Source organism: Treponema bryantii (genome assembly GCF_900113965.1).
GTDB classification, from domain to species: Bacteria; Spirochaetota; Spirochaetia; order Treponematales; family Treponemataceae; genus Treponema_D; species Treponema_D bryantii_A.
In genome coordinates this window covers 327,477-442,819 of the sequence record NZ_FORI01000001.1, presented here as the reverse complement: position 1 = coordinate 442,819, position 115,343 = coordinate 327,477, and the positions used below count along the sequence as shown (strand labels likewise).

Annotated in this window: 73 protein-coding genes and 1 tRNA gene (1 of these 74 only partly in view); 33 read left to right on the top strand and 41 right to left on the bottom strand. The window is 40.4% G+C overall.

From position 1 onward, the window contains the following. Window positions 1-777: the 5' portion of an ABC transporter ATP-binding protein gene (locus BM161_RS01920; RefSeq protein ID WP_074929965.1), read on the bottom strand. The gene continues 3 nt to the left of window position 1, outside the view; only the first 777 of its 780 coding nucleotides appear in the window; it begins with the start codon at window positions 775-777; its stop codon lies off the left edge, out of view. A gap of 10 nt (window positions 778-787) precedes the next feature. Next, window positions 788-1,750 (bottom strand): ABC transporter permease, encoded by a 963-nt coding sequence (locus BM161_RS01915; protein WP_074929964.1) that lies wholly within the window; start codon window positions 1,748-1,750, stop codon window positions 788-790. A 176-nt stretch (window positions 1,751-1,926) separates the two neighbouring features. Between BM161_RS01915 and BM161_RS01910 the strand changes: the two genes are divergently transcribed. Next, the gene (locus BM161_RS01910; RefSeq protein WP_177206191.1) at window positions 1,927-2,565 is read left to right on the top strand and encodes a TatD family nuclease-associated radical SAM protein; all 639 of its coding nucleotides are present in this window, start codon (window positions 1,927-1,929) and stop codon (window positions 2,563-2,565) included. Window positions 2,566-2,568: 3 nt separating this feature from the next. Here BM161_RS01910 and BM161_RS01905 read toward each other — a convergent pair whose 3' ends face one another. The 5 genes from BM161_RS01905 to BM161_RS01885 all read right to left on the bottom strand — a co-directional run bounded on the left by BM161_RS01905 (window position 2,569) and on the right by BM161_RS01885 (window position 8,369). After that, on the bottom strand, window positions 2,569-3,414 hold the full coding sequence (locus BM161_RS01905) for an alpha/beta hydrolase family protein (protein WP_074929963.1): 846 nt from the start codon (window positions 3,412-3,414) through the stop codon (window positions 2,569-2,571). 23 nt (window positions 3,415-3,437) lie between these two features. Continuing rightward, window positions 3,438-4,403, bottom strand: a complete 966-nt coding sequence (locus BM161_RS01900; RefSeq protein WP_074929962.1) for a LysR family transcriptional regulator — start codon at window positions 4,401-4,403, stop codon at window positions 3,438-3,440. An 84-nt stretch (window positions 4,404-4,487) separates the two neighbouring features. Next, on the bottom strand, window positions 4,488-5,468 hold the full coding sequence (locus BM161_RS01895; protein WP_074929961.1) for a PLP-dependent cysteine synthase family protein: 981 nt from the start codon (window positions 5,466-5,468) through the stop codon (window positions 4,488-4,490). A gap of 66 nt (window positions 5,469-5,534) precedes the next feature. Continuing rightward, a complete protein-coding gene (locus BM161_RS01890; RefSeq protein WP_074929960.1) occupies window positions 5,535-7,022 on the bottom strand; it encodes a nitrogenase component 1 in 1,488 nt (495 codons plus the stop codon). 9 nt (window positions 7,023-7,031) lie between these two features. Continuing rightward, the gene (locus BM161_RS01885; RefSeq protein ID WP_074929959.1) at window positions 7,032-8,369 is read right to left on the bottom strand and encodes a nitrogenase component 1; all 1,338 of its coding nucleotides are present in this window, start codon (window positions 8,367-8,369) and stop codon (window positions 7,032-7,034) included. Between the two features lie 131 nt (window positions 8,370-8,500). Here BM161_RS01885 and BM161_RS01880 point away from each other — a divergent pair, with 131 nt between their 5' ends. From BM161_RS01880 to BM161_RS01850, 6 genes are all read left to right on the top strand, one after another. Then, window positions 8,501-9,676, top strand: coding sequence for a MalY/PatB family protein (locus BM161_RS01880; RefSeq protein ID WP_074929958.1), 1,176 nt, complete (start codon window positions 8,501-8,503; stop codon window positions 9,674-9,676). Then, entirely contained in the window at window positions 9,669-10,094 is a 426-nt protein-coding gene (locus tag BM161_RS01875) for an RrF2 family transcriptional regulator (RefSeq protein WP_074929957.1), read from the top strand. Before BM161_RS01880 ends, BM161_RS01875 begins: the two co-directional genes overlap by 8 nt. 84 nt (window positions 10,095-10,178) lie before the next feature. Then, the gene (locus tag BM161_RS01870; protein ID WP_244882611.1) at window positions 10,179-11,852 is read left to right on the top strand and encodes a carbamoyl phosphate synthase preATP-grasp domain-containing protein; all 1,674 of its coding nucleotides are present in this window, start codon (window positions 10,179-10,181) and stop codon (window positions 11,850-11,852) included. Window positions 11,853-11,873: 21 nt separating this feature from the next. Continuing rightward, window positions 11,874-13,475 carry a CTP synthase gene (locus BM161_RS01860; protein WP_074929956.1) on the top strand — a complete coding sequence of 534 codons (1,602 nt, stop codon included), beginning with the start codon at window positions 11,874-11,876 and terminating at the stop codon, window positions 13,473-13,475. A 25-nt stretch (window positions 13,476-13,500) separates the two neighbouring features. Next, entirely contained in the window at window positions 13,501-14,694 is a 1,194-nt protein-coding gene (locus BM161_RS01855) for a glutamine synthetase family protein (RefSeq protein WP_074929955.1), read from the top strand. 2 nt (window positions 14,695-14,696) lie between these two features. Continuing rightward, window positions 14,697-15,263, top strand: a complete 567-nt coding sequence (locus BM161_RS01850) for an ANTAR domain-containing response regulator (protein WP_074929954.1) — start codon at window positions 14,697-14,699, stop codon at window positions 15,261-15,263. Window positions 15,264-15,381: 118 nt separating this feature from the next. Here the strand turns inward: BM161_RS01850 and purF are convergent, their stop codons facing one another. Both purF and BM161_RS01840 read right to left on the bottom strand, forming a co-directional pair. Next, window positions 15,382-16,815: an amidophosphoribosyltransferase gene (purF, locus tag BM161_RS01845; protein ID WP_074929953.1), complete on the bottom strand. Its 1,434-nt coding sequence runs from the start codon at window positions 16,813-16,815 to the stop codon at window positions 15,382-15,384. Window positions 16,816-16,960: 145 nt separating this feature from the next. Further along, complete coding sequence (locus BM161_RS01840; protein WP_074929952.1) at window positions 16,961-18,250, bottom strand: GGDEF domain-containing protein; 1,290 nt, start codon at window positions 18,248-18,250, stop codon at window positions 16,961-16,963. A 136-nt stretch (window positions 18,251-18,386) separates the two neighbouring features. Between BM161_RS01840 and BM161_RS01835 the strand changes: the two genes are divergently transcribed. Then, window positions 18,387-18,459: transfer RNA gene (locus tag BM161_RS01835), tRNA-Ile, on the top strand. A gap of 48 nt (window positions 18,460-18,507) precedes the next feature. Here the strand turns inward: BM161_RS01835 and glmS are convergent. After that, the gene (gene glmS, locus BM161_RS01830; RefSeq protein WP_074929951.1) at window positions 18,508-20,421 is read right to left on the bottom strand and encodes a glutamine--fructose-6-phosphate transaminase (isomerizing); all 1,914 of its coding nucleotides are present in this window, start codon (window positions 20,419-20,421) and stop codon (window positions 18,508-18,510) included. A 182-nt stretch (window positions 20,422-20,603) separates the two neighbouring features. On the opposite strand from glmS, the gene BM161_RS01825 reads away from it, so the two are divergent. Then, window positions 20,604-20,783, top strand: coding sequence for a hypothetical protein (locus BM161_RS01825; RefSeq protein ID WP_143090477.1), 180 nt, complete (start codon window positions 20,604-20,606; stop codon window positions 20,781-20,783). A gap of 59 nt (window positions 20,784-20,842) precedes the next feature. Here the strand turns inward: BM161_RS01825 and BM161_RS01820 are convergent, their stop codons facing one another. From BM161_RS01820 to BM161_RS01790, 7 genes are all read right to left on the bottom strand, one after another. Continuing rightward, window positions 20,843-26,074, bottom strand: a complete 5,232-nt coding sequence (locus tag BM161_RS01820; RefSeq protein WP_074929949.1) for a hypothetical protein — start codon at window positions 26,072-26,074, stop codon at window positions 20,843-20,845. A gap of 19 nt (window positions 26,075-26,093) precedes the next feature. Next, window positions 26,094-31,580, bottom strand: a complete 5,487-nt coding sequence (locus BM161_RS01815; RefSeq protein ID WP_074929948.1) for a hypothetical protein — start codon at window positions 31,578-31,580, stop codon at window positions 26,094-26,096. A 250-nt stretch (window positions 31,581-31,830) separates the two neighbouring features. Further along, on the bottom strand, window positions 31,831-33,318 hold the full coding sequence (gene mnmE / locus BM161_RS01810) for a tRNA uridine-5-carboxymethylaminomethyl(34) synthesis GTPase MnmE (protein ID WP_074929947.1): 1,488 nt from the start codon (window positions 33,316-33,318) through the stop codon (window positions 31,831-31,833). A gap of 31 nt (window positions 33,319-33,349) precedes the next feature. Continuing rightward, complete coding sequence (locus BM161_RS01805; protein ID WP_074929946.1) at window positions 33,350-35,689, bottom strand: putative glycoside hydrolase; 2,340 nt, start codon at window positions 35,687-35,689, stop codon at window positions 33,350-33,352. A 32-nt stretch (window positions 35,690-35,721) separates the two neighbouring features. Then, window positions 35,722-37,191 (bottom strand): HD-GYP domain-containing protein, encoded by a 1,470-nt coding sequence (locus BM161_RS01800; protein ID WP_074929945.1) that lies wholly within the window; start codon window positions 37,189-37,191, stop codon window positions 35,722-35,724. Beyond that, a complete protein-coding gene (locus BM161_RS01795; protein ID WP_074929944.1) occupies window positions 37,178-38,302 on the bottom strand; it encodes a hypothetical protein in 1,125 nt (374 codons plus the stop codon). Before BM161_RS01795 ends, BM161_RS01800 begins: the two co-directional genes overlap by 14 nt. Window positions 38,303-38,316: 14 nt before the next feature. After that, complete coding sequence (locus BM161_RS01790) at window positions 38,317-44,364, bottom strand: Ig-like domain-containing protein (protein ID WP_074929943.1); 6,048 nt, start codon at window positions 44,362-44,364, stop codon at window positions 38,317-38,319. 144 nt (window positions 44,365-44,508) lie between these two features. Here BM161_RS01790 and BM161_RS01785 point away from each other — a divergent pair, with 144 nt between their 5' ends. After that, window positions 44,509-45,252 (top strand): NAD-dependent protein deacylase, encoded by a 744-nt coding sequence (locus BM161_RS01785; RefSeq protein ID WP_074929942.1) that lies wholly within the window; start codon window positions 44,509-44,511, stop codon window positions 45,250-45,252. Between the two features lie 11 nt (window positions 45,253-45,263). Here BM161_RS01785 and BM161_RS01780 read toward each other — a convergent pair whose 3' ends face one another. The 3 genes from BM161_RS01780 to BM161_RS01770 are packed head-to-tail and all read right to left on the bottom strand — an operon-like array spanning window position 45,264 to window position 50,728. Beyond that, on the bottom strand, window positions 45,264-48,254 hold the full coding sequence (locus BM161_RS01780; RefSeq protein ID WP_074929941.1) for a hypothetical protein: 2,991 nt from the start codon (window positions 48,252-48,254) through the stop codon (window positions 45,264-45,266). After that, window positions 48,226-49,956, bottom strand: a complete 1,731-nt coding sequence (locus tag BM161_RS01775) for a putative ABC transporter permease subunit (RefSeq protein WP_074929940.1) — start codon at window positions 49,954-49,956, stop codon at window positions 48,226-48,228. Before BM161_RS01775 ends, BM161_RS01780 begins: the two co-directional genes overlap by 29 nt. 10 nt (window positions 49,957-49,966) lie before the next feature. After that, window positions 49,967-50,728 carry an ABC transporter ATP-binding protein gene (locus BM161_RS01770; protein WP_074929939.1) on the bottom strand — a complete coding sequence of 254 codons (762 nt, stop codon included), beginning with the start codon at window positions 50,726-50,728 and terminating at the stop codon, window positions 49,967-49,969. A gap of 221 nt (window positions 50,729-50,949) precedes the next feature. Here BM161_RS01770 and BM161_RS01765 point away from each other — a divergent pair, with 221 nt between their 5' ends. Further along, window positions 50,950-51,855 (top strand): Rpn family recombination-promoting nuclease/putative transposase, encoded by a 906-nt coding sequence (locus BM161_RS01765; RefSeq protein ID WP_074929938.1) that lies wholly within the window; start codon window positions 50,950-50,952, stop codon window positions 51,853-51,855. Between the two features lie 94 nt (window positions 51,856-51,949). Then, window positions 51,950-52,165: a hypothetical protein gene (locus tag BM161_RS01760; RefSeq protein WP_074929937.1), complete on the top strand. Its 216-nt coding sequence runs from the start codon at window positions 51,950-51,952 to the stop codon at window positions 52,163-52,165. Here the strand turns inward: BM161_RS01760 and BM161_RS01755 are convergent. The 6 genes from BM161_RS01755 to BM161_RS01730 all read right to left on the bottom strand — a co-directional run bounded on the left by BM161_RS01755 (window position 52,162) and on the right by BM161_RS01730 (window position 65,493). Further along, the gene (locus BM161_RS01755) at window positions 52,162-56,265 is read right to left on the bottom strand and encodes a hypothetical protein (RefSeq protein WP_074929936.1); all 4,104 of its coding nucleotides are present in this window, start codon (window positions 56,263-56,265) and stop codon (window positions 52,162-52,164) included. The two genes, BM161_RS01760 and BM161_RS01755, sit on opposite strands and share 4 nt — an antisense overlap. A 25-nt stretch (window positions 56,266-56,290) precedes the next feature. Continuing rightward, window positions 56,291-58,600 (bottom strand): hypothetical protein, encoded by a 2,310-nt coding sequence (locus BM161_RS01750; RefSeq protein ID WP_074929935.1) that lies wholly within the window; start codon window positions 58,598-58,600, stop codon window positions 56,291-56,293. A gap of 12 nt (window positions 58,601-58,612) precedes the next feature. Beyond that, window positions 58,613-61,882, bottom strand: coding sequence for a right-handed parallel beta-helix repeat-containing protein (locus BM161_RS01745; protein WP_074929934.1), 3,270 nt, complete (start codon window positions 61,880-61,882; stop codon window positions 58,613-58,615). A 150-nt stretch (window positions 61,883-62,032) separates the two neighbouring features. Beyond that, window positions 62,033-63,601 carry a glycoside hydrolase family 9 protein gene (locus tag BM161_RS01740; RefSeq protein ID WP_074929933.1) on the bottom strand — a complete coding sequence of 523 codons (1,569 nt, stop codon included), beginning with the start codon at window positions 63,599-63,601 and terminating at the stop codon, window positions 62,033-62,035. Window positions 63,602-63,652: 51 nt separating this feature from the next. After that, window positions 63,653-64,288, bottom strand: coding sequence for a hypothetical protein (locus BM161_RS01735; protein WP_143090476.1), 636 nt, complete (start codon window positions 64,286-64,288; stop codon window positions 63,653-63,655). A 35-nt stretch (window positions 64,289-64,323) separates the two neighbouring features. Next, complete coding sequence (locus tag BM161_RS01730; RefSeq protein WP_177206189.1) at window positions 64,324-65,493, bottom strand: C40 family peptidase; 1,170 nt, start codon at window positions 65,491-65,493, stop codon at window positions 64,324-64,326. A 79-nt stretch (window positions 65,494-65,572) separates the two neighbouring features. Here BM161_RS01730 and BM161_RS01725 point away from each other — a divergent pair, with 79 nt between their 5' ends. After that, on the top strand, window positions 65,573-66,811 hold the full coding sequence (locus BM161_RS01725) for a hypothetical protein (RefSeq protein ID WP_074929930.1): 1,239 nt from the start codon (window positions 65,573-65,575) through the stop codon (window positions 66,809-66,811). 3 nt (window positions 66,812-66,814) lie between these two features. On the opposite strand, the gene BM161_RS01720 is transcribed toward BM161_RS01725, so the two are convergent. Continuing rightward, window positions 66,815-68,581: an AMP-dependent synthetase/ligase gene (locus BM161_RS01720; RefSeq protein WP_074929929.1), complete on the bottom strand. Its 1,767-nt coding sequence runs from the start codon at window positions 68,579-68,581 to the stop codon at window positions 66,815-66,817. 84 nt (window positions 68,582-68,665) lie between these two features. On the opposite strand from BM161_RS01720, the gene rsmI reads away from it, so the two are divergent. The 4 genes from rsmI (at window position 68,666) to BM161_RS01700 (ending at window position 71,824) form a co-directional block, all read left to right on the top strand. Then, entirely contained in the window at window positions 68,666-69,373 is a 708-nt protein-coding gene (rsmI, locus tag BM161_RS01715; RefSeq protein ID WP_074929928.1) for a 16S rRNA (cytidine(1402)-2'-O)-methyltransferase, read from the top strand. A gap of 21 nt (window positions 69,374-69,394) precedes the next feature. Beyond that, the gene (locus BM161_RS01710; protein WP_074929927.1) at window positions 69,395-69,682 is read left to right on the top strand and encodes a flagellar biosynthesis anti-sigma factor FlgM; all 288 of its coding nucleotides are present in this window, start codon (window positions 69,395-69,397) and stop codon (window positions 69,680-69,682) included. A gap of 82 nt (window positions 69,683-69,764) precedes the next feature. Then, entirely contained in the window at window positions 69,765-70,913 is a 1,149-nt protein-coding gene (locus BM161_RS01705; protein ID WP_074929926.1) for an iron-containing alcohol dehydrogenase, read from the top strand. Between the two features lie 92 nt (window positions 70,914-71,005). After that, a complete protein-coding gene (locus tag BM161_RS01700; protein WP_074929925.1) occupies window positions 71,006-71,824 on the top strand; it encodes a TrmH family RNA methyltransferase in 819 nt (272 codons plus the stop codon). A gap of 47 nt (window positions 71,825-71,871) precedes the next feature. Here the strand turns inward: BM161_RS01700 and BM161_RS01695 are convergent, their stop codons facing one another. Then, window positions 71,872-73,380: a hypothetical protein gene (locus tag BM161_RS01695; protein WP_143090475.1), complete on the bottom strand. Its 1,509-nt coding sequence runs from the start codon at window positions 73,378-73,380 to the stop codon at window positions 71,872-71,874. Window positions 73,381-73,520: 140 nt separating this feature from the next. Between BM161_RS01695 and BM161_RS01690 the strand changes: the two genes are divergently transcribed. Together BM161_RS01690 and BM161_RS01685 are read left to right on the top strand one after the other, a co-directional pair. Further along, on the top strand, window positions 73,521-74,687 hold the full coding sequence (locus BM161_RS01690) for a diacylglycerol/lipid kinase family protein (protein ID WP_074929923.1): 1,167 nt from the start codon (window positions 73,521-73,523) through the stop codon (window positions 74,685-74,687). A gap of 15 nt (window positions 74,688-74,702) precedes the next feature. Continuing rightward, on the top strand, window positions 74,703-75,182 hold the full coding sequence (locus BM161_RS01685) for a YkgJ family cysteine cluster protein (protein WP_074929922.1): 480 nt from the start codon (window positions 74,703-74,705) through the stop codon (window positions 75,180-75,182). Here BM161_RS01685 and BM161_RS01680 read toward each other — a convergent pair. From BM161_RS01680 to BM161_RS01670, 3 genes are all read right to left on the bottom strand, one after another. Next, window positions 75,153-77,693, bottom strand: coding sequence for a glycoside hydrolase family 127 protein (locus tag BM161_RS01680; RefSeq protein ID WP_177206188.1), 2,541 nt, complete (start codon window positions 77,691-77,693; stop codon window positions 75,153-75,155). The two genes, BM161_RS01685 and BM161_RS01680, sit on opposite strands and share 30 nt — an antisense overlap. A 107-nt stretch (window positions 77,694-77,800) precedes the next feature. Beyond that, window positions 77,801-79,132 carry an MATE family efflux transporter gene (locus tag BM161_RS01675; protein ID WP_074929920.1) on the bottom strand — a complete coding sequence of 444 codons (1,332 nt, stop codon included), beginning with the start codon at window positions 79,130-79,132 and terminating at the stop codon, window positions 77,801-77,803. A 63-nt stretch (window positions 79,133-79,195) separates the two neighbouring features. After that, window positions 79,196-80,122 carry an HD-GYP domain-containing protein gene (locus tag BM161_RS01670; RefSeq protein WP_083425632.1) on the bottom strand — a complete coding sequence of 309 codons (927 nt, stop codon included), beginning with the start codon at window positions 80,120-80,122 and terminating at the stop codon, window positions 79,196-79,198. Window positions 80,123-80,247: 125 nt separating this feature from the next. Between BM161_RS01670 and BM161_RS01665 the strand changes: the two genes are divergently transcribed. Together BM161_RS01665 and BM161_RS01660 are read left to right on the top strand one after the other, a co-directional pair. Then, window positions 80,248-81,150, top strand: a complete 903-nt coding sequence (locus tag BM161_RS01665) for a DMT family transporter (RefSeq protein ID WP_074930262.1) — start codon at window positions 80,248-80,250, stop codon at window positions 81,148-81,150. Window positions 81,151-81,274: 124 nt separating this feature from the next. Next, a complete protein-coding gene (locus tag BM161_RS01660; protein WP_074929919.1) occupies window positions 81,275-81,973 on the top strand; it encodes a queuosine precursor transporter in 699 nt (232 codons plus the stop codon). Here the strand turns inward: BM161_RS01660 and BM161_RS01655 are convergent. Beyond that, window positions 81,970-82,584 (bottom strand): flavodoxin family protein, encoded by a 615-nt coding sequence (locus tag BM161_RS01655; protein ID WP_074929918.1) that lies wholly within the window; start codon window positions 82,582-82,584, stop codon window positions 81,970-81,972. The two genes, BM161_RS01660 and BM161_RS01655, sit on opposite strands and share 4 nt — an antisense overlap. Before the next feature lie 118 nt (window positions 82,585-82,702). Here BM161_RS01655 and BM161_RS01650 point away from each other — a divergent pair, with 118 nt between their 5' ends. The 3 genes from BM161_RS01650 to BM161_RS01640 are packed head-to-tail and all read left to right on the top strand — an operon-like array spanning window position 82,703 to window position 85,549. After that, on the top strand, window positions 82,703-84,184 hold the full coding sequence (locus BM161_RS01650) for a hypothetical protein (protein WP_074929917.1): 1,482 nt from the start codon (window positions 82,703-82,705) through the stop codon (window positions 84,182-84,184). Between the two features lie 60 nt (window positions 84,185-84,244). Then, window positions 84,245-85,225 (top strand): SUMF1/EgtB/PvdO family nonheme iron enzyme, encoded by a 981-nt coding sequence (locus tag BM161_RS01645; RefSeq protein WP_074929916.1) that lies wholly within the window; start codon window positions 84,245-84,247, stop codon window positions 85,223-85,225. Window positions 85,226-85,249: 24 nt separating this feature from the next. Next, window positions 85,250-85,549 carry an STAS domain-containing protein gene (locus BM161_RS01640; protein WP_074929915.1) on the top strand — a complete coding sequence of 100 codons (300 nt, stop codon included), beginning with the start codon at window positions 85,250-85,252 and terminating at the stop codon, window positions 85,547-85,549. On the opposite strand, the gene BM161_RS01635 is transcribed toward BM161_RS01640, so the two are convergent. From BM161_RS01635 to BM161_RS01615, 5 genes are all read right to left on the bottom strand, one after another. Further along, window positions 85,536-85,949 carry an ATP-binding protein gene (locus BM161_RS01635; RefSeq protein WP_074929914.1) on the bottom strand — a complete coding sequence of 138 codons (414 nt, stop codon included), beginning with the start codon at window positions 85,947-85,949 and terminating at the stop codon, window positions 85,536-85,538. The genes BM161_RS01640 and BM161_RS01635 overlap by 14 nt on opposite strands. Before the next feature lie 9 nt (window positions 85,950-85,958). Further along, window positions 85,959-87,566 carry a PP2C family protein-serine/threonine phosphatase gene (locus BM161_RS01630; RefSeq protein WP_074929913.1) on the bottom strand — a complete coding sequence of 536 codons (1,608 nt, stop codon included), beginning with the start codon at window positions 87,564-87,566 and terminating at the stop codon, window positions 85,959-85,961. A gap of 61 nt (window positions 87,567-87,627) precedes the next feature. After that, window positions 87,628-98,109 (bottom strand): Ig-like domain-containing protein, encoded by a 10,482-nt coding sequence (locus BM161_RS01625; protein ID WP_074929912.1) that lies wholly within the window; start codon window positions 98,107-98,109, stop codon window positions 87,628-87,630. Window positions 98,110-98,421: 312 nt separating this feature from the next. After that, window positions 98,422-99,825, bottom strand: coding sequence for a sodium-dependent transporter (locus BM161_RS01620; protein WP_074929911.1), 1,404 nt, complete (start codon window positions 99,823-99,825; stop codon window positions 98,422-98,424). Between the two features lie 99 nt (window positions 99,826-99,924). Then, the gene (locus BM161_RS01615) at window positions 99,925-100,782 is read right to left on the bottom strand and encodes a putative ABC transporter permease (RefSeq protein WP_177206187.1); all 858 of its coding nucleotides are present in this window, start codon (window positions 100,780-100,782) and stop codon (window positions 99,925-99,927) included. A 22-nt stretch (window positions 100,783-100,804) separates the two neighbouring features. Here BM161_RS01615 and ptsP point away from each other — a divergent pair, with 22 nt between their 5' ends. The 5 genes from ptsP to BM161_RS01585 all read left to right on the top strand — a co-directional run bounded on the left by ptsP (window position 100,805) and on the right by BM161_RS01585 (window position 108,037). Beyond that, a complete protein-coding gene (gene ptsP / locus BM161_RS01610) occupies window positions 100,805-102,520 on the top strand; it encodes a phosphoenolpyruvate--protein phosphotransferase (protein WP_074929909.1) in 1,716 nt (571 codons plus the stop codon). A gap of 104 nt (window positions 102,521-102,624) precedes the next feature. Next, window positions 102,625-104,178 (top strand): ribosome biogenesis GTPase Der, encoded by a 1,554-nt coding sequence (der, locus tag BM161_RS01605; RefSeq protein WP_083425630.1) that lies wholly within the window; start codon window positions 102,625-102,627, stop codon window positions 104,176-104,178. A gap of 51 nt (window positions 104,179-104,229) precedes the next feature. Further along, entirely contained in the window at window positions 104,230-104,553 is a 324-nt protein-coding gene (locus BM161_RS01600) for a MerR family transcriptional regulator (RefSeq protein WP_074929908.1), read from the top strand. Window positions 104,554-104,719: 166 nt separating this feature from the next. Next, window positions 104,720-106,588 carry an NADase-type glycan-binding domain-containing protein gene (locus BM161_RS01595; protein ID WP_074929907.1) on the top strand — a complete coding sequence of 623 codons (1,869 nt, stop codon included), beginning with the start codon at window positions 104,720-104,722 and terminating at the stop codon, window positions 106,586-106,588. Between the two features lie 231 nt (window positions 106,589-106,819). Beyond that, on the top strand, window positions 106,820-108,037 hold the full coding sequence (locus BM161_RS01585; protein ID WP_074929905.1) for a small ribosomal subunit Rsm22 family protein: 1,218 nt from the start codon (window positions 106,820-106,822) through the stop codon (window positions 108,035-108,037). Window positions 108,038-108,042: 5 nt separating this feature from the next. Here the strand turns inward: BM161_RS01585 and BM161_RS01580 are convergent, their stop codons facing one another. Next, on the bottom strand, window positions 108,043-108,450 hold the full coding sequence (locus tag BM161_RS01580) for a hypothetical protein (RefSeq protein WP_074929904.1): 408 nt from the start codon (window positions 108,448-108,450) through the stop codon (window positions 108,043-108,045). Window positions 108,451-108,623: 173 nt separating this feature from the next. Then, window positions 108,624-110,102: a phytoene desaturase family protein gene (locus BM161_RS01575; RefSeq protein ID WP_074929903.1), complete on the bottom strand. Its 1,479-nt coding sequence runs from the start codon at window positions 110,100-110,102 to the stop codon at window positions 108,624-108,626. A gap of 150 nt (window positions 110,103-110,252) precedes the next feature. Here BM161_RS01575 and BM161_RS01570 point away from each other — a divergent pair, with 150 nt between their 5' ends. Together BM161_RS01570 and BM161_RS01565 are read left to right on the top strand one after the other, a co-directional pair. Beyond that, window positions 110,253-110,729 (top strand): glutathione peroxidase, encoded by a 477-nt coding sequence (locus BM161_RS01570; protein ID WP_143090474.1) that lies wholly within the window; start codon window positions 110,253-110,255, stop codon window positions 110,727-110,729. A gap of 175 nt (window positions 110,730-110,904) precedes the next feature. Further along, window positions 110,905-111,939: an MraY family glycosyltransferase gene (locus BM161_RS01565; RefSeq protein ID WP_177206186.1), complete on the top strand. Its 1,035-nt coding sequence runs from the start codon at window positions 110,905-110,907 to the stop codon at window positions 111,937-111,939. 1 nt (window position 111,940) lies between these two features. On the opposite strand, the gene BM161_RS01560 is transcribed toward BM161_RS01565, so the two are convergent. Then, window positions 111,941-112,681, bottom strand: a complete 741-nt coding sequence (locus BM161_RS01560) for a uracil-DNA glycosylase family protein (RefSeq protein WP_074929901.1) — start codon at window positions 112,679-112,681, stop codon at window positions 111,941-111,943. A gap of 99 nt (window positions 112,682-112,780) precedes the next feature. On the opposite strand from BM161_RS01560, the gene BM161_RS01555 reads away from it, so the two are divergent. Next, window positions 112,781-113,635: a hypothetical protein gene (locus tag BM161_RS01555; RefSeq protein ID WP_074929900.1), complete on the top strand. Its 855-nt coding sequence runs from the start codon at window positions 112,781-112,783 to the stop codon at window positions 113,633-113,635. Between the two features lie 101 nt (window positions 113,636-113,736). Here BM161_RS01555 and rbr read toward each other — a convergent pair whose 3' ends face one another. Further along, window positions 113,737-114,273 (bottom strand): rubrerythrin, encoded by a 537-nt coding sequence (gene rbr, locus BM161_RS01550; protein WP_074929899.1) that lies wholly within the window; start codon window positions 114,271-114,273, stop codon window positions 113,737-113,739. A gap of 155 nt (window positions 114,274-114,428) precedes the next feature. Between rbr and BM161_RS01545 the strand changes: the two genes are divergently transcribed. Continuing rightward, the coding region (locus BM161_RS01545) for an Hsp70 family protein (protein WP_177206185.1) at window positions 114,429-115,343 on the top strand (915 nt) is incomplete at its 3' end.

Here is a 115,343-nt window from a genome sequence, read left to right as displayed (position 1 = left end):
AATAGCGTATTCAACTTCCTGAACCTTGCCTGCATAGTCGAGAATCTCGAGAATGCGGGTGCGGTACTTAAGGAAGATATCCTGACCACGGGCACGAGGGTGGCTGATCTGGATCGGAATGATTTTTTCAACCTTAGCCGGTCGTGGTGACATTACAACAACGTAGTCGCTCAGGTAAACGGCTTCATCAACATCATGAGTTACCATAACCATTGTTGTGTTATGCTCCTTCCAGAGTCGGAGAATTTCGTCCTGCATGGTCATGCGGGTAAAGGCATCGAGGGCACCAAGCGGCTCGTCGAGCAGCAGGATTTTTGGATGGCCTACAAGAGCTCGCGCAAGACTTGCTCTCTGATTCATACCACCCGAAAGCTGATGAGGAAAAGATTTCTCAAAGCCTTCAAGTCCAACGAGTTTGATGAACTTGTCTACTTCTTCTTTACGTTCTTTATAAATGTGGCGGGCACGCAACCCGAACGCTACGTTGTCGCGAATTGTAAGCCATGGAAAAAGATTTGCCTGCTGAAAGGCAAAGCCTCGGTCGCTGCCCGGTTTTGTGATTTTTGTTCCGTCTACAAGTACCTCGCCGCTTGTTGGAGTTTCAAGACCTGCAATACAGCGAAGCAGAGTTGTTTTTCCACAGCCAGAAGGTCCAATCAGCGAAACAAAGCTTCCGGCAGGAATTGTAAAGTCTACACCATTGAGAGCAGTAACTTCTTCTGCTTCTCCCTGATTAAAGATTTTAGTTATATTTGATAATTTTATTTCTCCACTCATTGATGTCTCCTTACCATTTAATCAAGCCCTTCTGCCAGCCCAGCACTCTCTTTCTCACCTTGAACAGCGAAGTAATAATCACCGTACAGAAAACCGCAATCATAATCAGACCGGCGTAAACTCCTGCGTACATCATCATTGCTTTCTGATAGCTGATGTACCAGCCGATTCCGTATTTTGCACCGAACATTTCGGCGGTCATAAGGGCTATAAAGGCTGCACAGATTCCGTTGAAAACTCCCTGGAAAATATTTGGAAGTGCTGCCGGAACTGCAATCTTGAAAACCTGGAAGAAGGTGCCGGCGCCGAGTGTTTTTCCGACCTCAAAATATACCTTGCTTATATTTTGAATTCCTGAGCTTGTCATCAGCTGAACCGGGAACCAGACTGCAAGCGCAATAATGAAAACACTTGCTCCAAAAGGGGTCGGGAATGTTGTAAGTACAAGCGGAATCCAGGCAGTGGCAGGAATCGGGCCAATCAGTTTGATGTAAGGATTAATCCAGTAGTAAACCTTTTTTGAAAAGCCTAGGAATATTCCAGTAATAAAGCCTGCCAGAATTCCCCAGAATTCTCCAAGCAGCAAAAGTCGGAAAGAATACCAGATACACTTAAGAAGAAGTGAAGTTTGTTCTACAAAAACTGCGAGTATATTGTTGTAAGTTGGAAAGAAAATTACCGGCAACAGAGCAAACTTTGCAGTTACAAGGTTGATTACAATCACAAGACCTGAAGCTCCAAGCAGAAAGGGGCCTTTTTCTTCCAGACTGGCATTTACCTTTTTGATGAAAAAGGAAAGCAGAAAGAAAAGTAATGCAAGTCCCAGTAAAATGAAAAGCAGGCCGTCATAATAATGATGCGTTGAAGACGGATGCTGTGAACTGTCCGGAATTGCAATATGCACTAAAAATGCGAGAAGAACTCCAAGCACAGGGAAAAGTCTTTTTACTAATGAAACAATTTTTCTGCTCATAACATACCTCAATCTATTACCTAGTAGCTTAGTATGTTATAGTCTAAAGAATGCGTTTTGAATAATATAATTTTTGTATTGTAGCTATAGGTACAAGCTATAACAGATTTTTTTTATAAGACCTATAGATTTTATTGATAATTGACAGTAGTTATAACTTATATGATAATCCTCTTATGAAAAAATCAATGACAATCATCTACCCCGAATACAATGGACTTTATATAAACCTGACAAACCGCTGCCCTTGTGCATGTACTTTTTGCATCCGTCAGAAAGTAAGCGGGGCAGAGTTTGATAATGTAGATACTCTCTGGCTTGAGCATGAACCTACAGCAGAAGAAGTGATTGCTGCCATAAAAGAAGAGGCAAAGCTTGAGCGCTTCAAAAATTACAAGGAGTTTGTTTTCTGCGGTTATGGCGAGCCGACAGAGGCTCTGGATGTGCTTCTTGAAGTAGCTGATTTTTTGAAGGCAAATTATTCTCTGCCGGTCAGAATAAACACAAACGGGCTTGCTGACCTGATAAACAAAAAGCCTGTTGCACCTCTGCTTGCCGGAAAAATTGATGCCCTTTCAATCAGCCTCAATTCAAGTAATCCCGAGATTTACGAGAAAACTGTTCGTCCGGTTTTTAAGGAAAAAGCTTTTCCTGCAATGCTTGCTTTTGCAGAGCAGGCAAAAAACTTTGTTCCTAAGGTTGTGATGAGTACGGTTGAAACAACCATCTCAAAAGAAGATGAAGAGGAATGTACCCGGCTTTGCGAGAGGCTAGGCGTAACTCACAGAATCAGAAAGTTTGTTGCCGTGAATTAAGCATCAGGCAATCACCCGGTTTATAAATTCTGCAATCTCGCGAATCATGGAAATGCGGCGGCCAATCAAACCGTGCTCGGTAGGATATTCCACAAGTTTCTGAACGGCAGATGTTTTATGGGTCGCAAGCTTATTCCACAGGGGCAGAATCATTTCTTCAATCGGAGAAACTGAATCATACTTACCTGCAAAAACAAGAATGTTTTTATCTTTCACTTCTTCAAAGGCATTAGGGTGGCTGATTTCTTCGCGGCGGCGTAATACGTCATCATAAATAACATCAATTCCGTCTGAATGAAGAATGCGGCCTTCTTCCAGAAGAGAGCGAAGATAAACTTCCTTGGCACAGTTGAGATAACGGGTCGGATCATAAGGAGTAAGCATTATGATTCCCGCAATCCAGTCCAATTTTTTTCCGGCATTAAGCGAAGAGTTTGCTCCCATGCTGTGGCCAAGCAGAAAAATCTGATTTGGATTTACATTGTACTTTTCGGTAAAGCTTTCTGAATGAGCGTACTCTGCAAGGTTATAGGCATCTTCAATACAGTTTGAAATCAAATACTTTCCCTGACTTCCCCAGGCACCACGGTGATGCGGAACTAGAACAACACAGCCGCTGCGGCAGAGGGCGTGAGAAATATCATCATTGCGGGCAGTTCCCGGAAAGCCGTGGAGCATGATAACACAAGGACGGCCCTGGTTTTTAGGACCGGTAACCTCGCTGGAAGGCCACATAATTTCGCCATATATATGAGAACCGTTTGAAACAAAGTCCAGAGTCGAATAGTCCGGCAGTGCAAAAGGATTCAGTTCTTCCGGGTCTTCAAAAAGATAATTTGTGTTAATCATAAGAGTGCTCCTTAAATAGGTATTTAGCAAGTAAAACCAGCAATGTGAAGAATGCTTCGAATCACATCAATGTAAGTGAGGCTGATGTCATTCATACGCTGGCCAGATTTTGTAATGTAGCCGAGTTCAAAACAGTGGCTGATATTTTCATCAAGATTTTGAAGTGGAATTAAAACAAAATTTTCTCCCGAGTCATTTGAAACCGCAGAGTCACCGCCGGTATTTTCTGTATTTGAGTCTTCCTCGTATATACCCGAAAGAAAAGTATAGCCGTTCAGATGCTCTATAAGATTTAATTCTGTTGCCCGGTCTGCAACTGTAATTGCTTTATCAAGTCCATACTGAGAAATAACCTGATCAGAAAAGAAAGATTTTACATCGTCTGTATCAAAAGTCACAAAACGATATTCCTGCAGCTCTTTCAGTGAAATACTTTCTTTTTTCGCAAGCGGATGTTTTTTATGAAGATAAACAAAGGCATTGCATTCAGTCAGATGATGAAATTCAAGTTTGTTTGCTTTAAGACTTTTTGCAATATCATCGCGGTTCGAATCACTCAAATATAAAATACCGATTGTACTGCTCTCATTCGCAACATCAGAAATTACATCAGAGGCTTTTTTTTCACAAAAGGCAAAATCATATTCCTGGCTGGAATATTTTTTTACAATTTCTACAAAGGCCTTGCGGGCAAAAGCGTAATAAAGGGTAGAAATGGAAAAATTCTTTTTTTCAGTGCCGCAGTGTTTTTTGAGAAGCTCTTCATATTTTAAATATAAATCCTGGGCATCTTTTATAAAACTTTGTCCCCGCTCTGTTACTGTAACGCCCCGTGTCGATCTGTTGAAAATCTGAAAGCCAAGTTCATATTCAGCTTCGTGCACAGAACTGGTAAGTGAGGGTTGCGAGATAAAAAGTTTTTCCGAGGCCTTATTAAAAGACCCCGAATCAGCGACACCCAGAATGTATTTTATTTGTTGAAGTGTCATTTTAACAAATTACCGTCATTGCGAGGAGCGAATGCGACGTGGCAATCCATATATATAGATTGCTTCGCTTCGCTCGCAATGACGTTAGCCTTTGAAGAGTTCCGTACTCAAATAGCGTAATCCGGTGTCAGGGAAAACAACAACAATGTTCTTTCCTTCATACTCAGGACGCTTTGCAAGCTCTGTAGCTCCCCAAAGAGCAGCCCCGCTTGAATTTCCAACTAAGACACCATCTGACTTTGCAACAATTCGTGCTGCCTCGAAAGAAGGATTTACAGTTGCAATAAGAACCTCGTCATAAACACCGGTAGTATTGCGAACAGTAACAGGAACGCGCTCCTCAGGAACTTCTGTAAAGTTGTGAATACCAGTGAGAGCTGTTGCTTCAATAGCAGGCTCTACGGCAACCACTTTTACAGCCGGATTTTTTGACTTTACATAATCGCTGATTCCACGGATTGTACCGCCGGTACCAACAGCGCTTACAACAGCTGCAAGGTCACCACCTGTCTGCTCCCAAATTTCAAGCCCAGTTGTATCGTGATGAGCCTGAGGATTTTTCGGATTAAGCATCTGGTCTACAAAGAAAATATCTTCGCCTGCTGCCTGTCTGTCGCGGATATGCTGCTTCAAAATATTGGTAGCGGCAACAAAATCTCCGTTTGTTGTTTTCAACGCTTCTTGAATTTCTGGTACATTGCTTATGCGGGTTACGTTTGCACCAAAAGCCTTCATGATATCAAAACGTTCTTGACTGGTTCCGTCCTGAAGGTAGATTGTAACATCATAGCCCTTCATTGCACCAATCGCACTTACGGCAATTCCGGTGTTTCCACTGGTGTATTCAATAAGAGTAGTTACACCCGGTTTGATTTTTCCTTCTCGCTCAGCATCTTCAATAATGCGAAGAACGATGCGATCCTTGATACTTCCAATCGGATTAAAGTATTCAACCTTTGCAAGAAGATGAGCCTTAAGTCCAAGTTTTTTTTCATAGCCGTGAAGTCGTACCAGCGGGGTATTTCCAACGAGTTCTGTTAATGAGTCGTGTATCTGTTTTGACATTTATTTTTCTCCAATGTGGTAAAGCTAAAAATTGCTTTCGCAATTTTTTTAACGCTTTGCTATTTATCAACGACTGCCTACCGGGCGGTCTTTCTCATCCTTAATAAACTTATCTGCATTCTGCTCGTACCACCATTTTGTGTATGGCAGCTTAATGCGGGCAGCGAGGTTCTTTTCGAACGAACGGTTTGTAACAGTATCAAGAATCAGTTTTGCAAACTTCAAAGTTCCTTCGTAGCCAAATACAGTGTACTCATCAGCAACAAAGACAGCGGCAAAGCCCTGCTTAATTGCCCAGACAGTAGTACCCGGGTGACGACTGAAGTAAACATCAGGCTTAAAATGATTAAGGATGTTCAATACTTCATAGTTCTGCTGATCTGCAACTGCAACCTTCATATCCTTTGGAGAAGTCTTAAGCAGGTGTTCAAGGGCAGGAGGAACCTGACCGTTGTCGTACTTGTAGTCGTAGTGCCATGCAAGTGCATAATCTACAACCATTCCGAATTCCTGAAGAACACGGGCAATTTCATAAGTAAAGCCAGGACCCATACCAATTACAGCGCGAAGTCCCTTAAGCTTCTTTGTTACTTCTTCGATCTGAGGAATATAAATTGCACGCTGCTTTTCGATATAAGCTTCAACCTCTGCACGCTTACCGATTGTGTCACCAATTCCACGGAGCCAGGTTTCAAAACCTGTAATTCCCGAATGGTTGATTGTGCGTACATAAGGAACGCCGTAAGTTTCTTCAAGAGCGTTACCAAGATAAGTTCCCAAAGTTCCGCAGATACAAACTGTACATAGGGCTTCGCTCAAATGTGAAAGCTCTTCAATAGTTGAGTTACAGTATAGGAACTGTGGCTCTGCATCAAATACTTCATTAAAGATTTTTGTAATCTGAGGGCGTGCACTCTCGTAGAAGTTCTTGATATTGATTGTACGACGCTTCTGCTTTGGTGGCTGAACAATTCCCTGTAAAACGGCATGGTCAGAAATATCAAAACCACTGGCCCAGATGCGAGACTTAAAACCCTCACAGTGAACAGGAATTACTGGAATTGGAAGTTCATCATTCAAGTCGCTTGCAACACCATCAACGTCTTCACCAGTTACACCAGATACACAACTTGTAGAAACAAAGATTGCATCCGGCTTGTAAGTTTCATAAGTATGATGAATGATTTTTATCAAATCGTTTGTAGCACCAAATACAGTATCTTTTTCATTTAAGTCTGTGCAGACAAAAACTGAGTTTGTTGTTTTATTTACACGTGCTGCAATCTGGCCGAACTTTACGGCATCGTTACTTGCCATTGCAGTACAGCCGGCAGGTGCGTGATAAACTACGGCAACATTGCGGATAGCTGCAAGTGCGTTCAAGGCACAACCAGAAAGACAAGAGCTCGACTGGCTGAAGCAGCGCTCACGGTTACGGAGACTTCCGTCTTCAGATTTTTTTACCAGAGTTTCGAGGTCTCCAACGAACCCTGTAATAGAACCAAGACGGTTCTCACGAATTGCTATATTTGCATTCTTAAAATTATATGGCATGGCAGTCTCCTAAAGTTTCAGTTTACTCATAGCAGCAGTAAATATCTGTTCGAGCAGGTGAAGTCCTCCCGAATAGCCGGCAATGTGATCATTTATTACGAGCTTTTCAAGCATAGGGTAACTTACGTTTACAAAGTGACCGCCAATTTCAGCGGCAAGTTTTTTCTCCCAGTTTGAACCGATAATCAGCGGAGTTCCCGCAAAATCAGACGCCTTAATCTGCTCGTGAATATCGTGACCATCTGTTGTAAACTGAACCGGAGTTGTAATTCCATAGTTCAGATTGTTCACTTCATCAATAATCTTCTGCTGGTGTGCTTTAGGTGCATCATCAGTAATAAAAATCTTTTCAGGGAAGAGACCCATATCATTTACAAGGAACTTTGTTACTGCGATTGCATATTCACTGTCGCTTGCAACTGTAAAGCGTTTTCCAAGAATACGAGTTTCAAGCAAAGTATCAGCAAAGCGTTCAATGTAATAATAGAACTCGGCTTCTTTTTCTGTGATAACTTTTTCTACAAATTCTTTATCAGCGCCAGTAAAATCAGCTACTGCACGAAGGAACTTTGTAGTCTCAGTAGCACCAATAGGAAGAACAGGGTACTGCAAAAGTTTAATTCCAAAACGACGTTCCAGATACTTTGCACTTTCAATTCCAGTCCAAGGGGAAACAAGAATTGTATATTCAGCCTGTGGCAGCTTTTTAAGATTTTCAACACTGCGGCCAAAACCAAAAATTGTGTTTGGCTTAAGACCAATTGCAGAAAGAAGATTTTCAATCTCGCGGAGATTTCCAAGCCAGTAAGGATCCTGCTGAGGAGGAGCAACAAAAAGATTTACAAGACCTTTTTCTTTTTTAACTTCACCGTCTGCATCAGTATAGGCTGCAACAACTTCATCACGTTCAAGATACTGCTCAAAAATTGACTTCAAAATCCAGTCGTGACCAAGATAGTTATTTCCCTTAAAACCTGGAGTCTTAGCCCAGAGCACAGGCTTTTCTGCATTCGCAAAATTTCCTGCAACCTCTTCAATATCATCACCAATAATTTCGCTGGTACATCCGGAAAGAACAACGAATAAATCGGCATCAATAACCTTCAAAGCATTTTCAATAGTAGAACGCAATTTGCCGGTTCCACCAAAAACAACTTCCTTTTCACTCACAGAACTACAAGGGAAAATATTCGGGCTGTAACGTCCGCTTGTTCCGTTGTTGTCATTTAATTTAGCAGCACATCCAGGTCCAGAATGCAAAACCGGAATTGCTCCAGGAATTGAATGAACCGTCTGCATAGCAGCAAGCGCACATTTGTACCGCGGCTGGTCCAGTATTTTTGCCATACTTCGATGCTCCTTATAAAATAATTTATATACCCATTGACTTAGTAGGTAATACCCTTTATACTACAGTTAACCTACTAAGTCAATAGGTTATACTAAAAAACTTAAGTATTTTTTAAGTAGGAGCCTTTATGAGCTATAACTTCAACACCGTAACAGACCGTCACGGCACAAACTGTATAAAGACAGACCTAGCCGTTGTTCGCGGAAAGCCTGCAGATGTACTTTCACTCTGGGTTGCAGATATGGATTTTCCCACAGCCCCTGCAATTCTTGAAGCGTTACATAATAGAGTAAATCATGGAATTTTTGGCTATTCCTGCCTTGATGATGAATTCTTTGCAGCCCTTAAAAACTGGATGCAGACTGAGCATGATTTTTCACCAGATCGCCGTGACCTTGTAACAACCCCGGGCGTTGTATTCGGAATCTCCTGTGCAATAAAAGCATGTACAAAAGAAGGCGATGCAATAATTATTCAGACACCGGTCTATTACCCCTTTAAGAATATGATTGAGCTGAATAACCGCAAGCTGGTCACCTCTTCACTCTACGAAAGAGATGGAAAATATTTCATTGATTTTGAAGATTTTGAAAAAAAGATTATTGATAACAACGTAAAGCTTTTTATTCTGTGCAGCCCACATAATCCTGTTAGCAGGGTATGGACCCGTGAAGAACTCCAGAAGCTTAATGAAATCTGTCTGCGTCATAACGTAGTTGTTTTTTCAGATGAGATTCACAATGATTTTGTTTATGAGCCGAACAAGCACACTGTGTTCTCGAATCTTTCGCCGGAAGCTGCAGAGAACTCAATTGTTTCAATGTCGGTAAGTAAGACCTTTAATCTTGCAGGACTTCAGTTTTCTACAAACTTTATAAAGAATCCAGTATTACGTAATAAGTTCAAAATTGAAAAAGATAAAACCGGTTATGATGAGCCAAGTCTTATGGGACTTACAGCGGCACTCGCGGCATACAAAAATGGGAAACCGTGGCTGCTAGATTTGCATCGTCATCTTCAGGACAATATTACCTTTCTTCGTTCATTTCTTGCTGAGAATCTTCCTAAAGTGCGTCTTATTGAACCAGAGGGCACCTTCCTTCTCTGGCTAGACTTTTCTGCCCTTGGTCTTTCAGATTCAGAAATTGACGACATAATTGTAAATAAAGCAAAAGTCTGGCTGGACCGTGGAACAATGTTTGGACCGGAGGGAGAGTTTTACCAGAGAATAAATGTGGCAACTCCACGGCCAGTGCTTGAGGACGCATTAAACAGGATTTCGGAGGCATTCAAATATGTATAAGATTTCAACACGCGGGCAGTACGCCCTTTTGATTATGGAAGACCTTGCAATGGGACAGCCGGAAAAATACATTCCGCTCAAAACTCTTTCACACCGCAGAAATCTTTCAACAAAGTATCTGGAACAGCTTTTAATTCAGCTAAGTAAAGCAGGGCTTGTAATTGGCTCACGAGGAATCAGCGGCGGCTACAAGCTTGCAAAAAAGCCGGAGCAGTATACAGTTGGTGAGATTTTGCGCGTTATGGAAGGAGAACTCTGCCCTCTCAGTAATTTTGAGAATAATACTGTAGTTTCAGAAGGCAGCAGAAGCTTTTGGAAAGGCTTTGAAACCACAATTAATCACTATGTCGACTCCGTTCATCTGGATGAGCTTGCCGAAAAGAACCAGGAGTTTATAGGCTACGATTATTGCATCTGATTTATAAAAGTGATAATATAAAAAAAGTCAAAGACGACATTGAACCTTCGGGTGCAGTGTCGTCTTTTTTTTTCGAGGAAAATGATGTCTGAAAATTCTAAAGGAAGTATTGTTGTACTTGGTTCGGGCCCAATCCGAATCGGTCAGGGAATTGAGTTTGATTATGCAAGTGTACAATGTGTTCAGGCCCTTAAAAAGCTTGGCTACAAGGTTGCAATTGTAAATAACAATCCGGAAACAGTTTCTACAGACTTTGATACAGCAGACCGCCTTTACTTTGAACCGCTCACCCCGGCAGACGTTATGAATGTCCTGAATGTTGAAAAGCCACTTGGCGTTGTAGTTGCCTTTGGCGGTGGAACCGCAATCAAGCTTGCAAAGTTTCTGGACAGCCAGGGAGTAAAGATTCTGGGAACTTCAGCAGATGCCATTGACCTGGCAGAAGACCGCGAACGCTTTGAAGAACTCTGCGACCGCCTTGGAATTAAACGCCCTCGCGGACTTACAGTTTTCACAGAAGTTGAAGCCCTCGAAGCTGCTGAAAAAATCTCTTACCCCGTTCTGATGCGCCCAAGCTACGTACTTGGCGGCCAGAATATGATCATTGCCCGCAACAGTGCCGACGTAAAGGAATATATGAAAATCATTCTCCGCGCCGGAATCGAGAACCCTGTCCTCATCGACAAATATATGGAAGGACAAGAACTTGAAGTAGACTGCATTTGTGACGGCGAAGACGTTCTGATTCCTGGAATTATGGAACACGTTGAGCGTACCGGCATTCACTCAGGAGACTCAATTGCACTTTACCCTGGCATTTTCAAACCAGAAATCGAAGAGAAAATTATCCGCCAGTCTACAGCCCTTGCCCTTGCTCTTGGCACAAAGGGACTTGTAAATATTCAGTACCTTGTTTATGACGACGGAAGTGGCGACGACCTGTATATCATCGAAGCAAACCCACGTTCAAGCCGTACAGTTCCTTACCTGAGCAAAGTCAGCGGAGTTCCTATGATAGAACTCGCAACCCGTGCAATGCTGGGAGAAAAGGTTAGAGATCTCGGTTATGGCACAGGCCTCTACCGCAAGCCAAACTATTTTGCAGCAAAAGTTCCTGTTTTCAGTTTTGAAAAACTGATGGATGTAGATACCCACCTTGGCCCGGAAATGAAATCTACCGGAGAAGTCCTTGGAATTGCCGCCACCCGCGAAGAAGCAATCTTCAAAGGTATGGCCGCCGCCGGCTGGAAAATGATCAGGCCGAACCAGGAAGAAGGAGGGGAAAGCCTTCCCCTCGGCTGCACTTCGTTGCAGCCTACCCCTTCTGCGGGGGACACCCCCGCAACGCCCCCAGCCTCACAATCCGGCATTCTCTTTTCCGTCCGTGCCTCCGACCTCCCCGAACTCCCGGATCTTGCCCGCAAGTTCTACAACCTCGGCTTCACACTTTATGCCACTTCAGGAAATGCAAGTACCATTGAACGCAGCGGCATGCCGGTAAATCATGTAGCAAAAGTTCACGAAAACTACAACGACAACGTAATGACCCTTCTCGAAAGCGGCAAAATTGCCTACGTAGTTTCCACCTCAGCCAAAGGCCGCGACCCCGTTGCCGAAAGCGTAAAGCTCCGCCGCCTCGCCGTAGAACGCGACATCGACTGCCTAACCGCCCTCGACACCGCCAACGTCCTGGCCGATTGCCTCGCATCCCCATATTCACTCGAAAACGCAAGCTTAGTTGATATAAATCATATGTAAGTTATTTTAGGAAGGAAGTATATGAGTAAATTTATTTTTGTAACCGGAGGCGTTGTTTCTGGCCTCGGAAAGGGAATTACAGCTGCAAGCCTTGGAAGACTTTTAAAATGTCGTGGACTCAAGGTAACTAGTCAGAAACTTGATCCATATATGAACGTTGACCCGGGTACAATGAGCCCTTTCCAGCACGGAGAAGTTTTTGTAACTGATGATGGTGCCGAAACAGACCTGGACCTTGGTCACTACGAACGCTTTATCGACGAAAATCTTACAAAATACTCAAATATGACCAGTGGCCGTGTTTACTGGAACGTTCTGAACAAGGAACGCCAGGGCGAATACCTTGGACAGACAGTTCAGATTATTCCTCACGTTACCAATGAAATCAAAGATTTTGTATTGAAAAACGCAGAAGTAAGCAATGCCGACGTAAGCATTGTTGAAGTTGGTGGAACAATTGGTGATATCGAAAGTCAACCATTCCTTGAAGCAATCCGTCAGCTGGCGCTAGAAGTAGGCCGCCGCAACTGTCTTTTTATTCACGTTTGTCTTGTTCCTTATATCAGCGGTTCAGACGAATATAAATCAAAACCAACCCAGCACTCAGTAAAAGAGCTCATGGCCGTTGGTATTCACCCGGATATTATCGTAGCCCGCTGCGATAAAGAGATTCCAACTGATATCCGCAAAAAGATTTCCCTCTTCTGTAACGTTGGAGAAGACTGTGTAATTAACAACACAACCTGCCGCAGCCTTTACGAAGTTCCATTGATGCTCCACGCTCAGAATATGGATGATGTAGTCTGCCGCGACTTAGGACTCGATTCTGCAGGCGGCGACAAGCACTACCCTGCCCTCGCAGACTGGTCACGCATGGTAGAAACAATTCACGCACGTCAGGGTGAAATTCAGGTTGCGCTTGTTGGAAAGTATGTAAAGCTCCACGACTCATATCTTAGTATTGTAGAATCTCTCAATCACGCAAGTTTTGTTGTAGGAAAAAATATCAAAATCAAATGGGTTGATTCAGACAGTGTAACAGATGATACAGCCCCAGAAGTTTTCAAAGACTGCGCCGGAATCATTCTTCCAGGCGGATTCGGACACCGCGGAGTTGAAGGAATGGTATGTTCCTGCCGCTATGCCCGCACCCACAAGCTGCCATATTTTGGAATCTGCCTTGGAATGCAGATTGCTGTAATTGAATTTGCCCGCAGCGTGCTCGGTTACGCAGATGCAAACAGCCGCGAGTTTGACGAACTCTGCGAGCACCCAGTAATCGACCTTATGAAAAATCAGGAAGGTGTTATAAAGGGCGGAACAATGCGCCTTGGTTCATATCCTTGTGAAGTTGCTAAAGGAACAATTCTTGAAAAAGCCTATGGCAGCAATCATATAGAAGAACGCCACCGCCACCGTTACGAATTCAACAACGACTACCGCACAAAAATGCAGGAAGCCGGCCTCACAATCAGCGGAACCAGCCCGGACGGCACACTTGTAGAAGCCGTAGAAATTGAAGGCCAGTTCCACGTTGGCGTTCAGTTCCACCCAGAGTTCAAGAGCCGTCCAAACAACGCCGGCCCACTTTTCGTTGAATTCTTGAAAGCATGCCAAGGCTAGTGTATAGTTTAAGAGAGGTAGAAAAATGTATTCACAGAGTGAAGTTTTAGAATATGTAGAGGAAGAAGACGTAAAATTCGTTCGTCTTGCTTTTTTTGATTTACGCGGTGTTCAGAAAAACATTTCGATAATGGCAACACAGCTTCAGAGCGCTTTTGAAAACGGAGTAAGCTTTGATGCGTCCGCCATATATGGTTTTGAAACACCAGAAAAATCAGATTTATTCCTTCATCCAGATCCAAGAACCATTTCCATTCTTCCCTGGCGTCCAAACACCGGAAAAGTTGTGCGAATGTTCTGTACTATTTCACATCCGGATGGAACTCCATATAAAAAAGACTGCCGCACACTCCTTGCAAACGCAGTAAAAAAAGCTAAAGCTGAATTCAACGTTGACTTCAGCTTTGGTACCGAGATTGAATTCTACCTCTTCAAGCTCGATGAAAAAGGCGAACCAACAAAGATTCCTTTTGATAACGCAAGTTATATGGATATTGCCCCGGAAGATAAGGGAGAAAATATCCGCCGTGAAATCTGTTTTACACTCGAGCAGATGGGTATTCAGCCAGAAGCAAGCCATCACGAAGAAGGCCCGGGCCAGAACGAAATTGACTTCCGCTATTCAGACGCCCTCACAGCAGCCGACAACGCCGCAACCTTCAAGTGGATTGTACGCACAAGAGCCGCAAGCGCTGGCCTTTATGCAGACTTCTCACCAAAGCCACTCGCAGACAAAGCCGGAAGCGGTTTCCACATCAACATTTCATGCTCAGACAATACTAAAAAACGTAACGTTCTTGCCGGCATCTTAAAACATGCAGAAGAACTCACCTACTATATGAACTGCACCGAAGCCTCATACGACCGCCTCGGTTCCTGCAAAGCTCCTTGCTACATTGCCTGGGGCCACGAAAACCGTTCCGCATTTATCCGCGTACCGGCAACAACAAATGCAGACGCAAGCCGTATAGAAATCCGCACTCCAGACAGCGAATGCAACGTTTACCTCGTATTCACACTTTTGATTCACGCAGCACTGGACGGAATTAAAAATAATCTGGAACCACCAGAGCCAATCACAGAAAACCTGTTTGATAAGAGCCACGGGCCTTCAACTCCACTCAGAGACCTGCGCCTTAAGTCTTTACCAGACACCCTGGATTCTGCCAGAGAAATCGCTGAACAAAGCTCATTCATCAAGGACGCTCTCGGATTCTAAAAATGACAGAAGACACACACAGCGTTTTAGTTGTTACAAAAGATACAAAGCTTTCTCAAACAATAAGCGTAATGCTTATGCCGCCGCTCTTCGAAACCGATATTCTCACCGATTTCAACGAAGCGCGCCGCAGAGTTTCTGAACGTGTCTATAACATCATTTTAGTTGATTATTCTGATGGTGAAGGAGCAGATTTTGCAATTGATGCTTCCGAAAATCTGAGCACAATCCTTTTGCTTACACCGCCGGCCCTTTTTGAAGAAGTAAGTTACCGTGTAGAAGGCTACGGCATCATCACAATCTCAAATCCTTTTGACCAGTTCTATTTTTACAATATGATTAAGGCAGCCATCGCCGTTCAATACAAGGTACAGGTACTTTCAAGTCAGACAACAAAGCTCAAAGTAAAGATGGAAGAAATCAAACTTGTAAACCGCGCAAAAATGCTTTTGATGCAGAACATGAGCATGACAGAGCAGGAAGCCCACCGCTTTATCGAAAAAGACGCCATGGACCGCAGCATGAAACGTACCGCCATCGCCGACGAGATTATAAAGAGATATGGATGATACATACGGTGGTTGAGTCTGCGGTCCCTGAGCCTGGTCGAAGGGTCGAAATCACCGCAGAAGGCAACCCATACAAAGTTTTACGGTAGTTTCGACAAGCTCAACCACCGTATTCACTTTATACCGGATATTCCCCGTTAAAACATCCCTTACAGAACGAATCCGCACCAAAGGCTTTTTTCATTCCTTCAAGACTGATAAATGCCAGAGAGTCCGCACCAATCTCCTTTCTGATTTCCTCAAGCTCATGATTGCTTGAAATCAGTTCATTCTTACTTGGAGTATCAATTCCCAAGTGGCAAGGAAACTTTACCTGTGGAGACGAAACGCGGAAATGAACTTCTTTCGCACCGGCGCGGCGGAGAATCTGAACAAGGCGGCGGCTCGTAGTACCGCGCACAATCGAATCATCAATTACAATAACGCGTTTACCCTCAAGGTCGCTGCGAATAGCATTCAGCTTTACAAATACCATATTCTCACGCTCTTTCTGAGTAGGCGCAATAAAGGTTCGTCCGATATATTTGTTTTTAATGATTCCCATACCGTAAGGAACTCCGCTGGCTCTCGCATAGCCCTGAGCAGCACCAAGTCCACTGTCCGGAACACCAATTACAACATCGGCATCCACCGGAGACTCTTCGGCCAGCACTTCTCCCATGCGGTAGCGTGCCTCCTGAACCGAAATTCCGTCAATCACTGAATCCGGACGTGCAAAATAAACATACTCAAAAATGCAGGTACGTTTTTTGTCCTCGGCATATTTTATCGAGCGCAGGCCATCCTTATTAATCACCACAATCTCGCCAGGTTCAACATCGCGCACAAACCTTCCGTTCACCGAGTCAATCGCACAACTCTCAGACGTAAGAATGAACTGTCCGCCGTCACGGTGGTTGAGTGCCTGCGAAGCAGGTGTATCGAAACCACCAATACACAAAGGGCGAATTCCATTAGGATCTCTCACGCCAATCAGCATATTTTCAGTCATAATGCAGAGCGCAAAAGAACCACTGATCAACTTTGCAGTCTGTACAACAGCCTCAACAAATCTCTGCTGATTTAATTCCGAGTTGTTTTCTTCTTCATTTGGTGTTCCAAGGTGACCGCCGTTTTCAATATATTTACGAACAATCAACTTTAAGATTACTTCACTGTCACTTGAGCTGGAAAAGGTGCTTCCATGATCTTCGAGCATCTCACGAAGCTTAGTGTGATTCACAAGCTGACCGTTATGAGCCAGAGCAATCGAACCATTCTTAAAAGAGTTCATAAATGGCTGGGCATTATCAATTGTACGTCCGCCTGCAGTTGCATAACGAACATGACCAACAGCAATGTTTCCATTCAGAGTCTCAAAATGGCCCTGCTTAAAAACATCACTTACAAGCCCCATATCCTTGCGAAGCTTAATTTTATTTCCATCGCTTACCGCAATTCCCGCACTCTCCTGCCCGCGGTGTTGCAAACTTGTCAAAGCAAAATAAGAAAGGGCAGCTGCATTCTCTGCCCCATAAATACCTACAACACCACATTCATCGCGAAAACCCATTTTAGACCTCGAATAGTTCCTCCGGTCAAGCCGGAGGATGACATAGCAAAAAAAACGCCGTAGACATACTCCTGCCTCAAGCAGAATTATATCTACGGCGTCTTTGCCTTAATATTCTATATTATTGTTAAATGAAGGGGTAATGTCAATTAGTTATAATTCGGTTTCGACCGCCAGTTTTTGCTTCATACATCGCATGGTCTACGCGGTCAAAAATAATCTGTGCAGTATCGCCTTCTTTTACATCAGTCAAACCAATACTGCAGGTAAGCTTAATCACCTTCTTAAACTCAGTCTTAGAAATCTTTTCTCTAAGCTCATCTGCAAGCTTTGTCACCTCTTCCAGCTTCATATCATAGCAGACACAGACAAACTCTTCGCCACCCCAGCGTCCAAGCGTAAAATTATAAGGCTCAATAAACTCATTGATTACCTTTACAAACTGCTTAAGAACAATATCACCTACAGAGTGACCAAACTTATCATTTACCTTCTTAAAGTAGTCAATATCCAGCATCATAAACGAAACCGGAGTTCCCTTATCCTTAAAGGTGTCGATTGCATTAATAATTTCAGTCTCGATTCGTCCGTGGTTGTAAATTGAAGTGAGCGGATCTCGGGAAGCAAGCTCTTCATAACGTTTAAGAGTATCGAACAGCTTAAGCGAATTATCATGAATATCCTGAACCATAAACACAAATCTGAAATCTTCTTTGTTTGTAGTCTCAGTTCGGCTGAAAATCAGTTTTACCCAGATATAAAGGCCTTCAAGGTTCTTCATCTGGCAGTCAAAAGAAGTTGTACGGCCCGGTGCAAGATTCTTTTTAAGATATTCAGGGTCCGTTCGTTCCAGGAACAGCTTCTGATCATCCGGCCAGATCATATTTACAATCATCTGGCGCCAGGCTGAATATTTAACATCATAATTTGCAGGATTATTTGTAAGCTCAGTAATATTAATGCTGTAAGAAATGTCTTTGATTAAATCAACATACATTGAGAAAAGGAAAGAACTCTCAATTGTATCAAGCTTGCGGTTTGTGTAGAAATCACGAAGATATTCACAGTTATCAAGCTCATCAAGCATAAAAAGATATTTTCCAGATTCCAAATCAAGCGGATAAATTGAAATCTGAATAAGATGAACTTCCCCGTCGCAGTTTATAGTAATACGGTCTACATATTTGCCTTTGAATTCCCCAATCATAGGAACAAAAACCTGATACTCGTCGGCAATTTTAGTTGTGCTATTATTAAGATGAAACCAGAATTTTTCTATAAGATCTTTATAAGAACCATCTTCGTCGAGAAAATTTTCAAAAACACCGTGCTTCTTAATTGTGTGATAGCTGTTTTTCTTTGCATCAACAATTATGATTGAATCAATCTTATCGAAAATTAAATCCGAAATGACTTCTTTTGAATAAACACTCATTAGTATAACCTTTAACTACGTATTTATTCATTATTACACCGTCTCGCCAAGTTTTCAATGTTTTTTTTCGTTGATTTTCGTAATTTTCCGTTATCTTGATTAAGCCCGATTTTTCTGATAATATTATTTTCATTCCGGGCCATTAGCTCAGTGGTTAGAGCAGAGGACTCATAATCCTTTGGTCCTTGGTTCAAGTCCAAGATGGCCCAAAAAAAAACCAGTCGCTTACGACTGGTTTTTTTTTGGGTTCAGCGATTTTATTCTACAGTTACCGACTTAGCCAGATTTCTTGGTTTATCTGGGTCAAAGCCGCGCTGTACTGCACAGTAGTAAGCGAAAAGCTGAGCAGGAATTACAGTCAGAATAGACGCAAGAGTATCCGAGCACTCAGGGATCTTAAATACTTCATCTGTTTTGCCTTCAAAAGCCTTTTCATCCTGAGTAATAACAAGCACTGTTGCACCGCGGCTCTTTACTTCTACCATGTTTGAACCGATTTTATCGTACAAAGCAGGCTGGCTGGCAATTGCAACAACCAGAGTCTGTGGGTCAATCAGGGCAATAGGACCATGTTTAAGTTCTCCGGCAGCAAAAGCTTCGGAATGCATATATGAAACTTCCTTAAGCTTCAAAGCACTTTCCAGAGAAGTTGCCGAGTCAAACTGACGGCCGATATAGAAAATCTTATCTTTATTAAACTGCTGAGAAGCGAACTTCTGGATAACTTCTTTCCCATCAAGAATCTGCTGAATCTTTGCAGGGATTCCTTCGAGCTCAGTCAAAAGCTTTGTTGCTTCTTCTTCACTCACAGTACCGCGCAGCTTACCAGCCTTAATTGCAAGCAGGTAAAGACACAAAAGCTGAGTAGTATAAGCCTTGGTAGAAGCAACCGCAATCTCTGGACCAGCCAAAGTGTAAATAACATCATCTGCCTCGCGGCTTACAGTTGAACCAACACAGTTAGTAATTGCAACAACTTTAAGACCGTTTTCCTTAGCAAGGCGAAGAGCGCTCAAAGTGTCGGCAGTTTCACCAGACTGAGAAATTACAATGAAGATATCTTTTTTGTCCAGAATAGGGTCGCGGTAGCGGAACTCAGAAGCAACATCAACATCAACCTTCATGCGGGCAATCTTTTCAAAAGCATATTTAGCAACAACGCCGGCATGGTAAGCAGTACCGCAGGCAGTAATTACAACGCGGTCTGCAGTCTTCCAGGCATCATCCATTTTGTTTTCCTCAAAGAAAACATCAACCGGCTTTCCAGAATCATCCTTTACAATACGAGGGCGCATAGTATCAGTAAGGCCCTTAGGCTGCTCGTGGATTTCCTTAATCATAAAGTGCTCGTAACCGCCCTTAGTAGCAGCGTCCATATCCCATTCAACATGGCTTGGTTCCTTTATGATTTTCTCGCCTTCAAAGTTAAAGAGGTCAACATGGTCATTATACAAAACAGCAAGCTCGCGCTCACCAAGATAGTAAACATCGCGTGTGTGCTCAAGAATAGCAGGAACATCAGAAGCAATAAAATTTTCGCCCTGACCAAGACCTACGATAAGAGGGCTTTCCTTGCGGGCAGCAATAATACGGTCCGGATAGTTCTTGCAGATTACGCCGAGGGCATAAGAACCTTCGAGCACGTGAAGAGTTTCAATTACAGCCTTAAAGATATCGCCAGTTGCCTTATATTTCTGGTCGAGAAGGTGAACAACAACTTCAGTATCTGTCTGAGACTTAAAGACAACACCCTGAGCCTGCAGCTTAGCCTTGAGCTCAGCATAGTTTTCGATAATACCGTTATGAACGATAGAGATTGTGCCGTCCATATTTGTGTGCGGATGGCTGTTCAAATCACTAGGCTCACCGTGAGTAGCCCAGCGAGTATGACCAATTCCAAGGCTTCCCTTAATAAAATCATCAGTCTTAAGAGCCAGCTTGTTTTCGTAGTCAGTATATTCTTTGCCCTTGAGCCCTTCCGGAATCACCTCGCCGGTAATTCTCTCAGAAAGATTTTTGAGCATTCCCTTTACTTTCTGAACAACAATTTCTTCCCCAGTATATACCGCAATACCTGCAGAATCGTATCCGCGATATTCCAGTTTTTTAAGCGCCCGGATTAACACCGAAGTCGCATTTTTATTTCCAACATAGCCGACAATGCCGCACATAATAAACTCCTGAATTATAATTAACCTTTATTTTACTGAAAATCATTTCTTTTTTAAAGAATATTCCCCAAAAACTTCCTGAAAACACATATCGAAACGTAAATTACTTTTACAAAACCTTTAATCTGGACCGCAAATCCAGGGAGGTAATTAATATGCTTAGTGCAAAATATAATTACAAAATGGATATCGCAGTAAAAAAAGAAGAAGCATTCAAAGATGGACAGGAACAAAAAGCCATCGAAGCCGCATTAATACTTATAAAAGAATTCAATATAAAGCCAGAATTAGCTGCAGAAAAAATGAATGCACCCCTCGAGAAAGTTTTAGAATTACAGAAGAATATAACTGCTGAAGTATAAAAAGAAGAACCTTGCCAATGGCAAGGTTCTTCTTTTTATTTTAATACAAATAATAGAAACTAGCGATGTCCATAATTCTTTGTACGGAATAAGTAAGCACCTTTTGTATTATTATTGTCATCTGTATTATCAACGTCCTCCAAAGATAAAACAAGTGTTTCACCTGGATACAGTGCAGTATTTTGTTTTATTGCAGCCCATGAACATTCAGCTACATACCAGTTCTTTGGACCTTGAGGTCCATCCTTATATAAGGTTGAAGCATCTGACGGCACGTCTCCAACAGCCAAGCCAGTATAACATACAGAACTTAAATCCCATGTTACCCAGTACCAGTAGGTATGTTCCTCTTGCCAAGAACCATCTTCGCTAAAGGCTGTTTTTCCAGTTGCTGCAGTTTTATCAGTACTAGTTACTGAATGATTGTTATCATTATAAGTATAAGTTTGATAACTATTATCACAAGCCATGAGTTTAAATGTGCTAGGCTTGTCCCAAGCCAGTGGAAAACCAGCTATTGTATTTCCACCAGCCGGAGAATCTCCTCCCTGAACCCATACAGGAAGATTGTACAGTGCCTTTGATCCTTCACTGGTTGTTACACCTGTTGCATAACCACCGCCTCTATCATAATCATTATTATTTAAATTCCATTGGTAATTATTATATTGATATACGCGCTTTGTTGAAAGATTAAACTTCAAAACAGTTCTTGCAGCATATTCATAAGATGTTTCTTGAGCCTTTTGGGTTTGCTTATTAGCATCTGTGTATGTAGTTGCTTTTGCTACAATAGCAATTTTAAGTCCTGTAGCACCTGCATAGTTTGAAATTGTAGAACCTAAGGTTTGTTCAGCATTATAGGCAGTAAGGCCTGTTGTTGGTGGTATTGTTACATCCGCAGTTGTTAAATCTGATTTACCATGAGTCTTTGCATCCTTAATAGTTTTTACTGCAGAAGGTTCTTCTTTCTTTACCCATGTAATTTCTGCTACAGAAGTTTGACATGTAATTTTCATTTTTGCAGTAGAAGGCATTTCAACAGTTGCGTCTTTTGCGGAGCCTGTACTGGAGATTTTCTGATCCTTTTTCTGAATTCGTATTATAGGCTTCTCCACCCCGTTTGCAACAATTCCAGAAATTTCACGTATTGGACTTTCTGTAGTACCTTCATGATTTTGATTCTGAACATTATCCTGTACAATTCCAGATGGAATAACAAGTTTGTAAGTTGCACCTTTAACTGGAATTTCGTAAGAACCAGTCAGTTTTACTGTCAGTTTATTTCTACTAGCAGTAATATTGCTTGAATACAAAGGTACTATCACCTTATCTTTATCTTTTGCTTTAAATAGTCCTATTAATGTTTCATCGGTGTCATCTATATCAAAATCAAGAATATATTTCTTAGTTGTATCTGGAGTAAGTGTTGTTGCCGTATCAGTTGCTTTATATGCACCATTAATTCCTTCTGTATAGTATTTCTTTGAAACTTCATCTTTTGTGAAAGTAGCATTCTTTATTGTTGCCGGCAACTTGCTATACTGAGTTTCTGTAAATACAGTAGGTGCCTTGTAAGTATCTGTCATTTCGAGACGTATTTCTTTTGTGCTGCTTATTTTTGAAATATCACGATTGAAAGTAATCGTTAAAGTCTGATTATCAGCTGAAAGAGCATAACTTTGATATGTTGGATATCCAGAAAGTATCTTTATCTTTTTACTTTCATTTATATTCTTTCCCGAAATAATTGTAGTACTATATGGTACCGAAACTGATTTTATATTTGGTGCTGATTCTGTTCCATAATCAACATTCACTTTATTATCTGTGCCAAAAGACCAGCCAATAACTTTTAACAAACCTTCGGCATTGCCTGTAGTATCAATAGTATCTTTTTCTCCGACTGTATAAGTAAATGTAAAAGAACTTGCTTTTGTTGTAGGATTATCGATTGAAATTGCTTGTAAAGCAGAGCCATTTCGTTTTACATTAAGAGATACAGTAGAACCAACTGCTAAAGTCACTGCTTTTCCAAAATTAATCTGTCCTGTAATTGTATCACCAGTTTTATATGTAGCTTCGGCATTTGTTACTGTTATATTTTTGAAAATCTCAACTTTGTCTACCGTTACTTTCTTTACAGCAGATACAGGACCTGAATTTCCAGCCTTGTCTGTCTGCTTAGCCTTTATTTCATATACACCAGAATTTTTGATATTAATTGTTTTAGTTGTAACTGATTCAGTATTTGTATACGACTGCCATGTAACTCCATTGTCTATGGAATATTCGACAGTTGCTTCTTTTTCTCCAGTTATAACAAAACTGGTATCTGAAGAAACAATAACATCATCCCCAGACCATGCAGGTGTTATAACAGGGGCTGCTGGAGGAGTATTATCAATAATAATTCCTGAAAAACTCTGTTTTGCAAGATTCCAGTTTGAATCTGTAATCGAATTACCTGCTTCATCTGTTATTGAAACTCCAGAATGTGTTAGAGAATTTTCAACAAACTCCAAAGGATTAGCATTCTCTCCAGCCTTTACAGTATATGTAAAGAGAACACTAGAACCACTCTTTTTTGCTGTAATACTTGGATTGGAGATTCCTTCAAAACTTAAACCAATAGAATTTGCATTTGTAAGAGTCAAATTATTACTAAAGTTATCTTCAAAATCCAGTCTAAGTAATAAAGTCGAACCTGCTTTATAAGAATTTTTAGGAGAAAGCATGCTTATAGAACTAACTTTTGGTGGAGTCGTATCTATTGTTATGTTACGACTAGTACCAAGCAATTTTTTTGAGTCTGTAGGCATTGTAGGCGTAAATGCTTCAGCTCCAGTTACAGTATTGTCTTTCCATACACCGCCATTTATTGCTTCTACATCCAACTTTTCAATATTATCCCCATCCTGAACTGTATAATCAAATTCAAGTTGTGCAGTGTTATTTGTACTGGTAACAAAAGTTGCCGTCTTTCTATTCTTATCAGGTCCCAGATTCAATGATAAGGTTGGATTTCCTGTAACATTTGTAGCCTTAGTAAACTCAAGGAATAATTTTATTACAGTTCTCGTTGAATATTTACCGTCTGTATTAATTGCCCCTATTCTTTCAAGACTAACATTTGTAGTCTCAATAAATACAGATTTAGTAACTGAAGTTGTATTATTCCCATAATCTGTAATTGAAGCAGTAATTGCCGTTGAACTGGTAGGTATATTAGTTACTCTACATTCCCAAGTGTATTTTCCATTTGATTTTTTTGTATAAGAAGGAATTTCAAAGACAGCATTTCCCCAATTAAAATTAATTGCACTGATTCGATTTCTATTATTCCATGCATTAATAGAGTTGTCTGCCATCTCTCCTTTCAGAATCACATAATCACCAGCTTCAACAACCGCTAAATTAGGAATCTCTTCACTCAGCACCCCTGTTTTTGCAGTTCCATTTGATTTAAACTGTTGAATTGATGTAATAGATAATTCTGGTGACTGTGCATCACCATTAATAGAAATCTGGATTACCTTTGTCGTTGCACCACTATCTTTCGCGCGAACAAGAAAATTCAGTTCCTGCAAATGCTTCTGATTAGTTCCTAATCCAATATTTAATTCATTTGAATTAAATAGATTTAGCTCTTTATTTACTGTATAAGTATTTACCTTTTTAATATTGTCATAAGTTGGATTTCCAAGAGTTATTGTAAAAATCCTATTACCGTAATTATCTTCGGGAGTATCTGTTGAATCCCAGAATAGTTCATTTCCATTAGCATAACGAATCATATTTGCAGGAGTGGAATCGTCTGGATTCAAAAATATAATCTTTAATGATTCAATTCTACCGTCATCTGAAACTGTCCCTGAAAAATTTATATCTCCATTAGCATTAGCTAAGGCTGAAGCATTGTAATTCAATACGATATCTGGAGCCTTAACATCCATTATCTTAAAATATCGCTGAATAGATGCAGATTTTCCATGCAAATCAGATACTTTCAAGCTAAGTTCGTATACACCTTCATCGTTTGGAGCATTAATAGACCATGCTGAAGTTTTTGCCTTATCTTCAGAAAGCTTAATTGTCTTGTTAGCTAATTCATTAAATACTGAATATTCGCCACTATTATCATCTTTCTTTTTGATTGTATATGTTAGACTTGAAATTCCATCATCATCATAAGCAAGTCCAGATATTGGAGATGACGGGAATATTTCTGCAAGCGAAGTATCATTTAAACCGCCATTATTTGCTTCAATCCATGGAGTATCAGCTTCTGGCCACCATACAAAGTATCCAATTACTTTTCGTTCCCATGCATCTGAACTACTTATGCTTGTTGAAATAATTCGGACAAGATGTTTCCCTGTTGTAAGTTCCTGATGTGAAGAAGTTATCCATTCTTCCGGAATTATAGTTAACTGCCAGTTTCGCAAATCTGTTGCTTCCGAACCTTTACGAGATAAAGTGCGTGAATAATATTTGTTTGCATTACCTAAAGGATAGGCTGCAGCAATTTTTTCTGTAGTTGGATCTTTAATTACCGGAACATTATCAGAAATTATTCTTTCATCTGTAATGCCGTCATCTAATTCAATCAATAGCTCCTTAAATGAAGCAGATCCTTCCTGTCTTCCATATAAAGTTATTTCGCCATTTAACAAATTTAAGAAGGTATTACCATTTATACCAATTACAGGATCTGGATCATATGAATCAAATGTATCTTTAGCCTTTGTATAAGAGGAAATGATGTCCGGCTTATAAATACTTACATTAGGAATTTTTTCATCAACTATCAAAGTACAGTTTATTTTAGATTCCTTTCCAGAGTTACCCATTTCATCTGTAACTAAAATTTCCAGACTATAATTTGATCCCATACCACTTCTTGCCTCGGCAGTATTTACGTCTACGAACCAAGTCCAGATTCCATCTTTATTTGAACACAATGCATTACTATCTGAAAGTTCTATCCAATCAGTGCCGGCAGTTTTCTTTTGCCATTTATGGCCAGGTTCAACAGAATAATGTAAGTCGGCTTCTTCAAAATCTATCGAAAGCTTTGTTACACCTTCATTATCTGAGGCAGTACCAGAAAGACGGAAAGTCTGGGCAACTGAATCATTATCCTTATGAGATAAAAGATTAACTACTGGAGGCTCAAGATCTACAGCTTCTCCAAGACCAATTTCACAGGCTGATAAAGTAACAAGAGTAAAAAGTCCTAATGTGGAGAATTTTAATAACTTACTAAATCTATTAATCATTTTTGTCATAACTTTTTCTCCTATCATCTTAGTTCCAGCTCTTCATATTTACACAGATTGATAATTCACCAGGATACATATAGCCCCAATTCTGACACCAGTCATAATAATTACCAGCAATCCAGTTATAACCAGAGTAAGATGACTCAACTAATATTTCATAACTAACCCAGTAATAATCATAGACACCATTAGTTGTATCTATATCTCTATAACATCGTCTTAAATAACAAGATCCTGGACGACTATCGCGAAGTGGATATGGTACGATAGTTGGCTCTCCACCCCAATAAGTTGTTCCGCGAATAGAGAAATCTGTATGTCCATTAGATAAACCTGCCGAATACTGAACATTATTTTCGTTTGTATTTCCCCATGGTCGGTAGAAACGAACAACTGTCTGGAAGGCACATTCTTTACCAAGGTCAGAAGATGTAAAGCCAGTTTTCTTTGCCTGAGCTACAATATAATCCTTACAAGATTCATTATGTTTTCCATTTCCTGCAGCAAAGAAAGTATCCTTTGTATATGATGAACCCAATTTCAAGCTATCTAATGCTGTTGCAGGAAGTCCTGTAGTGGATACATAGGAATAACAAGGGATATTTGAACTCTCTTTATATTTCCAACAACTTGCATCTGAGTAAACTTTTTCATTTTTTTTATAATCGTCATTATTATTGTCTTTTGATCCTGTTATTACAGTTTTTGCTAATTCAGTATCTGCTATTATAGGTTGTGTTGTATCAACAGCTCCAAGTGATTTTCCATATTCAATTGTAACGTCATCTGTTTCACAATCAATTCTTACACGAACATAACCCGTAGGTTTTGAAACAGCAGCAGTATCATCAGAAGTAATTGCACTAGTTGTAAGGTTTCCAGAAGCATCACTCTGCTTAACTCCAACACCATAACTGTATCGATCAATTCGAATTACAGGAGTTGCAACCTTGTCTGACCAGAAAGAATTCTTATCATTTGTTGTTTTAACAAGAACAACCGGTTTTGCAGTACCTGTTACAGTACTACGACCTCGTCCAGCTGAAGCTGAATCCCATGTACCAAGAGAATCTGTTAATTTACCATCATTTTTCATAATAGAATCTGTTGGTGTTTTTGTCGTTGTAGTAGCAGCTTCATCACTATACTTTGAACCAAACTCCTTACCTGTATAATCTACAAAAGCACCCTTTTCTATTACAAGTTCCCATTCACGTCCGTTTGGTAAATCATCATCATCATCAATTAATCCTTTAGGGAATTCTATGATATAGGTAGAATAATCTTTAACCGTTTTTCCATCTACCATAGTTTCACTCGGTTTTACATAATCTTCTGCAGTTACATCGAGAACACGCTCATGAAAACCTGCTGCCTCAAGAGTATTTCTGATATTATCTGCAGTAATCTTGGTTGAATTTGCTGCAGTAAGTGTTTCTGGCTCAGTAGCTGTACCATTAGATTTATAAGTTGTTCCATAATAATGAGCATCTGAAGTTTCCCAAATTCCCATATTTACATCAAGCACATACGCAACTTCATCAGTTTTTGGAGAACCATCACTCTTTATTCCATACGAAGATTTTTTATATGGGCCAATGTATTGTCCAGAGCCATGATAATAATCATTATCATATTTTATTCCGGTTCGTAAATCCTGAACATCTTCTGCTTCATCCATGCAGAGAACTTGTTTTCCATTCAATGTAATACTTGCGTTATTTTTTGTTGTAGTAACACTCCATGAAGAAGGAATTGCGTTCAAAATTGTATTAAAATCATCTCCTTTTATTACCGGTGGGATTGCCCATTTTTTAACCAGGCGTAATGTAATGTTTCCAGTTCCTTTTTGAACCGGCTCATTAAATACAATTGTTATTTTTCTACCATTTTTATAAACATTACTACCAGATTCAGTTTCTCCATCTGGAGTCATGCTTTTTATGTACGGAATTACACCATCACAAACAACTTTAGTTGAATAGTCAGTTGTTAAACCAGAACCTGTAAATCCATACTCATCCTTTATATCATCAAGATGAAGACCTTCATTATCTGCATTACCTGACTTTACTTTTATTGTAAACTGATCCTCTTTTTTTACAGTATATTCAAAAGTTGCTGTTGTAAACCAACCGTCTGGATCTTCTGGATCTGCATTTGTTGATTTTAGTTCTGCATAAGCATTTGTTGAAATAACTTCTTCATTCTCTTTTTTTGAAAGATATATTTTTGCATTATTTGTGGTTTTCTTTACCTTTGCATCAAAAGAAACCTTAAACTGAATCTTTTCCCCTGCATTGAGATATCCGTTTGGCGTTATACATTCAAAAGTATAATTTGGGAATGCATTTTTAATATCTATAGTTAAAACAGGAGCAGGATCAGAAATATTTCCCGCATAATCTATACTTTGAGCTGTCAACTGTGCAGATTTGGTTAATGTCTGTACAGAAGAATAGTCACTCCAGTTATTTCCCCCATTAGTGGAATACTGACTTTTGTTTATGGTTGCATCAGTCGGATCTTTTACTACAATAAACTTTAATGACGTTTGATAATAATTTGATGTAATACCAGTTGCACCAGATTCATCCATTATACTAGGAGCCTTAGGTTTTTTAGTATCTATGTAGAATGAAGTAGTTACCGTATTACCTGAACTTAACGTCAAAGGATTATTGTAAGAATCGAGTATATAAGCTGTTCCACTAATACAACTTGCCGGACTATATGAAAGTCTTCCATTTTTATCATCGGATGCAATTCTCTTGCTAAAGGTAATAGTAGTATTACTTTCAGTATCAGTTTGGCCGGCATAATCTAACTCTACATCACCTTCACTAGTAGTAAGCTTAAACTTTGGATTTCCCTGTACTGTTACAGGTTCTGTAATTGTAACTTTAACTGTAAGAGTTTTTCCTTCGCGTAAATATTTAACTCCATTATTTGTAATTGCAGCAATCTCTTCTGTAGTTCCTGTAGTCTCAATTTGAATTCCATTATTTGCAATTTTTGGAGAAACGCCATCTACCTTAATGTTCTTTGTATCAAATTCATTTGTGAATGAACCAATTATTACTCTATCGCTTGTAAATGATGCACTTGCTGCATCATTGTCTGTTACAAACACTATATTTGAAGCATCTGCAAATAATTTCAAAACATCATTGGTATTTGTATAATCTCCATCTTCAATCTGATATTCAAAATGGAGTGTTGTAGAACCGTCTCCACTAACATACTTTGCTTTTTCAGCTGAAGTAGAAGTTTTATTTGGAGTACAGGTTGTATTTGTAATACCTTTTATCTTTAACCAGAGATGTGGATCTGTCTCTGATTTTTCGGCTGCAACAAGATTTACTGCTTTACTAAAAGCAACTGTTATATCTACAGAGTCTCCTTTTCCAAGCTTATCTGGTGATGTAGACGAAACACTTATTAAAGAAGGTAGCGAACTTACAATAAGAGTATATTGTGCCGTACTTGATTTCTCAAAAACATCTTTCGCAGTAAAACGATATTTTGGTTTTTCACCTTTACTAGACATAGCTGTTAAATCTGCATTTGAGATTACTGCTTCATAATAACCAGTTGAATTGTTATAAGCAGCGCCTTCCACAGGTATTGCTGTTGTACCTTCAATTTTATCTATTTTGTATTCATTAATATCAATTGGTAATCCGCTTGCCTTTGTAGCATAAAATTTAAGAGTATAATCTCCTTCATTTGAAACTGCCTGCATATCTCCAGAAGGATTAACTGCAATTATTATTGGAGGAGTATCATCTTTTTTAAGAGTATATTCTGAATAAATTGAATTTCCATCAAGACGCGTAAGTTTAACAAGAAAATATTTATCATATTTTTTTTCATTTTCACTTGTACCCGGTTTAATAAAATCATTAAACAAGTCTACTGTAAAACTGAAAGTATGCTTCTTAAACGAACCTTCATCTGGAGCCATTGTGAGTGGAACAGACCATAGCTTCATTCCATTATATGTTTTTGTACGTGTCGGAGACTGAGCTAACTCATTATGAGATTCTTTTGTTGTAAGAGTATCAAGCCATTCCTTTGCAGTAGCATATTTATTTGTAATTGAATTCGGTACCCATACAAACTCAAGGAACTCACAACCTGTTGTATCCAATGTTTGACCTGTAATTGTAACATTGGCTTTACTATTATTATCAGCCATTACCATTGTAGGAATTGAATTGTTTGATGGAGATGTGATAAAGAGTTTAGGTGTTGAAATATCTGTTACCTGAACCGGAACATCAATAATTGTTATTTCAGAAGGATTTTCTGTTCCATCCAATGCATATGAAATATCTTTTGCATATGCCACAAGATGCATTGTTGTATCTGGAGTATCAGGAGCTTTTAAAGGTTTTACAACTTCTCTTGTTGTATTATGGGAATCAGACTCAAACTTTCCCTTACGATCATTATCGTTTGTTGCATTATAAATGCTCTCTGGATTCGTAATCCAATTTGAACTTAAAGCAGTATATTCACTATTAGTTAAAAGTGCACAATATGCTTCATCAAGACAGTCATCATCAAAAAGCGTCAAACTCAATGTTGTTTTAATGTTAAGATGAAGGATATTATCTTCACCAGGAGCTGTTGAAGGAACAATTCTTGGTTTATCGCTGTCTGGCCACCAGATGAACCAGCCACTTGGAATTTTTACATGTTCAACTTTATTTGATTCAGGTACTGTAACAACATCTTCGGCTGAATAACGTACCTCAATATAATGTTTATCATCATTGAGGGCAGAAAGATCCGAAGCAGTCACAAGGAATTCCGGAGCATATAATCCGCTGTCTTCTGTTTTATCAATCTTACAAAGTTTATTTCCGCCTTCATCAAATAATTCTATATACACATTCTTGATGCCCATAGTATCACTAAAGCTTCCACGAATTGAGAAAGAAACATTCTGGGCAGCATCTTTATTTTCAGAATCATCGAGATTTAATCCTTCAAGATATGTACGATCTCTTAAAGAATACTGAATTCCGTTTACCTTTCTGTCTATATACCATGTATTTCCTACTGGAGCTGTATCATCAATAAATAAAGTAATTACCTGTGAAGATCTTGTAGAATAATTTTCTGCATAATCTGTTACAGAGAACTTTAAGCTTGCTACACCTTCTTTATCAAAATTTATATCTGCTATCCATGAATCATCTCTTAATGTAGCACCAGTTAAATATGTATATTTTTCTTCTCCATCCCACTTAATTTCTACAAAAACAGATTGTACTCTCTCATTATCTGTAGCAGTTCCCTTAAATACTGCATCACGTTTACAATAGATTACGCTGCCAAATTCAGACCCATTTACAACAGTTCCCCCACTTTCCATACTGGTAATTTTAATAACAGGGGCTTCCAGGTCAGGAGATTTTCCTAATCCAACTTCACAAGAATTAAAAAAGAATACAGACAGTGCTGCCAGGGCGAAAATGAATGAACTGATACTTTTTTTCATGATACAAAATCCTGAAATAAAAAATACTTTTTGTTGAGATTAGTCTGCGATTGGTCGGGAGATGTAAAAACTTTTTATTTGGTATAACTTTTCCGGCAATTGCCGACATCTACAATAAAATTATCGGTAAAACGCTTGAAAAAAAACAGATTTTTAAGAAAACGTTTTACTTATCTATAATTTTAACACAGAATTTTTAGATTGCAAATTTTTATTGCCCGGGTCGGCCATCCGGGTTAGCCAGTCGGCTTTATTTTCCTACACAGAAGTTGGCAAAAATGCTGCCTAGAACGTCGTCTGGGGTTACGTCGCCGGTTACTTCGCCGAGGGAGTCGAGGGCGTCTTCGAGGTCCTGAACTACGGCGTCGAGGGTGTAGTTGTCGTCGGCACTGATGAGGGCGTGTTCAACGCTTTCGAGGGCAGCGGAAACGGCTTCTTTTTGACGGGCAGAACCAAGGCCTGCCTGTGTGCGTTCGGTTGAAAGACCGGCGGTGAGGATGGCGGTAATTTTTGAAAAAAGATCGGAAAGGCCGGCGCCGGTTTTTGAGGAGATATGTATTGAGTTTTCTGTCACCCCGAACTTGTTTCGGGGTCTGTCTTGAGATGCTGAACCAAGTTCAGCATGACCAGCTTTTTCTGTTGTGCCCCCGGCCTTATCGCTCTTGGTAAATACAAGAATCAGAGGCTCCTGGCAGTTTTCTATGAACTGGCGATCTTCGTCGTTAAGGCCCTGAGTTCCATCAACAAGATACAAAACAACATCTGCGTCGTGGACGAGGTTACGGCTGATTTCTACGCCCTGAGCTTCAATAACGTCGCTGGTTTCGCGGAGGCCGGCTGTATCGAAAAGGCGCACGGGAATGCCGTTTATGCTTGCCCAACTTTCCAGCCAGTCGCGGGTCGTTCCCTCAATGTCGCTTACTATTGCACGCTCCTCTTTGAGAATTGCATTGAATAAAGAAGATTTTCCGGCGTTGGTGCGCCCCGCCAATACTACGCGCGCGCCATCCTGATACAATTTTTCGCCGCGCCACGAATCCGCGAGCGCGCGGAGCCGGCGAGCCGCCATTTCAATATCTTCCCGGTCAAAAGAATCTGCAATAGTCTCTTCATCCTCCGGGTACTCAATCTCAACCTCAATAGCGGCGAGCGTATCTATAATGAGCTTTTTAATGTCATCGATTTCTGCAAATAGCGAGCCAGCAAGACGGCCGGCTGCATGTGAACGGGAAGCATCAGTATGAGAGTCTATGATTTCTTTAACAGCTTCTGCCTTTGTAAGATCTGTTTTTCCGTTGATAAAAGCGCGGAAAGTATATTCACCACGGTTAGCCTGGCGGAAGCCGATTTTAAGCATAAGATTTTGAATTGCAGTTACAACCGCAGGACCACCATGGCAGAAAATCTCGACCATGTCCTCGCCGGTAAACGATTTTGGAGCACGGTAAACAGCGAGCATAACCTCGTCAATTTTTGAGACCTCGCCCTCAGGGACCTCGACACCGGTAGTTTCGACCCCTTCGACAGGCTCAGGGACCGCAACCACCGGGCTTTGTATCCAACCGTAAACTAAGGTATTCCCCGCCGCCTCAAGCAGCGCCTTTGGTCTGCTAAAAACCTTGCTCACAAGCTCAATACACCCCTTTCCCGAAACACGCACAATCCCCAAAGCAGCAGGCGCAAGGGCTGTGGCTATAGATGAAATTGGTTCTTCCGGAGTGTACTGGTTAGGTGTCATATTCTTCCTTTCTTTATGTTTAAGTACGAGATTACGGCATTACCTTCAGGAATGGACGGAAACTAGTTGTTTCCTCCTCGCGGTAAGGATACAAAATACTGTCCAATACCGAAACATCCGAATCTACATAAAGAGGCTTCATCTTATCACCAATTGCAGGTTTACGGAACTCCCTGCTCGCCTCTGCCGCAGTTCCAATAAAGGTTTCTGTTTCGCCAATATCAGGTGGAGTTGTTCCATATTCGCCGGAGTTATTCCAGCACATATAGCCGCGGTCCAGAGAATCGCGAACTCCAAAGAATTGCTTTTTAATATAATCAGAATCGTAATAAAGTCTGTCGTAACTTACATTCAGATAGAAAGACTGAACCCACGGACGAATAATTGCGCGGTTACGGCAAAGCACAGTATTTCGGAAGGAGCCATAGTAGTAAATGCGGTAAGTGCGGTCTGCAACCGGCGCGTAGTTTAAGAAGGTCTGCTCAAAATGACTTGGATAGAACATTGGACCAATTACATCAACATATTCAGCAAGCATTTCTGCATCCTGACCGGTTCTTGTTCCACTGCGGTACCAGCCGTTTGCACCATAAATATCAATTCCAATAGGAGCCTGAATATTTGCACGAGCATAAGAGAGGAACGAAATCAAAGCAGATTCCTTGTCCATTCCCTTATCCTGCCAGCGGTACTGAGCATTATAAAGATTCAAACCATCAGTTGGGAAACGAATATAGTCAAACTGAATTTCATCAAAGCCGCGGGCAACAAGCTCTTTTGCAATTGCAACATTATATTCCCAAACTTCTTCTGAATATGGGTCTACCCACTGCTCATCATAATATGCAGTTTCCTTATTACCGGTTGATTCCCCGTTTTCATCCAGAACATCATCATAGCCCTTAATTCCCATCCAAGGCTTATTGAGCTTTTTGTCCCAGACAGCATATTTTCCATTTTTGTATTTTGAAAGAGAACGGTCTTTGAATGTTACAATGCGAGCAACCAGATAAATTCCTTCATCCTTAAATTCCTTAATGAACTTATCAAGATCTTTGATTGCATAACCAGATGTAGAACATTTTTCCAGAACAAGAGGATCGTGCGAGTCATATCGTAAGAAACCGTAGTCATCCTTCATATCAATTACGATGGAATTCATATTGCGGTCTTTTACAGCCTTCTTAAATTTTGCAACGCCCTCAGGGAAACTGCACTGATATGCCGAAGCATAAATACTCTTGCGTCCGTTTGCAATTTCAGCATAAGGAGAGTTTACAGTTCCAGGATAAAGCAGCCAGAGTTCGTTCAACTGAAGCCCGTGTGCAAAGCCGCTTCTAGACTGAGGAATCCAGGCTGTATTAATCATGCCCGGTACAGAAGAAAATGCTTCATGCCAGTCTCTTTCCTGACTCGGAGTTCCAGGGCTCTGAAGACTATCCAGATCAATAGCACCAAAGCCTTCGAGTCTTGTATATAGAAGAACATTGTCGATTGTAGTAAGTCCGTCTGTTACATCAGTAGGCTCTGCTCCTGTGTAAATGAGTTCACCCTTCTTTTCCTGCCAGTTCAGACGGTAAATGCGAGGCATATAAGTTTGTGATATGTAGATTTCTGTATATACTGAGCCGTCTGCATTTGTACGCACTACAGGAAGAATGTCTGCAAGTTCATCTGATGATGTAAGAGAAGGCATTTTTTCAAAACCAGCATCAATATCTGTCCAGCCAGCCTTAATTTTATCAGGATAAATATAAGAAAGACCAAAAATAGGATGTGCCATAAACACAACACTCTGTCCTTCCAGAGTTGCAACAGCCACTGCCTTTACACCCGGAGAATTCTTACTCATTGAACCAAGATCTTTCCAGGTTTTTCCGGCATCATTACTATAATAAACGCTGTCTTTAGTAGCAGTAACTACTTCGCTGTTGTTAAGCGGATTCACAGATATATCTTTAAGTTCCTGAATCTGCAGCGAGAGAGTTTTTTGACCTTCTTTGAATGTTTTGATTGTTAAGAATGGAAGTCCATTATCACGTTCTTCAAAATTCTTAAGATCATTTGAATAGAAAATACCCTTTTGAGTACGCATGAGCCATGAAGAACGTATAATACCAGAATCATCAGGAAGATTTACACTTAAAAGCTGGTCTACGCGGCCTTCTGTCCACAATGGAATGGCAGAATTTCTGTTAGTAACACGGAATAATCCGTTATCTGACCCAACGAGGAATACTTCTGTTTCCGAATCACCGTCCAGTGAAGACACTGGTGACTTTTCCGGAAGTCTGTATAATGGCTTAACCTCGTCTGAAAATGCAAGGGCCGTTAAAAAAAACAAAGAGAGTACAAAAAATGATTTTTTCATACTCTCTTTATCGGCAATTTATAGTGAAATATTTATACTATCTTGTCGAGGGCTTCTACGACTTCCTGGTCGTAAAGGCCTGGCTGTTCCTTAAGGGTATTAACAGCAGTCTCTTTATCCATTGCACCACGGTATGCACGCTTACTTGAAAGCGAAACATAAGTTTCTGCAACACGGATAAGGCGGGCAATCTGAGGAATCTCGTCGCCAGAAATACCATTAGGATATCCCGAACCGTCAATATTTTCGTGATGCTTTGTAGCAGCATCTTCAAATACACTCCAGTACTTCTTAGGAACAAATTCAAGGTGCTTTTCTGCAAGATTAACGTGCTCATTCAAAGCATGCTTTTCTTCTTCTGTAAGCTGAGTTGCAACAAGAAGATCAGGGTCAATTGCAAGGAATCCTGCGTCGTAAATCATAGCGGCACAGAAGTTGAGCATTGCCATTCCCTGTGGAAGTCCAAGCTGAATAGAAAGCTTGTAAACCAGTTCGGAAACGTTCTTTGAGTTATTCTTACGGCCAGTAACATTATCAATCTGCTGACCAATTTCTTCACACTTAACAGCAAGCTGCTTAAGCTCTTCTTCATCCTCTTCAGAGAAGGTTACATCTGGAAGTGCCTGTGCTGGAGCCCAGGTAGAAGATCCTGCAATTCTTAAAGAAGGATTTCCACCATAGATATCTGTAATACCGCCAAGCATAATGCGGTTTGTCTGGCTCTGATTCTGAGCAAGAAGCTTGAATGCCTGTGCATACTGTTCCTGCTGCATGATGTTTGCCTTTGCAGCTTTTCTGATGATTACCATAATCAGAAGAACAAGGAACACGATAATGATTGCAATACCAATTATTGAGAAAGCAATTACGCGTGTAGAACGCTTTGTTTCTTTTGCAGTTTCAGAGAAGGCGTCTGTAAAAGTATTTCCCATGTCTTTAAGTCCAGACTCAAGGGCATCCTTAAACTCTTTCTGGCTCTGCTTTGTAGCTTCAGCCTGCTCCTTCATTGCATCGGCCTGTTCTTTCATTGCCTTTGCCTGAGCATCCATAGATTCCTGCTGAGCTTCAAAACGCTCCTGCTCTACCTTTCGCTGAGCTGCAGTTTCTGCCTTCTGTGCAGCTTTTTCCTTATTTTCCTGATCCTGCTCTATCTGCTTTACAAGTTTCTTGATTGTTGTATTCTCAATATTAGGATACTTCTCAAGATTCATCTTGATATCAATAAGAGCCATATCATCATATTTATTCTGAAGATTAATTAACTTCTGCTTGTAAACAGTCTGGGCAAAGTACAGAACATTTGTCTGAGAAGCCTCATCCTTGGCAACTGCGAGTGCCTGATTTACATACTTATACGCATCTTCAACATTTCCATCTTCATAAGCCTCATTAGCCTTGTCCAGAAAGCGAACTGCTAAATCTGTTGTTGCCGCAAAAACCTCGGCAGTGAAGAAGACCACAAATAATGCAATGACAATTCTTTTAAGCTTACCTAACAACATTTTCCACTCCAAGAGCCAATATCAGACTAGCTCGATTTTCCATTCCCTCGTTCTTAAGGAAGAATCTATCCCTTAATCCAACATTAAGATTAAGTTTAACTTTTTCCAATTCAGCAAACGGAATTGCAATATTTAATGCAGCTCCCGCAGCTGCCTTTACATCTTTTACAAAGAGGTGACCTGCCAGCCAGTCGGCTGCAAAATCAAGTCTCATATTACCAAGCGGAATATCTTCAAACTTAATTCCCACAAATGGAGAATAGAAGTTATTAAGAACGCCATCTGTTTCAATAGCTAATTCCGACTTACCTGTAATAATAGCATTAAATCCAACTCTTATAAACATATTCTTGGAAAGTTTTGCAAATGCATATTTTACGGCAGCTTCTGCATCTGCAAGCAATGGAACCAATTTTTCTTCATCAGCAATTGCAAGGAACTGGGCTCCAGCAAAAAGGTCTAATCCTAAGACATTTTTGGTTTCCATTGTATATTTATAATTAAAGTCCAGACATACACCATAATGGATAGTGCTAATTTCACTTTCTTTTTCGTACAGATGAAGGAGATCAACCATACCTATCTTAAGCTTCCAGTTTGTACTTGTAAGATTTGTTTCCTTTCCAGAAACATATACAGCACCTGTAGAAGTCTGGCTGGCTGCAACGTATTCTTTTTCTACGCTGCCTCTCTGTTTTTCCTTTTCCATCTGAATGCGGGCAAGCTCAAGCTGTCGCTGATGTTCAAGTTCTGCCTCATGCTTCTTCTGAATTTCATAGGCATCGGAAATCATACTGTACATTTCAACTGCTTCTTCGTTATCAAGATTGTTCTCAATAACAACAAGGGTAGCAGCCATTGCAAAATCATATTCGTTATTTACAATCAAACGTCTGATTTTCTTCTGAGTATAATTTTCCATCAAATAGTAATATCTGTCATTTACATTTCTGGACAGAATTGTATTTAACTTCGAATCATCCTTCGCAGAAAAACAGGTATCAATCTGTTTGTAAATTTCGCTGACATATTCTTCCAGAGCAAAGAGCTTTGAAGAAAAACATAGCAGCAAAACACTAAACGATAATATTTTTAATTTTCTTCCAAACATTCTAACTCCTTTGCCTAGAAGATATTCGTTCTGAAGCCAACAGCAATCTGAGGAATCAAACTCTTAATGTTTGTACCTGAGACGTCGGTAGGAATGAACCACAATGAGCCTTCAGTATAGAGCGAGAACGAACTGAACATCTTAACGTTCTGCAGCTTAACCTTAGGGAACTCAATCTGAGCCAGCAGTGAAGAAAGAATCTGTTCCTTTCCACTGTTTGTCTGAGTAAACATTGCAAACTCGGCACCTACTGCGAATCCGGCATAGAGCCAATCCCAGTCGTGTCCTAAGAAGAAGCTGAATGGAAGCGAAGCAATATTTGCAATAATCTTCAAACTGAAGATATTTCCACCATAACGCATATCTGTCAAATCAAGCTTGAACAGATTAGATACTGCGTCACGCTGCTGCTGTGTGAACTGTCCGTAAGAAGCCTGAACCTTTACAACATCATCAAAGAAGGTAAGTCCGGCACCTACTGCGAACAGAGATTCACCCCAGAATCTGAAGTCTAAGTAAAGACCCTGGATGAATGATGGAATCTCGTATGCAGACTTATCACCCTTACGCAGAGTAACAGTTACATTTTCAAGTTCAACATCATCATTTGAAAGACCAGATGCATTAAGTACCTGGTTATAGCGTCCACCATTTGTTGGAGCAATCAGACGGATTGAAGGTGCAGTGTTATCAACCTGAATGATTGTTCTTGTAATGGCAGTTTCACCATTCTTCATTGTAGCACGGATAAGGAAGAAGTGGTAACCCTCTGCAATATCCTGATTTTCGATACGGTACATCCACTTTTCATTTGTTGAAAGCTCTGTAAATGTCTTACCGTTATCGAAACTGATTTCAATCTTAGCAACTTTCTTAGCGGCTGTAATAGCCTTCTGTTCTGCAGTTGCTTCCTTAGTTCTTGAGAACAAGAGTTCATCTTCACTGATTGAGTAACCAGCCTGTCCTCTGATGTATGGACGGTTGATTGCAAAGTCTCCGTAAGTAAAGTTATCAATTGTTACCCAAGGTCCAATAGGACTGTAAGTAATTGTCTGAACTCTAGACTTAACAGACTTTCCAGAAGAAAGAACTGATTCTACATAGTAAGTATGTACACCTTCATCAATCTGTTCTGGTCCAACATCAAACTTAAAGAAGCCGCAGCTTGTAAGTGTTGTATTCGAAATAAACTTGTCATCAACCCAAAGGTTCAGCAAAGTGATTTCGCTTTCAGATTCTGCCTGACCGTAAACTGTAAATACACCGTTCTTATGCTCACCCTCAAGTGGGTAAAGAATGTCTACAGTAGCAGGAGCAATATTCTTTTCAAGGTGAATGTTGCGGCTGACGTTAGTTATGTTTCCGGCTTTATCTTTTCCAGTAAGTTCTACGTTGTAGAAGCCGTCTGGAAGGTCGCGCATATCAACTGTTTCACCAATGATGCGGTCAATCTTCATATTGCGAACACTTGGTGAAGAACCCTTTTCGAGGTTTCTGATTGTAAGGTAGAGGTCTGTAACTTCTACGTTATCGAAAGTATAACCAGAGAAGAAGAGCTGACCAGTTGTTGTTGAATCATCAAGAGGAAGTTCAAGGTTCAGTACAGGAGCATCGTTATCAATATTGATAAGGCTTGAGTAAAGTCCCTGAATTCCGTAATTATCTGTTACCTTAAGGAAGACTACCTGAGTTCCACCTGGAATTGCACGTGTATCTACTGTGTAAGACCAGTTCTCTGTTCCAACAGCCTCGTTATAAGAGTTACCGTTATCAAGAGAAACCTTAATGTTTGCAATTCCGTTCTTATCGCTTGCCCAACCGGAAATTGTTACAAGGTTACGAACTGAAGTATCGATTGTAGGTTTTTCTACAGCACCCTTTGGCTCTTCAAGAGAGATGCGGTATGTGCGTTCTACTTCCGGACCTTTAACACCGTTGATATCAACTGCATAAACAGTAACTGTATGCTCGTTATCAGTCATTGTTTCAAGAGGTACATCAATAGAGAAGCTTGTGTTCAGCTTGTATTCAGCATCTGCTACAGTTCTCTTGAATACTTCTTTTGTAGAAACCTGCTTGTAGTCTCCGTTATCAATCTTATAGAAGATTGAAGATTCACCATCATCATCATAAACAACGCCCGAAATTGTAAAGTCGCGGGTAATTACCTGCATGTCTTCCGGCACGTGGATTTCTGCTCTTGGCAAGTCTGATTCACTGTCGATGCTGAATGACCATGACTCTACTGTTGCTACGTTGCCCGCATCATCAGTAAAGGCAAATGACATTGCATCATTGATTGGAGCCTCTGGTGTACCAACGTGTGTGTAAATAAGAGGATTCAATTCAATTGGAAGATGTGTATTTGTTCTTCCCTTTTCTGGAGGAGCAATATACTCTGCCTTAGCAAGAAGTGCATTATCAATAACCTCAAATACGATAAGGTTATCACCGTTTACAACATCAATTTCCTGAGGCTCAACTACACGAACCTCTGGTGGAGTTACATCCTTATAAGCAGATGTGTAAACATAAGATTCATGTCCAGATGTGTCGCGGGCACGCATATTAATTCTGATAAGTCCATCTGGTACATCTGCAAGGCTAATATCTTTAGAGAAGGTTACACCAACTCTGTTATTGTTCTTTGAAAGATCAAAGCTTTCCCAAGTTTCACCGTTATCAAGAGAGTATTCAACTGCTCTGATTCCAAGAGGATGAGCTGCTGTACCCGAAAGCTTGAAGGTATTTCCAACCCACTGGAAGAGCTCTGGAGTTACAAAGTTGATTTCTGGGGCACTTGTGTTGGCAATAAAGTTCAGTGGAGCTGAGTTATGTACATCGCCAAAGCGGTCTGTTACCTTTACAACAACGTTCTTGTAGTTACCGTCTTTTTCAGCGTAAAGAGTAATGAGATTTCCGTTTGTATCAACTGCAAGCCCCTGTGTAGCAGAAACAAGTTCTACCTTGAGTGGTGCGTTGTAGTTTACATAATAGAAGAACTGTGAACCATTGCTCAAAACATAAGTGTTATCAATATCATCATAATCTGTGCCAGTAGCTGGCATAGGATAAATGCCTTCTTTGTCATTAAGAAGAGCTTGGTCTGCAGCACGAACTACTGTGAACGAACCAGTTACTGTCTGTTCAAGAGCACCTGCCTTAATTACAGCGCTGAGCTTATTAACACGAGAAGGAAGATTTGTTACAGGAATTTCTGCAATCCAGCGCATTGGTTCTTCTGGTGTAGGCTTAATCAGCTTTGCAGCACCCTTCTGACTTACAGCGCCACCGGCAATTTCTTCTCCGGTAACTTCAAAGTTTACAGAATTAACTGCAGCACCTGTATCAATATAAAGGCGGATTGTTGCAATATCTTTTGAGTTGTAGCCGAGAACTACCGGCATACCGCTCTTGTATTCTTCATCATTAATCTGTGCAATGTGTGCAGAAAGTGAAGGCTTCTTTACAGCTGTGAACTTACCTGCAACAGGTTTTCCGTCTGCAGCAGTTGCAGAAGCAAAGCTTACAGGATTGTTTCCTTCAATCATATCTGCACGAAGGAAGCTCTGATAATCTGATTCAAGTTCACCCTGATAAACTGCAAGGGCATAAACATCAAAACCGTCTGCCCAGAATACAGCCGGAGCTTTTGGAGCAGGCATCTTACCGTTCTGCTCTTCTACATCCGGAATATTCTTAACAGCAAAAGCCTTTGCAAGCTGATTTCCACCGGCACTTTCAGCAATAAGCTCAACAATGTGAAGGCCATAACCATAGTCTGAAGCATCAAAATCAAACTTGAAAGAACCGTCCTTTTCTACATCAACTTTCTTAAAGTCGTCGTTTGCAGCAGGAGCTGTTGTAGTTGCAATAATTCCTTTCTGAATATCTACCTTGGCAGACATAACTCTGTACTTAAGTCCGCCAACGCCAGTTTCGCAGGTAACCTTACCGCTAATGCTTACTGGTCCTTCAAGGCCTGCAATTGCCTTAGAATCTGAATAATCATTGATTGTAATTTCTGGGAGTGCTGTATCTGCACGGAACTTAAGCTGGCGAGACTCAACTGTCTTGCCCTTATCTGTCTTAATTCTTACAACAACAGGCTCCGAACTTCCAATTGCATCAAGAGGAATGAGCTTAATGAGATTTCCGTCCAGTTCAACCTTTGCAAACTTTGTTGCAGGAACAAGCTCTGCGCTTGAAGCATTTGCTCCAATAAGGTAACCAGTTACAGGGAAGTTAGGATCACTGATAATTGAACCGTCTTCTGCAACGGTGCTGTCATCAAATACAATTACAGGCTCTTCTGATTTTACAACTGTTGTATTTGTTACATAGTAAATTGCTCTGTAAGTTGAAACACGGCCAATAATATCTTCTGCAGTTACAGTAAGGTTCATTACACCCTTTGCACTGTCTGGAAGAATTGGGAGTGTGTATGTATAAGAAGTTACGTTCTTAAGATCAACTGAAGTTTCTGCAAGACCGTCTGTTCCCCATGTAAGAGAAGAAGCAACTTTTACAATTCCAATTCCTGAAGTAATTCCAAGAGAGAAGGTCTTTCCACTTTCAGGATGGATTTCCATTCCGTTTACAAAGTCTTCTGCTTCTTTTCCGCTAGAAACCTTTGCATCTGCAAACTGAGGTGTAATTCCGCGTGAAGCAATATTAATTACAGTTGGGTTTCCAACAACATCATTTACATCTACAGCTGTAATAGTTACTTTATGATTTCCAGCTGAAAGATCCTGTGCTGTACAAAGCTGATAATAGAAGACACCCTTTGTTTCCTGAATAATCGGTTCATTCTGGTCGAGCTGAATGCGAACTTCTTTTACTCCATCAGGGTCTGTTGCAATACCACGAACGAACAGAGGATCTGAATCACCAAAGTTCTGACCATCTACAGGCTCTGAAATACTAAGAACAGGCTTATCAAGTTCCTGATTCAATGGAATATTGCGGGTTACATCTACAACGTTTCCAGCACGGTCTTTTGCGTGAATAGTAAACTTCTGTGATTTTTCTTTTCCGCCGAGTGTGTCTACGTTTACGGCCCAGTATGGGTTACCAGGAATAAGGTCAAAAGTTCCGCTCTGAGCGCCAAAAGTCCATGTAAGTTCTGTTACACCGATTGTATCTTTTGCATAACCGGCAACTGTAAACTTACCGTTCATTGTCTGGCCTTCTGCAGGGTAAACAATACCTACATCCGGCTTAGTATTATCAATAAAATAAAGGAAGGAATACATTCCCACAGATCCGGCTCTATCAATTGCCTTAAACCAGAGAACTGCAGGTCCATCCTGGAATTTCTTAGTATCAACAGAAACTGTAAAATCACAAAGGTCTTTATTCTTGTTGCCGCCAAACTTCAGAGGTATAAAGTTTTCGCCGTTATCAACAGAATAATAAAGCTCTTTAATTCCGTTTCCATCTGAAACAATACCGTCAAACTTAACATTTCCAGAAACAAGAATACCCATTGTCTTGTCCTGAATTTCTGTTACCGGCTGTTTACGGTCGAGCTGCCAGGTGAGAGTATAAGGATTACTTACTTTTGGTTCATTATTAATATCATAACCAATTACTTTAATTGTATGAGGTCCTTCTTCAAGGTCGTTTGTGTCGAGATAATATGACCAGAATTCTTTTCCTTCTGCGGTTACGTGCTTTTCGGTTTCCATTCCTTCATCAAGGACAAGGTCTACTCGTGAAACTCCATCATCATCCACACAGGTACCTACAATGTTGAGGTTTCCTACAACGCGCATGTTTGGATACGGGTTTGTAATACCACAAATCGGGAGATCTGATTTTGGATCGAGATAAAGGTTATGTGGACCTTCGATGTGTACGTTTCCACCAAGGTCGCGGGCAGTAATTAAGATGTTGTACTTACCTGGTTTGCGGCTTTCCAAATCGAACTGCTCCTGCCAGCTGTTCATGTTTTCAACGTTGATATCTTCAACGTCTCCTTTACCATGAGCGGTCAGCAGACTTGCGAATAAAATACAAATTGCTGGAATCAATAAAACTTTTTTCATGTTAACCATCTAGCACCTCTGTTTATATTGAAAAAAATCCTTAAATTTAAAATCCCTCATTTTATTATCGGCGCTTTTACATTGTTTAATTAGAAAAAAGTGAGTTATAATAAATTTACAAGATTTTTAAAACTTTTTAGGGAGAACACAAAAATGAGTACAACCGATATATCAATTTTACAACAAATTATTAATAAAAGCAAAAAGATTGTATTTTTCGGTGGCGCCGGCGTTTCTACTGAGTCTGGAATTCCAGACTTCCGCAGTGTAGACGGTTTGTATAACCAGCAGTGGAAATATCCGCCTGAGCAGATTATCAGCCGTACTTTCTTCTACCACAACACCCCGGAATTTTACCGCTTTTACCGCGCAAAACTGCTTCCGCAGGGAATTAAGCCAAATGCTGCTCACTATAAACTTGCGGAACTCGAGGCCCACGGCAAGTTACTTGCAGTCGTAACTCAGAATATTGATGGCCTGCACCAGATGGCAGGAAGCAAAAACGTTTACGAGCTGCATGGAAGCACTCTCAGAAACTACTGCCTGGACTGTAATGCTTTTTATGATGAAAAAATCATTATTGAAAGCGAAAATGCACCGGATAAGCTCCCTCACTGCCCTAAATGCGGCGGTCTTATTAAGCCGGATGTAGTTTTATATGAAGAAGGCCTGGACCAGGAAGTAATTAACGGCGCCGTAAATGCCATTAAAGCTGCCGACACCCTGATTATTGGCGGCACTTCGCTCACCGTTTACCCGGCAGCAGGTTTAATTGATTATTTCCATGGAGAAAACCTTGTTCTGTTAAATAAATCGAGCACCCCGCAGGACCGGCTTGCAAATCTTGTGATTCACGAGCCGATTGGCGAAGTGCTCAGTCAGATTAAAGTTGAATAATCTTCTATATATTAGAAGTTTACATCAAAGCCGACGGTAATATTTGAATATTCTGTCGGCTTTACATTTTCATAGGTTCGCAGTGAATAGCTGTAAACAATATACATTCCCATCTTAAATGCAGATTTTGCGACTATACCAATATTTGGAGTGAACTCAAGCCCACCTTTAAGATATACAGAATCAAGATAATATCCTCTTCCGTCTGCAATTGCCTTAAAGTATTCTCCAAGTTTTGCTGTCTGAAAGCCCTGTACAGACGCAGAACCCGCAGTTCCTGTTGCAGCATAACCTACACCAACATAAAAATCATTAAGATATACAGCAGTAAGGAATGGAATTGCCTTCTGAATATCCATAGAGAATGCTTTGATTTCTACAGTTCCATCAAATACAACATTGCCAAGGCGGTCTTTAGGATTTAATTCGTCGGCAACCTCTTCTCCAAAGAATGCATAGGCATAATGAGATGATGATGGGAAGAGCGAGAAGTCCAGAGTGAGCGGCAGATTGTAAGTGTAGCCGTATTTTGACTCAATTGGCAGAAGACGAGGAATGCAGATTTTTGCAGCTCCGGCAAGAGCAGACTTATCTATAAGTGCCTGTGATGGATCTGTAAAAGAAGCATCGTAATAGCGACCATAGCTGAGGGCCACGGCAAGGCCTGCGCGTTCAAAACGCCCTGGCCCTGCTCTTCTGATATTTGAGAACTGAGCACTTACAACATCATAAAGTGAGAAGGCAATTTCTTTTTGATTTCCAATAAGTGCCTGGGCCTGATTTGAGAAAGACAGATAAGAGATTCTGCCAACTTCGAAAGTTGTTGAAATTGCAGAAATAATTCCGCTCTGCTTCCAGCCCTCATCATCCGGGTCAAATTCAGACTTAATTTGTGTCTGAGTATTAAAGAGAGATGTTGAAGTTCCCTTTGTAATTGTTATTGCAGAACCAATGGCATTAGTAAACGGATTATATCCCGCAGTTACCTGCATAAGGTCTGTTCCACCGTTTGTCCACGGATTAGCAGTAATATAAGTTGCTCCAGCCAGGAAGTAAGCATCATAGGTTTTGGCACTATCTGCATTAAAACCAAAATAATCTGTTGTATATGAACAAAGTGGAATGAAAACGCCGCGTGCCAAATATGGAAAAGGATTAAATTTCTTTGATGGAATTGAGACATTAGAAGATACGTATGAATCTGATATTGGAGAATTGATGATTTCTGAATCTTCATCATCAGATTCTTCTGAATCTACAGTAACAGCCACCTCTTCCTCATAATCAGAATCATTGTTCATACACAAAATTCTGCTCTGGCGCAGGAACTGGCCGATATATACAACCTTTCCGTTCCAGACAACAGGTTCAAATACACCACCTGAAATATCCTGAGTGCTCAAAGAAAACTGACCGCTTGCCGCATCCATAATTCCAAGGCGAGGCATAGTTCCTTTCTGAGCATAACTGAAGTATAAGTTTTCACTGCCGTCATCACTTTCACTGTAAGACAAAGAGCGTACAGTAGTTCCCTGTGGGAAGGCATATTCTTTGAGCAGAGTTCCGTCTACTGAGTTCACACAAAGGCTGTAAGAAAGAGCGTGCTTTTTAAGATAAGCAAAAGTTCCGTCACTAAGCGGTGTAAACGCATACGGATTTGTTTCCACATCAAAAACCATTTCGCTAACAGGTTCAACTCCCGTTACACGGCGGCCCTTACTATTAAATAGAAGCTTATACACAGCAATACTATAGTGCTGAGCATTATATTTCTGCCCGATAAGATACCAGCCGCCGTCGCTTTTTAATACAACCGCTTCCTTAAGGCCATGCTGTCTCACACTATAAAAATCGTCGCTCTCAAAATCATAAAGTTTCACACGGGCCTGCTCGTTTGCCGCATTTCCACTGATATAGCTGATCGCAATAAAGCGTCCATCATTAGAAAGTTTTGCGTCTGAAAGCCCAGACTGAGAAAAGAGTTTTCCGTTCTGAGTGAAAACGCGGCCACCAAAGTAGTCTACCCAGGCAAGTCGGTCTCCACCGGCAGTCAATGAAGCATAATAAGAACCCGCATTATTTAATTCAGAATAATCATCACTTTCCGGCTCAAAAAAGTCCTGAACCACACCTGCTCTCACAGGGTTTGCCGCAACCTCAGGCACTTCATAATCATCAATAAAATACGACCATGCGAGTTTTAATTTTATTCCAAAGGCTTTCTTGAACGCGCCCGAGATCGTAAAATTCTTACCGTTTACGACGCGCCACCAGAAATCTGCGTAGGCATCCAGTCCATAATTATCCTGCAGCCACTGATGAAACGCCCCGTTAAAGAAATATGGCGCGCCGCCCGGCTGAATATCTGCCGCACCCGAAACATCATGATAATTAGGAAATTTATCTTCAATCTTTGCCTGCTTTACATAATGCTTTGCATATTCATCATTCAAACGGCCCTCGCCTGCTGCACTTTCACTGGTGACAGTAGCTCCTTCGGCCATACCTGTTGTAACCGAAAGCATTCCCGGAACAACACAATCACCAAAAATTGTGCCCATTCCACGCCAGAACCCATTTTTCATATTATAAGTAACTGCGTGTGTTAATTCGTGACGGAAGGTAGAAAGCAAAGTTTCACTGAAAACAGCAAGCTCGCTCGAACCAGAAGAGCCTGTGTCATACAAGGCAATATGATTATAAGGAAGAGATGTCCAGAAGGCATTAAACTGTTCAACCGCTGGAGTAATTACAACCGGCATTCTGAAAGAAGGAGTAAGCCCATACTGAGCTGTAACTTCTTCATAAACTGTGTCGGCTTTTTCATAAAGGATGGCAGCTGACTCTTCGCAGCGTGCCGGATAAATAATATCAAACCATTTTGTTTTTGCTACACGGAGATTTTTTTCTCCCCAGAGCATTCCGCTGTGTGCACTAAGCTGCGCACACAGCAAAAGAATTACAATTAATAACTTACATTTCTTTAAGTTTCTTTTCTGCATATCTGAAATATCCCGCTCCTACAGGTGCGGAGATTATAGCATATATGCAGCTTAAAATCACAAGGGAATATAATTTCTTAGGTAGTACAAAAACCAGAAGTACCACTACAAGTCCAATTGTTGTCATAGAAAGCAACATAGACCAGAGTACATTAAAGTTCTGCTTGCTTGCGGCCATTGGTGTTTCCCAGTTCAGCTTTGGATGTACAGTATCAATAAACATATCAATGAATATTAGTAGAAGAGAAACTGTTGCCGAAACCAGAATCACAGAAACCCATACAGAAATTAAATCTGTAAATGAAAGAGGAACTTCAAGTAAAACGTACGCAATTCCAATTATGATGATTGAGATAACTGCGGCAATTCCTACATACAGCATTGCATGCCAGAATTTTACTTTTACAATCATATCAAACTTTACAGGCATTGCCTTAAGATCATTTAAAGATTTTCCTTCTCTTGAAAATGATGTTGTTGCAAGATTAGCAAAAGTTCCGGAGAAAACTGTAAAGCCTGCACCAACCAGAGCCACATAATATTTTACAGACCCCAAAGCTTCAGGGGTAAGCTCTGCAAGGCTTTCTTTGATTGCAGCAAGAATCTGACCAATGCCTTCTCCTGCCATTATAAATCCAATTCCAAAAGAAAGAATAAAGATTACCGGGAACAGATAAACAAAAAGCGGTCCGTTCGAAAAGAAAGCCGGCTCACGAACAACATTTCTGTAGTCGCGGACAAACAACGCATGGAATACTGATTTTGCATGAACATCCTTGCTGATAACTTCTTCTGCTTTTTCTGCGCTAAGCTTTTTTGCCTTAACATCAGAAAAGCCGTTCAAGCTCTTCATGTACATTGTTCCAACAAGCGGAACCAGTCCAAAAAGAATGCCCGCAGTAATTGCCGCAAGAATCAAAATTGGAATGATTTTTCCATTAAGCGCACCGGCAATATACATAAAAACTGCATTCTTTGAACCAAAGTTGGTAAGCCAGTCAATTGAAGAACCAATCTTTTCACTAACAAATTCAGGCTCTGAAAATGAAAGAGAAACTGACGAGTTGAGAAGTCCATAGAACATACAGAAGGCAATCAGAAGAATTGTTGCAACAACTGTCAGCAACTTTTTATTTCTCAGCGGCGGAATAAAATAAAGCACTAAAATAAAAAGCAGATAGATTATAAAAACCGCAACAACCGAAAATGCAATTGCTGAAACTAAAAAGCCCAGATAGAAAAGAGGATTTGTAAGCAGCCCTTCATTGTAGCCATACACAAAGGAGCTGATTGCAAACATGCCGATTCCCATTACAGCATCTGATACAAAAGAAACTGCAAACTTTGCTCCAAAGAACTGACCAGGAGTAAATGGAAGGCTCATCAGAAATTCTTCACCAGTTCCTGTGTAGTAAGTAGAAGCAACCGAAGTAAATCCAAAGAACATGATTACCGCAACTGCAACCAGCATTGAGATTAAAGGCATCATCTGCTGATTTCCGTTTGCTGCAAGATATTTATAAGTACCCACCATATAAAGTGAGTACATTGCAATCATTACTCCAAACACATAAAGGAAGGCAAGAATCAGAAAAAGACTTTTGATAATTCCTTTCGGACCTTTTTTAAAGCCGTCGGTAATTGTTCCAAAAGAAGTTGATAATGAATTTGCATTCAGAATTTTAAAAAGTTTATAAAGCATGGCTCACCTCTTAGTTGGCATTTTCAGAGGCTGCAGCCTTTGCAGTAGATCCAATCAGTTCAAGGAAAATATCTTCAAGCGACTGGCCATTTTTTCCGTGCTGTTCTTTAAGCTCATTCATTGTTCCCTGGAAAATCAGTTTACCCTGCTTGATGATTCCAATACGGTCACAAAGCTTTTCTGCAACTTCCATAACGTGTGTAGAAAAGAAAACTGTTTTACCGGCATTGGCACGCTCGCGCATAATTTCCTTTACGATAAATGCAGCTTCAGGGTCAAGACCAACCATAGGCTCATCAAGAATCCAGTTCTGTGGATCTGTAATAAGACTGGCAATCAAAAAGAGCTTCTGCTTCATTCCATGGCTGAAAGAAGAGATTTTATTATTCAGAACTTCCTTGAGTCCAAATTTTGTACAATATGATTCAATGCGTTCCTTACGAACCTCGAGCGGAACCTTGTAAACATCACCAATAAAATTAAGATATTCAATAGCCTTAAGGCGAGAAACTGTTTCCGGATTATCTGGTACAAAGGCAAACTGTCTTTTTGCAGCTACAGGACGTTCCAGAATAGAAATTCCATCCAGCTCAAGGCTTCCTTCATCTGGCTGAAGAATACCCGTCAGCATTCTGATTGAAGTAGTTTTTCCCGCACCATTTGGTCCAAGAAAACCAAAAATCTCACCATTATTCACAGTAAGCGAAAGCGCATCAACCGCCTTCACCCCACCCTTGTTGTAAGACTTTGAAACATTGTTAATCTCAAACATTTTTTAATCCTCCGTCCCTTAAACTATAAATTATTCCCCCCGAATGTTCAATTCAAATATTCTCACGTCACCAAGAACGAATCGTTCCATTTAATGTGCATAGCTTTTGCAAAATAACAAAATATTTAAAACTTTTTTTTCAAAACATTTCCTTTTTTCCTCAAGTTAGGACCATATTATCTATAGAGGTTTTAAAGAAAACATAACCTCGAGGAGAAAATATGCAAACTAAGCAGACATTAAGACCAACGCCGACGGCACTATTGAATCCTCGGCTGGATCCAAATTTCAAGGCAATCTTTACACAGGAAACAAAAGGGTCATATATCGCTTTACAGTCTTTTCTTTCGAGTGTGCTTGGCAGAAAAATTAAAAACGTAAGTCTTACAGCAAATGAACCACCTGTTGACATGGATACTTTGATGCAGATGTCATTTGATGTTAGTGTTGTATTCAGCAACGGAGAAAAAGCGTCAATCGAAATGCAGGGGAGAAATCAGAATTATAAATATGAAGCACGTAGTGAAATACAGATTGCTCGGCTCCTAAATAATAATGCAAAGCAAGGTGATGCATGGAAGTCTGAAAAAGTGTATCAGATATCGGTTTTGAATTTTCATTTACCGAAACATGACAAAAGAGAAATGACATGGTACAATATGCGTGATGAAAAAGGTCATATGCTTTCCGGACATATGAATGTCATCTATATCGATTTACTAGTAATCAAAAAACTGATTGGAAAACCTGTTGAAGAATTATCAGCCTTGCAAAAATGGGGATTATATCTTTCTTATGCAGATGATGAAAGATATGCTGACTATATAAAGCAGATTACCAGTAGTGAAGAGGGAATTATGGAAGCAGATTTAATCATAGGAAAAATGAGCGAAGACGATACCAACTGGTTTCTCCAAAATTCTTACGACACTGCTCGCCGCGACTATAATGATGGTCTTCAAAATGCAGAACAAAAAGGAATTGAAAAAGGCGTTATACAGGGGGAGCAGAAAAAAGCTATTGAAGATGCAAAAAAACTCCTTGCAGACAGAAAATACACTGCAGAAGAAATCTCCAGCTTGCTCGGGATTCCTGTAGAATCGTTTACATCCACAGTAGCCGTCTAAAAATCTAAACATTCACTGGGACGGTTTTCTTTTGTAATATAATAAAAAACTGCTAGAAGGCTTTTTCAAAATTCATAGAGCGGAGGTAATCGGTATGTGTTTAGAAGAAATTAGCGAAGAAGAACAAAGAAGAATCTGGCACAGAGACGGATTTACCGAAGGTGAACAAAAAGGCCGACAAGAACAAGCCGTTGAAGCTGCAAAGACTATGCTATCTGATCACCTGTCTCCAGAAAAGGTTGCTCTTTATTCCGGACTTCCACTCGAGCAAGTCCTGGAACTTCAGAAAAAATTCACTGTTGAAGTTTAGTCTGAGCCCCAAGGATCTATTACAGGATCTGGATAATGTTGGACATTTTCTTCTGAGGTTCCATAGTAACCACTATTACCAGTAATATAAATATTATTCGCTTTTTCTGTTAATGAAGTATCAGAAGTATTTCCACTAACAGTTCCTCCAGATTTAATCAAGGTTGCTGCATAATCACCGCCAACAGTAATACCACCTGCATGATTTTCTTGATTATTGCTATTATTTCTTATAATTCCACCAGACATATTAAAGGTTCCTGTCCAAACTAAGACAGCTCCTCTAGGGCCATTATTTTCAATAACTCCACCTGTCATTTCAAAGCCAGGATTAGTTCCACTTTGAACATAAACAACACCATTTGATCCTAAACAATTAAAGCCACTAATAGAGCCCCCCTGCATTTTCACAGTTCCATAACATGTAATAGCATGTGCCCAAATTGAGCTATCTCCTGGAGTAATCTTTACATTATCTTCAATTATTAGTGTGCCTCCACTCGAAACTTCTATAAAACAACCACATAATACAGATGGAGAAATCTCTGTTAGAGATGTAGCAGTAAGTTTAAGAGTCTTACCAGATGGAACAATTAAACATTGATCTCGGTTTGCGCCATGACCTCCATATGAAGTATAGCTGTCATCGCCAGTTGGTGGTTCAAGCTTATAATCCTTTCCAGTTATATCTAAAACAACTTCATCTTGACTTTTCAATAATTCATCTACAAATGTCGTTTTATATAAACTACCATCTGCTGCTGCTGCATTGCCTGTAGTAGATAATATTTTAAATCTTTTTGGTCCTGCCCTAAATTCAGTATCTGAAGCGTTATCTGTTTTATCAAAAGCTTTTGTAATGTTATTAGCGATTGATAATGTTGCTACTTTATCTGTTCCCGAAAGTGAACCGTTTATATGAACATAATTATTGTAACCACTTCCTCCACTTTGATAACGATCCAAATAAATATCATTATTTTTCGCAGCTCCATTAGGAATGGTAGCACCGCCTTTTATTTTAAATTCACCCCCTGAAGCCGGAATATAAATTGCTCCACCAACACAATCCGCAGCAGTGCCTCTTACACTGTTAGAAGACAAAGTTCCACTCTGCATATCAAATGTGCCATAACCAGCATAAACTGCGCCACCCTTTTTATATGCTTTATTATTGGTCATTTCTCCACCTAACATTTCAAAAGTAGATTTGTAATTGCCTCCATAACCAGCTAAACAAATTCCACCCCCACAAGCAGTATCATTTGATGTTCCACAACCATTATACGAAATAGAACCTTTCAACATAACAACTTTTCCAGCAGATGCTGAAGATTTATAAATGTAAATACCACCACCATTGTTGTGAGCATAATTGTATTTTATACTACCAGAGAAATCATTATCTGGGGTATTAACAGCGGTATAACCAATATATGCTTCACCTTCAACATAAAGCCCACCACCTTTATCTGCTTCGTTATATCGATTACCGTAAGTTGCTGTATCACTTGGATTATTCAGTCCAATTTTTGCAGAGCCGGACATAAAGATTTTGCTTCCTGCTCCTACATATACGCCTCCACCTTTTCCCTTGGCAACACCACCATTACCAATGTATCCACCAGACATATTAAAGACTGCATTTGCACCAGTAAGGTATACACCGGCACCGTCTCCAACTGTATCTGTTGTTTCTGGTCCAGCTTTACAATATCTTATATCTCCTCCAGTCATGTTTAGAGTTTTTTCATTATAAATTCCACCACCCATTGCAGTTCCATTATAAACAAGGGCATAGCCATATTGTATAGAAGCATTAAAAGTCAGTGTTCCTAAATTATAAATTGCTCCGCCTTTATTAGCATTACAATTCTTTATAGTTGTATTTGTTGATATTGTAACATCAGCATTGGCATTAGAAATACAAATACCTCCACCATTTCCCTGTGCCTGGTATCCATTTTGAATCGTTAAATTTGTGATTGTAATAGGAACAGCTGTATTTATAGTAAGTGTTGTTCCATTTCCAGCAGTGGCACTAAAACCACCATCTAAAGTTCCAGAATTTGTTCCTGTCAGTGACAATTTTATTATGTTGCTGCCTTTAGTAAGTGTAATAGGATTATCTTCATCATTATTATTTGCAATTGTATTTGCACCACTAATTGTTCCACTAACTGTAATAATATACTCCTGTTTACTATCCTGCCAGGTAATAAACTGTAAAGCTTTCTCAATTGTTGTAAACGGATGTCTTTGTGAATAATTGTATGAAACATTAGAATTAAAATGTTTCCATGTCGAATCGTCTTTTGTATTTCCAGATGGATTTGCTGCAGTATAATTAGTTGGACCAACTGTAGTATTACCAACATAAATAGTTGTAAGTATCTTTGCAAGAACGAGTTTTCCTTCATTATTAATGGCAAATGAATCAGCGTCATATGAAGTTTGAAATTTACTATATAGATTTGAAATATTTGTTCCAGAAAGAACTGCCAGATTTCTTTTTGCGTTTTCTGGAGTTATTGTTGCAACCGGGCTTTCTGCATTTGCACTTAAGCCAGTTACATCTATTGTTGCTATATAGTTACCATTTTGTGCAAGAAACACATCATTAGAAACCTTAGCTGTATCGCTGATTGTAAAAGACGCCGTTGTCGAATTCGAAGCAGCAACATAAACACCAGATCCAGTTCCACCTGTCGAGACAGAATTGGAACTCATAACAGATGTACCTTTCATTGTAAAAGATGCACCTGCAGCTATATAAACGCCGCCTCCGCTTGCTGTTGCTTCATTAAAATTTATTCTAACATTATCAGCACTAACTGTACCTTTAGTTATATTTATACCACCGCCATTTTCTGCTTTTCCGTTTGTAATAATCAAATCTTTTAATTCTACTTCAACGGATGTTCCAACCGTAAGCGATGATCCAGTTTGCAAGCCTTTTAAATTAAATTTCGGATATCCATTCGATTGAACCTCATTACCAGAAATAATTATCTTCTGTGCTTTTCCATCAAGAGCATCAGTTAAACTTTGAGGTCCTTCGATATCTGTACTTATGTAAATAGTATATGTTCTATTTGAAATATTTTGATTAGCAATAATTGAAGCAACTCTATTCAAGGAAAGAACCGGATCAGCTGGAGAGCCATTATTTAAATCACTTGCCGTAGTACAAAATGCGGTAGAACCTATATAAAAAGTTGTACGCTTAAAAGTATCCAGGTGAGATGCAGTTACTTCGTATACACCATTTTTAACAACATCGGTTCCGCCATTGCTAATCCAGGTTTTAGTTTCGCAACCTTTTAAAACATTAATAACTTGAGTGTCGCTATATAAACGAAGTTTTTTATTTTCATCTTGTGCACCTGCGGCTTTATCCCAGAATTCGAAGTTTACTGTATAACAGCCTGTATTAACTGAAGCACCACTAACAATAACTTTTCCATTTGTATCAGGAGCTGAACAATTGAATTTAGAATTGTTAGATGTAACCTGTTTTACAGTTGATGGAACTTTCATTTCAAGAGATACAGTTCCTGTTCCTCCAGTTTCTGGCTTAAGCAAAAAGTCGTGTACGTAAACTGGAACTTCTTCTGTCAGTTTAAATGGATTACTGTCCGACATTATCACAGTATCACCCTTCTTTATTCCAAACTCTACCGTCCAAATTATTCCTATTTTTGATGAAGCAAGATTTTTTAATAAATATGTATTTCCATTAATTGTAAAATCTCCATTTTGATTTGATTGACCTACTGTAACTTCATATCTTTTTGTTATCTGGCCAGATGCAGTTGCAATTACATAATATTTACAACCATCTGGAAGAGAAGGCATAGCTGTTCGAGTAGCATCACTCTGGAAGTTATTATTCTGTTTTAAATTCTGAATTTCTGATGGAATAGCACCTTCAATAATAAAAGAGCCCTGAATTGAAACATATTTTACGGGTTCGTCAGTTGTACCTATTCCAGTCTTGTCCTGGGTAATATTGTTTTCAGAATCTGGAGACTGAATATTATTTGCGCAGGAAACGAATAATAATGATGCTGCGAGTATAATCAAAAATTTATTTTTCAAAATAAAACCTCCATTCCTTTTTCAACTAATTACAAGTAATTTGAAAGTTTGCACCATACTGAATACCCAGATATGTAGCTGTGATTGTTAAGGTATAATTATCTTTATAAGGCAGAGCTGGAATTGATACTTTTATCTTATTATCACCTGCTCCAGCAGAAATTGTTGGTTGATAAGCTGATGGAATTGTATTACCCTCAAGTGTTAGTTCTGCCGTCCAGACAACTTTATTATAGTCTGGAGTTTCTTCAATATCTTCTAATACAGAATTAGAATAGATTGCATCAGACTCTTCTGTAGCCTCTATATAAGTAAGATAAAGTTTCTCATCGTTTGGATTATAATGAAGCTCTGATGTAACATTTTCTGATTCTTTTCTTTTTGCAGCTACTGTTATTGTCACATCTTTTGCAATATCGCGTGTAACAACTGTTGTATCACTAGCAAATGAGAATGAATAATCTGTTGAAGTATAAATAACGCCTCCGCCAAGGCCAAATGCAGCTTCACCAAAAGTCGCACCATCAGTAGATTTCATAAATACATAAGGGGAAGATTTATCCTGCTTGAAAATAATAGAAGGAGCGATAGAATCCATATAATTCTTTGTAATTGCAACAGGCTTTTGGCCTGTCGGTTCAAGTTGACCCGATTCGGTTCCAACAGGTGCGCTGATTCCTATCTGACTGTTTGAAGATATTGAACCTAGAACCTGAAGTTTGTTTATAACTTCTTTTCCCTCTTCAGTAATTTTTGGGAGATATAAATTATGACTTTCTGGAACCTGTGTCTCTCCGCTACCGGGGATGAAAACCTGTTCGTTACCATCATATCTATTATTACCACTTATATTGATTTGCCCTTTTATAGACATTTCACCATTATTAACTACTGCATAGCTGTTTTCTGACTGAGCCCTATTTCCACTGATTACTCCACCTTCCATCTGGAAAATTGTATCTTTTCCAACATAAACACCACAGGCTTTAGTTCCTTTAGAGTTTTTGATGGTTCCTTTAAGCATAATGAATTGTCGTTCTACGCTCTGACCACTTTGAACATCTGGAAGTACAATTCCACCATACTCTGTCTCTGCTTCACCAGTCTCATTAATTACACCACCGTTCATTACGAATATGCCGTTTTCAATATAGACTCCACAGCGATTAAGGCCGTTTCCATTTATTTCAAGTCCAGAAGTATTATCGTCTGCTACAGATTGCAGATAGAAGTTTACGGGTTTATCGTCGGTAGTAGGTCCAACAAGAACACATTTTGTTCCTCCCCGCACGACTATTTTCGCACTACCAAGTCTGTCATTTGGAGCATTTTTCCAGCATTCAAGTGTGATATTTTTTTTGATTTCGAGAGTATGATTATCCAGTTCATATGAACCATCTTTTACATGAATTGTAAACGTATACGTTTCTGCCCTGGCATTAATTGTATCTATTGCATGTTTTACAGTTTTAAATGGAGAATTGCTTGAAGTTCCTGTATTGTTAGTGTCATCTCCACTGCCACCAGTTGTTCCATCAACAAAGTACTGACGTGGCTTAAAATCATCTGTCATTGACTTTGTAATTTCAAAGGTTTCTTTTGTAGTTCCATCAATTATCCATTGATTAGTTTCAATGTTATCATAAATATTAATAATCTGAATTGTTGAAAAAATAAGCTGCGGAGTTGAAGAACCATCATAAGCATTTATGTCAATTCTTTGTTCACCGCTTGGAATATCAGAAGCCTCAAAGAAGGAATCATTATTTGAATCTTCTACAACTCTTCCATCTTCAAGAATAACTTTTATTGAACTGACTCCCGAACCACTGCCAGCAGTAATCTTTAATTTCATACTGCCTGTGCCAGTCTGGCCCATTTTCAAAAAGAAAACCTGATTTGTCATTAATGGATTTTCTGGTGTGAGCGTTACGGTCTTGGTGTCCTTAAGTATTGTTGTACCATTATCGATAACTCCAACTTCTATAACCCATTTACCAACAGAAAGCGGAAGATAGAAACCACTTACACGTCCTCCACTTGTTGTAAACACACCTGTATCATTACTTGTTTTGACAAAATGTTCTGAAGCTGAATCTAGTTTATAGTCAACATAATAAACTGCTGAAGAAGGAAGTGTTGGCATTGCAGTTCTTGAACTATTAGAAGAATCTGAATAGATATTTGTATCTAACTGTAAAATACCAGAAAAACCGTATGTTATTTCTTTTTCTTCATTTGCAGGAGCTGAAACATCTACACTATTCGCACAGGAAGCAAACAGAATTGCAAAAGAGAAAACATAGATTGTTTTTAATAATTTTTTAATGCTCATTCTGTTTCCTCCTTATTCTATTGCTTGAGAACTTCTATAAGTTGTTCCATTAAGTATTATATTCCAGCTGCCTCTATAAATATAAACTCTATTGGCTACCTTATTCGAACCAGACTTACAACCTATCATTATTTCCCGCATGTTTGCATCATCACTTCCAATAGTAGAATCACGGTGATTGTTTGCTGCTGTAAGATAAAAACCTCCACCATTTGAATATGCATAACAGTTTTCTACGCGGCATGAAGAATCCAAATGCATATTAGACTGGAAGTAACCAGCACCTCCATTATTTGCCCAGCAATTTATAAATTGACAATTATGCAATGATGTATAGGTTCCGGATCCACCTTTAACAGCACCTCCATTTCCGTTTTTATAATTCGTATTCTGGAAGACAACATTCCAAATATTTCCACTACCACAGTTATCCTGCATAAGAGGAGCCGTTGCAATAATTCCAGTTTCTGAAGCAGCATCCCAGCCACCATCAAGTACAAGGGTTCCACTTTCTGACCGCTCTGTATTAATACGCAGCTCTTTTGGATAAGTTCCAGCTGATACCAATGAACCAGTATATCCGTCAGAACGTTTAAGAGTTACTGTTACACCTTTCTTAACATTAATTGTTGTTCCACTTCTATCTGTAACTGTAACACCATTAGACATTGCAATAACAGTATCGCTTTCCAAACTTTCTACAAGAGTCTTAAGATCAGCAATAGAATATGACTCAAATTTAATTTCTGCAGGCTCACTTGCAAGACGTATAGACTGGTCAAATACCCTGTTCATATAAGTAAGATTAATATGAACATAGTAAACATCATCCATCAAAATGTTTTTACTTATTCTAATTGAATTTGTATTAGATGTGACAACAACATCTTGATGACAGGTAACAAAGATATTCCAGGTTAAGTCGCCTGCTGGGATAGTACTTGTTATATCAACACCATTACGTTTAATAACCGGGGTAACCGAAATAACCTTATCATGCTTTGTATCAATTATTGTATCAAAGTTAGCAGCTCCATCTGCTGGCTTAAATTCAACCGTATAATCAAACTGAGTAAATATAGAACCCTGGCTCTGAGAAATATTAACTTCATCACCTTCAAGGATGATTCCGTAGCCAATATCTGAGAAGAAGTTGTAGGCTGGAGCACGAGAATTGTGGGCACCGTATCCGGAAGTAATTGCAGTTTTGTTATTACCGGTTGGTGCAGTTGCTGTTGTTACCCAAATCTTTGAAGTTGAGGCAAGAGGGCCGGTAACATTAATTACTTTGCCAGAACCATTGCCAGAACCAAGTTTTACGTTGCAGCTTTCTGCTGGAGTACCTGTTGTATTATTCTGAACAATAATATTTCCACTTATATTGAGAGTTCCTCTAACTTCAATACCGGAATCTTTGTTTCCAGAAATAGTACCGCCAGAAAGACTACAAGTTTTACCTGCCTTAATATAGATTCCTGCTCCATCATTATCAGTAATACTACAGGTTGTAATATCTGCAGATGCGTTACCATCATCAAGGTAGATTCCAGCACCCTCATTTTTAGTAATGGTTCCGCTTATAAAGTTCAGAACACCATCACTAACCTTAATTCCATTTGAAGCATTTTCACTAATAGTACCACCTTCGAAATTACAGGTTGCACCGTTATCAATAAAAATTCCGTTACTAGAATTACCTGAGACAGTAACATTCTTCATTGTTACAGGAACAGTATTGTGAATAGCAATTCCCATATCACTACAACCCGTTACTGTTGTGCCGTCTAATGTAACTTTAATGTCTTCAAGAATATTAATTCCAACATCAGAGTTATTTGTAACTGTAACATCGCCAATAGTTAATTCAAAGTCAGAAGGTATTGGGTTAGAAGAATCTGTTGATTCAATATGAACAAGTTTAATTACTCCAGAATCAGCCCGCTTGCGTTTTGCAATTATGAGCTTGTCGGTATTTATTGGGGAATTGATATTAACTTCTTCATTAAGATTTCCATCTATATAAATAGTAAACTTCTTTTCTTTTTGTTCGCGCAGGTTGATATCTTCAATAGCCTCTGCAATTGTTGCATATGGGGCTGTTTCTGAACCGTCTCCGTTTCCAGGAGCTGTTGTACTTACAAAGAGCACGTTGTTCATAAAGCGGAACTTCACCGAAGTAGTCGCAGAATTTTCGTAACTAACCAGTTCGGCGTAGGCTTCTACACGGTAGGTATTTAATGGAAGCTCAATTGTTTTTTCACTAGTTGTAGTACCGCTGGTATAAATGCGGCCGCTGCCTGTAGCTTCGTAAACCTTGTAATAAACAGTAGCACCACTTACAGAATGGCCAAGATGGTCGCGTGTAGGAGGTACAATTGTAATTTTTCCTTTTTCTGTATCTTCATTAAATGGAACGCTGGTAAGGCCGTCTTCTGCAACCTGACCACCGTGCATATCTAAGATAACAGGCTTTTCCAGTTTAGAAATACTTGTAGACGCAGTTACTGTGCTGGTAAGGCCGGCGCTGTCTTTAAGAGTGATTGTATATTGCTTGTCGCCGGCAAAGAATGCATCGCCAGTTTCGTAATAAACCGAAATATAAGAGCCTGCAGAATTTCTTTTTGGATTAAAAGTTTTTCCGCTGATAGATTTGTAATTTGTGCTGTCCCAGGTGCGGGAAAAATGCGAATCTGAAAAAGTAAATTGAGCAAGCTTAATGATTCCGGTGTCCGGGTCGTTAATTGAATCCGGATCATCAATTGTGCTTACAGAAATCGGATAGCTCTTTCCATTAATTTCAATTTCGCTGATATCTTTGTGGCGCACGGCACACTCTTCGTCGTTCGGCATATCAAAAGCAACAACGAAGGTTTTGTTATTATTATTGATGATTGTTGGGTTCTGAATAAGCGGAGGCTTTGTATTACACTTCAAAGGCAGAGTGTATCTGTCAAAGTCGCGTCCACTCATTGGTTCATATAATCTGATTTCTGCGGTGATGTCCTGCCCTTCATCAACCGGAACCAGAAAATCCTGAGGAAGAGAAAGAAGCATTGTATTTGAATCTATCTGATTTATATCTACAGAACTTGTGCTGAACTGGCTTCCAAGATTATTAAAAACTACAGATGGAATAAGCTCGTACTTTTTAGGATTTCGCATATAAAAAGAAATTTCTGTATCTTTTTCTGAAGAAATACACAAATTACCTTTTACATCATTAAAAGTTTCTACGCTAAATTCATGGGTTTCAATGGCTGCGGTTTCAGTATATTTTTCCATGAAGTCAGCGACATCATGTTCGAATAATTCGCAGGAGAGGAAAATAAAACTGATAAACACCAAAAATGGATAAAACTTTCTCTTAATAAACATCTCACCTAATTATACTTATTATACTATAAATTATGTAACAATAAGTATAATATTTTATTAAATTTGGGCAAGTATGTAAACAAGTGCAGAGTTCCAGTAAATTGCTACTTCGTTTGTACTGTAGCTTGGTTCTGCATCAGCATAGCATTTGAGGGCAGGTAGGCCTGCAAGGTGTTCTTTTGCGTATGCATCAAAAAGACCACCGCATGGACCGCCGGCAAGCATTCCTGGGTAAACTTTTCCACTGGCACCACTTGGTCTGTGATGTGGTTTTACAGGGCTCTTTGTTCCAGCTCCCGTAACATAACAATAGTTTAAAGGATTAGCACCAAGAATAAAATCTATCTGAGCTTTTGCTACCATGTAGAAATCTTCACGGCCGGTAAGTTCGTAAGCAATCAGCAGTGTGTGGGCAAGGTCACAGATTGCACCGTTACTTCCCCAGAAAACAAACTTTGAACAGTATTTAAAAGCTGATTCATTGCTTGTTTCAATATATTTTTCTGCCTGAGAAATTATACAAGTGTGGATTTCTGCAAGAAGCTCCTGTGGAAGCTCCTCTGATTTTTCCAGAAGAATTTCTGTACCATAACCAGAAACAAACGGCCAGCCAAAACCTTCCTGCCAGCCACAGTTCCATGGATGCTTTGGATCAGGATTGTCCTTTTTTTTGTCTTCTCGAAGTTTTAAAGCCTGAGTAAGATAATTTTCTTCACCAGTTACAGCAAACAAAGAACAAAGGGCAAAATATCGTTCATCGCGAACATCTCGGTCACCATAACCGCCGGTAGTAATTTCTGGAGGATTAATATAAAACTCATCATCATGTGAAAAAAGATAATTCTGAGCTTTGATTGCAGCATTAACAAGAGTGTCTGCAAAAGAAGGGTCTGTGTCCTTATAAAATCCGCTTGCGTAGGCAAGGCATCCTGCAAAGTCTGCAGTTGCAGCAGTTGAAACCGGAGCAAGTACAAGCTTATCTTTTTCTTCCTGAGGCATTATGAATGGGCAGAAATGGTAGCAGGAAATTTTATGATAAACCGCGCCATCATCTCTTTGCATCTGAAGCAGCCATTCAAGCTCAAAACGAACTTCACCCAAAAGGTCAAAATTCTTAAAGCTTTCCGGAGCCTTTTTATAAGCAAGCAAAAGATCCATTACGGTTTTTGTACCGGCTACAACATAACGTCCATAGTCTCCGGCATCGTGCCAGCCACCTTGTACGTTTTTAGTTTCACCAGTTTCGCTGCCATAAACTTCGGCAACACCAGTATGGCAGATTCCCTGACCACAACGAGACTCTGTAAAATATTTCAGGGTAGAAAGTGTAAGTTCATCGTAAACGTTATCTGCAAGCTTAAAAGCAAAGCTTTCTTTGTCACCAACCTTTACAAAATATTCGCCGGCTGCAGTTACGCTTGAAAAATCTCCTGTAAAATATCCACCGCCAGATTCTGCATCATCTGGAGCAGCAACAAGAGCACCTGTATAAACAGATTTTCCCGAAGCTTTTTCGATAACGGAAAATTCCTGCGATTCGCCTTTTGTGGCTTTGCTCACGAAAACGTTTTTGTTGTCTAAAAGGCGGTAACCCACCTGGTTAATAAAAATTTCTGCCTCTGCCATAACGTAATGTTATACAGATTTTTTGAAAAAATAATTGAATAAATGTCTATTCTAGTAGTTGAAATTTCCACACAAAAGCTGAGTTAGGGGAATGTTCTGAGTCTCTTTTGTGCCGTCTTTTGATATCAGATTGATTTTTACGAAGCTTTCGCTAACCTCTTTAGCAGCTCCTTCCCCGTAAAATGCACCAACCATTTCTATATACTCTTCTTCGCTCATCTCTTCGTTATTAAAAACCGGAGCAAGAAACAGATCTAAAATCATGCGGGTCTGTTCATCAGAAGAATTATAAAAATCTTCCAGGCTTTTACGAGTAATTGCAGAAATAAGCTTTCCCTTTTCTGCCTTTACAATTTTTGAGCTGAAAAGATATGAGTTTTGTTTTTTGTCATTCATGATGATTGATACAGCGCCGCCTTTTTTCTGACTAACCTTAACCTCAGAAAAACCAGCCTTTGCAAGCTCGTAAGAAACGGAACCTGTATCAATAAGAAGTTCTCCAGCCTCTCCATCTGAACCAGTACCGGAACCACCGAGTCCCGCTGCAGAACTAATCATCTTGGCAAAAGCCTGACCTGCCCCACCCTCAAACTGAATGGCAACAGAGTCATCCTGCTTAAGAGTAAGCGTTACCTCAGTAGTACATGAGGTGAAAAGAGAAATTAAAAGAATCAGTAAGCCCGTCATCCCGAACTTGTTTCGGCGATAGTTATTCCGTTTCATCACTTATTAAACAAGCTGCCTACGCCTAAGGTTACCCTTATTCCGGTAAATAATACAAGGCCCGCAGAAACAGAATTTGTGAACGAAAGTGCAGAATTATCCGGCTTATTGAAAACTGTATAGCTGATATCCTGAACCACCTGCCCCTTGGCCTTTCCAATTGTCAGTGCAGGAGTAGAAAGAGAAACTCCAATAATTCCAGGGAAAACAGAAGCCTTAACTTCTTCATCAGTTACCATCATTCTAGCGTTTCCAAAGGTAACAACCGGTCCAGCATAGAATCTGAAATAATCATTTACAGTTGCAGAGAACATAAGCGGCATCTGGAAAACACCCATTCCGTAATTCCATCTAAGACCAAGGCCAAAACCAGGCTCCAGAGCCCATTTTGTATAACGCACATTTGTATGTAAATCTATACCGCGCCACTGGAACATAAAAGAATTAGGAGAAATTAAAGACCAGTCGCAGAAAAGAGAAGCATCTGCGGCAAGAACATCAAGTCCTTCCCCTTCCGGATTATAAAAACTGCTGCCCTTAAAACTTACATTGCTGCCAGCGCTGCCCGAACCTGAACCAGAGCTCTCTTCATCATCAATAAAATCTTCTTCCTCAAAATCTGAATCATTAGAACGGCCTTTCTGTTTACCAGAAGGCAGGAACTGTCCGCAGGCAACATATTTTGGCTTCCAGTAATCCTGCTTAAGTGAAGAAATAATTACGCCGGTATTCGGGCCATCACTTATAGCAGAAATAAACTGATTATTTCCAATGTAGATTCCAACATGTGTGATTGGAGCTGTATTATTTGTCTTAAAGAAAAGAAGATCTCCAATTTCCTTGTCCTTATCCGGCACAATGCGGCAATAGTTATAAAGTGCTTTAGCAGTACGAGGCAGCTGTTTTTTCAAAGACTCGCGAGAACAGTGATAAACCAGTCCCGAGCAGTCAAACTTATCTGGACCAATGGCACCAAGCACATAAGGAGAGCCGACATATTTTTTAGACTCAGCCACAAATTTCTCGCGCATAACCTGAGCTTCTGCAGGCGAAGTATCTTCTGCGCAAAGGCGTACACAACACACGCAGAAAATCAGCAGCATAATTGAAAGAGTTCGTTTGGCAAGCCCACGGGCTCCTTTTTCAGTAAAAAACGCGAATTTATTCAAAATCATCATAATTATATTCTCGTATTTTATTGTAACAAACATAACTATAGAAATAAATCATTATTCCGATATTCTAATTATGAGTAAGAAAAGCAAGAAAAATAAGAAGATTTCTAAAGACTCAAAAGCAAAAGCCTTTCTTCTGAACAAAAAGACAATTACTTATGGACTAAGTTTTATTTGTACAATTCTCGTTATTACCGGAATCTGCATTGGCGTTCGTACTTACAAAAAACGGATTGCAGACCGCACTGTAAAAGTTGCTTTTTACGGTCTTGATGAAAATCTTACCGAACTGTTGAAGGCTCAGATTCCTCAGGAAGAAAATATTATTCTTCAGCTGGACACTCTTTCTGATAAAGATTTTGACCTTCAGATTGTAAAAGAAAAATATGACATGCTTTTTACCTGGCGGGGCGAAATTACCGATACACTCTCAAAATCTGCGGAAGATATTCCTGCAAAGATTCTCGAGCAAATTCCTAATTCCCTGCGTAATAAAAAATGCATTCCGATTATTCTGGACCACTGTGAATTTGCTTTCAGTACTGAAGTTCTAAACCGTCTTAATTCCGATACTCCGGAAAATTATGATGCCTTTATCAAATATCTTAACGAGTCAAAAAATTATGTATTCAGCCCATTCTTCTGTAATGGTGCCGACAATCGTATTTTGATTGATTTTCTTGGCGCACTGGTAATGTCAAAGGGCGGTCTTTCTGCCTACAATAAACTGATTGATGAACTCCGTACTGTTGAAATTTTGGATGAAGTTATTGATGTAAAGCTGGACGGCAAAGATCTTACCCTCCGCTCCCTTCTTGATATGCTCAAGCTCTGGCCAAAGGAGGGTCTTACTCACCCGGCCTGGTATAATGGACACGGAAATGATTTAGTTTACTTTGCAGAAGAAAAACAGATTTCCTGCTTCTTTACACTTCTGAGTTCCCACAGAAAAATTGCCTATAATATTATTAAGAATTATGAGTCGGCAAAGACTCCAATGTATAAATCTGGGGCAGATTATGGTTTAATTGCACCGGCTGTTTCCTGCATGCTGCTTTCAGATAATTCAAACTGTAAAAAATATCTTGCCGGCTTTTTTACAGAAGAGGCTCAGACATCATTATCTGATAAAACTGCCCTTGCTCCAACTCAATACCGTGCAGAATCTTACGACCGCCAGGCCGACGACGTTCGTTTCTGGGCTGCATCCTGCTCAGGCGGCGCCGTCCCAGACCTCTACCTCGCCGCCTACCAGCGCCGTAGCAAAGAATTAGAGAAACTATGTGGCGAAATACGTAATTACGCACGGTAGCAATTAATAAGTTTTCGGTATAAAGTTTCTCTTAACTTTCTGCGAAGTAGTCATCTCTAACGGCTCCTTCAACAAAGTAACCTTAGAAATCTGTGAGTAAGCCTGGAAGTTTTTATTCACCTTGCTCACAATCTTCTGAACCGCATCAAGAACCTCATCCTGAACAAACTCATTATTACGTTCAACACCAAGAGTTTTGTAAAGCTCATCGCTAGGGTAAATTAAAGCTTCAATTTCCTCAGATGTCTTTTCTTCATCAGAATAATAACCGCGAACAGTAATCTGCTGAATCTCATCATAAAGCTGGAATGCATCCTCAATCTCTTCAGGATAAACATTCTTACCACCGCTTGTAACAATCAGATTCTTTGCACGACCGCAAAGCTTAATATATCCTTCACTGTCTATACTTCCAAGGTCACCGGTCTTAAGGAAGCCGTCTTCTGTAAACATAGCCTTGGTTTCTTCAGGCATTTTGTAGTAGCCCTGCATAACCATTGGACCTTTTACAGCAATTTCACCAACTTCTTCTACACCTTTTTTAGTGATTACCTTTTCCGGATTCAAAATCTTCACTTCTTCATAAGGTGCAAAAGACATACCAACACTTTCGCTCTTAAAATGCTCAACAGGGTTCAGCGCAATAATAGGAGAAGTTTCTGTAAGTCCGTAGCCCTGAATAAAATCAATACCCATTGCGTTGTACTGGCGGCAAACACTAGGCGCAAGCGGACCACCACCAGAAATTGCAACACGGATTGTATAAATACTTGCCTGTTCAAGCACCGGCTTAAACAAACGTTTTCCCGCATTAATATGGAAAACCTTTTTAAGTGCATAAGAAAGCCAGCTTACAAAACCAAGCAGTCCTGCAACTACCGGGCCCTTAGACTTAATTCCTTTTCTGATTCCCGAAAGAAGCTTGTTATAAAGAAGAGGAACACCAAGCATAATGGTGATTTTTCCTTCCTTAAGCTCTCGCAGCAGTTTTGAAACCGCCATACTCTTTCCAAATACAATAGATGCACCGGTCTGCAGAGGGTTTATAAAGGCTGCCTGCATTGTATAGGCATGATGGATTGGAAGCAGAGCGTAGAAAACATCTGTGTTATAGTGATTAAAGTTTCTCTGAGCAATAAAACCATCAGACATAAGGTTTTTGTGAGAAAGCATTACACCCTTTGGCTTTCCGGTTGTTCCGGAAGTAAAGAGAATTGCACAGGTGTCGTATTCAGTAGCAGGTTCATTTGGCTTTACAGCAGCCTTAGCCTTAAGATTAAGGATAAAACGATCTCCCGCATCCTGATTCAAGGAATAGATTTTGAGTTTATCAAAATTATTTTTATACATGAAAGAACGGTCGTCGTCGCAGAAGATAAATGTTGGTTCTGCTGTTTTTACAATGTTCACAACTTCCGGTTCATGAAGTCCGTTATCAACAGGCACAACAATACCACTTGCAAAAAGAGTTGCCAGATATGCAGTTGCCCACTCCGGAGAGTTTTTTCCCATTACTGCAACACGGTCACCTTTTTTAAGTCCGTTCTCAGTAAGCCAGTCGGCAAGCGCAGTTACATTAGCAAGCACCTCGTTGTAGGTTAGAGTACGCTTAGAATCTCCCGGTCCGTCAAAAGCCGTAAAACACGGTCTTTCTCCGTTCCGTTTAGCCTGAATTCTCAGAAGCTCAGGGAATGTTGGCCATTCGCCTTTGAACTCTGTACCACGAAAATCATCAAGATATTTCCAAGGAATATTGTTTATTGTAGCCATGCCTTTATTTTAAGCCTGAAAACTGATTTTTGCAAAAATTTAATTTTGCTTGTATCTTAGTTCATTTCATTCTATAATATATGCGTGGCAAAACTTTTTGTTGTTGGAACACCAATAGGGAATCTTGGCGATATTACTTACAGAGCAATCGAAACACTTAAAAGTGCAGATTATATTGCTGCTGAAGATACCCGCCATACCTTGCAGCTTTTGAATCATTTTGAAATCAAAAAGCCGCTTATTTCCTGCAGGGCCCAAAACGAAAGATTTGCTGGGGAAAAGATAGTCAAACTGCTGGAAGAAGGACATGACGTTGCTTATGCAAGTGACGCAGGAACTCCGGGTATTTCTGATCCGGGTGCAGTTCTTGTTGATGTTGTTCGCCAGGCAGGTTTTGATGTGGTGCCGATTCCAGGCCCTGCTGCGTTTGCAACCCTTGTGAGCGTTGCGGGTACGGGCGGTAAAACACTTATTTTTGAGGGCTTTCTTTCACCTAAGCCAGGCCGACGACGCAGCCGCTTAAAAGAGCTGATGGATACCGGAAATGCGGTAGTTATTTACGAAAGTCCGTTCAGAATTACTAAACTTCTTGCGGACATTGCCGATATTGATAGTAACCGGCGCATCGTTGTTGGACGAGAATTGACAAAACTGCACGAGGAAATAACCAGTGGTACAGCCGTTGAGTTGTACGAGGATTATTCTTCGCGACAATCCGTTAAAGGGGAGTTTGCAGTTTTCATTTCTGGTGTAAAAAATATTAAGAATTCTGATGAATCTACCGATAATTAAAGGGTAGAGGGGTAGGACGTTATGATGATAAATGGTGTAAACAATGTTACTCAGGTAAACAATGTTCAGAATCTCCGCAAAACCGAAAGCTCTGCAAAGGTAGACCGCGATTACGATTCTATCAGCGTTTCTGCAGAAGCCAAAGAAATGGCTGAAGCTTACTACCTGGAAAAAGTTGCTAACGAGACTCCTGATGTAAGAGCAGATCGCGTTGCAGCCGTTAAAGAAAAGCTTAAGGATCCAAACTACTTAAATGATGCCGTAATTAAGTCGGCAGCAGACAAGTTCTTGTCTGCAATTGGACTCTAATAGCGGTCTTTAATTGACTCTCAAAAGACGGAACGCGTTTCCGTCTTTTTTTGTTTATAAAAGTAGGAGAAGAGGAAAAAACATGGCAGATTTAGCATTTCGTATCAATCCAAACATTATTTTAGGACCTTACACCATCAGCCGTCTTGGTGCTCAGGTACATGAATGGGGTTCACGTTATATGGTTATTATGGACCCTATGCTAAACGAAGCTCAGCTTGCAGGCCAGATTATGCAGTCTTTGATTGACCGCAAAATTGAAAGCTTTGTATTTGCAGAACTTGCAGAAGGCCCTACAACTCAGGTAATTTCACGTGCGCTTGGTCTTGCAAAAGAAGGTCACGTTCACGGTATTATTGCAATTGGTGGAGAAAAAGCCATTCAGGTTGGCCGCGCCGTTGCAGCATACTATAACGAAGTTCATGATTTTTATAACTTTGTAGATGGAGCTCTTCCTACAGCAAATGCAATTCCATGTATCTGTATTCCTACAACCTACAGAAGCCCATTTATGTTTACACAGGATATTCCGGTTGTAGACTCACGCAGCCATCAGCTTAAGTTCCTGCGCGTACAGGGTGGAGTTTGTAAACTTGTTCTTATAGACCCTAACCTTATGCTCACTCTTACAGACAATCAGAAATCTACACTTTCTATTGATTTGATTTCCATTGCAATTGAAGCATACCTTTCTCAGAAGGCAAACTTCTTTAGCGATATGTTTATAGAAAAAGGTCTTGAGATTCTTTCTTACGGACTCGACGGCTCACCTACTCTCGACATCACAACACCTGCAGAAGTTCTTATGGCTCAGGCAGGCTGTCTGATTTCACTTGGTGCCGCCGCTTCTTCTGTTGGAATTGGAACTCTACTTTCTTTAAGTATTTATTCCCGCTATCACAAGAGTAAGTCTCTCATCTCTTCTATTTTGCTTCCTTTCCAGCTGGAAGATGTTGCAAAGTTTAAGCTCGCAAAGCTTGAGACACTTTCTCACCTTATCCGCGCCTGCCCTGAAGAAACTAAAGGCGAAGATGCCGCAAAGCAGCTTACTGAATATGTTCGTCAGAAGATTGCTAAATCTGCTCTGCCAACCCGTCTTAAGGATTTAAATCTTACAATTGAACAGCTTTCGCTGCCGGTTGAAGATATTAAGGCCGTAAACCTGATTAACAACCTGCCACGTAGTATGACTACGGATGATTTGTTTGATTTTGTAAAACTAGCATATTAGGAATAATGGATTGCTTCGTCGCTACGCTCCTCGCAATGACGGTATATAGTGTCATTGCGAGCGTAGCGAAGCAATCCATATTATTTTAACACATGATAGAACCAGGAAAATTATTTCAATTGGAAGGCGGACAGAAGCGCCGCAAATTAGCACTTACATTCGGTGCACTCGAACGCGATATTCTCGGAATTGCAGAAAAGGGAACTGAATATTCCTTTACAAGTCTGCCGCGCGCAGAATACATTAAGCAGGTTACTGCAGTTCTTTTACGCGACCCAAAACTTTCTGAAGAAGCAGCCACAACACTGAAAACACTGCTGGCGGCAGAACCTTTTGATGAACTTAGACTCTGTAACTTTGCCCGCAACACTTTGCTGGAACTGCTCGGAACGTTTCCTGCGGAGTGGGACCTCGTAATCGCGCCGCACGCCGCCCCGGAAAATGAAGACGGCACCGTCCGCGCCCGCGACTTTTTTCCCGGAGTTGCTGTTTACGCAGAAGACATCCGTTCGCCATTCAATATAGGTTCAATTTTCCGTACCGCCGAGGCAATGGGAGCCGAAAAGGTTTTAATTTCACCACACTGCATTGACCCTACTCAGCCACGCGCAATCCGCTCCGGCATGGGCTGCATAGAAACCATGGGCTGGGACCGCGTTCCCCTCGAAGAACTTCCCGAGGACATTCCCGTTTTCGCGCTGGAAACCGGCGGAACTCCAATCGAAGAGTTCAAGTTTCCTGAACGCGGCATCTGCATCATAGGCTCCGAGGAACTCGGCGTAAGCCCCGAAGCCCTCGCCCGCGCCACCTACGGCACAGTAACAATACCAATGAAAGGCCTTAAAGCTTCATTAAACGTTGGTGTGGCATTTGGAATTTTAATGCAGAAGTGGGTGGAACAATTAAAGTAGGAACGGTGGTTTCGATACACTTCGCTTCGCGAAGCACTCAACCACCATTATTCGCCGCAATCGGCCTTATATCCATCACTTAAATCTTTTACAAGTTTATTGAACTGGCGCTCGTCGATAATATTGAACATAGCGAGCGCTTTTTTATTTATCTGATAGAAATCAACCATACCGCGTGAATAGAACTCAACCATTTCCGCAATATGAAGAATGCCAATCTTGTTCTTTTCATCTTCCGGAACCAGTGCAAGACCATTCCAGCCAACAAGATTATAAGCAACTTTTGTATCAAATCCGTATCGTTTAGCAGCAACCATACTCAGATATGTAGCCGCATTTCTGTGCATAAACATATCAAGAATATTCTCTCCATAATCTGAGTACTGTTTACTCAATTCGGTAATGTAATCAATCTGATTTTTACTAGCCCCAGCAAGAAGCATTGCGCCAAGGCTGTTAAACAGGCCAAGAAGATACATATAGTTTTCATCTTCAGGGAAGGTATCCTTGAGCGGACAGTTCATATACAAGGTGTAAGTGTAATATGCAACTCGTCTTGAATGCTCTAAAATAGAGGCAAAATTACCCGGATTATCAAGAATTCTGTTTCGTGGATTGCTCTCATCATAAATAAACTTCAAATCATAATCAGAAAGCATTGCAATTGCCTTTTGAAGATTAAAGCATTTTTTGTCTTTCTCAAGAACATACTTAAAAGGCAGAAGGGCAAGAGAAATATCTTTTCGAACTACTTCATAAAGAGCCTTGCGGTCTATTACTTCGCCTGCATTTACAATCTTATTTGCCTCATTAAAATGCTCCCTTAAAATAGGAGTAGAATCTTCAAGATTTACAAACTCATACGAAAGCATTTCTACGCCAGAGAATACTGTTGAATTACAAGGCATGATGATTCGGGTAACGGTTTCATTTTCTTCATCATCAGAATAAACTTGAAAGCAGTCTTTAGAAAGTCCAACCTTCTGCAGCATGAGAATTATAATCATAATACCAAGTCCGGCACCTTCTGACTGGTCCAAAACCTTTGTAAACACATCGTTCATCTCATGATACTGCTGAACGCTGTTCAACTTTTGGTGGATTCGTTCTTCCTCAAAAACTGTAAGCTTGGAATTATTTCTGATTTCAATATAGATTTTGTCTGCAAGAATTCTAAGGGAAAGCTTTATATAAAGGCCGGCTTTTTTCTGAAGCTCAAGATAATGATCGATATTGGTAAGGGTATCCATCTTAAAGTTCTCCATACCCTTTTTGTAATCATCAGGATCATTAATATCCAGGCCTTTTTCTATAAAGTAAACACGCTTTGTATTGGCTTTTTTTGCATTGGTCAGGAGTTCGCTCAAACAGAAGTTCAGATATTCCTTAAGGTGATCCTGATGGCATTCTTCAAGGAACATCTCCATTACGGTGCGAATATAAACTTCTGTATTTCTTGGAAGAGTATAGGAAGTCATCTCTATTGGTAACTGTAAGCCAACTGAGACTCTGATTTTTTCCTTATCTAATTCAAGATGTTCGTCTAACTCACTCATTCTACTTTTTACTATTATAACTTAATATTTATAAAATGCAAAACATTATTAGTAATTATATCACTTGTATACATTTATTAAACATTTTTATTCAACTTTTTTTATTTGACTAAAACAGATAAGCAGACTTATAGTTAAATATGGACTTAATTCTGACACCACAGGATATTGCTGAATGTATAAGTGCCCTGATTGCTCGTAATAAATTATGGAGCAGAAAGAGAGTTTATCTATACTTTATAGCAAATAAAACGGCTGGCTGTTTTACAAAACCAGCTAAGGCCGAACATCTAAAAAGATATTTTTCATCTGTTATTTCTGATATTTCAGAACTACCGCAATGCGTTGAATCTATTTCCTATAAGATTTTTTCCACTGAATATGCAGGCCACGCCAAGGATTTAACAAAATCTGTTGTTTCCCAGTTAATTGCAAGTGATGCCCCGGATTGCGAAAATCTTATTGTAACTGCAGGCGGAGACGGTACTTCTCTCGAAGTTCAAACCACGCTTTTCAAGGAAGCCATGCAGGGACCTAAGCATCACGATGCAATCACAAATCATATTACAATTCTTCGTCTCCCTCTTGGAACTGGTAATGATGGAACTGATGGTCATAAAATCGAAGAGACTATTGAGCTTTTGAAGGGTGGCCTTGTTTTTGCCAACGACCGCGCTGTAAGAATCTATCCGGAGAAGGATGTTGATGATGAAGCAATTGCTGCCTCTGCCGGCAAAAAAGATCCTGCCAAATATGGTGACCCGGAATTCAGAGCGCCATGGTATGCCTTTAATATTGCAAGCCTTGGTCTTGATGCTTACGTTGTTTATATGACTAACACCGTAAAGAAAACGCTTCCGGGTAATTTCTATCATCTTTGTGTTCCTTTAAGCGGTCTGGTTTACGACAAGCACTTTCCTCTTGGTACAGCAAAAATAGAAATGTTTTCTGAAGGCGGAGACAAAACCGGCGAGATTTCTGCTCCAATCACCCTTATGGCTTTTGGTGCTTCCGGCTATAGGGTTTACGGCGGCCATAAGGTTTTACCGGATGAAAATAACCTTTGCGTTGCGCCAAAAATTTCCCTCTGGAATCTGATAAAAGAAAACCACCGCTTTGTTGATGGTTCTTTCAAGGGCACTCCTATTGCCTCTCTGCATTCTGCTGCTAAGGTTCGGCTTTCTTATGACAAATCAATTTTGATGCAGTGCGATGGCGAAACAGTTATGCTTACGCCGGCCCACTTCCCTCTGATTATTGAGCTTACCGAGCCATGTCTGCGGGTTCTCAAACCGGTAAGTTTGTGATAATCTAAGCGCGTCATGGAAGAATGCTTTTACAAAAACGGACTCCACTTTGAATGCCAGCGCTGTTCTTACTGCTGCGGACATTCACCGGGATTCGTATATCTTTCTAAAAGAGATTTAATGACACTCTGTGAACACTTCAAAATGAGTGTTGCTGATTTTGTTGCAAAATACTGCCGCTGGGCCGACTACTATTACGGAACTCAGGTGCTGGCTCTTCTCGAAAAAAAGAATTACGATTGCATTCTTTGGGATAATGGCTGCTCTGCTTACGAAGCCCGCCCGATTCAGTGTTCAACCTACCCTTTCTGGTCCTGGATGATTGCTGATGAGAAAACCTGGAACGAGTGCGCCGCAGAATGCCCCGGCATGAACAAGGGCCGCGTGTGGCCCTACGAAGAGATTGAAGCCAACAAAAAAGCCTATCTGGACAACGTTCCCCTCCATCGTGAAGAGGTAGAAGCCTTAATTGCTGCCGAGAAAAAGAGTGTTTAATGGAGCTGCAAGGCGGGCTGAATCAGACCATCTTGCGGCAGAAAACTCTATTCTAAGACCGTCTTTTCCTTTTGTAAGTGACTCTGGAATCTCAAAAAGCTTAAAGAACTTTTCTTCTGAACCATCACAGGAAAGAATGTAATCTGCAATAAGTGTGTCGCCGGATTTGATGATAATACGTTTTCCGTTATCGTCTCTGAGGAAGTTGCACTGGAGGTAATTCTTTTTATCCGGATTTACCTTGCAGACGTAAGAGAAGCTTCCTCCATCCTTTGCATAGCGGGTAAGCTCATGAGGCTGGCCCACAGAACCGGTTCCAGATTCCTGCATGTATGGAGCAGTTGTTTCGTTGCCCTCTGTCTGAGTTCCGTAGCCTACACCAATTCCCTCAATAAATGTATATTTTGCAAGTTCCTTTTCCGCATCATCAGCTTCTGTCTGCTTTGGAAGCTCTGTAACATAAAGCCAGTAGATTCCGTAGCGCTGATTATTGATGAGGTAATATGGAGAGAAAGTCAAATCACCTGAATCACCAAATCCAATATCATGCAAAACAAATGTAAGGCTGCCAGGCTGACGCTCAAAATGCTCGTTGATGTTTGAAAGGAAATCTTCTGTGCTCTGGGCATTTTTAATTAGGATATATTCCGGAGCGATTGGCTTGAGGCCGTTTGTGCCGCCGTAGTTTCCGTTGAGAGGAAGTGAGATACCACGGATGATTTTGTTTGCACAAACATCGCACTGAACCCCAACCTGGCGGAGGGACATTTTGTCGTCGCGACCGAGTTCTGCTGCAAGAACAACCGGACCATACTTAAAGGCTGCTGCCTTCGGATTATCAGGCAAGGTGTATGCGCGGATTTCCATTGGAAGGTTTAAAGTGATTGTGTCGCCAGACTGCCAGTTTCTCTTTATGAAAAGGTAGCCGTCTTCTTCGGCAAAGTCTTTTGTGTCTGCATCTGCATCATTTATCAAAAGTGAAGGTGTGGCTGCAGTCCAGTCTGGGATGCGGAGGGCAAGAGTAAAGTCAGTAGCAGCGGAATCAGCTGTTGTCTCCACTGTGAATGAAACCGCCTCCCCCATCGGAATATCTGATTTCTGGCTGAGCTTAATTCCCTTTGCTTTCCAGTTTACAGTAGAACTGAAATACTGGTTCACAAGCAGGGTCGAACTTTCATCATCATAAAAAAATATACTGTCGCCAAGCTTGGTAAAGTTTTCAAGACCGGTTCCTGTACAGCACCAGAAGTAGTTTTTATTTACATCAGAATTACAGTAGGTTTTAAAACAACCGGTAGCCATTGGCTGGAAGTAGGTTGTCATTCCTGTTTCGCGGTTTACAGAAGCCAGAATCGAATTGATAAAGGTATTCTCATAATAGTCTGCATACTTGCGCTCTCCGGTCAGCATAAAAAGAGCACGGGTAAGCTTAAGCATATTGTGTACATTACAGGTTTCGCAGTTTGTATTGCTGCGTTCTGCATCAAGAATATCATCCTTTCCAAAGTGCTCGCACTCGCTGTTGCCGCCGGTAATATAAGTGTGATGCTGTGTAACAAGATTCCAGAAGGCCTTGCAGTATTCAAGATATTGCTTCTGTTCTGCTTCAGATGCGCTGTCGCCTTCTGCCTTCAAAGTAAGACAGCGGTTTACAGCACCAACAAATTTTGGGATTGTTGTATTTGCATGGCGGTTGTTCAAAATATTGGCATCCTTTCCCTTAACTGCCGGCGCCGTAAGAATCTCCTTAAAAAGATATTCTTCATCAAAGGTGTGAGCCACCTGCTTAAAATGATCTGCCTGAGCATAGCCGGCTGCCCTTGCGCATTTGTAAAGCTCGTAAAGACAGTCATTCATTCCGCCGTATTCAACAGAAAGCACTCTTTTTCTTGTTTCTTTAGACCAGCCGCAGATTCGCTCGTACATCCATTCGCCAAGTTTTTCGGCAACTTCCAGGGCCTGCTCTGCAGTCTGTCCTCCCGCAAGTTTTGCCGTCTCCACAAGACCGTTCATAATCTTATGCATTGTGTACCATGGCACCCAGGTATCAGCCTGATTTCCTTCTTCCAGCTTATCAAACTGAAGTTCCGGCTTTGCAGGATCTGCCATAGTTGCACCAAAGATAAAACCGGCTTTCATGCCCGACCTGTTGCCGCTTGCCGCCTGGCACTCTGCAAGCCCTGCAATCAAGGCTGCAAGACGCTGACTCAGAGTCACTCCGTCTATGCCTTTACAGTCCCCATAGCCGCCTGCTACTGCCTGAGCCGCAGCCGCCAGATAATGTCCCAGAGTGTGACCACCAATTCTGGTATTTTCCCAGCCGTTGTATGGCCCGCTGGCTTTATTCTTCAAGCCGGCTGTCGCACGGAAATTATATAAAAGACGGTCAACGTCAAAGGTGTTCAGAAAATCTACATCCTTCTGAGTTACCTGTGTAAAAAATTCATCTTCAAGAATTACATCTCCAAGTCCAAAGGGTTGAAGATTGGTTAAACGTTTAACTAAAATCATATTAAAATCTCCTGATTCTTTCTCTTTCTCCTGACGGCAACTCATAAACAGAATTGCCGTGCAAAGAAACAGAAGCAGAAATCTCCTCTTTTTAAGAATGTACATTATTATATTTTACGCTTCATATATAGATAACGCAACCATGCAGTTAATGCACTCAAAAACCAGACAATGCCTACAGACCACCAGCAGCCCCAGACGCCGATTGCCGCAACCGCACAGAGGGCCACCGGAACTACAAAGCGGCCCACGACCTCAGTCACGCCGTTTATCAAGGCAAAGGTCGCGTCGCCTATACCGTTGAGCACACCGCGCACAACGTAAATCACACCAAGGAAGATATAGAACCAGCTGGTAATTCTCAGAGCTTTTGCACCCATCTCAATTACCTCAGGCTCCTTTACAAAAAGTGCCGTAATAGGACTTCCGAAAATCTGAATCAGAGGTATCATCACAATGGTAAAAATCGCCATCATAATCATGCTCTTGCGGTAGCCTTCAATAATGCGGTCATGCTTTTTGGCTCCGTAGTTCTGGCCGGTATAAGTTGAAAGAGCAGTACCCAGAGTTCCATAAGGCTGGTGAATCAGCTGTTCAATGCGGCTTGTCGCAGTAAAGGCCGCAACCGCCACAGGTCCAAAAGAGTTTACCACACGCTGAAGAGCCATGCAGGAAATTGCAATCAGAGAGAACTGAAGAGAAAGTGGCACGCCAAGTTTTACACAGCGTCCAAGAATCACAGGATTCACGCGCCAGTCCATCCTAGTCATCTTAAAATATGGATTTGTCTTAAAGGCAAAAAGAAGACAGAGCGCACCACAAATCATGTTAGAAATCAAAGTTGCAACCCCGGCACCCCATACGCCCAGCTTGAGGTTGTAGACAAAAATCACATCGAGAACGCCATTGAGCAGGCAGGAGAAAATCAAAAAATAAAGAGGTGTCTTGGAATCACCCAGAGCCCTCAACATGGAAGAAGCAAAATTGTAAACCGAAATCATAACGATGCAGACACACATAATCTGCATGTAGGTCTTTGAGTCGGCCAGAATAGTTTCCGGAGTGTTCAGAAGACGGAGAATCGGGCCGGCTGTAAAAAATGCAATGGCACCAATTGTCGTTGGAATCACAAGCATGATATAGGCAGTGTTGGCGATACAGTTTTTTACCTTGTCTGTGGCACCCTCGCCAAAAAAGTGGGAAGTAACAATTCCGCCACCCGCGCCAATTCCGTTACAAAGAGCAAAAAAGAAAAAAGTGATTGAACCGGTAGCCCCAATAGCCGCCAGCGCATCAGCTCCAATGAACTGACCGACAATCACCGAATCAACAAGATTATAAAGCTGCTGAAAAATGTTACCAATCAGCATGGGCAAAGAAAAAGCCAGCAGCAAACGGACAGGACTCCCTTCCGTCATGTTTACAGTATTATCTCTCATACTAATGCAGATTATAGCACCCCGCCGCCCCGTGGAATTGTATGATTATATAGAAAATGTGTATTAAACCTCCAGCATCTCGGCTACGGAGGACTGCTTGCTGATTTTTTCTTTGACGCGGTCCATGCAGGCAAGAACATCTTCTTTTGGGATAGTGCAGAAAAGTGAAACGAGGTAGGTATCCAGCTGCTTGCCTTCTACCCGCTGCAGAATCTCGATGGCTTCTTCGTAGGTCTTGCCTGGCTTGTAGGAACGGGCCATAGTGATTGCGGAATAAGTGTCTGCAACGGAAATGATGCGGGCGGCAAAAGGTATTTTATCGCCGGGAATGCCGTAATAACCGGAGCCGTCGATTCTTTCGTGATGGAATATAATCCATTCTTTTATGAGGTCAAAAGATTTAAGCGGTCGAAGAATCTGCACGGAGATTTCCGGGTGGCGGCGCATCACATTCCATTCATCGGGATTCAAAGAAGCCGGTTTGTTGAGAATTGCCTCTGGAACACCGAGCTTTCCAACGTCGTGGAAGAGAGCGGCATACTTAAGGTTTTCTTCATTTATTCTGCGCTTAAAGCCGGCCGGAAGATTTTTGTAAATCAGCAATGAAAGTTCCTGAACGTGAAGACTGTGACCGTTAAGGTTTGGGTCGCGGGCTTCTACAATTCCAATCAGGGCCTCGGAAATAGAAAAGGCAGAGCTTCTGATTTCTTTTGTTAGGTTGAAAATCCAAAGTAGCACGGTCGTAACAAAAACCGCGCCGGCAAACAAAAGGATTCCCACCCAGACTGTCTGAACCTTTACAAAAAATATAATCAGATAAACTACACAAAAAAGCAGAACCATTTCGAAAATCAGAAAGTCCAGAAACTGGCTTCTTCTGTTTTCTGTAACGTTATGCCTCTTGGTAAGGATAAAGCGTATATCAATTATCAGGTTGCAGATTTGTAAAACAAATCCCAGCAGAATCAAAGTCTGCCCTAAAATGAACATAAGACAAGTCTAATACCAAAGTGCTAAAAGTCAAGGAAAAGTCATAGAGATCCTGAAACAAGTTCAAGATGACAACTTTTCGTTTGAAAATGACAAATCACCAGAAATACAGTATAATTAAAGAAATGAAGCCACGTTCAAATACCACAAAGGGTATCTTTTTTATCATCTGCTCGGCATTTTTCTTTGCGCTCATGGCCGTTTTTGTGCGGCTGGCGGGGGATATTCACTTTGTGCAGAAGGCTTTTTTCAGAAACGCGGTTGCCTTTTTAATTGCCCTGGGCGGTACTATCCGAGATGTGCGCCACAACGGCCGTGAAGCAATTCGCATTCCTAAGGGAGCGCCGCTTTATCTTTTCCTGCGCGCCTTTGCAGGCTCGGTTGGTGTATTTGGAAACTTTTACGCAATCGACCACATCCTTCTGGCAGACGCAGCAATCCTCAATAAAATGGCACCTTTCTTTACAATCATTTTTTGTTTCATCATTCTTCGTGAAAAAATCAAACCGGTACCTCTTGCCTGCATTCTTGTTGCCTTCTGCGGTTCTATCCTGATTGTAAAACCCTCCTTCAACTTTACTCAGATGATTCCAACCCTTGCGGCTTTTATGGGTGGAGTAGGAGCAGGCCTTGCTTATGCAAGCATCAGAAAACTAAGCTACCTCAAGTGCAACGGTAAAATCATCATCCTCTTTTTCTCTGCCTTTTCGATGATGCTTTCTGTGCCTTACATGATTACAAGCTTTAATCCTATGACACTGCAGCAGACCTTGTTCCTCTGCTGTGCAGGCGCTTGTGCGGCTGGTGGCCAGTTCTCAGTAACTGCGGCTTATTACCATGCACCAGCCAGTAAAATTTCTATTTACGATTATTCTCAGATTTTATTCTCTACATTATTTGGACTGGTTTTCTTTGGGCAGTTCCCGGACTGGATGAGCCTTGCAGGTTACATCATCATCATCTCTATGGCGATTGTGAATTATATTTACACTCACCGCCATACAGAAGAAAACCCGGTGGTTGCATAAATCCTTAAAATACTATAATTTATTTGAACCTGCAGGCAGTTCGCAGTCCTTCCTGCCTGCAGCGACACGTAAACGCTCGCTGCAAATCAAAACCAGGTCAATTCTATTTTTTGAGGTCATTTAAATGAATGAACTTTTTCTCGTTATCACACTTTTAGTGTCTTTTGGTGGAACTCTTTTGTTCCTTAAGGTTTTTGGTAAAGGCGGACTCTTCGCCTGGATTGGTATCTGTACAGTTCTTGCAAACATCGAAGTTACTATTCTTGTACACGCATTTGGAATGGATCAGACATTGGGTAACACACTTTTTGCTGCTACCTTCCTTGCTACTGATATCCTCAGTGAAATTTATGGAAAGAAAGAAGCAAATAAGGGCGTTCTTGCCGGAACTTTCACAAGTCTCAGCTTTATCCTTTTGAGCTTTATGTGGGTACGTTATATTCCTGCAGAAGGAGACTGGGCAAGCGAATTCGTACGCGGTCTTTTCTCTAACACTCCACGTATGCTTCTTTCAAGCCTTATCGCTTACGTAATTTCTGAGTTTATTGATGTTTCACTTTACCACGCATGGTGGAAACTTACAGAAAAGAAAACAGGAAGCCACTCAAAAATGCTCTGGTTCCGTAACAACTTTTCTACATTGATTTCGCAGTTTGTAAACATTGTTCTTTTCAACTTTGGTGCATTCCTCGGAATCTACAGCTTCAAAGAACTTTGTGCCATCACACTTTCATGCTACGTAATCTACATTGCAACAAGTTTGCTTGATACTCCGTTTGTTTACATAGCAAGAAAGATTACAGGCAAATACGTTGAAGACTAAATAAAATTTGTCCAGACATGATCTTCTTTTTCAGGTAAGCCAAACTGCTTCTTTCCAAGAGCAATAGACTTGATAAGGAAGCTCATGTTGCGGGCAAGTACACGGAGGGTCTGCATACCTTCTGCATCGTCAGCAGCCTCGCCAGGGGCTCCTCCGTGAATATTATTCCAGTACTGACTTGAAGCAATAGGCATTCCGCTTATTGTAAAAAACTTATTCAAAACATCAAATGAAGCAGTTGTACCACCACGACGGGCACAAACAAATCCTGCACCAACCTTCATAGTCTTATCAAAATGACTGCTGTAAAAAAGACGCTGTAAGAAAGCCTGAACGGTTGCATTTGGAGCAGAATAATAAACAGGTGAACCTACAACAATACCATCAGCTTCTTCAAACTGCTTTGCAAACTCATTTACAACATCATCAAAAACACACTTACCAAGTTCGCTGCATCTTCCACAGGCAATACAGCCGTGAATATCTTTTTTTCCAATATTTATGATTTCAGTATCAATGCCCTGTGCATTAAAAATCTTTTCCATTTCACACAAACCAAGCAGAGTATTACTCTTTGAACGTGGACTTCCATTTACTAAAAGTACTTTCATATACACCTCTCATAAAATAATCTATTAAAAAGATAAGGGGTATAAGTGATTTTTACAATGTTAAAATCTCTATTAAAAAAGAATGTTTCTGCGTTATACTACTTGCAGCGAGGGTTTTATGCGTAGAATTTTCTTTTTATTGATTTCCGCACTTCTTTTCTGCTCTTTTTTAGGGGCATATGAACATCCATCTTTTGAACCGCTTTTTTCTATTGAAGATGTTTTTCACACCAACACAGCTCCGGAAGTTTATTCAGCAGATGAAGTTTTTGAAATGGGAATGAGATTTTCTGAATGCACTCCGGGTAGTGAAACCTGGCAGCGCTGTTTTGAAGCTTTTCAGAAAATCAAAGCAGAAGTAACCTCGAAGGAAATGCAGGCTCTTTCTGAAGAAGAACGTGGCCGCGCTATCTTAAAATATTTATACCGCGACTATCTGAAAAAATATTCTTTGAATCAGACAAAGCTGAATGTTGCAATAGAAAACGGCACCTACAACTGTGTTTCTTCTGCCGTGCTTTACCTTGCCGCTGCAAAGGCCGCAGGACTTCAGGTTTGCGGACAGCACACAACGGAGCACGCATTCTGTTCTCTTTATGTTCCTTCAGATGTAGAGGGCAAAACAAAGAAGATTGATATTGAAACAACAAACCCTTATGGCTTTAATCCTGGAAGCAAAGAAGAAATTGAAAACGAAAGTCAGATAAAAAAATATTATGTGGTTCCAAAAAAATATTACGCAAACCGCAAGCAGGTAAGCGACGGAGTTTTTACAGGCTTAATTGCAGGTAACCTGTGTTCAGAGTATATCCAGACTAAAGATTATTTTAGGGCCGTGCCGCTTGGGGCTGCCCGCTTTGATGCTGTACGTACGGAAGAGTCTGTGGGCTCAGCCTTTGTGCGCAGTGAACTGGATATTCTTCCGTGTAATTATATTAATGTTCGCCCGGACTCTGCTGCCGAATATGACTCAATGCTTGAATGGTTTACCCAATTTATTGAACGCTGGGGAAACAATGATTTTCTTCAGAAAAATATGGATACCTGCTTTAACAATCTTTTTGTACTTTGTATTCAGGAAAAGAATCTTTCTCAGGCAGAAGAATCCTACAAAAACTTGAGTCCGTATGTTTCAAAATCTCAGTTAAGTAAAGCGCATGAAACTCTGGCAGATATTTTTATTCTCTCGAAGACTCAGGGACAGACCTACCGTGAACAGCTTACGACAATTGCCAATCTGAAAATTTCTGAAGCTTTTACAAGCGCACAGCAGAAACACGCCGACCTCTATCTGGAAAATGCGTGGCTTGAAATCTTAAATGAATATATGAGAAACCGCGACTACACTACCGGCTATGCAGAGTCTCAAGTGGCAGTTCAGCAGTTACCGCAAAGTTCGAGCATCAAAAAAATGAATCAGGGCTTTTATTCAAACTGCATTGCGCTTATTCATAATGAATTTGCAAAGGAAGCAAACAAGGGCCGCTATGAAAATGCGTTAAAGATTCTGGAAAAGGGCCTTGCAGAGTTCCCGGGAGATAAAACTCTTACCCGCGACCTGAACGAACTCAGAAAAATCATTGGAAACCAGGACCATTAAATAGTCTCTTTAACAGGATAAAATTTCCTAAATTTCGGGATATGGTTTATAATAGATGCTATGAAATGTATCAAATGTGGCACAATGCTTCCTGATGAAGCTCATTTTTGTTTTAATTGCGGATATCCGGCAAATGAAGATATAAAAGTTTTACGCTCATGTGAAGAATGCGGTAATGCGCTCAGCACTATGGATAAATTCTGTTCGCGTTGTGGTGTTCCGGTTCGCGTTGTAAAGGAAGGCGATGGCGCCGCCCAGAGCTCGGAAAAGCCTCGTGTTGCAATCGGCAAAAATCCTAAGATGATTTTGATTCCTGGTGGACAGTTTGTAATGGGTGGCGGCTCTCACAATAGTCTTGTAACTCTGGTAAGTTTTTATATGAGCGAAGTACCTGTTACTCAGATGCAGTACGCCCACGTTATGGGAAAAAATCCTTCGAAGCTTGAAGGCGAAAACCGCCCGGTTGAAAGTGTAAACTGGTGCGAAGCAATCATATACTGCAATATGCTCAGTAAGCTCAACGGTCTTATGCCTTGCTACAGCATTGGTACATCAACTGATTTAAGCATGTTCGAAGCAACCAGCCCTGTATGGAAGCGCATTAACTGTAACTTTACTGCAAACGGTTTCCGTCTTCCAACTGAAGCTGAATGGGAATATGCTGCCCGCGATGGAAAGACTTCTACTCCAAATCCTTATGCAGGAAGCCAGAATATTAATCAGGTTGCCTGGTATGGAGAAAATAGTGGTATCACAAGTCATGATGTTGCAACTAAAGATCCTAATGGTCTTAAGCTTTATGATATGTGTGGTAACGTTGCTGAATGGTGCTGGGACTACTACGTTCCAAACTTACCGAGCGGCGCTCAGACTAACCCGCACGGACCAAGCACTGGCGACATGCACGTAAAACGCGGTGGAAGCTGGCTTGATGACCCTCAGCAGTGTACTGTTTTCTACCGCAGTGGAAGTGCACCAAACGGAAAGAGCAGCAGCCTTGGCTTTAGAGTTTGCTGCAGCGCCCTTGGCGAAACAATGTAATTAAATTATAAGAGGAATAAAAATATGACTATCACAGAAAACAAAACAGCTAATTCTCTCGAACTCGTAATCAGCGGCCGCCTTGATACAGGTACTGCGCCAGAACTCGAAGCAAAGCTTAAGCAGATTGCAAAAGATACTCAGACTCTTTATCTGAACCTTTCAAATATTCAGTATATTTCCAGTGCGGGACTCCGCGTTGTTTTACTTGCTCACAAGCTCATGCTTCCAACCGGCGGTAAAATGATTATCCGCTCTCCATCTGCCTTCACAAAGCAGGTGCTCGAAGCAACCGGTATGGATAGTATTCTTACGGTAGAATAATCTTCTTCCTGAACTTCAATCTGTTTTTTCCGCCAGAGTATTCATACTCAACTGAGTCCATAAATTTCTTTGTAAGGAAAATACCAAGCCCGCCGATATTACGCTCTTCTGCACTGAGGGTAATATCCGGGTCTTCTTTTGCCAGCGGATCAAAAGGTTTTCCTGCATCACTAAAAATCACTTCAAGAACACCCTTATCATCACCACCATATTCAAACACACAGGAGATATCAGCTTCTTCTGCACCAGAGTAATGCGCAATATTTACAAAGATTTCTTCCACAGCTAAATCAATCTGATTCAAAACCATCATGTCACAACCAGCAGGAAGAGAAGAATGAATAAAATCATTTACAGCCTGTAAACTTTCATCAGATGCCTTTACTTTCAGCTCCATCATCTCTCCTTGCTAGAGTCCTTTGTACAGCATTTCAAGCATTGTAATATCATCAAACTGAGGCGCATCTTTTACGAATGCGTTTATGTCATCGCGGACAATTCCAATTACCTCGCGAGGGCTCTTATCATCAATTGTCTGCATAACCTTGAGCAGGCGCTCTTCACCATAAAGTTCATTCTGAGCATCGGTCGCTTCTGTTACGCCGTCTGTGTAAATAAAAAGTCTGTCACCTTTGGAAACCTTTATACTGTGAGTTGTGTACGGAATACCTTCCATTCCGGCAAGCATAAGATTTGGCTTTGTTTTCAGATATTTGATTTCGCCATTCTGAACAATAATCGGAGCGTTGTGTCCCGCATTTGCAAACTTAAGTTCCCCTGTTGAGATTGTGAGAATGCCCATCCAACAGGTAACAAAAAGTCCACTCTCATTACTCTCACACAAAATTGTATTTACATGCTCAAAGATTTTTGCAGGGTCAAATTCATGTGCCGCAGTATCTTTCAAAAGAGTTTTTGTGATGACCATGAAGAGGGCTGCCGGAACTCCCTTACCACTAACGTCTCCAACAACAAGAGCAAAGTGGTCATCATCAATCATATAAAAATCATAAAAATCTCCACCAACTTCCTTGGCAGGCTCCATGCTTGCGAACAACTCTACTTCAGAATGATTTTCATAAGGCGGGAAAACGCGAGGTAGCATTTCTGCCTGAATCTTTTTTGCAACGTTGAGCTCCGCGCCAAGTCGTTCCTTTTCTGCAGTTGCGTGTGTAAGGTCTATGATGAAGCGGTTCAAATCATCACTCATTTTTTCAACTGATTTTGCGAGTGTACTGATTTCATTATGTCCCCGGACTTTTTTAAGCCCGCCAGTTAATTCACCATGATGTTCTGCAAGATGGCTTGTCTCATAAGTAACAAGAAGAATCGGACGGATAATTCCAAGATAAAGGAAGAGAGCGTACAGAGCAATAAAGAGTGTTGTAAGAATCAGCGCCCATATAATTATTGATTTTAGGAAGCGTCTCTTATACTCTTTGATTTCGTGCATTGGTTTTACAACGCTTACAATGGCGCAAGGTTTTCCGGTTGTGTCGAGAAGCGGCACGGCACTGGTTACATGGCCGCCGCCTTTCTTATAAGAGAACATGCTGTAGTTGTCGCTGTATTCAAGAACGTCGCGTAGCTTGCCTCTGTAATAATCATCCTTTTTTTCGAGAGACTGTACATAACCAAGCTCAATAACCTTGCTGTTTTTTTCCTGATGATTTACTGTATCGAAAACATAAGTGCGCGACATATAATCTGGCGCAACCTTTGTTACATAAACATAAACAAGTTCCGAAGCTTCTGTGATATCTATAAGGCGTTCGTTTGTTTCATACCATTCATCATCGGCACCGTTTTCAATCCAGTAATCAATTTTCTGACTGTTTACATAAGTTGCCGCTGTCTGCGCAAACTGCTCGGTGACGGTTCCGTAAATAACTTCAAGTTCGTTTTTGAATTCGCGGTATCCATTGTAGCTGTTCAGGACGCACATAAAAGCCCCAAACACCACAGCCCCAAAAATCAGCTCAAGCCCAAGCACCGAAATCCGAAACTTCTTTTTCATCAAAAAACACCTCTCCACCAATTATACAGCATAATTAGTGGAAAGAGAAATTTCTTGAATTCTACTTCATCTGGGCGGTTTCAAGACAGGTACCACTGGTTGATTCAATTGCGTAACCGAGAATTGGGTTTGCAGTTCCGTTACCGTAGATGTTACCATTTGTAGTTCCGCTTGAGTTATCTTTTGTGGTCTTGGTTTTAGAAATCGTAAAGCCAGCATCATCACCACGAACAATGGTTCCATTCTTCTTCCACAAACAGATATTCATCTTGTCGTAATAATTTGTAGTAAGAGTCTTAGGACTTGGAACAAGAGAGATTTCCCAGTTTCCGGTAAACATATCTTCGCCATCATCAGTACCTGTTCCCTGTGCCTTATAGTCTGGTGTAGAGCCTGCAGGAACCACGAGTTTTGCTACACAAGGCAGGCGGGCAGTTCCGTTAAAGTAACTGATGTAAGGAATAAAGTTACCACTTGAATCCTTACCAACGTCCAGAGTAATTCGCTCACCGGTAATTGTGAAGGAGTCTACCTTTACAGAATCTGTTGCTTCGTTATACTCTGCAGCAGGTGAATCAAGATGTGCATAACGAAGGCTTCCATCTACATAAGCGGCAATATGAACTCCACCGCCTGAGTCAAGCTTAACGGTACAGTGCTCACCACCTTCTGTAAAGATAACCTTGTTGCCCTTCCAGCCACCGGCAGCTCCGTTGTCTTTACCAGAGGTTGGATTATCGTTGTAAGCATAAAGACAGTTTGTACCATCATACCAGACTGCAACAACTTTATCATGTTCCGCATCGCTTCCAGCCATTGCATCGATGGCAACGTATTTGTATGCGGTGTAGCCGGTGTTATATCCAGAAGGATATTTTTGTTTTTGATGTACAGGTATCTTTACCGTTTCAATTGTCGGGATTAAATACTCACAAGTACCAGAATCAACAGGCTTACCATCTCCACCTTTTATTCGAACAAAAACAGGGTAACCATAATTCTTGATTGCAGCAGCTTTTTCGTCTGTAGCAAGATCGGCAACCTGATAAGTATATTGTCCATACAAAGGATTATTTGCGGCAAAGTTATATTTTAGTTTTGTTTCAGTACCTTCTCCTTCTACTATATAAGCATTACTTGTACCAGATTTGCGTAGATGTTTTACACCATTAACATTTACAAACTTAAAATAATCATTTCCATCTATAACAATAGCATTTTTATCAATCTTTGTTTTTCGATATCTGACGTATTTCTCTTCAGCTGCATTGCCATCATTATCAATTGCATCTACTTCTATTAATTTATCTGCAATATCCTCTACTATAAAATCCGCCTCATTCTTCTGTCCATTACTGTTCAATTGATAATCAGTTCCTGCAATTAAACTAAAGTGATCTGTATTTGCTTCCATATAAGCTTCAAAATCGCCAGTCTTTTTAAAGTAACCAAGATTATCAACAAAATCATCTACATCATTAAGTGCATGATGCGTATCACCTTGGAAAGAGCCTAGTCCATTATATTTACCATTTTCATCAAGAGCAATTTCTGCGCCAGTCAAATATTCTTCATTATAGTTTTCATTTACTGTAACAGTATTATCAATACCCACAGACCATTTTTCAAATGTTGTTGATACTACTTCTGTTTTATTATCTGGTTTTGTTCTTGTTTCTCCTGATACCCAAGATTCAGGAATCGAGCTACTATATCTAAACCTTATCTGTCCCTGCGAACTGTCATAGTACGCAAGATAAACTGCTGTTGTTGAAGTATTTCCTGTTCCATGAACGGTGGTAACCAGCGATGGCGAATAGAATCTTGTTTCGGTAAGTGAATCTGAATCTGGAACAGCGCCTTTTAAAAGCAGTTTGTTTATTGTAGCTGTTGGAATATTTCCAGCCAGATTTTGCATATAACTTGCATCAAAATCCTTTGTAACTCTTGTCCAATATGGAACTGCTGTTTTATTATTAGTTGTCATCTCCTTGCTATAATCTGCATCGCTTTTGCTCCAACCTGGGACTGCCAGAGATTCAAGACGAACAGCTTTAGCCCCCTTGTAGTTTGCTGCTGTATCTGTTCCACTTCGTCCCCAGCGGTTATAGAAATAAGAGAATCGGCCAGCATGTAAACTTCCAGAACCAGGGTTTGTATCAAGTCCAGTTCCTGTTGCATGAGCAAAACCTAAGGCATCATAAGCAAAAGCAATATTATTATAGGTTGCAAAGTTATTCTGCCAGAGACTATATGAATAAATATCTTTTGTCGGATCATTATTTGAATTAGCATCATATTTATCACCTAATCCACCGGCCATAGCAAAATCACCTGGTCCACTTACAAAGGCCAATCCTATCTTTCCTGTTTTTGGATTGATACTCATAATTGGTTCTCGCAATTCACCGCTTCTAGGAACAGCCGCATTACTGTCAAACTGCCAGATATCAATTACAACATCATCTGTGAGCAGGCTGTTGCTTGTACGGTTTGGCATACGGTTGTAGGCGTAAGTTGCCTTGTCTGAATACAAGCTGCTTTCTGTAATGCTGCCTTCGTAGCTGCCGCAGGCATTGTTGTTGTTCAGATTGTTGAGAGTTTCAATGCCGTTTACTGTCAGTGAGTATGGACCTGATTGAGTAAGCGTACTTGCATCCAGCGACACTTCTCCGGTTGAACTGATATTAAAGCCCTTAATTGTGATGGTTTCATCTTCACGGGCAATATAATGACCAAGTGCTGTTCTTGAATATGCCTCGCGGATACTTGATTTAAGCTTTGCAGAGAAGGCTGTTGTAATTCCTGTGATATAAGGTACAACGTCAACCTGATATGGAGAAACTGAACTGCCATTTCCACCGGTAACTGCTGAGCTTGCATCTTTTACTTCAAGGGTGATGCTTACGTTTGCAGCTGCCATGTTATTAATTTTTGAAGTGTCAACCGTATAAGTCCAGGTAACTGAATGACCTGTCTGAAGAGGACCATGTTCATCTGCAATTTCAAGATCAAAGCCTTCCGGCTTTTCTGAATAAGTCCAGAGCTTTTCTGTTTCATTGTATGTTGCTTTTACCAACTTATCGTCAAAAGTAAGCTCGATTGATTTAAGCAGAGTTTCATCAAAAGCCTCTCCTTCAATCTTAATCTTTCCGGAAACTTTAGGATCTTTGTTGTCGCGCACTCCGATTCCATCATCAGTAAAGTTTTCCGACAAATCTGATGGCAGCTCTATATGACCAAGCGCATTACCCTTATTATCATAAACAAGGCTGTTCTTATTTCTGCTTTCCCAATAGAAAGGAGTGATAGAACCTGTTGGAGCTGTATTATCTACAAGATCCTGCTGGAAACGGATATTAAGCACTGACCACTGGCTGTCATTGCCGACAGTACATTCATCGGTTGAATCCCAGAAGCTGAAGGTATAAAGGTTTACTCCATTTTCACCAACACTAGTGCTGAGTTTTCCAAGACCATCTGAACTATCATTCTTTAAGATAATAGCTCCAATGCTGTTATCCTGCTGAGAAGCAGACAGAGTTGCTTCATCTTCTTCAGTTAAGGTCTGCCTGATAGACAAATCAGAAGAAAGGAGCGCTTCAAAATCACTCAAGGCACCTTTATGGGCTGTTTCAATTTCTGTGGCACTTTCTCCTGTAGTCTTAGCGTAATGATAATAAATCTGTCCGTTACCACCAACAAACTCAGGAATTACAACAAGGTCTTTCTTTGCAATCCACCAGGTATCATTTTCGCTTTCTGTCTTTGTATTGAGAGTCCATTTATCTTTTCCAGTCTTTGTGCTCTTATTATCATTTGCATAATAAGTCTGGAATTCTGAATTTGGATCGTCTGCATTTGAACCAAGGACAAATTTATTATCTCTGTTCAAATCAGTTCCAAGCTTTACACTTGTAATGCGAGGAGGATTATTGCTTACGTTTGTCAGTGTTTTTCCGTGATTAGAATTTCCTGCATTATCGAATACTACACAATGAATCTCTATAGGACCATCAGGAATGTGCTTTGAGTCGATAGTTGCATCCCAAGTATAATCTGTACCAGCCTTAATAAAGGACTCGAGCATACCATCACCATCATCACCCTTGATAGAGCCATCACTCTTTTCACTTTCACCGTTATTATCAACAACCATTCCGTATACAAATTCTGCTTCGGTATAAGTACCGCTGCAGCTAGGAGTAAAGGTAATTTCTCCGCTTGTATCACGATCCTTTACATCTTCAATTGTTCTATAAACACCACCAATCTTTACAAGACCACCCTTACGGATATTCTTGTTATTCTTAATCGACTCAGATTTGAGAGTTACTGCTGTGTTCTGGTCTACACTTGCAAGATACAAAACAGGAAGACCTTCACTGTTAATTGAGACAGCCCCATCTGTCTGAGTAGCCGCAAGGTCTACGCAATTGAGATTTGTATTTGTACCATTCTTATAAACTTCCATAGGGTTATAGATACGCTTGTTTGAATGATCTTCTTTTTCACGATAATAATAGAATACAAGCCTGCTGAAACCACTACCGTTTTCAGTTACTTTTCCGGCAAGGGTAAAGGCTGCTCCATTTGAATTCTGAACATAATGCTCAGAGTTCTGTCTTGAAAGCTCAACTCCAGATTTTCCATAAGCATTTTTATAAAGCTTTAAGGTACCATCAGCATTTTTATCTGCAAAGATTGGAGCCTCATTATCAAGATTGATTACAAGAGGATATTTATTATTTCTTGGAGAACCATTTGTGGTATCTTCTGCATAAAGCTCTGTACTCCAGTTTCCAGTAAAGGAACCATTTTTCAGTTCAATTGGAATTGCAAAAGTTATCTTCTTAACTTCACCATCAGTAGTTTCAGTTTTCGCAATAATTGTATTACCTGCAGCTCCAACTACATAAGACAAATCTGTAATATCTTTGCCTGAAATAGTTAGGTTTGCCAGTGAGCCTGTAGTAATAACGACGTCTCCAACAAGATACCAGGTCTCACTTCCGTTGATATACATTCCATTTGAATAATCAAGTTCCGCAAGAGTAGCATTTGTTAAAGCTGTCGTGTTAAGGTTATCAGCGGTAGGAGTAATACTGAATCTCTTAAGCTTGATTTCTGAGAAGTTTGGAACATTATTGTTTACAGAAATATGAAGAGGATTCTTTGTCCAGGCACTATATAACTGTTCATCCTCATCCTTATCATCATCTTTTTCAATTGCTATTGCCCTTACATTAAGAGTTCTGTGATGTTCTTCTGCATTGAGTCCCGTATATCCATTAAGACTCATTGTGTAATACCAGCTCTTTGTTCCAGTTGCACAAATTCCTATTTCTGGCGCACCAGTAAGTGGATTATTCACTCCAGGAATAATTGATTTATCAGGATCCTCAGGATAATCAAATTCATCTGCTTCATAGAGTCCATCACCATTTGTATCAAACTGAAGATAAACTGCAGAAATACCATCATCATCAGCTGCCATTCCCGAAATGGTAATTGTACCACCCATGCTTACATAAGAAAGGCCTGTGACAGTGTCTGTTTTGTCATGAACCGGATAAGTAAAATCAATTGTAGGACGGTCGGCATTAGGGTTATAAGTAATGGCGTTTGTGTTATTATAGCCGACATTACCAACGTTATCTTCAAGACGGAACCATACAGGAATATCATAAAGTCCGCTATCCTGAGCAGTTTCATAACCACTGTAATCTGTTCCTACTTCATAAGTTTCTGCATTGTAACCTATATCTGAACCAAGATTAGCAAATTCAATTTCCCAGCTTGAAGCACCTGGTGTTGTAACCTCAAGCCACTTAGAGGAATCTATTGATTTTGGCTGACTATCCTTTTCACTAAACTTTGGAATATAGTACTTTAAGCCATATTCTGTTACATTTCCGCTTTCATCTTCTTTATAAAGAATTCCAGAGCCGCCCTTATTATCACTTACTCCACCACGATAGTTAACTACACCAGTCTGAGCCTTGCCCTTTGCAGGTTTTACGCCAGTAATTTCATCTGGCGCTGTATTATCTACAATGATAATTCGGCTGATATATCCCTTATTCTCAACTGCGTCTTCTACGGTCACAGTGAGTGTATGCTCTTCTGTGTTGTCCATTTCAATCGGACCAAGATAGTATGTATAAGTTTCACTGTCATTTTCATGAATTTCTTTTATGTTTTCATACTTCAAAGTCTGACTATCTTTATAGCTGATTGAAACCGGCGAAGAAGTCGGCAGGCTGCCAGCTGAACCTTCCAGCTTCTTCATGCCTGTACTTTCACTGACAATGACCTTGGCAAAGAGAGTTTGATAATTTCCACCAAAAGCAATTTTACTGTCTTCCTTCCAATCCTCAGCAGAGGCATTATCTATTACATCTGAAAGGGTAAGAGCAGGCAGAGAATTGTCTCTCGGCTCTGGTCGGTAGAGATAAAGATGCAGGGCTGTTGGAGGATTTGTATCATACTTAAAGCTTATACCTGTTGAATTATTATCCTTTACAATTTCACCCTTATAGAGAATATAAGGCTGACTGAGTGTATCATCTGCGTCGTTTTCATCTTTAGCACAAGTCCAGAAAATTGTTCCTTCTGCATCTTCTACGGCAAAGAACCAGGTTGTTTCACCATCGCTTTCTGTTGAATCAATAGACCAGGAATTTCCGCTGACTGTAACTGGAATCCAGCCTTTATCATCGTTGTCTTCCGGTGCTGTTGTCGGAGGCGCAATTTCTACACCGTTTTTATATTTTGGCCAGTACCAGAATTTCTTAACAGTTCCATCATCATCTCTGATTGAACCGTAAACATTCTTTGTCTTAATGGTTGTAAGCTCTTTACCAATCTGAGAAAGATTAAGAACCGGGCGGTCTGAATCCTGATCAACTGTTACGTTGATAGGAGCTGCATATCCAATATTGCCGGCCATATCTTTTACAGCAACAGTCATGCTGATTTCACCATCTGGAAGCTTTCTTGTATCTATTCCTTTAAAGCTCCAGTTATTTTTGTCATCTGCATTAGCGTCAATTGTGATCCAGCCTGAAGCAGAAAGGTTTTCTGTTGTTGTATTATCATCAGGCTTTGCAGCTTCGCCTGCTTTGTAATAAAGACCGAGAACTTTTTCTATTTGACTCTTGTCACTTGCAATTCCGGAAACTTCAATTAATTTGTTTACACTAATATCTGTATCACCGGCCTTACAAGGAGTTCTGATTTCTGCAGTTGGAGCAGTCTTATCTACATTTACAGTTGCAATTGTTACTGTCTGAGAGTTACCTGTTCCGGCTTTATCCTTTACAGTTGCATAAACACTAACGTTTCCTGAATTTACACCATCAAAAACTGTAGGCTTGATTTCAAGTTCCCAGAAAAGCTTATGATCATCAAACTTAGTGATATCTTTATATTCTGTCCTTATTTCTTTTGTCTTTGAAACTCCGTTTTCTGTATAAATTATTATTGTTTTTGTAACTTCATCCTGATCATTTGTTTCATTTGAAACATCGCCCTTAAAGAATTTGATAGTACCATTTGCTTCAGTTTGTTCAGGGGTAGTTCCCGCCGCAGGAATTTCTTTTCCATTTACTTTTACAGTAATTGAATCGATTCCGGCTGCTGTATCTTCTGCAATTCCATAGATAACAAGATTCTGAGTTAAAGTACTATTTACATAAAGGTTTTCTTCAAAGGCTTTGCCAGGAGTAATTGTCGGATTCTCTGTATCATTGTTCATGACATACATACCATAAACTGTGTAATCATTTTCTCCTTCACCAGTCACAACTTTTACTCGTTCAAGAGCAGCATTTCCAACATTATCTACAGCAACAAGAGCAAGATAGTTTTCTGTATGATCAAAACCAGAAATTGTGGCTTCGTAATTTGTCTCAATCTCCTTTGTCTCTGTTGTTCCATCAGAAAGATTTTTTGAAACATTATATTTTACAGGAGTCTCCAGTGGTTTAAAATATCCATCTGCTTTATACGAGCTTGTAGAAGATGCATAATTATCTTCAAAATTCTTCAGAGCATCTTTATCTGGCTCAGTATCAAATACCTTGTAGTAAATCATTGCAAGGCCGCTGGCATTTGAAGTGTTTTTAATAGAATATGCTTTTGGATCTTCTGAATAAACTACATATTGACCATCATCAAATTTACCACGAATCTTGATCGTACTAGAGTTGCCATAAGAATCTTTAGAATACTTACTACCCGCGCCATTGTTTCCATCACCAACTCTAAAGTAGAGATCTTTTTGCTTAGCATCAATTTCATGAACACCGGCAGGTGCTGTTGTATCAAAGACAAAATTAATTTCAACTTCGTCCGCAATACTTGCGACATTACCAGCAACATCAGTTGCAACAATCTGTGCAGTAACATTATTTGAAAGAGTTGATAACTCTACATCATGGAAGCTAAAACGCGAATCTGTTGTTGTAAATGTTTGTGCAAGGCCAGGTATAACCAGTTTTATATTTTTTATACCTGTATCATCTGTTGCAATACCGCTAATATCACATTCATTTCCAGCTACGTTTCGAACATAATATTTTTTATCTGATTCTTTATAATAAGAATTAGTAATCTGATTAATTGAAACTCGTGGCTTTTCAGAGTCAGTTCTGATTTTTACAAGCGCATCAATAGAAATTACATCTCCATTACGCTTAATCTGATAAGTAAGAGTGTCTGGGAAAACCTTTCCTGAAGGCGCTAATGCATGTAATTCATCATAAGTAAACTCTTCTGTTGTCTGCCATATAGCTTCACCATTAACAACAACCTGCTCCGTTACAGTTTTTACTTTATCATCTTTTCCAAGTCTGTAAATGTCATAAGGAGCTTCTCCACCATTCCAGTTTAAGGTAACGGTATATTTGTTATCAGCATAAATCTCTGTATTATTCCATGCCACTTCTTCTGTAGAAATGTATTCTGGAGAACCTGTAGCAGTTAATTCAATTTTTTCACCACTTGAAACAAGCTGGAATGCATACAAACCTTCTCCAAGTATTTTTCCGTTTTCTGCACCCTGAGAATCGTTTCCTTCAACAATTACTGCATAGAATTTTCCAATATTAAGTTTGTAGTTTTCATCATCAGGATTATCTGGATTCACTTCAAAGTAATTCTTTTTATCAAGAGTTTTAGAAGTCTTAAATTTATATGTCTTTCCAGAGACAGTCATAACACCAACTTTACTGTCTGCAGAAGGTATCTCTCCCTCCGGTAAAGCCAGCACGTGATTTGCAGAACCTTTTCCAATAAGACAAATCTTTGGAGCTCCATCTACAAGTACACCATTTTCATCACATTCCTGAAGATATACACCTACAGTATCAGGCTCAATTGCATAACCATCAAGGCCCGGAGTAATTTCAACTTCAAGATAGCGGTTTCCTGCAGTAAACTGATAATCAATATCTCTAAGAGTCTTATCCGACTGCTTAACAACAGCCGAAGTAACAATATACTTAGGATTATTTGAAGGATTGATTGAGAATTTACTTTTATTTACCTTTGCATTATTCAGAATCTTTTTAACACTCTGAATTTCTGCTGCGGCTTCTGCACCACGAGCATTTTTGATTCCATAAGAGCCGTTGAGCATGCTGTACAATTCAGTGATTTTATACTTTCCCTGAAGCAAGGCCGCAATATCAGTATCCATATAATAAACGTCTGTACTGTTTCCGCGCTTATCTGAATCTGTCTGGCTCGAACCATCAGATGGGTATCTTTGTGAATCATCATAAATTGTAATTGTACAATAACGCTGCTCCGTATTATTCATTTCATCTGATTTGATATTTCCGTTTGCATCTGTATGACCATAGATTGCAGCATAATTTTTCTTCATTACTTCATCATCAGATGCAAAAACTGCTACGTCCTGGTCAATTGTAAGAGGAACATTTTTAAGCTCAATTGTTTTAAGCGGAACTGAATTGCTGCCGTTTAAATCAAAAACCTTCATTTCAATAAGGCTTACACCACTGTCATCCGCAGCTTTTCCTTCAAGAGTAAAGGAACGTCCATAATTATCAAAACCACTCTGACTAAAAGGCACACTAGGACGAGAAAGCAGCATGATTGGAGGAGTATTATCCAGAGTAAATGAGCGGGCCATTGTGGTTGTATGCCCACCATCATCTGTAATTGCTACAAGTGCTTCATAAGTTCCATCTATAATATTATTTTCTTTTGGATTGATTACGATTTTCCAGACACCTTTTTTATGATCATGAGAATCTTTAGTTACTGTTCCAGTAAATGGGTAAGATGTTCTGTTATCAAGACGTACCAGCTCTACACTTACGCCAGAGATAGTACCATCATCTGCCCATGTACCGGTAATAGAAAATTCATCGCGGATTACTGAGTCTGAAGGAGGATTTGTTATTTCAAGAGCAGGTGCTTCTGTGTCTACGGATGCACCAAGACCAATTTCACAAGATAAAAAGAGAAAAAGTGATAATGTCGTTAATAAAGCAATTCTCAGTTTCTTCATAGTTATACCCCACAATTTAAGCACACTTATAACTTTGATAACTTTTTTTATAAAGAAACTTTCTTAAATAGAGATTCTAATTCAACTTCTATTTTCGGCTGAATTCTCTATTAACTTTATTTTAGACGGGATAAAATATAACACTTTTTTATAATTTGTCTATAAAAAAACAGGCACCCCGGGGAATTCAGAGAATTTACCGAAGTGCCTGTTGAAAAATTAAGTCATCCTGAACTTGTTTCAGGATCTATTTATGAGACCCCGAAACAAGTTCGGGGTGACAGCGTTTTGTCCAATATGAAAATGTTTCGGTTATTTTGCACCGAAAATATCGAAATATCCGGCAACGAATACTACAAGAATGATTACTGGAGCAATCCACTTGAGATAGAACTGAACAACCTTGTTCTTAGGGAACTTAAGTCCATCTCCTGTATCAGCTTCAGCAATAAAGCCATCCCAGCCCCATCCCTTCTTGTGCATACAGAAGCAGAGGAAGATCAAAGAACCAAGTGGAAGAAGGTTCTGGCTTACAATAAAGTCTTCAAGAGCATCAATTGATCCGATGTGTGAACCAAAGTGAACGCCAGACCATACATTCATACCAAGAGCAGCAGGAGTTGCAAGAATCAGAATTGCTACAAAGTTGATAAGTACAGACTTGCGGCGGCTCCAGCCAAAACGGTCCATTGGGAATGCTACGATATTTTCAAATACTGCAATTACAGTAGAAAGAGCTGCAAAGCTCATGAACAGGAAGAAGAATCCACCAACGATACGGCCTGCTACAGGTCCCATTGAATTAAATACGTTTGGAAGAGACATAAATGCAAGACCAGCACCAGAAGAAGCTTCTACATTGAAAGCAGCACATGCAGGGAAGATGATAAGGCCGGCACAGATAGCAACAAAAGTATCAAGACCAATAACGCGAACTGCTTCACCAGTCAAAGAATGCTTTTTGTCGATGTAAGAACCGAAAATCTCCATAGAACCAATACCAAGGCTCAATGTGAAGAAGGCCTGTCCCATAGCAGCATAAATTGTATCCCAAAGTCCATGCTCACCGCTTACCAAAGCCTTAAAGTCTGGCTTGAGGTAGAAAGCATAACCTGCACCACTTCCAGGAATGAAAGCAACGTAGATTGCAAGACCAACCATAATTACAAAAAGTGCAGACATCATGATTTTTGTGATGCGTTCAACACCCTTCTGAAGTCCGAGGAAGCAGGCACCAAATCCGATTACGATTACAACAACCATCCAGATTAAAAGTGTCTTAGGATTTCCTACAGTCTCATTTACAAAAACATTTACAATATCATCGCCAGAAAGACCAACGAATTTTCCGCTAATCATCTGGAAGAAGTATTTAAGGAACCATCCAGAAACGACTGTATAGAACATCATCAAAAGATAGTTACCAGCAACTGCAAAACCGTTATACCAGTGCCACTTAGTTCCGGCAGGCTCAAGCTGTTCAAAAGCTGCAGCCATACTCTTTTTTGAAGCGCGGCCAACAGCAAATTCACAAATCATTACAGGCAATCCAAGAATTACAAGGAATGCCAGATAAATCAAAACAAAAGCTGCTCCACCGTAGCGTCCAGTAATATAAGGGAAACGCCATACATTTCCCAAACCAATAGCACAACCAGCAGACAAAAGAAGGAATCCAAGTCTGCTACCAAGATTTTCGCGATTCTGCTCGCCCATATCAAACTCCTGTTTTTAATATCATGTTATTTTATATAGAAACAGGATAAATCGTCAAGGGTGATAGTTTTACTTTCACCCCCTGACGGCATGGACAGCTTATTTTCCCAAATGTGCTTTTACGCGGGCTTTTACACGGCTCTTCAAATGTTCAAACTCGTCCTTGTACTGAATACTCTTCATTGTTGGGAAGTGAGCCATAAAGCTTTCGGCAGCGGTATGGCGGGCATTCTGAATGCGGTCAATTTTTTCGAGAATACTCTGATTGATAAGGTCTTTACCCTCTGCGGCATGTTCTTTTACAGAAGCCAGCATTTCTTCAATACTTTCACTGCGGAACCATGTTTCATTACCATAATGATCACGCAAGCTTTCGCCAAATTCTTTGATTTTTTCCATTGTCGAGCTGAAATCAACAAGCTTACGAACGGTAAAGAAGATATCTATAGTAAGAATTACACCAATTGTATCGGCAGAAACCATAACTACAAAGTCACCAAGCCAGTTCAGAAAGCGAAGCATCTGAGGGTAAACAAAGCGGATTACACCAAGCCCCATAAATCCGAACAAAACAGAATTCAAGAGGCAAATACGTCCTTTAATATTAAACTTGTAGTGTGAATAATCCCACCAGCGGGCGTGAAACATTTTTTCCATAAACCAGCTGACAAAATATTCAACGATAGTACATAAGACCATAGATGCTAAAAACAAAGGTATCCAGGTCTCATAGAGAACTGGCGGCAACAGCAAAATCACAACTCCGCCAAAACCATAAACAGGACACAAAGGGCCGTATAAAAAACCGCGGTTTACAAATTTGTGTTCGTGGAAAATTCCGACATAAAGAACTTCGGAAATCCAGCCAACCATACTAAACATAATGAAGATTAAGAAAGCGGCCTTAAAAGGCAGCTCGTAAACAGGCATCATATTCATATCTTTAAATATAATCACTTTTCTATTATAATTCAAATTTATGGAAGTATTTCTCGGAATCCCTGCGGCCGACGGAACTGGTATTGGAACCGCTTTTGTAATTCCAGACCCGGTAAAACGCGCCATCCCGCAGCATCACATCAATATTGATCAGATAAACAGAGGCTGGTCTCGTTTTGAAGCTGCTGTTCAGACAGTCACTCTGAGCCTTTCTGAACATCTGGATTCACTTTCCAAAACCAGCGATCGTGATAAAGCTCAGCGCGAAGTTTTTGAGACCTACATCCTTATGCTTGAGGACCCGGTTTTTAAACAGGAAGTCCACGAGTTTTATGAAAAAGAACTCTTTAATATAGAATATACCGTTCAGTTTAAGGCCGAAGAGTACGCCGCAAAGCTTCGCCAGGCCGGAAACTATTACCTTTCTGAGCGTGCCCAGGATATTACAGATGTATTCGGCCGCGTCCTCGACGAAATGCTAGATATTCATCCTTTTGATATCAATAGCGTTCCGGATGGCTCAGTAATTCTGGCTACTTCCCTCAGTTCTGCCGACACAATCATCCTTAGTAAAAGAAAAATTGCTGGTCTTGCTCTTAGTGAAGGTGGTGTTTCCAGTCACGTGGTAATTCTTGCCCGCAACTACGGCATTCCAACAGTTGTAGGCCTTGAAGAAATCAGCAAAAAAGTTCGCAACGGTGAAACTGTAATTATTGACGGTAAGGATGCTGAAATCCTTGTTAGTCCTGACCGTAATACAATAGAAGAATATAAAGCAAAGATTCGTGAGGAATATCAGAGAAAGCTTAGCCTTCGCTCCTTCCTCACAAAGCCGGCCGTTACAAAAGACGGAACCCGCTTTAAGCTCCTTGCAAACATTGGTACTCCAGAAGAGGCCGAAATTGCGCTTGCCGAAGGTGCAGATGGTATTGGTCTTTTCCGTACCGAGTTCCTTTACATGGCACAGAGCGGTGCTTCGCTTAATGCCGCTGCCCGTTCATTCAGTGAACAGACTCAGTTTGAAGCCTACAAGAGCGTTCTTCAGATTATGGGTGATAAGCCTGTTACTATCCGTACCCTCGATGCCGGTGGTGATAAGCTTATCAACTCGGTTGACCTTCCAGCCATCGAAGAAAAGAACCCTCTAATGGGCTTGCGTGCTGTTCGCCTTAGTCTTGAATATCCAAATATTCTGAAAACTCAGCTTCGTGCTTTGTACCGCGCCAGCGTTTACGGAAATCTCGAAATCATGTTCCCTCTTATCACAAGTGTGGACCAGGTAAAAGAATGTCTTGAACTGGTAAATGTTGTAAAGCAGGAACTTGCGGCAGAAAAAATTCCTTTCCAGGAAGACACCCCTGTTGGTATTATGATTGAGACGGCAGCTGCGGCTCTTATTTCTGATTGTCTGAGCAAGGTTAGCGACTTCTTTAGTCTTGGTACAAACGACCTTACACAGTATACTCTCGGAATTGACCGCGAAAATCCGCACGTAAGCGGACTCTACAACGAATTCAGTCTTGCAGTTTTAAGATTGATTGAAATGACTGTTCGTTCTGCAAATGAAAACAATATTCCTCTGGCTGTCTGCGGTGAAATGGCAGGCCGTCAGGACAGTGTGATGGTACTTGCCGGAATGGGAATCAGAACTTTGAGTATGAGTCCAAAGCTGATTTCAAGTACAAAGGAACTGCTTTCAAGATTCACCATCGCCGAACTCGAAGCAATTTCGGCTAAACACTTAAATAACCTGTAAATACGGTGATTGAGCCTGTCGAAATCACCGCAGAACTCAACAAATCCGAAATCTGCGGTAGTTTCGACAAGCTCAACCACCGTAATAACTGTAAAAGGACAAACATGGCAAAGAAAAAGAATAAACCTGACTTCTCACGTCCAAAAGAAGAGGCGTTAGAAGAGAAAAAACAGAAGGCCGCAGAAAAGGCTCGCGCCGAAGAATCTGATTTTATTACGCCTGGCGCAGTAAACGGAATTACCGTGGCTCCGGACGGCACAGTAACCGCAACCGGCGACGTTAATCCTGAAGATGCCGAATATGACGGCCTCCCTCTCGTTGTAATTGCCGGCCGCCCTAACGTTGGAAAATCAACACTCTTCAACCGCTTTTTGCACCACCGCGTAGCTATTGTAAACGATCAGCCTGGTGTTACCCGCGACCCTGTTGAAGCAACTGCAATTATTAACGGAAAACCGGTTCACCTTGTTGATACCGGTGGATACAAGCTTACCCGCGATATTGGAACAAAAGAAGCCGAGCTCGACGACTACGTTGTTGAACGCTCCCTCGACATGATTGATAAAGCTGATGTTGTAATTCTCCTTCTCGATGCCGGCGAAATTACCGGAGAAGACGAAGAGTTCATCATCAAAATGCGTCCATACTGGAAAAAACTGATTGCTGCAGTAAATAAAACTGAAGGCGGCAAGAACGAAGCCGAAGCCTGGAACTATGCACAGTATGGTTTTAACGAGCTTATGCTGATTTCGGCAGAGCACGGTGACCATATCAGCGACCTCGCAGACGCTATTACAAGCCGCTGCAACTTCAGCAAGGTTCAGGTGCTCAGCTCGGACCGCCCGATTAAAGTTGCGATTTTGGGTAAGCCAAATACTGGAAAATCTACCCTTTCGAACCGCCTGACTCACTCGGAGAACTCTATTGTCTGCGACTACGCCGGAACTACCCGCGACGTTGTGGAAGGTGAGTTTGAGTATGCCGGCCGCCGCTTTAAGGTTTTGGATACTGCGGGAATTCGTCGTAAGGCCCGCGTTCATGATGACGTTGAATACTATTCTGTAAACCGCGCCATTAAAACCCTGGACGAATGCGATGTTGTATTTCTGATGATTGATGCGGTGGAAGGTCTTGCCGAGCAGGATAAAAAAATCTGTTCGCTTGCCTTTGAAAAGGGCCGTGGAATCATCTTTGTTTTGAATAAATGGGATTTGCGCGAAGAGCAGGACAATAAGGCAATTAAGTCTGTTCGCGAATGGATGAACATCATGTTTGCTCATATGGATTTTGCCCCAATTCTTCCTCTTAGTGCCCTCGAAGGTAAGGGTATTAAAGATTTGCTGAATACTGCAATTGAAATGTACGGTCAGCTTACTAAGAAGATTGGAACTTCATCGTTGAACAATGCCCTTCAGGACTGGCTGGAGAGATATCCGCCACCAGCAAGTAAGACTGCTCACTTCAAAATCCGCTATATGACTCAGCAGAGTGTAAACCCTGTTTCATTCATCATTTTTGCAACAAGACCGGAAGTTGTACCAGAGCCATACGTAACCTACCTCAAAAACCGCATCCGCGAAGACCTTGGTTACGACATGATTCCGGTTCAGGTAGAGTTCAAAGGCAGCCGCCAGAAGTGGGAAGACCGCGAACGGTAACGGTAGTTGAGTAGGCGCAGCCGTATCGAAACCACCATCATAGGAGAGTAGATGTACACAATCGGACAAATCGAGGATTTAACAGGTGTAAAAGCCCATGTTCTCCGCTATTGGGAAGAAGTCGTTCCAGGCTTCACCCCAAGAAAAGATATGTCCGGCCGCCGTCTCTACTCACAGCGCGAGGTAGACCTTATCCTTCGCCTCAAATATCTGATAACCGAAAAGAAGTTCACAGCCGAAGGTGCCGGCCGCCAGATTATCGAAGAAGCCCAGGCCGTCCAGGACAACGCCGACCTCATCAGCCAGATCCGCGACTGCCGGCAGATATTAACAGATTTATACGTAGGATTGTCAAATAAGAACACGTCATCCTAAATAGTAGTCGTCATGCTGAACTTGTGTCAGCATCTCATTCAAAGGAGTAAACATGCCAGAAAAAGGATATGTTTATTTTATGACAAACAAATCCAGAATGGAAAGATTTGGCTATATAGAATGTATTATACAGACGGCTCACTGAGCCGCTTCGTTGGAGAAAAAAATGAATAAAAGAATTTTAATTATATTTATTGTTTATATAATTAGTGTCATTTCTGTTTTTGCAGATTCAATACATCAGATTACTCTTGGAGAAGAAGATGAATCTGTTCTTTTCTTTAACGACAGCGAAATTTATTTTATGCTGCCTTATGAAAAGAAAATGATGAAATTGGACAGAAAGCTTCTTGCCTATGATAAAGACGGATTCTTGAAACTGACTTTTAATGGACGACAGGCTCTTATTATTGACGGTCAAAATAAGAAGCAGCTTTTTGCAAACTTTCGAACAGACGGAAAAAATGTATATGACAAATATTCCAATTCAGAAAACACAACAGGCGAGTACACACCCTTCTATGACTATAATGTTAAGTCCATTTCAGCCTCTTCCAGTTTAAAAGAAACTCAATACGGGCATGATATTGTTTACTCACCTATCAATCTTTTCAGGGCATTTGAAACCGGCTGCCGTTGCCATCCATACTGGTGGAACTATTCCCATATTCCGTGGGTCGAAGGAGTTAAAGGATACGGAATTAACGAAACGATATCCATCGAGTTTAAAAATCAAGTTTATGGATTTTCAATCCTTAACGGATATGCTGACATTCAAAACATGAAACTTTTTAAGGAAAACAGCCGGGTTAAAAAACTTAGGGTTGAAGACATTGAGAACAAGTTGGAATACATCATGGATTTTGACGACAAGGTTTACTTCAATTACCTTAAACTATCAAAGCCGTCAAAATCAGTAAGACTGACAATTCTTGATGTTTATAAGGGAACAAAATATCAGGATACATGTATCGCTGCAATGGTTGAAGATATACGCGAAAAATCGAACAATGATAGGGAATCAAGAAATTTTGAAGACTACAAAGCCACATGTACATATTCTGATGATACCGCACTTTTTGAAAAATATTTTGAATACGTTTCACAGCCATTAGGAAACTCTTCAATTTATGAAAAAACAGAAACTGTAAAAAAGACAAAAAATCTTCTCAACAAAGATCACTATTGGTTAGATACTTATGGTTCAATATCTACCGCTACCGCAGAAGATTCAAACAGTCGTTTCGTTACCCTTACTTTTACTCTTCAAGGAAAAAAATATGATTCTCAGAATGCAGACATGTATATTGACGAATACGGATACAAACATCTGAAGCTTTTTGATGAGAACATGGAACATCATTTTACTATTATTGATACCTATACTGCCAAAGTAAATGAAGATGATGATAAATGGGGGTGGATGTCCGAACCGAATACATTCCGCTATGCATTTTTTGCACATAAAACAGAATTCCTTAAGGATGATAAAGAAGCCGTTGGTAAATATTTTTCAGAACCTTCATTTCTCCACAATAATGGCAATAACATTGAAGCTTACCAAGCTTCGTCATATTTGAAAGAGGGCAAGATTTCTTATGAAGCCGGAAACACTGGTAAAATCTATAATATGATGGCAAGAAGAGATGTAACATCGTGGAGTTCTCAGATACATCCTTGGGTTGAAGGCAAGAAAGGTGATGGAATTGGTGAAAGTTTTGAATTTGATACTACTTATCCGAAAGGAAATGGACAAGGGTTGCCATTAGATATCCGCATACTTAATGGCTATGTTGATCCTTTAAAACCACATCTTTTCAAAGAAAATAACCGCATCAAAAAAGCACTTCTTGAAACTGATACCGGCATCAAAAAAGAATTTGAGTTTAGGGATGAAATTGAGTTTACACAGATTATTCTTCCTAATGATGTAAAGCATATAAGACTTACAATTCTTGAAGTTTATAAAGGAACAAAATATCAGGATACCTGCATAACTTCTGTAGAAGTTAACAAGAAAGAGAGTGAGAGATAAAACGTATAATAGAGGATCGTAGCCAACAATGGGGCAAGCCAGCTGCGGTACAACCAATTGTTATCGTATTTACAATCATGTCAGCCTGATTCTGAAACAAGTTCAGAATGACAGACTATCAAGTCACCCTGGACTAGTTTTAGGGACAAATATAAAAGAGATGCTGAAACAAGTTCAGCATGACTACACTTATTGGACTACTCTGATAGTCCTTAAATATAAGAGATTAATATGAACAAAGAAAACACATCTTCAAAATTGATAACTTCTCTTTTTGATACCGGCTCGCTCACACGCGAGACAACAAATATTCTTAATTCCTTTGACGAAATAATTCAGGGAGTGCGTCCGCTCAACAGCCGCCAGCTTCAGCAGCTGCCGGAAAATATAAGAAATCTTTCTCACCAGCTTACAGATGACCGTGCAAGCCGCCGCCTTGGCTACATGAACGATAATATTCAGCTGAGTTCTTATGTACGCTATTATACTTGGTGGAATCTCGTACGCTTAACACGTCTTTTTGCAAATATCCCGGCCACAGTTTTCCCGACAAGCGACTGTACCTGTCTGGACCTCGGAAGCGGCCCGCTCACAGTTGTTACCGCGCTCTGGCTTGCACGCCCGGAACTCAGAAAACTTAAGCTTACCTGGTACTGCCTCGACGTCTCTGCAAACTCAATGGCACTCGGTGAAGATATATTCCTTTCGATTGCTGCCTGCACCGGCGAAGAGCCATGGCACATTGTCCGCGTAAAAGGTGCTTTCGGAACTACAATCAAACAGAAGGCAAACTTCCTCACCTGCGCAAACATGTTTAATGAACTCGACCAGGCAAGTGATATGCCTCCTGAGTTTACAACTAAGAAATATTACGAGCAGATTCAGCGTTACTGCGAAAATGATGCCGGAGTTCTCCTGGTTGAACCGGGCGTCCCAAAAGCAGCCCGAACTCTCAGCCTGCTCCGTACACGTTTTATAAAAGACGGCCGCACAATTGCTGCTCCTTGTCCTCACGCAGAAGAATGTCCTATGAGCGGCTTTAAAGCTTATACAGGAAGTAAAAATAAGTGGTGTAATTTTGCCTTCAGTACAGAAGATGCACCGGCAAAACTTCAGAAACTTTCGGTTGCAGCAAAGCTGCCAAAGGAAAGAGCTACACTGAGTTTTATTGCGGTGGAACATGGTCATGCTGAACTTGTTTCAGCATCTCCTGACACCACCAGCATCCGCATCGCCTCAGACAAGCTCCGCCTGCCAAACTATATGTGCGGTTACTACGCCTGCACACGCTTTGGACTCGCTCTCGTTAGGCTGCCGGACGAAAACAACAAAAAGCTTCCAAAGCCACCGTTCCGTCCGCAATCAGGCGACCTGATTCAGGTTAAAATAAAAACACCGGATTCTCTTCCAAAGGACGAAAAATCCGGTGCCGTAATTATAGAGATTTAGATAAATTACTTACCAGTAACTGCTCCGCAAACTCCGAGTACAATACCAACTACTACCATGTAGAAGCCGAACATTGCTCTCTTAAGAAGCTGCTTACCAATTGCCTTATAAATTCCACCATTTGTAAGGAATCCGATGATAAGAATAATTGCACCTGCGAGAACACAAAGAGCAAAAATCAATTTAAGGCCTTTGAGCTGTGGAACAAAACAAGCAACAATACCTGCGATTGCTCCTGCAATAATCAAAATAGAGCCAATTGCAACAAATCCGCCCTCTTTAGCATTACTGATAAAATCAAATCCATTTGCTGAAGAACCGAACAGACCCTTAAACATTGGACAGAAGAATCCAATTGCAACCAATGCCATACCAATTAAATAAATAAGTGGCAAGCTACTCTTTTTTCCCATAAAATCACTCCTTTTATTGGGTTAGTTTTTTTTGTTTAACTCTCTTCGAAAACGTTTTTGTATTATTAATATTATTCTATCACAGTTTAGAAGTTTTTCAAGAAAAAGAACCGAAGGTCGGCAAGCACAGCTTGCCTCTGAGCCGTTCTTTTAACGGTTCTTCGATTGTAGGCTTACACAAACTCCACGCCAGTGTCGCGGCAGAGGAATTGAACGGCCTGTCTTCCCGTGTAAACTGCAATCGGGAGACCGCCCGGCATCTGAATGCGCTGGCCGGCAAAGTAAACACCCCAGATTGAGTCCAGAGTCTGCGGATAGTTATACTGCTTTCCACCCTTCTCCCAAACACTCATCCAGCTGCCTTCATAAGAACCGGTATAGCGCTCATAGGTACAAGGAGTTGCAACATCAATCACTTCAAGATCAGAACCTACTTCAGGAATAAACTTAGAAAGTTCTTTTATGAACAAATCTCCAAGTTCTTTCTTTTTATCTTTATAAGTTCCGTCGTTCTTAGCTGCCTTCCAGAAATAATAACTTTCGCCAATCAAAAGACAGGTGAGCGAAGTACAGCCTTCCGGCGCATGCTCTTTATATTTTGAATAATTGTAGATGCGAAGCTCATTCCATTTGCAGCCCGCATATTCAAAAGGCTTTTCCAGAGGGAATACACAGCAGTAAGGCAAGCGTGACAAATCAGCCTTAACACCCATACCAATAAAGATATTCTGCTCAGTAACAGCCTCGTGGCGCATAGTATTTACCCAAGGCTCATCAATCATTGTATCAAAAAGATTATCAACAGCTGCACGGGCATCCTGAGTAACAATTACTGCATCTGCATCAAAATCACCCTTATTAGTTACTACGCCCTTTACCATATAATCTTCAACACGGACATTTTCAACCTTTGTACGGAACTCAATTTTTCCACCAAGAGCCTTATAGGTTTCGAGCATATTGTTTGCCATGCGGATTGAACCGCCTTCCGGGTAACCGCAGTCACCGCTTGCAAATGAACCGAGTGTATATATGAAGGAAAGTGCATTATATCTGTAACCGATAACACTTCCCAAAAGATGTCGCAGATTTTTATTCTTAAATTTTGCAATATATTCCATATAACTTGTGTTTGTAAGATATGGAACACGAAGTACAGCCGGAAGCATCTTCATTAATTCAACCAGATTAACGGGTACCGGGTTTCTGCACTTACAGCCTCTGGTATCAAAAACCGGCATATGGAAATTCGTAAAGTCTTTTACAGCACGGCACATCTTTTTAATCATGTGCTTGTCCTCAGGTGCATATTCAATGAGAGCCTTTTCCATCTGAGGCAGGAAGCGGTAAAGGCTTAAAACCTTACCATTTTCATCTATTATATTGTAAAGAGGATCTCTTAATTCAATTGGATTGTTGTCCTGCAGCGCTCCAACTTCGCGCCACACTTTGTTCAATGGCATTTTCGGACTTGAGCCTGTGAGCCAGTGCATTCCACCTTCAAAATAGTAGCCTTTTCGGCTCCAGCTGGTGGAAAGTCCACCCGGAATATTGTGCTGCTCCAGAATTGTTACATCAAAACCAGCTCGTACAGCATAAATTCCCGCAGAAAGACCAGAAATTCCGGCCCCAATAACTACAACCTTACTCATATAACATAATTTTAACATATCAAATCAATTAAAAGCAAGAAAAAATGAATAAATTGTGCACAATTTATTTGACATTTTTGAAATAATATTGTATATTCAAATTGTTAGATAAATTGTACACAATATAATTATACACAAGCGAGGTAAAATATGAATATTTATGACATTTTCGTGAAGTCAAGAGATGGAAAAGAAGTTGCCCTTAAGGACTACGAAGGCAAGGTTCTTTTGATTGTAAATACAGCTACCGGTTGTGGTTTCACTCCTCAGTACACAGGATTGCAGAAGCTGTACGATACTTACAAAGACAAGGGTTTTGAAATTCTTGATTTCCCTTGTAATCAGTTTGCAAATCAGGCTCCTGGTTCAGATGATGATATTCATACTTTCTGTACAGGACGCTTTGGAATTACCTTCCCTCAGTTTGCAAAGATTGATGTAAACGGCAAGAACGAAGATCCACTTTATACATATCTTAAGAGCAAGAAAGGCGGATTGTTCTCATCAAGAATCAAATGGAATTTCACAAAATTCCTCGTTGGAAAAGATGGAACAGTTATCAAGCGCTTTGGTCCAACTGAAACACCAGAAAGCATTGAAGCCTTTGTTAAAAACGCTTTAGCTTAATACCCGAAACCTCTTCCCTAGCCGGGGCAGTTCTCACCTCCCTTCCCTTCTGGACTGCTAGGCCAGGGATTTCAATTTCCCACTCGCTTGACTTTTAGTTTCTTTACTATATAATTTTCATAATATGTCTCAAAGTCTATATATTGCCCTCGCTGGCATTTTATCTATAGTCTCTATGCCTTTAATCATACTTATTTGTAAGAAATTCAGTTTGTATGATTATCAGAATTCAAGAAAAATCCATAGTGGAAATATACCTCGTCTTGGCGGAGTGGGAATTTTCTGTGCATTTATAATTTCTTCCCTGGCTTTTATACTTATTAACAAGGAAGACAATTTTAATCATATTCTCCCAATCCTTATTGCAGGTACTATTGTATTCATCTTTGCTCTGCTTGATGATCTTCTTACACTTCCAGCACTTGCTAAACTTATCGTACAGCTTATTGCAGTTTCTATTGTTGTTCTGAACGGTTTTCGTTTTAAGCAGATTTTTGGATGGACTCTTCCTCTTCCAATCAGCTTTATCCTTTCTTTTTGCTGGATTCTTGGAGTAATTAACGCTTACAATCTGATTGATGGACTTGATGGCCTTTGTGGAAGCTTCTCTATCACAACAATCATCACTCTTGGAGTTCTTTATTCACTTACAGGAAACCCAGAAGCAACTCTCTGCTTTATTCTTGCCGCTTCAATTCTCGGTTTCCTCTGCTTTAACTGGCCACCGGCAAAGCTTTTTATGGGCGATGCAGGAAGTCAGTTCCTTGGATTTATGATTGCAGTATTCCCGCTCTTTTGTTCAGACAGCGTTTTTGAATATAACAAGTTCCTTATTATGATTGTGATTACAGCCTTCCCTGTTTTCGACACAATTGCTGCAATCTGGAGACGTTTGAGAGACAAAAAGCCTATTATGTCTCCAGACCGCTCACATCTTCATCATAAGCTTCTTAATATGGGCTATTCAAAAAAGAGCGCACTTTATCTGCTCTGCTTTTTACAGGTTCTCTTGTGCGGCTCTGTAGTTATTTCTTATTTCCTTGGTGCAAAACGCGGAATGGCACTTTTGCTTGAATCAACTGCATTTGTAACTTTGTTCTTCAGTTTTGTTCATTACACAAACCGCGCCGTTATTGCAAAGCAGTTGAATGAGGCAAAAAATCATACTGCCGAAACTAAGTCCCCTGATAGTACAGAGGAAAACTCGTAAATTAAAAGATTTCGTTTCTGTGAAGAACGCCCAGCTCGTGAATGTTAGATTCCAGCGGGGCGTTTTCTTTTTTTGCAGCCTTTATATAATCTCCAAGATCAATTGAAAAGCGGTTCATAGAAAAATGCTGGAAAACATATACGCGTTCCCAGGCTTCTTTTGTACAGCTTGCCTTGAGAGTGTCGCGATATGCACAGAAAATCCCTTTATCTTTAAGTTCTGAATAACCTACCAGCCACAGCTCCGTTCCCAAAGCCGCATGAAGCGCTGCAGTTTTTTCTGCCATCCAGATTTGTGATTTTTGAATCAGATCTGCAATTTCTGAGCCGCCAAGCTTTGCAATTGTCTTTAGTTGAGCGGTTTTTGCACTGTGAACCGGAGTTTTATTCAGAATAATGACATTTTTACGGAAATCTACCCCAAGTTCAGGATTCCGGCGGAAGTAGCCTTCTGCAATTTTTCCTGCCTGGCCTACCAGATAGCGGTTATTTTTGGACAACTGCTCGTCTTTTCCAGGATTATCTCCAATTACAATGAGTTTTATTTCGTCTTCTGGAGTAACTTCATCCAATGCACGGTTATAAACAACAGGAGTTTCAAAAGAATATTCTGGATTATTGGCAAGTTTTGCTGCTTCTTTTTGAAGTTCAGTTAATTGTGGAGCAGCGGCAGTCCATTCTGCAATTTTACGCTTTAAATCCTCTTTGAAATCTACAAAATATTTCCACTGTGCTTCTGTCATATCCGCTTACCTTTTTCTTTTTACTTTTCAAGGATTATAGTATAGAATATAACCATTGCATAAGCAAATATTGAATAAAACATATTATCTGGAGGATTTATGAAAAAACTTCTCGCATTTGCACTTACTGCCGGTCTTAGCCTCTCGCTTTTTGCAGCAGATATCTTTAAATACGCACCAATCACTGGAAACGTAAAAGCCTATACTGAAACAGACTTTACAATTGCAACACGCTTTGGAACTCTCTACCGAACTCCAAGCTCAAAAATCATGCATATTTTTGACTCTAACGGCAAGGAAACAACTTCTTCAGAACTTACCCCAAAGGATGCTGTAATCAATACAATCTCTACAACTTACGATACTGCCGGAAACCTTGTTGAACAGCTTTGCACAAGTGCAGACGGTGAAGTTGTATGGAAGAACACCTACGCATATAAGAATGGCCTTAAAGTAGATGCTTCTGAATATGACAGAAAAGGTAATCTCCGTGCCCGCACAATCTACACTTATGAAAACAATCTTCTTGCAGATGAATCAAGCTATGATGGCGAAGGTGCATTAATCTGGAAGACAATTTACAAATATGATGACAACAACCGCATTGCTTCTGTAAATGAATATAACCCGGACGGTTCACTTGGTGAAAAGCTTGAGTATAACTACACAGATTCTGGAGCAATCGACACAATTGCAAAGTACGATGCATTTGCTGGAACTCAGAGTTCAATGGTTTTCCGCTATGCAACAAATGGTTCACTTTCTGAAATTACAACTTATGATGCAAACAAGCAGGTAACAAAGAGAACTCTTATTAAGTATGATGCAAAGGGAAATGCTAACAAGGTTTCTGAATACTCTGTAGCAGAAAAGTTCGGAACAACAGTTAATGAATTAACTGCTATGTCTGAATATACATTCGAATATGTTGGCGGAAGCGCTGACGCTAAATAAGATATAACCCGGTGGTTGAACTTGTCGAAGCCACCTGTTAAACACAAAAGCCCGATGGTACATATCAAACCACCGGGCTTTTTTTTATTGCTTACAGAAAATTAGTAGTTCTGAGCTTCAATCTGGAAATATGCCTGTGGATGAGCACAAACCGGGCATACTTTTGGAGCTTCTTTTCCAATTACAATATGACCACAGTTGCGGCACTGCCAGATAGCATCGCCTTCGCTTGAGAATACAAGCTTATCTTCAATATTCTTAAGAAGTTTGCGATAGCGCTCTTCGTGATGCTTTTCAATAGCAGCAACACCTTCAAAAAGCTTAGCAATATATTCAAAGCCTTCTTCGCGAGCTGTTTTAGCAAAACCGTCGTACATATCTGTCCATTCATAGTTTTCGCCGTCAGCAGCTGCCTTAAGGTTTTCTGGAGTAGTTCCTACACCATCGTTGAGCAGCTTATACCACATTTTTGCGTGCTCTTTTTCATTTTCAGCAGTCTCAAGGAAGATAGCTGCAATCTGTTCATAGCCTTCCTTTTTAGCCTGACTGGCAAAATATGTATACTTATTGCGAGCCTGTGATTCGCCTGCAAAAGCTGTCTGCAGATTTTTTTCTGTCTGGGTACCTTTGATATTCATAAATGCTCCTATAAAAGCCGTCGATAGACGACCAGTGATATTATAATATCCAATATAATCTGAAAACCTTCAGTTGTAAATGGAAAAATCTGTTATTTAATTTTAGCACTTGAAAACTGACGGCAGATGTTTTACGATATAATAGAGGAAGATTTATGAAAACTATAGGTATCAAACTTGCAGACGGCTCATTTTATCCGGTTCTAGAAGACAATACTCCTTCAGAAAAGCAGCTGGAGCTTACAACCGCTCACAACAACCAGACAAAAGTTATGGTTGATTTGTATCGTTCTGCTACCTGTTCTATGGAAGATGCCGAATATGTTGATTCACTCCAGATTGAAAACCTCGTAGCACATCCAAACGGCGAGGCAGAAATCAAATTTAATGTTTCTATTGATGAAGATAATCAGCTTTCTGCCAGAATTATAGACAGCGAAACTGGTAATGAAAGCAACACAACCATCACCCTTGTTTCAAGAACGCTTGAAGAGCGCCTTGTAACAGATGAATATGATATTAATGATACAGCAGAAAATAATGGTGTGGGCGCCGCAGTTGCAGGTGCAGCCGTAGCAGGCGGACTTCTTGCAGCAGCTGCAGCACTTCGCAATAAAGATGATGAAGAAGAAACTACAGAAGAGCCTGAACCAGAAGTTGATGTTACCGAAGAAAGTGATGCAGGCGAACCTGTTTTCGACGAAACTGCAGTTGATGAACCAATAGTTGAAGAAGAACCTGTGAGCGAAGAGATAGGCACAGAATCTGAAGAAGAAGTTGTTACTGAGTCTGAAGCGGTTGAAGAAAGTGCTCTTCCTGATATGGATTTTGATATTCCAGAAGAGAATGAAAATACAGAGGAAGTTGTTACTGAATCTTCTGATGATACCATCATATCAGATGAAGAAATCTCACCTGATGAAACAATTTCAGAAGAAGATACTTCTCTCCCAGACATGGATTTTGATTTACCAGAGGATACTGAAACAACTGAGGAAACTGACGTTACAGAAGAATCAGCACTCCCAGACATGGACTTCGACATCCCAGACGATACTGAATCTACAGAG

Coding starts and splice junctions, on each gene's coding strand:
- BM161_RS01915 (WP_074929964.1), bottom strand. CDS start 1,750: ATGAGCAGAAAAATTGTTTCATTAGTAAAAAGACTTTTCCCTGTGCTT.
- BM161_RS01910 (WP_177206191.1), top strand. CDS start 1,927: ATGAAAAAATCAATGACAATCATCTACCCCGAATACAATGGACTTTAT.
- BM161_RS01905 (WP_074929963.1), bottom strand. CDS start 3,414: ATGATTAACACAAATTATCTTTTTGAAGACCCGGAAGAACTGAATCCT.
- BM161_RS01900 (WP_074929962.1), bottom strand. CDS start 4,403: ATGACACTTCAACAAATAAAATACATTCTGGGTGTCGCTGATTCGGGG.
- BM161_RS01895 (WP_074929961.1), bottom strand. CDS start 5,468: ATGTCAAAACAGATACACGACTCATTAACAGAACTCGTTGGAAATACC.
- BM161_RS01890 (WP_074929960.1), bottom strand. CDS start 7,022: ATGCCATATAATTTTAAGAATGCAAATATAGCAATTCGTGAGAACCGT.
- BM161_RS01885 (WP_074929959.1), bottom strand. CDS start 8,369: ATGGCAAAAATACTGGACCAGCCGCGGTACAAATGTGCGCTTGCTGCT.
- BM161_RS01880 (WP_074929958.1), top strand. CDS start 8,501: ATGAGCTATAACTTCAACACCGTAACAGACCGTCACGGCACAAACTGT.
- BM161_RS01875 (WP_074929957.1), top strand. CDS start 9,669: ATGTATAAGATTTCAACACGCGGGCAGTACGCCCTTTTGATTATGGAA.
- BM161_RS01870 (WP_244882611.1), top strand. CDS start 10,179: ATGTCTGAAAATTCTAAAGGAAGTATTGTTGTACTTGGTTCGGGCCCA.
- BM161_RS01860 (WP_074929956.1), top strand. CDS start 11,874: ATGAGTAAATTTATTTTTGTAACCGGAGGCGTTGTTTCTGGCCTCGGA.
- BM161_RS01855 (WP_074929955.1), top strand. CDS start 13,501: ATGTATTCACAGAGTGAAGTTTTAGAATATGTAGAGGAAGAAGACGTA.
- BM161_RS01850 (WP_074929954.1), top strand. CDS start 14,697: ATGACAGAAGACACACACAGCGTTTTAGTTGTTACAAAAGATACAAAG.
- purF (WP_074929953.1), bottom strand. CDS start 16,815: ATGGGTTTTCGCGATGAATGTGGTGTTGTAGGTATTTATGGGGCAGAG.
- BM161_RS01840 (WP_074929952.1), bottom strand. CDS start 18,250: ATGAGTGTTTATTCAAAAGAAGTCATTTCGGATTTAATTTTCGATAAG.
- glmS (WP_074929951.1), bottom strand. CDS start 20,421: ATGTGCGGCATTGTCGGCTATGTTGGAAATAAAAATGCGACTTCGGTG.
- BM161_RS01825 (WP_143090477.1), top strand. CDS start 20,604: ATGGATATCGCAGTAAAAAAAGAAGAAGCATTCAAAGATGGACAGGAA.
- BM161_RS01820 (WP_074929949.1), bottom strand. CDS start 26,074: ATGACAAAAATGATTAATAGATTTAGTAAGTTATTAAAATTCTCCACA.
- BM161_RS01815 (WP_074929948.1), bottom strand. CDS start 31,580: ATGAAAAAAAGTATCAGTTCATTCATTTTCGCCCTGGCAGCACTGTCT.
- mnmE (WP_074929947.1), bottom strand. CDS start 33,318: ATGACACCTAACCAGTACACTCCGGAAGAACCAATTTCATCTATAGCC.
- BM161_RS01805 (WP_074929946.1), bottom strand. CDS start 35,689: ATGAAAAAATCATTTTTTGTACTCTCTTTGTTTTTTTTAACGGCCCTT.
- BM161_RS01800 (WP_074929945.1), bottom strand. CDS start 37,191: ATGTTGTTAGGTAAGCTTAAAAGAATTGTCATTGCATTATTTGTGGTC.
- BM161_RS01795 (WP_074929944.1), bottom strand. CDS start 38,302: ATGTTTGGAAGAAAATTAAAAATATTATCGTTTAGTGTTTTGCTGCTA.
- BM161_RS01790 (WP_074929943.1), bottom strand. CDS start 44,364: ATGGTTAACATGAAAAAAGTTTTATTGATTCCAGCAATTTGTATTTTA.
- BM161_RS01785 (WP_074929942.1), top strand. CDS start 44,509: ATGAGTACAACCGATATATCAATTTTACAACAAATTATTAATAAAAGC.
- BM161_RS01780 (WP_074929941.1), bottom strand. CDS start 48,254: ATGCAGAAAAGAAACTTAAAGAAATGTAAGTTATTAATTGTAATTCTT.
- BM161_RS01775 (WP_074929940.1), bottom strand. CDS start 49,956: ATGCTTTATAAACTTTTTAAAATTCTGAATGCAAATTCATTATCAACT.
- BM161_RS01770 (WP_074929939.1), bottom strand. CDS start 50,728: ATGTTTGAGATTAACAATGTTTCAAAGTCTTACAACAAGGGTGGGGTG.
- BM161_RS01765 (WP_074929938.1), top strand. CDS start 50,950: ATGCAAACTAAGCAGACATTAAGACCAACGCCGACGGCACTATTGAAT.
- BM161_RS01760 (WP_074929937.1), top strand. CDS start 51,950: ATGTGTTTAGAAGAAATTAGCGAAGAAGAACAAAGAAGAATCTGGCAC.
- BM161_RS01750 (WP_074929935.1), bottom strand. CDS start 58,600: ATGAGCATTAAAAAATTATTAAAAACAATCTATGTTTTCTCTTTTGCA.
- BM161_RS01745 (WP_074929934.1), bottom strand. CDS start 61,882: ATGGAAAAATATACTGAAACCGCAGCCATTGAAACCCATGAATTTAGC.
- BM161_RS01740 (WP_074929933.1), bottom strand. CDS start 63,601: ATGGCAGAGGCAGAAATTTTTATTAACCAGGTGGGTTACCGCCTTTTA.
- BM161_RS01735 (WP_143090476.1), bottom strand. CDS start 64,288: ATGACGGGCTTACTGATTCTTTTAATTTCTCTTTTCACCTCATGTACT.
- BM161_RS01725 (WP_074929930.1), top strand. CDS start 65,573: ATGAGTAAGAAAAGCAAGAAAAATAAGAAGATTTCTAAAGACTCAAAA.
- BM161_RS01720 (WP_074929929.1), bottom strand. CDS start 68,581: ATGGCTACAATAAACAATATTCCTTGGAAATATCTTGATGATTTTCGT.
- BM161_RS01710 (WP_074929927.1), top strand. CDS start 69,395: ATGATGATAAATGGTGTAAACAATGTTACTCAGGTAAACAATGTTCAG.
- BM161_RS01705 (WP_074929926.1), top strand. CDS start 69,765: ATGGCAGATTTAGCATTTCGTATCAATCCAAACATTATTTTAGGACCT.
- BM161_RS01700 (WP_074929925.1), top strand. CDS start 71,006: ATGATAGAACCAGGAAAATTATTTCAATTGGAAGGCGGACAGAAGCGC.
- BM161_RS01695 (WP_143090475.1), bottom strand. CDS start 73,380: ATGAGTGAGTTAGACGAACATCTTGAATTAGATAAGGAAAAAATCAGA.
- BM161_RS01690 (WP_074929923.1), top strand. CDS start 73,521: ATGGACTTAATTCTGACACCACAGGATATTGCTGAATGTATAAGTGCC.
- BM161_RS01685 (WP_074929922.1), top strand. CDS start 74,703: ATGGAAGAATGCTTTTACAAAAACGGACTCCACTTTGAATGCCAGCGC.
- BM161_RS01680 (WP_177206188.1), bottom strand. CDS start 77,693: ATGATTTTAGTTAAACGTTTAACCAATCTTCAACCCTTTGGACTTGGA.
- BM161_RS01675 (WP_074929920.1), bottom strand. CDS start 79,132: ATGAGAGATAATACTGTAAACATGACGGAAGGGAGTCCTGTCCGTTTG.
- BM161_RS01670 (WP_083425632.1), bottom strand. CDS start 80,122: ATGTTCATTTTAGGGCAGACTTTGATTCTGCTGGGATTTGTTTTACAA.
- BM161_RS01665 (WP_074930262.1), top strand. CDS start 80,248: ATGAAGCCACGTTCAAATACCACAAAGGGTATCTTTTTTATCATCTGC.
- BM161_RS01660 (WP_074929919.1), top strand. CDS start 81,275: ATGAATGAACTTTTTCTCGTTATCACACTTTTAGTGTCTTTTGGTGGA.
- BM161_RS01655 (WP_074929918.1), bottom strand. CDS start 82,584: ATGAAAGTACTTTTAGTAAATGGAAGTCCACGTTCAAAGAGTAATACT.
- BM161_RS01650 (WP_074929917.1), top strand. CDS start 82,703: ATGCGTAGAATTTTCTTTTTATTGATTTCCGCACTTCTTTTCTGCTCT.
- BM161_RS01645 (WP_074929916.1), top strand. CDS start 84,245: ATGAAATGTATCAAATGTGGCACAATGCTTCCTGATGAAGCTCATTTT.
- BM161_RS01640 (WP_074929915.1), top strand. CDS start 85,250: ATGACTATCACAGAAAACAAAACAGCTAATTCTCTCGAACTCGTAATC.
- BM161_RS01635 (WP_074929914.1), bottom strand. CDS start 85,949: ATGATGGAGCTGAAAGTAAAGGCATCTGATGAAAGTTTACAGGCTGTA.
- BM161_RS01630 (WP_074929913.1), bottom strand. CDS start 87,566: ATGAAAAAGAAGTTTCGGATTTCGGTGCTTGGGCTTGAGCTGATTTTT.
- BM161_RS01625 (WP_074929912.1), bottom strand. CDS start 98,109: ATGAAGAAACTGAGAATTGCTTTATTAACGACATTATCACTTTTTCTC.
- BM161_RS01620 (WP_074929911.1), bottom strand. CDS start 99,825: ATGGGCGAGCAGAATCGCGAAAATCTTGGTAGCAGACTTGGATTCCTT.
- ptsP (WP_074929909.1), top strand. CDS start 100,805: ATGGAAGTATTTCTCGGAATCCCTGCGGCCGACGGAACTGGTATTGGA.
- der (WP_083425630.1), top strand. CDS start 102,625: ATGGCAAAGAAAAAGAATAAACCTGACTTCTCACGTCCAAAAGAAGAG.
- BM161_RS01600 (WP_074929908.1), top strand. CDS start 104,230: ATGTACACAATCGGACAAATCGAGGATTTAACAGGTGTAAAAGCCCAT.
- BM161_RS01595 (WP_074929907.1), top strand. CDS start 104,720: ATGAATAAAAGAATTTTAATTATATTTATTGTTTATATAATTAGTGTC.
- BM161_RS01585 (WP_074929905.1), top strand. CDS start 106,820: ATGAACAAAGAAAACACATCTTCAAAATTGATAACTTCTCTTTTTGAT.
- BM161_RS01580 (WP_074929904.1), bottom strand. CDS start 108,450: ATGGGAAAAAAGAGTAGCTTGCCACTTATTTATTTAATTGGTATGGCA.
- BM161_RS01575 (WP_074929903.1), bottom strand. CDS start 110,102: ATGAGTAAGGTTGTAGTTATTGGGGCCGGAATTTCTGGTCTTTCTGCG.
- BM161_RS01570 (WP_143090474.1), top strand. CDS start 110,253: ATGAATATTTATGACATTTTCGTGAAGTCAAGAGATGGAAAAGAAGTT.
- BM161_RS01565 (WP_177206186.1), top strand. CDS start 110,905: ATGCCTTTAATCATACTTATTTGTAAGAAATTCAGTTTGTATGATTAT.
- BM161_RS01560 (WP_074929901.1), bottom strand. CDS start 112,681: ATGACAGAAGCACAGTGGAAATATTTTGTAGATTTCAAAGAGGATTTA.
- BM161_RS01555 (WP_074929900.1), top strand. CDS start 112,781: ATGAAAAAACTTCTCGCATTTGCACTTACTGCCGGTCTTAGCCTCTCG.
- rbr (WP_074929899.1), bottom strand. CDS start 114,273: ATGAATATCAAAGGTACCCAGACAGAAAAAAATCTGCAGACAGCTTTT.